Raw genomic sequence first — 115,343 nt, forward strand, 5'->3', positions numbered from 1 at the left:
AGCGATGTGTTTGTCACACGAAACATTATTCGCCATGTACCAAAAAGTTTCGCTTTCTCAGTTTTCCGAGTGTGTCGAAACGGCCTTCTGCCTTTCTTGAGGCTGATATCAGAAAGCTGGACAACAAGCTCGCCAAAATAGGTTTTGTTGGGGTCAGTGCCTACACGGACATCCCTTAACCTCACCATTTCCGGGTTGTAGCTGCCCGACAATAACTTAAGAAGCTGCAGGTCTTCATTTCTAAGCGTTAGCTTGCAGCCAACTAGCGACTTAAGCCGAAATCCTTGTGAAAATGTAGCTTCTTCAGAAAGGGCAGTGTCGAACAGCTGCGTCGCATCGAATTGATCGTCGGAGACCTCAGTCTCAACACCGATTCGAGCGTTGGCGAGGCCATTCGAATCAAGCCAATTGATTAGTTCCTCCACGCTTGAGTTCTCCGACAGCCCATCAGGTAAGGCCGGTGTTTGAGCCAACGCACCGATCTGCAGTGCGGTGAGCACCGACATGGCCAAGGTCAAAATCGGAAATCGCAACATAAAAAATGAGTTCAGGGGGCAGCAAGCTCTTCCAGATCCCATCCTGCTCGTTTTGCTCCCGCTGTATAGGCAGATTCAAGAAAATCAAGCACGGTTGCCTGCGGGTCCGAGGCGCTTCGAACGTCGTCGTACATCAGCAAAGCGAGGTGGGCACCGTTCGCTTCGGCCCATTTTGCGGCCTCAGGTGTTAGAGGCTCATCGGCGAGGCCGGCGGGTTCGGGGGCGACATAGGCATAAAACGCCGGGGCGGGAACGCGGTCATCGCCGAACCAGAAACCGAAGCTGATAACCTCGTGCGAATAGGCCTCGCTTTCGACGCGGTTTGCCCCTTCGCGGACGGGAACACGCTTTCCGGAAAACCGTGTCAGGGCAAGATCGAAGCTGTGCCAGAAAAGATGCACCGGTGTCGATTTTCCGACAAAGCGGCCGCGAAACTCCTCGAGCACATCATCAACCGCGACCAGCGTCTGATGAAACCGGCTGACGTATTCCTTGTCGTAGGCGGCGTTCTCGGTGTCTTCGGGGAAAGGCGTGGTTGACGGCGCCTCGTAGGGGACCGCTTTGATCTTCGGCTCGATGCCGAGCTTTGCGAGATTCGCAAAAACACTGCTGTAGAAATCGGCGACCGAAAGCCCGTCATAGAGAGCAAAATCCTCGCGGCCTCCGCGGCTGGTTGTGATGGCCAATCGGTGATCGATAAGATCGAACTCGATCTCAAAGCTGCCGCCTGAATAGGGAATTCGCCGCGTCGTCAATCCGCGTGACGAGACATAAAGCGGCACGTGCCACCAATGGTTGAGCCGCGGGTGCATTGCCAGCCGGATCTTGCCGACGATCTGACAATAAAGATGAAGTGTGTTCTTGGTCGGCCGCCAGGCCTCGAGCGGTATCTCCGGAAAAAAGTTCACGTTTTTGCCCTCGCTTAATCTGTGGTTTTTATAACGAAATTATACACAGGGTTCTAATGCTCGGCCCCGGAAGACTAAGCATCGGGTTCGATCTTTTCGACGCGGCGTTCGTGGCGGCCGCCTTCAAAATCGGCAGCGAACCATGCCTTGACGATGGCCGTTGCCTCGTCCTCTGAAACGAAACGAGCGGGCAGAGCAAGCACGTTCGCGTTGTTATGCTCGCGGGCGAGCCGGGCGATATCCGGCGACCAGGCGACGGCGGCGCGGACGCCTTTCACCTTATTCGCAGAGATCGCCATTCCGGTGCCGGAGCCACAGAATAGCAGGCCTTGTTCGGCCTCGCCGCTCGAGACGCGTTCAGCGACCCGGCGGGCAAAGTCAGGATAATCGACCGATTCGGCCGAGGTTGTGCCGAGGTCGTCATACTCGATCCCAAGCTCATCGAGCGTCCGTTTCATCTTCTCTTTTTCCTCAAACCCGGCGTGGTCGGCCCCGATGGCTATTCGCTTTGTCATTGTCCTAGCGTTATATCACCAATCGAACGGCGGTTGCAATCGAGGCCCGCTGGCGGAAATTGGTTGTTAGCGGCGGTGCAATCGCCTATAATCCAGACAAACCGACGGCGGTCACCGAAAGGATGCGAAAGCGTTTTCTCACCATCTTTATTACACTCGCTGCTGCGGCGGCCGGGTTGCCTGCGCTTGCTTATGGGCAGGACCTTTTGCCGGCACTTGTGCGGCGGGTCAAGCCCTCGGCGGTTGCGATCGAGACCTTTGACCAACGCGGGCAGATCGTCTCCCGCGGGAGCGGCTTCTTCGTTGCTGCGGACCGCGTTGTCACCAACCGGCACGTCATCGAGCGGTCAACGCGGGCGGAGATACAGACGGTTGACGGCCGCAAGTTTCGGGTCCGCGGCGTGCTTGCGGTCGATGGCGAAGGCGATCTTGCGATGCTGCAGGTAGAGATACCGGCGGGAGTTGCGGTGCCGCTGCCGGTGACGCGGTTTGTGCCGCAAGAGGGCGAATCGATCGTCGTTGTCGGCAATCCATTTGGGCTTGAGGGCTCGGTCTCAAACGGCATCGTCTCCGCGGTGCGTGAGATCGCCGGCTATGGCCGCATCATCCAGATAACGGCGCCGATCAGCCCGGGTTCGAGCGGTTCGCCGGTCGTGAATATGTATGGGCAGGTGGTCGGGGTCGCGACTTTGCAGGCCGCCGAGGGCCAGAGCCTAAACTTCGCGGTGCCGTCGGAGCGAATTCTCCAGATGCGGATTTCCGAGGCGCGCAGCTTTGCCAACCTGACCGCCGAGACCGAGCGGAACAAGCGTGCGTCGGCCGAACGCTTTTATTCGCAGGGGGTTGTGCAGCTCTCGCGGGATGAATATGCGCGTGCGTTGCCGTTCTTTGTTAATGCGGCCGAGGCCGATCCGAGCTATGCCGAGGCGTGGTATCAGGCCGGCTATTGCTATGGCGTGCTTGGGCGGCACGACGAAGCGCTTCGTGCCTCGCGGCAGGCGGCGAAGCTCCGGCCGGATTGGGCTCCGGCCCATGTAAACATTGGGGTTTCGAGCTATGCGGTCGGGCAATTTAAGGAAGCCGCCGAGGCTTACAGGACGGCGATCCGGCTTAACGACACAAGCCCCGATACGCAGTTCGCCCTGGGCTTAAGCCTTGGGCGGCTTGATCAGCCAGAAGAGGAAATGCTTGCCTATCGCCGGACGCTGCAGCTAAAGCCGGACCACGTTGGGGCGATCGAGAAGCTCGGCGAGTCCTATCTAAAGACAAAGCGTTGGGCGGATGCGGCGGCGATGTTTGAGCAGCTAAAGTCGTACAAGCCCGAGGCCAAGACCTTCAACTCGCTCGGCGAGGCGCTCTATGAACTCGAGAAGCTCGACGACAGCCTGATGGCCTTTAACAGCGCCGTTGGCTACGACCCCGATTTTGACAAGGCCCGCTTCAATCTCGGCCGCACCTATGTCAAAATGGGCGACCGCGGCATGGCCATGGTCCAATACGAAATACTCAAAAATGCCCGCTCCGACTGGGCCGATCGGCTGTACATTCTCATCAATCCGTAAACCGGAGTTGCGAAAGTTGCGAAGTTGCGAAGTTGCGGAGTTGCAGAGTTTTTCGGAGTTGGGGTCATCGGACGGCGGGTGAGAAGCGAACTCACGGTCATCTACGAACTCTGAGACAGCCTCGCACACGGGCTGCGGCTAGCCAGAAATAGGGGAAAATTCCGGTTTGTTGGGGATGGTCGGGGTGTTGTTGGGCGAGGTCGGGGTGTGGTCGCTGGTGCTCGGGGCGTGATCGGGTTATGGCAGCTTGCGGTGGCCGATGGCGGTTGTTTGCGGGGCGGTTGGCAGGCTCGCGAGACCTGGATGGCGCCGCCAAACCAGCTATCCGGCGATCGCGATGGCCCAAACGGTGACCAAGCCTGCTGACGAGCACATCAAACGAGCATTTCAACGAGCCAGACGACGAGCCACTTACCAAACAGCCTACGAGCAGCGACGAGCCAACAATCAACTTGAAACAGTGTGCCGCTCTTGACACGCCATTCGTTTCATATCATACTACGACCGTATGATATCCACAACGAAAAAGCATATCCGTCGAAACTGGCAGATCTTTCCAAACGACGACCGGCTCGGCCGCTGGTGCAAGCTTTACGCGACGCTCAACCGCGACGGCGATATCATGATCAGCCGGTTCACACACGAAGCCCTCGGCTCGCCGGAGTGCGTATTGCTCTTGTTTGATAGCGATGAGCGCGTCATCGGGCTCAAGCCCGCCCGCGAGACACAAAAGGACGCGTTCCCCGTCCGCCCACGCGGCAGCTACGGCGGCCGCCGCATCCGTGCCTATCGGTTCTGTCAGCGGCACGCAATAAAGATCGACGGCACCGTCCGCTTCCCGCGCCTCGAGATAGACGCCGAAGGCATCCTCATCCTCGACACCAAAGACATCGAATACTTCAAGATCCGCCGCCGCCCTAAACCACGTCCGTCGCGTAGCGACCCGGTGAATAGAGCCGTGGGTTAACCTAGAAGAAGGTTCACCCGTCGCATAGCGACGATGTGAATATAGCCGTGGGTGATAACCCACGGAGGGATGTAGACAACCCACCACGGGTTCGTGATAGACGTCGTTCACGCCGCGTAGCCGGCGGTTGAATGCTCTTAATCCAAAAGGTAACGTTCGTCGTATTTGATGCCGTGTTTTTCCAGCAGCGAACGATACTCTGACTCGAATGTGCGTTTTGCGTGGCGTTCGCGCTGCCGTTTAATGTAATCGACCACGGCCGGAACGGCGGAATACGAAACGGAAAACACGCCGTATCCATCTTGCCAGCCGAAATTTTCCATTCCCGGGAACTCCCGACGGATGCCGTATGACGAATCGCCCTTGATCGCCTTGGCGACTTGGCTCGGCGCCATCGTCGTCGGGCAGCCCGTAAGCGCGTGCACGTGATCATCAGTACCGCCAATTTGGATCGGAGCTATACCGTGACGCTTCGCAACGCCGCCGATATATGCCCATATCCGCTCTTCGATCTCTGGGCGAATGATCGGCTCCCGATTCTTTGTGCTAAATACGAAATGCAAATATATCTGCGAATATGTGTTTGCCATTTTTTGGGGGTGTGTTGATCCGTCGCTGACGCGACGCGCGTTGTTTGCGACCTTACCGTGGGTTATCACCCACGGCTACTTTCAAGCCATCGCTCCGCGATGAAGCAGATAAAGACTACACACCGCCTCCGTCTGAACAAAATCGGAACAATTAAAATTATTGCCCAAGAGGTCCCGTCGCAGAGCGACAATGTGAATGTAGCCGTGTGTGAAACCCATGGTGTTCCGCCGTCGCAGAGCGACGATGTGAATGTCGCGGTGGGTGACAACCCACGGAGACGGTGACAACCCACGGACACGGAAAAATAACGCCACCGTCGCGTCAGCGACGTTTCGACATTCGGCGGGTTGCGATTAGCATTTCGATATGTACAGCCGAGACAAGCGATCGCCGGTGCCGAAGAGCGAGGCGACCTCGCGGGTGATGAGTGCCAACCGCGGTCGCGACACGGGCCCGGAGCTTCTTCTCCGCCGGGCGCTTTGGGCCGCCGGCCATCGCGGGTATCGGCTCCATTACAAAAAGGCACCCGGCCGCCCGGATATCTCCTACGTCAGCCGAAAGATCGCCATCTTCGTCCACGGCTGTCGCGTGTCAGTAGCCCGCACGTAAGTAAGGGCACACCTCGGCGATATTCGATTTTGGACTATTGAATTTCAATCGATATGGTTTCACTCGATGATACCTATCAAATTTGAAAAGATTGTTCGCTCGGCGACCTTCCAAGAACTCTGGGCCTCACGCGAGCCGGATTTCAAAGCTCTCAACGAAATCCGCACGCTGAAACGCCACGGAATTTCGGCGACGCATGAGCGGGGCGACGACGATACGTTTCGCGTGATTGCCCAGGTGACCGAGGTAAACGAAATAAATTATCTGGTGTTAAAAAGAGGCTTTGTAAAGGTAGTCGAAAAGCCCGCGAAGAAGCCGTTCAGCGATGCTGTAAAGACCATTTTGAAGCGGCCGCGAAACGGCCCCGGCGGCGGCATTCCGCTGACACTCGGCGAAGTCGCCATGCTCTTCCTCGACGGCTACGCCGGTGACCATCCGAATCTTCTTAGCGTCTACTCAAAAGGCTATGGCGAGGGGCCGTGCTGGCACGGACTCACACCCGACGACGTCCTCGAAGACGCAAACACCGCCTTCGTCTGGACAAAATGGGAACCGATTGAACTCTGGAACGACTCCGACTAAATGACTTCAAGTCCAATGTCCACTAAGAAGTTGAACGTTCCATCGTAGAAATGATGCGGACGCGTTGTGTCGCTATCATCCCCAAATGGGACGAAAATAACCATCCCTTGCCGAGCTCGCGTAAGTAAGACCCTATAGGTGTTTCTTAGATATAGTTGTTCGATTTCGGAGTTCACATTCTTCCAGGTGCTTCCTGAGAAATTCTGCGGTGTCCATGTCGCGTCATCGAAGTGCAAATCGCCATCCCAGCAAACTCCTATCCAATCTAATTCTAAACCCTGGATGTCAAACTCGGTCGCCACGTCTTCGAGAAAGTAAGATGATCTAGTGTCTTCCTTGCCCTTTAGGAACCAGTCAGATGCTTTTATCTTATTCTTAACGAAAATTCCGTGAGCCTTCAGACGTCCACCTCCGGACGAGGCAACGAGACCAATTCGGTCAGTTCCGCGAGCCACTTTACGAAGCCATTCTCTAGCCTTATCAATCTCTCGGGTTAGAGCAATCGGATATCCTGTCTTCTTCAATTGGCTATAAAGATTGCGAGCGGCATTGAAGTTCGCGTCAAGAACAGCTTCGACGAAATCTGAGACCTTATCCGATCTGAAGGACCGAATTGGCATTTTCAAATGTAACGACTCCCGAACATGACCATTCAGCCTAAGCCATTCCTTGAGCTCTGTGTCGCTAAGATATACGTTACTTTCTTCGATTGCTGATGAATAGAATAGCTTCCACTTGGGAAAATGCTCCCTGACTGCCCGAAACCACTCTTCTATACCCGCTTCACCATCGTGGATCTCTTGTCCACCGCCTACAAGACAAACGATCGTGCTAAAGCCCTCATGCCGGTCCATTTCACCTATCAAGAATTGCGGTTCGGACTTATCAAACCCGGACTCGATAGTCGGCCCAAGGTAAGACCGTAGCTTCTCACGTGTCCATGCACGCTGCGATTCATCAAAAATCACTACACGTTCTGCAGGAGATGTGTCGCCGCCCATCTGAGCTGACCGAAACTCATGAATTGCCTGAACGATTGTTGACGCCCAAGCGTGAGTTTGACCAAGCGTTAGCGGCTCAACTTCCCCTCCAGGATTTGTCGGATCATTTGCAGCCTCAATTTCTATTCGATTTCTCGTCCAACGATCTCGACTCAAGGCTTCGCGGAGAACCTGAACCAGCGGTCCATTTCCCGACATGTATGTAGCGTGCCTTTGTCCCGTTTCCATATTGCGAATTGCAATATTCAACCCGGCAAGTGTTTTACCAGCCCCTGGTACGCCTGTTACAAAACATATTGACTTGTGGCCGCTAACGTATGCCTCATCAATAATTTCTTGAATGCAATCGGATGTTGTAGCGAGATTCGCAACATCATCTGAATCCGTACGTGCAATTTCCTCAACCTGATGACCAGCGTAAAGAGCCTTGGCTGCCTCAACTATCGTGGGCGTTGGCATGTATCGTGCACGCGACCAGGCTTCAGAATCCACCGGCTCGCCCCGCTCAGCGTCTAAGCAAAAACCGAGGACACTGTCTAGATTTGTTGAATTTGCATACACGACATCGTATGTGAGGTCGAGATGTTTCTTTAGAACTGATTCGCGATGAGGTGCGTTGGTTACCACGAGTATCGGAATTAAAGCTACGTGATGACTCCCCTCGTGGAAATTTTTAAGGTCAAGAGCGTAGTCGGTGACCTGGTCGATGGCAGATCGATCATAAGCTTCATAACCAACCTTAAACTCGATGACAAAAACGAGGTCATCAAAAATTAGAATCGCGTCGACACGCTTCCCCATTCGGGGAATAGAGAATTCGAAGAATAAATGCCCTTTCGTAAAGCCTGCGAGTTTTGATTTCAATATAGCAATCTGGGCCGTCCATGATGCCTTAAGCTCTGGTGTCAGAGTTTGGAAACCATGTTCTCCTGTCAGCAATCCAAAGATGCGCATTGCATCGTCATCGAGGAACTCGGCCACTGAGTTTGAATAGTAGAATCGTGCCACAGATTAGATTTCTCTCTTGTTGTCCTCGAACTCACAAAGCTTCGCTACAGACATGGAAAATGTGTCTGCGAAAACTCCGATGTTGGCTAGGGAGATGTTGCGTTCGCCGCGTTCGATCATGCCGATGTAGGTGCGGTGGAAGCCGGTTAGTTCGGCAAGTTGTTCTTGGGTTAGGGCGCGGGCGGTGCGGAGAGAGCGGATGCGGTCGCCGAACTGTTTGAGCAGCTTTTTGTTGATGGGGTGCGGCATTATCGGGAGGCGGACGCGGGCGTCTGCGTTCCGTCAAAGGCTATACGCATTGTATGCGGCGATCAACAGACAATTAGTAGCATTTATGAATGGTGAATTGTGAATGGTGAATGGTGAATGGTGGATTCCAGATTCCAGATTCCGGATTCCGGATTCCGAATTCCGCGTTGGGAGATACGCCCTTGCTTACGCGCGGGCTTCTGCATTCGGACTACTGGCTTCTGGATTCTGGATTCTGACTTCTGGCTTCTGAATTCTGACTTCTGGGCGCAAAAAAGAGGCAAGCTGTGGGGGCTTGCCTCTGGGATGATCGGGTTAGGATCTAGTAACGATCTAACGTTTAATGGTTTCCCTTAGTATTCAAAGTTAATTAACGAATAGCCGTTGAGCTCGGTCCGGTCGAGGTGATCATGAACTGGCTTCCGGCTTCGAGCCGAAGGTTGTCACGTCCCTGGATAAGAACCGTACCGGCACCGGCACCTGCACCGACTCCGGCGCCGATCGCGGCACCGCTGCCGCCATCAACGATGGCTCCGATAAGAGCACCGAGGACAGCCCCGATACCTGCACGAGTTGCCGTACGCGGGCGTCTGCGTTCCGTCAAAGGCTATACGCATTGTATGCGGCGATCAACAGACAATTAGTAGCATCTGGAGAAGAAGTCAGAAGTCAGAAGTCAGTAGTCAGAAGGTCGGATTCCGGATTCATCGTTCATCATTCGGCCACGCCCTTGCTGACGCGCGGGCTTCTGCATTGGCGCGGGCTTCTGCATTGGCGCGGGCTTCTGAATTCTGGCTTCTGAATTCTGGCTTCTGACTACTGACTACTGGCTTCTGGCTTCTGAATTCTGACTTCTATTAATGAGGCTGGCGGTGAAGCCGGCGCCGAAGCCGTTGTCTATGTTGACGACGGTGACGTTCGAGGAGCAGGAATTGAGCATACCGAGCAGGGCGGTGACGCCGCCGAACGAGGCTCCGTAGCCGATGGAGGTCGGGACGGCGATGACCGGGACGCTGACCAGCCCGCCGACGACCGACGGCAGAGCGCCTTCCATTCCGGCACAGACGATGACGACGCGCGAGGCCTGGAGCCGTTCGCGTTCGGCGAGTATGCGGTGAACGCCGGCGACTCCGGCGTCCCATATGCGCTGGACGCGGTTGCCCATTGTCTCGGCTGTCAGCGCGGCCTCTTCGGCGACAGGGATGTCGCTGGTGCCGGCGGTGCAGACGGTGATCTCGCCGGTGCCGAGGTCGGTGCGGTCGCGGAAGACGCGGATGAGCCGAGCCTCTTCGTGCCACTCGGCCTCGGTGTGGATGTTGCGGATGAGCCCGAAGACCTCGGGCGTCGTGCGGGTGATGAGGACGTTCGGCGAGCGAGCGACGATCCGCTCAAAGATGCCGGCGATCTGCTCCGGCCGCTTGCCGAGCCCGAAGATCACCTCCGGAAAGCCCTGCCGCGCCGCCCGGCCATGATCAACGCGGGCATAGCCGATGTCTTCAAACGACAGATGCTTGATGCGTTCGGCGGCGGCTGCTTCGTGGAGACTGCCATCGCGGACCGACGCTAAAATTTTTAGAATCTCTGTTTTATCCATTAGCGAATTATTAGATTAGCAAATCGGCCGCAAACTTGGTTAAGATGCGGGGTATAGAATTATGGAATTGACCGTCGGGATAACCGGTGCCTCGGGCACGATCTATGCACACAAGACGCTGCAGCTCTTGGCGGCGAGCGGCGCCGTGGAGCAGATAAACCTCATAATGTCCGGGACGGCGGCAACGGTCGCCCAGGTCGAGATGGGTGTAAATCTCAAGGATCCGACCGTGCCGAAGATAAACGAATGGCTCGGCCTTGAGCCGGAGTCGCGGCTGATACGCTTTTGGCGGCTCGATAATCTGGCGGCAAAGCCGTCGTCGGGTTCGCACAAGCAGGCGGGGATGATCATCGTTCCGTGCTCAATGGGAACCATCGGCGCCATCGCGAGCGGGGCGGGTGCGAACCTCATCCATCGCGCGGCGGACGTCTGCCTGAAAGAGGGCCGCAAGCTCGTCATCGTCCCGCGGGAAACGCCTTTCAACGCCATCCATCTCGAGAATATGCTGCGGCTCTCGCACGCCGGTGCCCGCATCCTTCCCGCAAGTCCGGGCTTCTATCACCGTCCGAGTTCGATAGACGAACTCGTCGAACATCTCTGCTTCCGGATACTCGATCAATTCGACATCCCGCATTCGAAGCGGTCGGTGTGGACGGGAGAGGAAGTGGAGAGTTAATGGTGAATGGTGAATGGTGAATGTGGGAACTCTCCTTTTAATTAATAATTAGAAATTAGTAATTAGTAATTGAGAACGACGGGGATTGTGAATTGTAAATCGGTCGTTTGTTAATTGGAAAAGATGATGAAAGCTGTAGCGATATTTTGGGTGATGGTGTTTGCCGTGGCGGCAGCGGGGCAGGAGCGGTTCGTGCGGCCGGTCGATGAGGCCTCGCAGGATGCGTCGTTTCTAGCGTTTCGCACCAAGCTGATCGCGGCGGCCGAGCGGAAAGATCTGAAGTACGTAATGGGCGTGATGGACCCGAAGATCCAGCTCAGCTTTGGCGGGCATGAGGGGCTGAAGGGCTTTCGCGAGCTCTATACTAAGGAAGCCGACTTCTGGAAGGTATTTCTGCCGGTGATCAAGAACGGCGGAAAGTGGCTCCGCGAGCGGGGCTCGCCGAAGATCTTTTCCGCGCCGTACTCCTTCAGCGCTTTCCCGGATGACCTCGACGGCTTTGAGCACAACGTCATCTTTGGCAATAACGTCAACATGCGCGAATCTCCGGCCATGACCGGCCGCGTTATCGAGCGGCTTTCTTACAACATCGTCCGGATAACGGGCTCCGAACCGGCGGATACGGATAAGATGGCGGAGTGGTTTCGCGTTGAGACTCTCGGCGGGAAAAAGGGCTGGGTGAAGAGCGACTTTGTCCGCAGCCCGCTCGACTTTCGGGCCGGGTTTGAAAAGAAACGCGGCGTGTGGAAAATGATCTACTTCATCTCGGGGGATTGATGTCGGATACGGTCGAGCGGTTCTCGAACCGCGTTGCAAATTACGTAAAGTACCGGCCCGGTTATCCGGCAGAGATGATGGACTTTTTCCGCGAGGAGTTGGGGCTTGCGGAAGGCAGCGTGGTCGCGGATGTCGGCTCGGGCACGGGGCTTTCGGCTCGGCCTTTTCTCGAAGCGGGCTGTACGGTTTACGGCATTGAGCCAAATGCGGCGATGCGAGCGGCGGCTGAGGAATTCTTGGCGGAGTTCCCCGGGTTCAAGAGCACCGACGGCACCTCGGCGGCGACGACGCTAGGCGATGCCTCGTGCGACCTTGTCATCGCGGCGCAGGCGTTTCATTGGTTCGAGCCCGAAGCGACGCGGGCGGAGTTTCGGCGGATATTGAAACCCGGCGGATATGTCGCGTTGATCTGGAACGAGCGGCAGCTTGATACGACCGAGTTTTTGCGGGAGTACGAAAAACTGCTGCTGAAATGCGGCCGCGACTACGCCGAGGTGCGGCACGAGCAGATCAATGAAGAGGTGCTCGGCGGCTTTTTCCGGGCGGAATTTGGACGGGCGACGTTTGCCAACCGGCAGGTTTTCGACCTAGCCGGGCTACGCGGCCGGCTGCTTTCGTCTTCATACATGCCGGACGAGACCGACCCGGCATTTCCGCTGCTCGAAAAAGAGCTCGAATCGCTGTTTGCCAAACACAACGAAAGCGGTAGAATAACAGTTTTCTACGACACGAATGTCTTTTACTCAAGGCTTTAATATATGAGTTCACAACCCGAAAAATCTCCCGAAACCAGGACCATCAGCGTTGCTCACTCGCCCGATTCGGACGATGCATTTATGTTCTACGGCCTGGCGACCAACAAGCTTGAGACCGAAGGGCTCAAGTTTGAGCATGTCCTTAAGGACATCCAGACGCTTAACGAGGACGCGAAGGTCGGCGTTTATGACGTAACGGCCATCTCGTTCCACGCCTACGCTTACGTTTCGGACAAGTACGCATTGCTGCCGCACGGTGCCAGCATCGGCGATAAATACGGCCCGATAGTAGTGGCAAAAGAGCCCCGCGACCCTTCGGAGATCGGTAAAATGAAGATCGCCGTTCCGGGCGAACTTACGAGTGCCTATCTCGCATTGCGGCTCTATAACCGCGATTTTGAGCACATAGTCGTGCCGTTTGACAAGATCATCGAGGCGGTCCAGCGGGGCGATGCCGACGCCGGTTTGCTGATTCACGAAGGCCAGCTTTTCTATAAGCAGATGGGGCTCGACAAGGTGCTCGACCTCGGTGAATGGTGGTACGAACGCACTGGCCTGCCGCTGCCGATGGGAGGCAACGCGATCCGCCGCGACCTCGGGCCGGACCTTATGCGCCGCGTCTCGAAGCACCTCCACCGCAGCATTCTTTACTCGATGGAGAACCGCGAAGACGCACTCGCCTATGCAATGCAGTTTGCCCGCGATATGTCGCCCGAACTTGCCGACCGCTTTGTCGCGATGTGGGTCAATGACCTGACGCTTGACTACGGCGAACGGGGCAGGGAAGGCGTCCGCCGCCTGCTCACCGAAGGCGTAGAAGCAGGCATAATCCCGCACAACGTCGATATCGAATTCGTTGATTAATATGTAAGAACCGCCTGCGTAAGCGGGCGGTCAGTTCGCTCGCTTGTAAATTGCCACTAGCTTTAGATAGTGGACGGGCATTGGACATCACACTGGCTTTAGCCGAACCCGATCAACAAGCCGCATTCATTAGTTGCTTTAGCCCCATATCGGGCTAAAGCCCGGAGTGTTTTTATTGCCCAATTCCACTAGCTAAAGCTAGTGGCAATTGAAAGATCTTGTGGCATTTGGGGCTTGGGTTTTGCATACTTGAATCTGAGCTTTCCCATTACACGTAAAAAGCTTCTAGTTCACTTTTATTTTTTGTGCCTACCGGTTTGTTTGGAGAGATTTTATGAGATCTAAGGGTTTTCGGACGCTTTTGTCGTTTGTTTTTTCGTTTGCATTGATCGTTCCGGCCGCCACGGTCGGGCAGGTCTTAACCTTTGACCAACGAGCGGAGGAGATGAAGCTGGCGGCCGATCTTAAAGAACGAACAAGCCGTTCGACCGAAGGGTTGGTCGAGGAACGCCTTGCGGATGGCAGCGTCAAGGTCCACCTTCGCGGGCGGTTTCAACATGTCGCGTTGGCAAATCTCGGGCGGGACGGCCGCCCGACGGCGAGCTGCGTCTCAAGCCTCAAGGAAGCAAATGCTTTCCTCGGTCGCGACCTTGAGACCGGCAACCTTATACCGAACAGCCCGCGGAGCTTTGACCCCTTTGCCATCGATTCCGCCGACTACGGGATGTCGGACGAGGAAATGCTCTTTTACCGCGAAATGATTGCCCGCTACATTGAAGCGGCGGAGTTAAGCCCTTTGGCGGCAAATATCTCGATAGTTAACGGCGACGGCCCGAACGAGGGCTTTAACGACCCGACACCGGTTGCGGCCGAAGGCGGAAATACCGGAGCAACACGCGGCCAGCAGCGGCTAAATGTTTTCGGTGCAGCGGCGGCGATCTGGGGAGCGTTTCTTGACTCGACCGTCCCGATCGAGGTCAGTGCGCGATTCGATCCGCAAACTTGTACCTTGACCTCAGCCGTTCTCGGATCGGCGTCGACGACGACGGTGCATCGTGAGCACGCGAATGCCGGATTCTCCGGAACCTGGCATCATCAGGCCCTCGCAAATAAGCAGGCCGGTGTTGACCTCTCGCCAAACCCCGACCTCGCTGCCACTTTCAATAGCAACCTCGACGGCCGGCCCGACTGCCTTCAGGGCACTCGATTTTATCTCGGCCTTGATAATTCCCAGCCCCCGGGAACGCTGAATCTGCTCATCGTCGTCCTGCACGAGATCGGCCACGGACTCGGATTTGCGGATTTCGTCAACGGCACGACCGGAGCGTGGTTCAACGGTTTTCCTGATGTCTATGCCCGTTTCCTTTTCGACCGTTCTACTTCGGTGCTCTGGCGCGATATGACCGACGGCCAGCGTGCCATTTCAGCGATCAATAACAACAACGTGCTCTGGGATGGCGAGAGCTTGCGGCTTGCATCCGCGGGGCTTTCGCAGGGCCGCGACGCCGCGACCGGCAGGGTCGAGGTCTATACGCCCGCTCCTTACGACGGCGGCTCGTCCGTCGCCCACTGGAACACGCGAGTTACGCCGAACGTTCTCATGGAGCCTTTCATCACGTCGGGCGTTCCGCTAACGCTTGACCTGACGCGGCAGCAGATGCGCGACATCGGTTGGTATCGCGACTCAGATGGTAACGGGACGCCGGACACGATCACGGGCGTGACGCCGAGCGGTGGATTCCTGCTGATCGGCTCACAGGCCAACATCAATTGGAACAACAACGGCGGGTTCAACCAGAATGTCGCGATCGAGCTTTCGCTCAACGGCGGTGCGACCTATACGCAGACGCTCGCGGCAAACGTCGCGAATACTGGAAGCTTTTCATTCGCCGTTCCGAACACTCCGACACAGCAGGGAAGGATTCGCATTCGCGAGGTGAACTATGCCTCGCCAGCGGGAGTTTCCGAGCTGGATTTTACCATCACGAACACGTTGCCCGTCCTCGATGTGCCGTTCGATCTGGATGGAGACGGGAAGACCGACATCTCCGTTTTCCGGCCGAACCCGGGGCAGTGGTGGTATTTGAGGTCGAGCGACGGCGGTAATCGGGCGTTCGCATTCGGTTCACCAACGGACACCATCGTGCCGGGTGATTACACGGGGGACGGAAAGGCCGATATTGCCTTCTGGCGGCCGACGACCGGCGAGTGGTTCATCCTTCGATCCGAAGACTCGACGTTCTTCGCGTTCCCGTTCGGTACGACGGGCGATGTGCCTTCGCCGGCGGATTTTGACGGCGACGGCAAACAGGACACCGCCGTTTTCCGTCCTTCGACCTCGACCTGGTTCGTGCAGCGGTCTAGCGATGGGCAAACGGGGATCACAGTTTTCGGCATCCCGGGCGATAAACCGATGCCGGCGGATTATGACGGCGACGGGAAAGCCGATGTCGCGATCTTCCGTCCGACCGGCGGTTCCGGCGGTGGTGAGTGGTGGTATCTGCGTAGCTCGGATGGAGCTAATCGGGCGTTCGCTTTTGGCACCTCGACCGATCTTGCAGTCCCGGGAGACTACACCGGCGACGGCAAGGCGGACCTCGCGTACTTCAGGCCATCGACCGGCGAGTGGTTCATCCTCAGATCAGAGGACTCGAGCTTCTTCGCATTCCCGTGGGGAGCCGCAGGCGACCAACCGGCTCCGGGTGACTACGACGGCGACGGCAAGATCGACGCAGCGGTCTTTCGGCCGTCGAACTCGAACTGGTTCGCACTGCGTTCGACCGCCGGCCCGCTGATTCTGCAATTTGGAATCACTGGTGATAGGCCTGTGCCGAATGCGTTTGTGAGATAGAAGCTAGTAGCAAGAAGTCAGAAGCCGGAGGTGCGGGTTTGTCCGTGCCTCCGGTTATTTTTTTGGTGAACGTTGACAGCAACAGGGCGGGAGCACAGAAGTCACAGACGTAAGACACAGAATGAGCACGGGCGGAAACCCGACCGGCGCGCGAAGGGAGAAAGGAGAAAGTGAAGCTTCGGTTTCTCTTTTTCCGCTTTCGTGGTTGATCTGATGGTTGCCCGATCGGTCAGGAATTGATTTACCACGGAAAAAGAAAGGAAGAAAATGGGCCCCGGGTTCATCCTTCGTCCTTCGTGCTCTAACGGACACCCTCCCTACCGGTCGGGTTTCTGCCTGTGGGATCCGCATTTGATGAAGCGCCCTTGCTTACGCGCGCGCTACTGACACGGGCGTTGCGTAGTTAGATTGGGGTGGCGAGGGCTTGGATCTTTTGGATGAGTTCCCATTCGCTGTAGGGTTTGACAAGGTAGTCGGAGACGCCTTGTTCCTCGGCCTTGGCTCGGTGCTTTTCGCCGGCACGCGAGGTTATTACGATGACGGGGATCTCGCGCAGCCGCTCATCGGCCTTGAGAGCGGCGACCAGGTCATAGCCGCCCATCCGCGGCATCTCGATATCGCTAAGAATTATTGACGGAAGGTCTTCGGCCTCGCGGAGCGTCTCGAGCGCGTCGATGCCGTCTTTGGCGGTCAGAGCCAGCCAGCCGGCGTTTTTGACGACCTTTGAGGTGAGCAGGCGGACACTCGGGCTGTCGTCAACGATCAGAACGGCGAGCTGCTTCTCGACCGGCGGCGGTTCGGCGATGGGTTCGTTGCCGGCCGGGCGGTCGCGGAGAAGATGATCGAGGTCGAGGATGGTGATCGCGTCGCCGCTTGCGAGGGTCGAGACGCCGAGCACGCCGGGCATCTGGTCAAGCGGGCGGCCGAGCGGTTTGACGACAAGCTCCTCGGTGCGGACGACGGAATCGACAGCGACGGCAAAGAACTCGTCGCCGCATTCAATGAGAAGAGCGTTCGCCGACTTTGCGAGAGCTTCGCGGCTTGGCAAGCCGGTAAGATGAGCGAGCGAATAGGGCCTGAAGCGTTCGCCGGCGTGGTCGATGTAGCCTTCGCCCTCGGCCGTATAGCCTGAGTCCTTGCCGATCTCGACAATGTGGCGAATGGCGTTGAGCGGTACTGCGAAAACATCCTGGCCTGAGGTGACGATGAGCGCCTCGGTGACCGCCAGCGGAAGCAGCATCCGGATTGTGAAAACAGTTCCGGCGTGCGGCGTCGAGCGCATCGAGATGGTGCCTTTTTTCGATTCGACGCTTTCCTTTACGATGCTCATCCCGACGCCACGGCCGGCATTGAGGTTGAGCTTTTGCGAGGTTGTGAGGCCCGGGCGGAAGATCAGCATCTGCGCTTCTTCGTCGGACATCCGTTCGGCCTGTTCGCGTGAGATCAGCCCATCGATGACGGCCTTTTCTTTGAGTGAACCGGTCGAAATGCCGCCGCCGTCGTCGGCTACGGTGAGCACAACATGGGTCTCGTCAAGCGAGAGCTTTACCGTGATGCGGCCCGCCTCGGGCTTGCCGAGCAGGCGGCGAAGTTCGGGAAACTCGATGCCGTGGACGACCGCGTTTTTGAGCAAATGGAGCATCGGCTCTATGAGCGAATCAAGGATCTTGGTGTCGATCTCAAGATGCGGATTTTCGAGAGTGATCTCGGCCCGCTTGCCTTCTTCGTCGCAGGTAACGCGAACCGCGCGTTCGAGCCGCGTACGGAGTGCGCCGAATTCGACGAGGCGAATTCGCATCACGCGTTCCTGAACGCTATCAATAAGCCGACGCTGCGATTCGAAGAGAACGTCAAGGTCGCCCTTTAATTGTTCGAGCGCAGTGTTGATCGAAAATGTGTCGTTCGAAGTTTCGCCAAGCTCGCGGATGGCCTGGTGAAACTCGGTGTAGCGGTCGTATTCAAGTTCATCAAAGTCGCCGTGCACCGACCGTGCGTGGATCGCGGAGCGATCGGCCGAAACTCTCGAAGTAAGGCCATTGCCGAGCATTGAGGCCTCGAAATCGACTTCAAGCTTTCCGTTCATCGCCTGCAGCCGGCGGGTCGCATTTTGCAGGTCATCGATCTGGCGGTCGAGTTCCGATAGACGCTGTTCGACGGCGGAGCGATTGATGACCATGTCGCGGACAATGCCGACGAGTTCGTCGAGCTTGTCGAGCGAGACGCGGACGATCGAGCGATTGCGATTCGGCACTTCGGCCTCGGGCTGAGCGGCATAGACGGGAACGGGCTGCGAGAGCTTGTGTGCCGGTAGCTCGGCGGGCTGTCGGAGTTCGGGAACAATAGCTGGCGCGACGACTTCAAGAACGTCGGGTTCGTTGTTCTCGATCGCGGCCATCATCGCGTCGAAATCTGCGGATAGCTTGAGCGAAAGTGCGGCGGTCTCTTCGCGGCGTTCGCCGGAGATCAGTGCCTGGAGACAGGTGTTCGATTCGATAAGAAGCGGGATCAAGCCCGAACGCGGCTTTCCGCCCGATTCGGCAAGCTTATCGAGCAGGTCTTCGATGCGATGGGCGAACTCACTTAGCGGCTTGAGCCCGACGATGCCGGCCGAGCCCTTAAAGGTATGGGCATTGCGGCGGATCTCCCAAAGTGCGTCCTTGTTGTCGGGATTCGTCTGGAGCTCGTCGAGGCTGGCGGAAATATTGCCGAGCAGGTCGGCGGCTTCCTCAGCAAAAACCTCGAGCAGTTCTGCGTCGATCTCAAACTGTGAAAAGTCGCTTTCGGCCGGTGCGGCTTGGGCAGCAGGTGCGGGCATCACCGGGACCGTCGGCGGTTGATAAGAGGGAAGCGGTGGTGCCTCAACGGGAGCGTTTGGGCTAAAGGTCGTATCGACCAGAAAATCAAAATCGGGCTCGGGTCCATCGACCGCGAGGCGAATTCCCGCAAATGCGAGTTCGACATCGGCGACCGCATCGAGCGTTCCGCGGATCGCACTCTGGACATCGCGGCCCTCCCTTGCGGCGCTATGGAGCATGGACAAATTACCGCTCACCTTTGCGCAGGCATCGGCAACCTCGCTTCGGCCGAGCGGCTCCGAGCGATGGCGAAGTTCGTTGATCCGGCGGGCGGGCACATCGAGGCTCGAGAGATTTTGCGGAGCCTGGGCAAAGAGAAGTATGCCGCCGCGGATGCCGTGGAGAATGATCTCGGCCTCTTCAAGAAAAGTTTGTAGTTCGCGGTCGTTCATCTTCAGTTCACAAAGCGATTATCCTGCGGAGTTTGCGGCGCCTCGCGGCGAAGCTCAGGGACGGGAAGCTTGAATGGCGAAACGGCGAGTTGGACATCCGAGACCGAACGGGCAAGGTGGCCGAGGTGCTCGGAAAACTGGGCCGAGCTCATCCGGACAAGGTCGGCGACGTCGCAGATCTCTTTTACAGAGGCGGCCGCGGCTTCGGCGTTCGAGGATTGCCCGCGGGTCGAATTGAGCAGATCGGTGAGAAGAGATGTGAGTTCCTGCGTGCTCTTTTCTATCTCAAAAAGTGAGCGGGCCGAGCGTTCGGCCGAAACCGATCCGAGCGAGACCTGCCGGACGGTCTCTTCCATCGAGGTGACAAGTTCTTTCGTTTCGAGATTTATCGCCTGTGTCATCGAGGCGATCTGCTGGGTCATCCGTGTCGAGCGGTCGGCAAGACGTTCGATCTCTTCGGCGACGGTCGAAATGCTGCCGCCTCCGGAGTTTTGCATTCCGTTTTGCAACGAGGCATTGAGAGCGAGGACGCTGGTGCGGTCGCTGAGGTCATCGATCTGCGAGACGATCTGGCCGATCTCCTGCGAGCGTTCGCCGAGCCGTTTGACCCGTTTGGCGGTTTCCTGGACCTGTTTGCGGATGGCTTCGGTCGCCGAGATATTGTTGGCTGCGGAGGCGGCTCCGGAGCGGGAATTGCCGAAGACCGTATTGGCGATACCGGCCGAACGTTCGGCTGCCTCGGCGATGCGACGCATTTCGGCGGCGAGCGAATCGAGAGCGGTGCGGGTCCGAGCGGATTGCGATGCTTGGGCGTTGCTGCCGCGGGCGACCTGCTCGGCGGCCTCGGTGATCGAGCCCGAAACGGATGCAGCGGCATCGGAAGCCTTGCGGAGCCGGCCGACGGTCGCGGAAAGATTTCCGGTCAAGAGGTTGAAAGCGGCGGTCACTTCTTCCATCGCTTCCACGCGGCTTTCCGAACGGAGCGAAAGGTCGCCGGAAGCGACGCCTGAAAGGTCGGCCGAAAGGCGAAGGAGCGAACGTTCGAGTTGGGCAAACGCTTCGTCGCTCTGATCATTAGCGGAAAACCGGGTGGCTAGCAAGGCGATGGCATTGCCCAGGCGGTCTTCAGGGCCGGCGGGCGAAAAGCCGCTCAAGCGGCCATCACGGGAAAGGGTTTCGAGAGCTTTTGCGTTCTGAGAAAGATAATTGCGGATCGAGTGGAGTGAGGACTTAAGCTCATCGTCGGCTTCGAATCCTGTCGGGCGGCCTTCAGCTATGTCGGAAGCGGCGGCGGCGGCCGAGGCGAAGCGGCGGGCGTTCTCGCGATCCTGCATCATCAGCATGACGATCGCGGCTATGGCGATCGCCGAGCCGAGAATGAGCCACATTAGCACGACCGGGCCATCGGCGACGACACCGGCCTTGGCGAGAATAAGCAGGACGATACCGAGCAGCAAAAGGCCGCCGCCGATAAAGGCGAGCGACCTGACGATCAGTTTTCCGAATGAAGAATTCATTGGATCAAGGCGTTTTCTTGCGGCAGCTCGAGCATATCGGCCGGCGAGTGCGTTTCCTCAAAGCTTGCGGTCGGGAGGCTTTCGCGGTGCTGGCCGTTGTACTCGGCAGGTTCCATTGCTGCTTCGCCAGTTTCGACCGGGGCAGAAGGTGGCAGTGCGGGCATGGGTAGAGGAGCGGCCGTCTCGATCGGACGCGGCTTCGAACGGAGTACAGCAGTTCGGCTTTCGCGGATGTTTGAATCGAGCGAATCGAGCTCGCCGACCAGCCCTGCGAGCTCGAAGTGCATTGCCGTAAGCCGCTTGAGCAGATCGCTGCGTTCGGCCGAACGCTCAGCAACGAGCGAGCCGATCATCTCAGGCAGCTTTGATGTGACGGAAAGAAGCGGTACGATCGAGGCAGCGACCTCAGAGAATTCGCGGGCCTCTTCACCGAGCGTTGCGGCACCGGTCTCGATCCGCTGGAGAAGCGAATCGCTCTCTGTAATGCGTTCAGAATGGACGCGAAGCGAATTGCCGCTTTCGATCGAGAAGCGCCCGATCTTTTCGGCCATTTCGATCAGTTCATCGGCGACGGCCTGGCCATTGGTTCGGCTTCCGCCGACGCTAGCATTTAGTGCTATCAGCTTGAGCTTGCGGGCAAATTCGTCGCTTTGGCGGGCGAGGTTTTGGATCGAGAGCGAGTTCTCGCGGAGCTCGCGGATGGTTCGGTGCAATTCGCCGACGTGGAGGCTAAGGCCATCGACACCGGCCTTTAAGCCATTGGTTGAATTGCGCCCAAGTTCGAGTACCTTCGGATCACAGGACATTGCCCGAAGCATCGCGAGTGAATCGTCGAGTTCGGGCCGCGGGGCGAGCGGAGACCGAAGGCGGGCGATGCTTTCATCAAGCACGCCCTTGCCGGTTGCGGATTTTCCGCGGGCGGTTGCTGTTCTTTCGGCAAGCTGAGAAGCGAGGTGCTCGGATGCAGCGATGGCACCGGCGAGATCGCGGCGGCTTTCTTCGAGCTGAGTGCGAAGGGCGTTGACCGGGCGGGCCAGCTCGCTAAGCGGGCCTGCGGCTACAATTTCCTGGACAGGCGAACCGCTGTTCGCTGGAGCAAGGTCTTTCGATAGGCGTTCAATGGCCGCTCGCAATTGCTCGAGTTCGCCGCCGGCATCGACCGAGCCTGTTACTTTCGCGATCAGTTTCTGTGCCGAAGCGGTCACGCGGTCGGAATATTCAAAGGGTTCGAGAGCGGCGTTCGTATTGCCGCTCGCAACGTCCTCCATCAGCTTCAGAAGATTGCGAAGCTGACGGCCGTTCCGCCTTATGCTTTCCAATATCTCATCGGTCTCGGCGGCACCGGTCGCGCCGGGAATGTCTGCGTTCGGGTTGCGCTCGAGGCTTTTTGCGGCAAGAAGGGTCTTTTCGATCGGCTGCACGGCGTCATCGGCGAGCCATCTTCCGTAAGCCGCAGTTATTGCGGCCGCGACGATGATCGTGCCGATGAAGGGGATCTCAAATGAAGAGAAGATATACGTCGCGGCGGCGAGGCCGACCAATCCGACCACGGCATTAAGTGTCGCGAGCACACACACCGCGAGCCAGATGCGGTTGCGGAGCTTTGAGGCCACTGAATCTGTTGGCGGGCGGTTCATCGTTTCAAGTGAGAGAAGTAGAACGCGGATCCGATATCGCACGGATCGCGGTTGGGCTTAGAAGGGAAACCGGATGAGGCAGAGCGCCGTGTTGCGTGCCTTCGACCAAGGGAGCACCGCCGGCAGGCTTAAACGACGAAGGTTCGGATGAAAAGACCTCTCCGACCGCATCGACCGGAAAGGCGATATTTGTTTCATCGCCGATCACAGCAAGCCGAAGCATTTTTGCCTTCGTGTCCGCGGCGGGCCGCGATTCGCTCAAGAGCGAACGGAGATCGACGACAAGAGCTATCTCCCCGGTGAACGAAGCAACGCCGAGCACATTCGCCGGCGACTTTGGCAGGCGGGCGAGATCGAGCGGATGCGAGACCTCGACCACGGCATCTGCCGGCAAGCAATACTTGCCGCCGCCGATGGTGAAGGAAAGAAATCTGGAGTGCGAATTGGCCGCGGGCTCGGTCAGGTCAACTGCTTGATGTGAGGTCGCCTCGGGCCGTTCGGGGGAAGTTGAAACGGTTTCGAGGTTCATTGTGCATACTCTTCCATTTCAGGTGCCGCAGCACCGTCGGTAAGATAGCCTTCGACCACCTTCATAAGTGTTTCGGGGCCGAACGGTTTGGTTATGTAGCCCGAAGAGCCGGCCATTCGGCCGCGGACCTTGTCAAAGAATCCGTCTTTGCCGGAGATCATTACTACCGGGACATCCTTCGTTTCGGGAGCACTCTTGATGGCCTTGCAGACCTGGTAGCCGTCCATTCGCGGCATGGTGATGTCGAGAAGTATGAGATGCGGTTCAAGGGCCTTGAGCATTTCGAGGGCCTCGACGCCGTCGGATGCACAGAAGACCTCGTGGCCGCTCTTTTCGAGCTTGCCGCTGATCAGCTTGCGGATGGTCGGGCTGTCGTCAACGACGAGGATCGTCTTGCCGCTGACCTGTTTGCCGTCAGCTCCCTGCTTCTGCTTGATCTCTTCGATGCGGATGTGAAGAGCATTAACGTAGCTGGAGAGGACGACGTTGTCCGGGTTCGCCTGTGCGGCCTCGACAAGGTAGAAATAGCCCTTATCGTACTCGCGGAGGTTGATGTAGCCGATGCCGAGGTTCGTAAGTTCGACCTCGGTCAGCGGACGCTGGCTGCGCTCACCTTCGAGTGCATTCAGCGACTGGCGGATCACCCATTGCTCGGCACTCTGGTTAGCAAGCAGCATCTCGATATCCGAGAGCGAAAGGACGGCGAAGCAGTTGCCGCAAACGACGGAGAAGATGTCGTTCTCAGTCGTGCAGAACGGGCACGGCCGGTTAGTCTCGGCGTGATGGTGGCCATTTGAGACGGGGGCTTCCGCGACCGGCTCGCTTCGGTAGTCCGCCGGTGAACTCTCGGGCCGCGGGATCTCATCGCCGAAGCTCGGAGCCTCGGATGCGAAGGGATCGGCCGCCGTCGAGAACATTGTCGACGAACCAAAGTCCGGCGTCGGTTCGGGCTGTTCATCTACAAAAGGCTCAGCCTGCGGTTCGCCGACCGGGACGAGAACTTCGTCCGTTGCAGGTTCCGGGGCGATAAAGCCGCGGGCCGCGTCAAAGACCTCATTCGGCATCGCCGCTATGGTCGAGAAAGGATCGAAGGACGACTGCGGCTCGATGCGGGTCGCGAAGGGGTTGTATTCTTCGGCCTGTGGTTCGAAGACGTGTTCCTCGGCCGGTGGTGCGATCGGGGCATCATAACGGACCTCGTCGATCGATTCGTCATCGCTGGTATCGACGAACGAAAGCTCGGGGGCGACCGGAGGCTGTTCGATATATTCCTCGACGGGTTGCGGTTCGAACGAGGCCTCTGGCTGCTCGATCACGTCTTCAAACGGAGCTGAAGCAACAACGTCTTCGATCGCCTTTTGATAAGGCAGTTCATGGTCTTCGGGCTGTTCGATCGGAGCGAACGACTCGGCGGGTTCTTCGAGGTAAGCCTGCGGCTCGGGTGATTCTTCGACCGGAGCATATGACTCGGCTGGCTCGTCGAAATTCGCCTGCGGCTCGGGTGTTTCTTCGACCGGAGCATATGACTCGGCTGGCTCGTCGAAATTCGCTTGCGGCTCGGGTGTTTCTTCGACCGGCTCTGAATATTCAACTGCCGGTTCTTCGGTTACGCTTTCGGCGACCTCAACGGTTTCTTCGCGGGCCTCGAAGGCTTCTTCGACACCGGCGGGCATTTCAAGTTCTTCGGTCGGGCTCTTATCTTCGACGACCGGCGTTTCGAGCAAACCGCTTTGTAGCGAGACGGACATTTCCGGCACTACTTCGTGTTCGGCTTCAGCTACAGGAGCTTCTTCAACCGGAGCTTCGGTCACGGCCGGTTCTTCGACCGGGACGCTGGGAAGAAACGAGCGGAGCGATGCAAGACCAGTGCTGGCGGCTACGTTATCGGGGTTGATCTCAAGTATGCGTTGGAACGCCGCGATCTTTTCTTCAAAGCCCGCCGCGAAATGCGAACGGAGCATCCAGGCATCTTCCGAATCCGGCATTTCTTCGAGGACTGCGTCGAGAAGTTCATTGGCATCGGCGACGCGGCCGGCGACTGCAGCGGCCTTCGCTTCCTCAAGATAACCGGAGGTCATCGATTTCCGCACATCGGCAAAGGCGGCACGTGCCTCGACGTTTTCGGGATCGATGGCGATGGCCTTTTCGAGGTAAAGCAACTTGCCTTCGTTCGAATCGGCAAGGCCGGCAAGGCCGAGCCACGCCGTCGCACAGTTTTGGTCGTGCTCAAGAGCCTTTGAGAACATGTCCGAGGCTTGGTCGTTCATACCCTGTTCGACCGCCTCTTGTCCTCGCTGAAGAAATGTCTTCGCGAGCAAGGCGTTAGTCGCCGAGCGCCATTCTATCGCACGCTGGTTGGCCGGATTTATCTCAAGCACGTGGTTGAGAAAGCCAAGGAGTTCCTCCGGATATTCGCTTATCGAAGCGAGCCAGAGCCAGGCATTCTCAGAGCCGGGATTGAGTTCGACCGAGCGGAGAAGAGCGACTCGGGCCTCGTTGCGGTGGCCGGCCTGTGCGTTCCGAATGCCTTGCCGTAGGTAGTCTTCGGCCTCGGAAAACAGGTCGCCCGGCGAGCTAACGAAAGGTGTTTGTTCGGTCAGAGTGTTGGGTGCGACTGCGGATTCTTGTTCTAAGATCATAAGCCTCTTGTGCCAAATTTTTATGCAGAAGTTTGAGCGGTGCGGTCTTGGGAGGCCGGGTACCGGAGATGGTAAACCCACTGGCGAAGGAGATTCAAAAGCAATTACAGTGCCAGCCTGCAAGCGGGGCGTCTCGGTTTTGATTCGGGCCGATGCGAGCCTAGAATGTAGTCATTAAAGGGCTTTGCGAAGATTGCGGGGAGTTGCGGGAACGCCTCGCAGGCCGCCAAAGTGACAAATTCTGTCAATGGCCGGATGACATAAACCGGCAAAGCACCTCTAGCGAAGTTAATGGAACGACCCGAGCAAACTATGGAAAGCACACCCGATATTGTCGTTATCGGCGGCGGGCCGGCGGGCCTCTCGGCCGCGGCTTGGTGCTCGGACCTCGGCCTTTCGGCGGTTTTGATCGAGGGAAGCGAGCAGCCCGGCGGACAGCTTCATTCGATCAACAACCCCATCGCGAATTACGCGGGCCTCGCGGCGGCGAACGGACGCGAGTTCGCCGCGAAGCTTCTGGAGTGGGAAAAGCAATTCGCATTCCGCCGGGAATTCGGAACGCGTGTCGAATCGGTTTCCGCGGATCCTCTGGTCCTACGGACCGCGGGAGGAGAGGAGTTTCGCCCTCGGGCGGTGATACTCGCCACAGGGCTTAGCCGGCGGCGGCTCGGGCTTGCGGGTGAGGACGAATTTGTCGGCAAGGGCGTTTTGCGGTCAGGTGCGGGGCAGCGGGAAGAGGCACCGGGGAAGCATGTTGTCATCGTCGGCGGCGGCGATGCTGCGATCGAAAATGCGGTCTTGCTAAGCGAGTTTGCCGAGCGGGTGACGGTCGTCCATCGGAGCCGTGAGTTTCGGGCGAGGGCGGAGTTTCTTGAGAGTGCAAGATCGGCGAAGAACGTCGAATTGATCACGGAAACCTATGTTACGAAGATCCTCGGCGAAGAGAGGTTTGAGGGAATTGAGGTTTCCGGCCCGGAAGGCCCGGATTTGATCATGGCAGATCTTCTGCTGATCCGTATCGGATTCAAGCCCAACTCTGAGCTACTACGAGGCCTGGTGGAGCTTGACGTTTCGGGCTATGTTCAGGTCGATGTGACGTGCTTGACCTCTGAGCCGATGATCTATGCCTGCGGCGACGTGGCTAATCCAGTTTCCCCAACAATTTCGACCGCAACCGGCATGGGGGCGACCGCAGCCAAGGCCATCGCGGCACGACTCTCATAATAATGAAAAGTCCGAAAATTTGAATAAAACCTGAATTTCTGATTAAATCAGTCAAGTTCGCTATCGACCACACGTACAAGCCAGTATCGGCCCGATGATGCTAACTCCCTGCGAACAGGGAGTTTAGTTGGGTTTTGAGCCAAAATGGTGCTGACCTCCGACTGGAAGCCGCGTTGGCACGGTTCGTGCGTCGATTGAGGTCGTCGAATTGCCTTCCAATCGGAAAACAATAACTCCCGACTTGTTCCGAAGATTGGACAGTCCTTTACAAATTCTTTACTAGGAGGAACCATGAAACTAAGTAATATGGGATTTCGGGCGTTTCGCTTGGTTCTCTCGCTCGGGCTATTTATGGCCTTTGCGGGAGCAGCGTTCGCCCAGACCGGTACAAGTACTGTATCGGGGACCGTAGTGGATCAGACAGGCGCTGTCGTTCCAGGTGCTACGGTTACAATTTCGAACCCGGCGACCGGACTTACCCGGTCAGCTGTTTCGGCGTCGAACGGACGGTTTACTTTTCCGGGACTTGCTCCGGCTACTTATCGCATCGAGATAGAGGCGAGTGGCTTCAAGAAGCTTGTCAAGTCTGATATTCAGGCGACCGTTGACTCGTCGAGCGACTATAGCCTCGCTCTCGAACCGGGCGATGTGTCGGTCGTAGTTGACGTCACTGCAAACTCGATCGAGGCAGTGATAAACACTCAGGATGCAACGATCGGAAACAATTTTGTCTCCGAGCAGATCACGGAACTTCCGACCGACCTGCGTCGGGTGAACAACCTGCTGGCTCTCCAGCCGGGTGTTACCCGCGACGGTTATGTTGCCGGCGGACGCAGTGACCAGGCGAACATCACGCTTGACGGCGTTGACATCAACGACCAGCAGACCGGTGGACGTGCCGGCGGCGGTGACACCGATCAGGGTTCTGCACTTCGTGCAACGACTGAATCGGTCGAAGAGTTCCGCATCACAACCGTTGGTGCGAATGCCAATCAGGGCCGATCGTCCGGTGCTCAGGTTTCGCTCGTAACAAAGAGTGGAACGAACGAATTCCGCGGTTCGGCATTTTGGTTCAATCGCCCGACGTTCGGTTCGGCAAACGACTTTTTTAACAATCTTGCCGGCGTTGAGCGTCCGAGCCTCGCACGTGATGTTTACGGCGGCTCGATAGGTGGACCGATCAAGAAAGATCGTTTGTTCTTCTTTTATTCCTACGAGGGCCAGTACCAGAAGCAGGAGGCTCCGGTCAACCGTGTTGTGCCGCTCGCACACCTCGGAAGCGGCGAGCTTCGCTTCAACGGAACGGGCCCGAGCTGTAATGCAGGCGGACAGTGCGTCCTTCAGCTTGCAGAACTGAACGCGATCTACAATCAGGTCGGCATCAACCCGATCGCGGTCAATGTTCTCGGCTCGGCGGCGTCGCGCTACGCATCAAACAACACCATCATCGGGGATGGGATCAACACCGGTGGATTTCTTTTCAATGCGCCGACCACGGTGAAAGAGAACACACACATCGCTCGTTTTGACTGGAACCCGACCGATTCACAGCAGATTTTCTTCCGCGGTAATTATCAGTGGGACAACACGGCTGGGGTTTCGGCGTTTCCTGACACTGCAGCGACCTCGCTTTGGAGTCACCCGACAGGCTTCGTCATCGGCCACAATTGGACGATCAGCCCATCGATGGTCAACAACTTCCGCTATGGCTTCACCCGGCAGGCATTCAGCACGCAGGGCGACTCATCCGACAACAATATCAGTTTCCGGTTCGTTTTCGCTCCGGTGCTGTATGCTCGGACGCTCACCCGGATCACGCCGGTGAACAATATTACGGACGACTTTACGTGGATCAAGAACAACCACACGGTCCAATTTGGTGGAAACATCCGCTTTATCCGCAACATTCGTTCGACCTTCGCGTCGGCTTATGACGCCGCGGTCACAAACCCGTCGTTCTACGCTTCATCGGGTGCGGTAGTGAATCAGCAGATCACAAACGCTGGCTACACGATCGCAGGCGGAAGTGTAGCATCGGTGCAGGCGGCAGCAACGGCCCTGATCGGCCGTTACTCGCAGTACAGCGGCAACTTTACGTTCGATCTTGATGGGAATCCGCTTCCGTCAGGTACGCCCTCGAATCGTAAGTTTGCAACTGAGGAATACGACGCCTATATTCAGGACGTCTGGAAGGTCAATCGCGGCCTTACTCTTACGATGGGCCTTCGTTATGCCCTTAGCCGTCCGGTTTATGAAAAGAACGGCTTCCAGGTCGTTCCGGCGACACCGCTCGGCGACATCCTTGAGCGCCGCGCGCGGTTTGCTGCTTCAGGTGTAGCAAATAACGAACTCGTTAATTTTGTTCTCGGTGGCCCCGCGAATAATGGTCCGGGCTTCTACAGCATGGACTGGAACAACTGGCAGCCGCGTATCGCCGCGGCATGGTCGCCGAACTTTGAGAACAAGTTCCTGAGAGCGATCTTTGGTAAAGAAAACGATTCCGTTATCCGTGGCGGCTTCGGTATCTCGAATGACTACTTCGGTGGGCAGTTGGCGGTAAGCTTTGACGGACTTTCAACGATCGGCTTCACTTCCAACACGACCATCGCGGCAAATACGTACAATGTTACGACAAATCCGGCTCCACTCTTCACCGGATTTGGACAAGACATTCGTGCTCTTCCGGGCATTCCGCCCCCGCTGCAGCGGTTCGATACGCCGGCCGATGAGGCACAGCGTATCGAAACCTCTCTCGATTCTACGATCGTTTCGCCGCAGCATTATTCGTGGAATGTTTCATGGGGACGTCAGCTTCCCAAGGGACTTTACTTTGAGGCGTCGTATATCGGCCGTTCGGCACGCAATCTGTTCGGAACGCGTGACGTTATGGCTCTCAACAATCTTGTTGATCCGGTATCCGGAATGGATTGGTACACTGCTGCAGGAATGCTGCATGACCTCCGTGCCGCAAATACGCCGATCCTGAACGTCCAGGCAATTCCGTACTTCGAGAACCTGTTCGATGCGGTCGGGCTCTTCGGGGCACCCGGAACGACCTCGACACAGGGTGTCTACAACCTGATCGACCGGAACGGCTTCGACATTCTCGACTGGACCTTCGTTCAGCTCCTGATCGACGATCTGGGTAGGAATGGGCAGACGAATCTCTTCTTCCATCCACAGTACGCTGCATTTTCGGCCTATGGGACCTTCGCGAAGTCGAACTACCATGGTGCGACGTTCTCGCTCCGGCAGCGGCTTGGGCAGACGTTGAGCTATGACATCAACTACACCTGGTCGAAGTCGATGGACGACGTTTCAGGCCTTCAGACCGACGGTTCGTACGGCGGACAGTTCCTTCTGAACCCGCTTCGTCCGGAAGACAACTACTCGCTTTCGGACTTCGACTCGCAGCATGTCGTCAATGCCAACTTCCTCTTCGATATTCCGATCGGACGCGGAAAAATGTTCTTCGGCGACATGAATTCGGTAGTTGACGCTATTGTCGGTGGTTGGTCGCTACGCGGTATTTACCGGTGGAACACCGGTCAGCCGCTATCGACGCCGTTCGACCAGGCCCAGTGGGCGACCAACTGGAACGTTCAATCGAACGGAACCAGGATCGCTCCTTTCGAGATCGGCGTAGTTCGCAACACGCAGAATTACTTTGCCAATCCTCAGCAGGCTTTCAACTCTATCCGCAACGCTCGACCGGGCGAAACGGGTGAGCGGAATACCCTGCGGCTTCCGGGATATCAGACACTCGATATGGGTCTCCAGAAGAGCATAACGATGCCATGGAACGAGAAGCACAAATTCCAGTTCCGCTGGGAGGTCTTCAACGTAACGAATGTTCAGTACTTTGCGGTAACGAACGTCACACGTTCGAGCTACGGCCTTCCGCAGGATCCTGAACTCGGTGACGCTCCTGGTGACTTTGGCCGAATCTTCGGCGGTACTCAAGGTAACCCGCGTCGAATGCAGTTCGGATTCCGTTATCAGTTCTAGGCGTTTGGGCTCTTTTGGGTCCGAGCGATCAAAGGCCGGGAAGCTTGCTTCCCGGCCTTTCTCTATTTCGTCCCGTTTTGTTCGATATATTTTATAAGACGCTGGCGATCAGGGTGATCCTTGACCTTCTCAAGAAATGCTCGATATTCGTCGGCCGCTCTTGGCTTTAGTCCGGCGGCATCATAAAGAGCGGCGAGCCGAAGATGGATGTTTGCCTTCGCTACGGGTGCCAATTCAATCGCTTTATTGAGAAAACTGACCGCGAGTGAACCGCGTTTGGTTTGGAGATAAGTTTCCCCGAGGTAATGATTCGCATCTGCCGAGTTTGGGTCAGCGGCAACCGCACGCTTTAGAAGCTCTTCTGCCTTTGCGAAATCCTTTTGGCCGAGAGCCATCGAGCCATAATTCGTCAGAGCCTTTTCATAGCCGGGCTTCAGGGCGATCGCCCGCTCAAATGCAGCGGTAGCGTCCTCGTATTTCTTCTGTGTCATCAGAACCGTTCCAAGCATCATGAACGCCTCGTGGTCCTTGTCATCTGCTTTTGTGATCTCCCCGAAGAGCTTAGCGGCCTCGTCAAGTTCGTTCTTTTTTATTTGTGAAAGGGCGTCGGAGAAAAACTTGTCATTGGCCGGGCTGCGTGTGTAACCATCACGAACCGATACGACGCCCGCCGGCTCATTGGCCGGGGCGCCATAAAGCGAACGCCAGTCGATGGTCACGTCCTGGCGAACCCGGTTACTAATACCTGACGAGATGACGGACCGCCCGGCTTCGCGACCGTCAACCTCAAAAACGAGGGTTTGACCGTTCCTCGGTGCCTGGAGAAAGTAGAAATAGTCGTTGCGGGTCTGGCGTTTATCGAGTTGAGCTCCGCCGCTGAAAAGATAGACCCAAACGGTCGGCTTCCTTTGGTCTCTCGGAAGGTTCGAGATCGTGACCTGGCCGTAAATAACCGGCTGCCCGATCGGGATAGGAAGTCCGGTGGCCTCGCTTACATCATCGACCTGTGCGGACGCGAAAACCGTGAACAAAAGAACGCACAGGGCGGAAACAAATAACTTTGAGATCATAAAGGTAGACTCCTATTCTCGGAAGGTCTAAAAGGGGATAGACGGGATTCTTGAACAGAATCCGCAATTAGTCAAGCAATGGCGGGCTGTCAGCGGGCGGCGAAGGAATCGTTGCCGGTGATGTCGAGGAGGTGGCGGGTGTCGTTGATGGCGAGGACGCGGATGTTACGCCGCGGGCGGATCTCGAAGCGGTTGATGCCGCAATTTGAGGTGACGATCCAGGGTGTTCGCTGCGTCCGGCGGTTGATCGCACCCATCAGGTGGAGCGTCATGAAACAGATCGCACCCGTGTGGGAAAAGATAGCGACCCGCTCGCCTTCGTGCTGGCGAACTATATCCCAGAGCTTTTTCTTTGTACGGTCGAGGAGCTGCGAATAGCTCTCGCCTTTAGTGATAACGTGATGCACTTCGCGGTTGACGAGCGCATAATAATCCCGCGGGTGATGTTCGCGGGACTCATCAAATGTCAGCCCTTCGAGGACCCCGACGTGCCGCTCGCGAAATGCTTCGGTCGGCCGTACTTCAAGATCGGTGATGCGTGCCAGTTCCGATGCCGTCTCGACCGCACGGTGAAGATCGCTCGAATAGATCGCCGAGACGCCTTCATCAGCCAAATGCCGGGCGGTCGCCTCGGCCTGCCGCCTTCCAAGATCGGAAAGCGGAGTCGGGCCGTGTCCGCCGAAACGCCCTTCGGCATTTCCGGCAGATTGCCCATGTCTTATCAGGTATAGCCTTGTGGTTGCCACTTTGCTCTATCCAGTTGCTTCGGCCTTCAATTTTTCCGTTTGATAGTGAGTTCTGAGAGCCTCGACAAATTCGTCGATCTGCCCTTCCATCACAAGGTCGAGTTGGTAAACGGTCAGCCCGATGCGATGATCCGAAACGCGATTCTCTTTGAAATTGTACGTTCGGATCTTCTCCGAGCGGTCGCCGCTCCCGACCATCGATTTGCGTTCGGCGGAGAGCAGGGCCTGCTGCTTTTGCTCCTCCATCTCCTGAAGCCGTGCCCGCAGGACGCGCATCGCCTTTTCGCGGTTCTTTATCTGCGATTTTTCGTCCTGCATCGAAACGACGAGGCCGGTCGGCAAGTGCGTAAGCCGGACGGCGGAATAGGTCGTATTCACCGATTGCCCGCCCGGGCCCGAGGAACAGAACGTATCGACCCGAAGGTCGTTCGGGTTCACCTGAATATCAACTTCCTCGGCCTCGGGGAGAACGGCGACCGTCACGGCCGAGGTGTGGATGCGTCCTTGGGTCTCGGTCTGCGGGACGCGCTGGACGCGGTGGACGCCGGATTCGTATTTGAGCTTTGAATAAACGTTGTCGCCCTCGATCATCGCGATGGCTTCTTTTATGCCGCCGACTCCGGTATCGGCCGTTTCCATTATCTCCATCCGCCAGCCCTGCCGCTCGGCGTAGCGGGCATACATCCGGAGCATTTCCGCGGCAAAGAGCGTCGCTTCGTCGCCGCCGGTCCCGGCACGGATCTCAAGAATTACGTTCTTTTCGTCGTTCGGATCTTTCGGGAGAAGGAGAAACTTCAATTCTTCTTCGGCGGGCGGGAGTTTTTCTTCGATCTCGGCGATCTCAAGCTCGGCCATTGCCCGCATCTCTTCGTCATCGGCGGTCTCGGCAAGCTCTTTGGCCCCGGCGAGGCCTTCGCTCAGCTTCTTTACCTCGCGGTATTTCTCTACGATCTCGCCGAGCATGCGGTGCTGTTTCATCAGCTTCGCATACTGCTGCATATCCGACATGAACTCGGGCGACGAGATCTGTTCGGTCAGCTCTTCGTAGTTCTTTTCGATCTGTACAAGCTTTTCAAGCATAAGATTTCTGCCACAGAGATCACAGAGTTCGCAGAGAAGACTGAATGCACTGGTTATCTACTCGGTGGCCTCAATGGCTAATTTCAAGTAGCGGGTTCGAGCTTCAGCGATTCGTTGAGCGCAGTAATTGCGACCTCGAGCTGTTCATCGTCTGGTTCCTGCGTTGTGATGTTCTGCAGCCAAATACCCGGCAGCGTCATGAACTTAAAGATAGGGCCCGATTCTTTTTTCGCCGCATAGCGGATCACCTCATATGAAAGCCCGGCGACGAGCGGCATCAGAGCGATCCTAACCACGAGATTAAGCCACGTCTGTTCAAAGGCGATCACCGAGAAAAGCACGATCGAAACTAGCATCACGACCATTAGGAACGACGTTCCGCAGCGAGGATGCTGACGGCGCTGCTCGGCCGCATTCGCTGGCGTAAGGTCGAGCCCTTTCTCCCAGGCATAGACCGTCTTGTGCTCGGCTCCGTGGTACTCGAAGACGCGGCGGATGTCACGCATGTAAGACATCGACCAGATCATCGCAACAAAAAAGACCATGCGGACGATACCGTCAACTAGGTTGAAGGCGATCCAGGAGTGCGGCTTCGTTTCCCAGATGTAGGCGTAAATATTTGTCCACCAACCCGCATCGGGCGGTATGACCGGTGCCTCGGCCCAGCCGAAGGCGATGAACGCGACGTTCGTAAGCAGAAGCGGTGCGACGACGAAAAGAAGGATGTTGAAGCCAAGGGCGAAGATCAGCGAGCCGATCGTGCTCGCCGAGCTTCCTCCGCTTTCTTTCGCTTGCTTTTTCGGCATTGTGACCTTGGCACCGGACTTCGTAAAGTTCTCGTCGGCCGTTCCTTCGGCCAATGCGGCTTCGAGTTCGAACGCCTTTTCTTTCGTCAGTTCTTCCTGCGCCCGCTGGTCATCTTCAAAGACCTTTGCCGAGAAGTTCAACGCCTTGATGCCGAGAGCCATCGTCTGGATAAGCGTCGCCCCGCCGCGGAGCACGGGAATGTTGAGCCACCTATATTTGTCGCTCCACTTTGGCAGACTCTCGGCGGTCGTGATTATGGTGCCGTCCTGCTTGCGGCAGGCGATCGCATAGGCCGAGGGCGTACGCATCATCACGCCTTCCATAACGGCCTGGCCGCCGACGATCAGGTCTCGCTCCACCGCAAAAACGGTATGGATGAAGCGGGTGAGTCTGCGAGCGAACGCTTTCTTGCTTGTCATACTGCTCTCCTCCGGACGTTGCTCCGGGCCGCAAACGAAAACGACGCCCGGTTCTTTTAAGCCTGCTTTTTGTGCGGGTTGCCACACGGAAAGCGTTCGGCGCGAACGGGCGTCGGTCAATGTTGTTCTAGTAAAGGTGTTTTCTCGGGTTCTCCAGAGCTTTACCTTCGCCTTTTAGCTCGCGGCCTGTGCCCCGCGGGCATAACGCTTGTTAAAGCGGTCAACGCGCCCGGCCGTATCTACAAGCTTCTGCTTGCCGGTAAAGAACGGGTGGCACTCCGAGCAAATTTCTATGTGGAGTTCCTCGCCCATTGTGGACCGCGTTTTGAACGAATGCCCACAGGCACACGCGACCGTGATCTCGTCGTATTTCGGATGTATTTCAGGTTTCATTACGGTTTCCTGCCTATTAGTAAAGACAAACATAAAGGATACCTGCGAATGACCTGATTTGTCAAAGAAAACCGGGCAGCGGGCGAAGAGCGGAATACGGGCGGGCAAAACCAAAAGAAAATTTGTGGAAATATTGAATCCGACGGCGATGCCGCCTCGAAGACGTTGGGGAACAATCTAAACCAATCTTTCAAGGAGGATCGATAATGAAGAGAACATTTCTTGCATTTTTTACACTTCTGTTTGCCATCTCGGCTGTGAGCGCACAGAAATCCGAAGAGGGTTTCGACCCGAACTCGACAACGAAAAACGAAGCCGTCGGTAATTTTGACGGACAAATCAATTTTCCGGCTGGGAATACCAGGGTCCGACTGAGCAACGATTTTGTACTCGCGGCCCAGTCGCTGAACATTGACGTAATGTCGTCGACGCGGATCAGGATACGCCGCGGCGTTGCAACGTTCCCGATCACCGGAGCGACGCTTGATTCCGAGACGCTTCGCGGCGAAATTCTTCACTCAAGCGGCTTGATCTTCGAAAGAGGGACGGCCGCAGTTAAGATAGAACGGTTTGCGATCGACACCACTGGTGCTCAACCGCTCTTGACCGGACTGGCATCGGCCAACGGTTCTGTTGTCGGTCGGATTCCGCTTTTTAATCTGGACCTGAGCAATGCTCAAATCTCGGTGAACGGCCCGTTCGTCTCGATCGCCGGTGTCGGTGTGACGCTTCGCTCGGAGGCGGCCGCAGCTCTTAATGCGGTATTTGAGACGGATGCATTTGTCGAAGGTTTCAATATCGGCAATGCGAACGTCGTCGGGTTCACATTCGATTTCTAATTTCGCACCGAAGATTTTGTGCAAGGCCTGGATGAAAGTCCGGGCCTTTTCTATTGCGTGCGGGTGGGGATTCAGCTATCATCCGCTTCAGGCCGGGCACCGAGCTGGCCGATACATCAAATGAAAACTTCACATCTTTTCGCCGTTCTGGCGATGCTTCTTGGGATCTCCGCTGTTGTAAATGCACAGGGCGCCCTGCCCGCAGGTTGGAAGGTCTTTACCGTTCTTGACGGCAAGGTCTCACTTGCGATGCCGGCCGAGCCCGAAATGGATACGTCCGAGGGCTATCCGATCTTTACTGCCGCTTCGACCGAAGGTGTTGTCGTCTTCACCAGACAGTCGGACGTAGCGATCAGCGAGAAGGACGCCGAGGCAGACCTGCTGATCTTCTTCCGCGGATTTCGCGACGGGATCGTCGAAGAGCTGAAAGTCGACACATCCGGCCTCTTAGACCCGACGAAGCTCAAAATGGGTCAAGAGAAGAAAATGACCTACGCCGGCTTGCCCGGTTATGACCAGTCGTTCACCGCGGGCGACGTGCGTGGCCGGTTTTGGATCGCGAACCGCGGCCGTGAGGTCTATGCAATTTTTTGCATCACGCTACCGGGTGCCGAGCGGCCGATCGACGAGATCGTTCTTCCGTCATTCAGGCTGAATTGACCGCGTCACGAGCCGAACGCGGAAAAAAGGGCGGCCCCGGAAAAGGGCAGCCCTTTTTCCCCAACGCTAGTTTGGTAGATCGGTCTGCGGGATGACGACCGCGATGTTTCCTTCGGAAACGTTAGTACCGCCGTTCGTGTTGATCGCCCCGGGTTCGCGAAACTCGCCCAAGAACGATGCTGATACATTTTCATTGAAAACGTTGTAGATCGATCCGCTGCTGATCGCGAAGGCGTAACCGTAACGCGTCACGTGGTTATTATAGATGTTGTCGCCTCGTGGCCCTTCTTCTCCGGCGTTTGGTGCGGGATTGTAGCAAATGCCAAGCAGGTTACTGCTGGCGGTTGCTCCGCCTACAATAACATTCTCAAAGATGCGGTTGCCCGTAGCGTTGCCGCCGCGGACAAAGATGCCGAGGTTGACCGACGAGATGTTGTTGCGAGAAACAAACACGCCGCGACTCTGCAATATCACGATGCCGATCTCGCTCGGACCGTTGTTTGGTGCGAGGCCGCGGCCCGAGATCTGAAGTCTGTGAACATTGACGTTCGAGGAATCTGCCACGGTCACGTTCATATTGAAACCTCCGACAATGCCGTTCTTAACTTCGACCCCGCTTGCTCCGAGGATCCTTATCCCGGTCCCCGTACCGGGACTTCCAGTGGTTACGGCGTAGCCTCTCAGGTCTAGGGTCACATCTGAAGAGCGGATCGTTATCGCATCGCCTGAACCTACTCGGAGGTCGTTGCGAAGAACGTATCTGCCGGGGCGATCGATATTTATCGCTCGGTTTCGGCCTTGCAAGCCCACCTCGAGCTCGCCAGATACTTTTTCCTGAGCAACGGCTGTCGAGAAAGAACCGTGAAGGAAGAGTACTGCAAACAAAGAACAAACCAACATTCTTGTCATTCTCATTGAAAATCTCCTTTTTTTTTTCGTCTATCGAAATTGGCGAGAGACAAAGAACCCGATCTGCATCATTAAGGCAAAGCTCCGCCCTACGTACCGGCGGTCATCCCAGGACGTTAGGTGCGATCTGATTCGGTTTTGCTTCTCGATCGAGTGATGCTGGCGTGTGACCGATTTTATTCCCTATCGGGATATTTATTGTGAGAATTAATCTAAAGTTAACGAAGCAAGTCGTTGCTCGGTTATCCCATATCGGTCCATTAGCTCGGCGGCGGCATAAGCCATTTCGGGTACACGTCCGCGTTCTTTTACGGCGACGAGCATATTGTTCTTCGGCGTGTGTTCGGTGGCGACGAACTCGAAAAGCTTTGTCGCATAGCCGCGGCTTTCAAGCAGCATCGAGCGGAGGCCGTCGGTCAGGGTTTCGGCCGTTCGCTCGAGAAGGACCGGATGCTTCAATATCTCGGCAAGTTCATCAGGCGGACGGAGCTGCTTCCGCACCTGTTGGTGACAACAAGGGGCAGCGACGATAATACTCGCCTCGGCCTCAACGCCCTGGGCAAGAGCATCGTCGGTCGCCGTATCGCAGGCGTGAAGTGCGATGACGATGTCCGGCCGGCCGATCTCGGCCCCGGCAATGTCGCCGATGCGGAACGCGAGCCCCTCAAAATCGCATGCTTTCGCGACTCCATCGCAGGTTTCCATCAGGTCAGCCCGGCGGTCGATGCCTGTTATCGATGCCGCGATGCCGCGGTTGTTGACCAGATGGTCGTAGAGTGCAAAGGTCAGGTAACCCTTGCCGCAGCCCATATCGACCGCCGATATCTCGCTTTTTCCTTTTAGGCCCGAGCGCTCGATCAGGCCGTCAACCACCTCAACGAACTTATTGATCTGCTTCCACTTATCGCGTTGGTCGGAGCGGATCTTTCCGTCTTCAGTCGAGATGCCGAGCGCTCGGAGGTACTCAGAGCCGGGGTCGACAAGGTGGTCCTTCTCGCGGTCGTGACGCTTTTGAGGAAGCGTTCGAAAGGTCGGCTTGCCTTTGTTGAGCCGGGCGTTTCGCTTGCCGATATCAAGCTGAAGGTCACTTTCAGTCGTAAAGAGGTGTGAATTTCGAAATCCCGAGCCGAGATACTTAACGAGCCGTTCGCGAGCCTCAGCGAGGTCGTAGTTCTTTACGACGTCGCGCATATCGTAGCGATACTGAAAAAGCATCCGCTCGCCCTTACGGGTCGTTATCCGGCGGAGAAATATCTTTTGCAGATGTTCGTCCGTGCCCTTATAATTCCCAAGTGTAAGCTTGACGAAGGTGCCTGCCTCGAGTGCTTCGGCAAAGGCTTCGGTAAATTCTGTTATCCTTTCGTTCACGATGGTTGAACAAATAAGTATAAATGAACGAGGCAAATTACAATATCAGCGGTGAGGACCTTGTCCGCGACCTTCTCTTGGTTCTTCGCGAGACCTTTGAAGGCTCGCCCGGCAGCGAGGGAAGCATTTACCTCGACCGCGGCGTTGGTGTGCTGACGACGCTTGGATCGGTCAACGCCGAACAAGCTTCGCAGACCTTCGAGAGCACGACCATCGCGGCCCACACCGAGCACCTGAAATTCTACGTCGATCGATTGATCGAGTTCATCGAGGGGCGGACGGCACCGGTCAATTGGGAAGACAGTTGGCTTATCGAGACGGTAAATGAAGATGAGTGGACGGCGCTTCGCTCTAGCGTTGAGAGGTCGTATCGATCGGCGGTGGAAAGACTTGCGGCGGTCGAAGAATGGAAGCCGGACCGGATCGGCGAGGCGATCGCGATCATCGCACATTCGGCATACCACTTTGGGGCGATCCGGCAGATGGCGAAACGCGTCTGACCGGCGGAAATATATTTATGGCAACGATCTTTCATCTGGCATTTCCGGTCGATGATTTAGCGGCCGCACGCGAATTTTACGGCGGCGTTCTTGGCTGCCCCGAGGGCAGGAGTTCGGAGACGTGGATCGATTTCGACCTCTACGGGCATCAGATCGTTACGCATCTTTCGCCCGCGGGCGGCGGAGTTGCGGTGCGTAATGAGGTAGATGCTGATCACGTTCCGGTGCCGCACTTTGGGATAGTTTTGCCGATGGCAGAATGGCGCGAGCTTGCCGAGCGTCTGCGGTCGAAAGGCGTCGAATTCGTCATCGAACCGAAGATCAGGTTCGAAGGCGAGGTTGGCGAGCAGGCGACGATGTTCTTTATGGACCCGAGCGGCAACGCGCTTGAGTTCAAAGGGTTCAACGACCTCTCGCAGGTCTTCGCGAAATAGTCGCGGCGGCTGTTATAGTAGTCTTTTCGGTGTTCGGATGCTCCGATAGGCGGTATGATGCTCCACACAAAGACCCTTCCGGCCGGATGGCTTGGCTTTGACCTGAATGTCCTTCGGCGGCTCAAATTTAGCTCGCTGGCAATGCCTTTCGCGGCCGATCCGTTGCTTGGCACTTATATGAAACGCCACGGCGTTCGCGTGCTTTCAAATGATGTGCTTCGCTCGGCCTGGACTCGCTCGGTCGCTGCGATTCAAAACAACAACGAACGGCTTTCCGACGAAGATCTGAACACGGTTCTCGAAGACATATATATCCCCGGTCATCGGCTTCGCAACCCGGCACTCCGCACCTGGTTTAGCGAGACGGATTCGTGGTGGTTCGACAATGCCCGGAGAAATATCGACCGGCTCGAATCGCCCTTCTCCTTCGCAATTGCCGCGAGCCTCGTTATGTCGGTCGGCGACTACGCCCGCTCGTTTAATGACGATAACGGCGATCTGCGGCAACCGCTCTCGAACGCATTCCGCCGTTTCTGGAATACGCTTCCGGCGCCCGTCAATAACGGCCAGACGAACACATGCCAAAATCAGCGGGTAAAGGAATTCATCGCCGAGAGCCGCACCGACCTACTCTTTCTTCGGCTCCCGCCGGCACGCTCTGCTTCGCGGACCGGTTATCCGGAGGATCTGATATGGAAGGAAGAATGGCTTCGCGAGGGCAGTGATTTCTGGCCGGAGCTCGACGCGATGCGGGCCGGAACGCTCGGAATGCCGGTCGAGACAAAGTCGCAATACCTTCAGCTCGTTGCCGATCTTCTTGGTACCGCGAGCCACAATCGCAAGCTGGCGGTTGCCCATGTCGAATCCGGCTTTGTCACCGCCCAGGACCTGGTCGATACGATCAACCCGATCCGCAAGGTCGAAGCCGTTTACACCAAAGACTTTTCCGAACTCACCGGCACAAAAGCAGTCATCATCACGGCTTGACGGGTTCGGCGGAACCGGTAAGCATTTCGATCTCGGGGCCGCCGGCGTTTGGCCGCGTCCGCAGAAACCAGACGATCCCCGCCGAGCCGGCAAGCAAGCCGGAGATGACCGTCAGAGTTTGCGGCGAGATGGCATAGACGGCGAGGCTCGCGAGATAGGTCGTCAGCCCGTACATCGTCAGCTCGGCACCGCGGTCGAGAGTCGAGATGCGGCCGCGAATGTAGTCCGGCAGGCTTCGCTGGAACATCGTCTCCTGCACCGCATATTCCACGCCAATTATCGCCCGCGAAATAAAGGTGAAAAAGAGCAGCAGCCAGAATGCGGGCATCAATCCGCCGATGGCGAAGAGCACGCCGTGGATGATCAGCGCCCAGCCGATGAACTGCCGGTTCGTGCCCTTGCGGTCAAAATAAACACTTGCCCGGCGGGCTAGCATCATCCCGAGAAAGAGCCCGAGCCCGGCTGCCGTCCAGAGAAGGCCGACGGCCATATCCGGATTCCACGCGTCCTTTTCGGCAAAGTAAACGCCGCCCATCCGCTCAAAGACGATGTTGATAGCACCGCCGCCGGTGGCCCAGATGACGTTGAGCAAGAGTATCGTCAACGCGAAATGATTCTTGACCGTATAGACGAGCCCCTCGCGGATCTCGCCGATGAAGGTCGTCTCGGGCCGCGTTTCCGCGGTCGCGGCTTCGCGGACGGCTTCTTCCGGGATCAGCCAGACCGTGTATGCCGAGAGGAGAAACGAGATGGCGTTGATGATGAACGATATCTCGTAGCCGAAGACAGCCGCCGCCCAGCCGCCGAGTGCCGAGCCGACCGCCATCAGCAGAAAGCGAGTCGAGAACATCAAAGCCATGCCCGCGAGCAGGCCGTCCTTGCCGGTCAGGTTCGGCGTTGCGGCATTCTTGGCTCCGTCAAAGAAACTGCTGAACGCAGATAACAGAGCAGTCGCGATATACGCGATCCAGAGATCATCGCGGCTTACGATAAAGAGCGGAAGCAAAGCGACCCCGGCACGGGCGAGGTCGGTCCAGAGCATTATCTGCCGCCGCGAGAAGCGATCAGCAAGGCCGCCGGCGATCGGGGCGAGGAGCGCCATCGGCACAAGCCGACAGACGAAGATGATCCCGGCCGCCATCGGCGAAGCATCAGACATCACACGGACAAGCCCGAGCACCGCGATAAAATTGAACCAACTGCCGAGTTCCGAGACGAACTGCCCGGCCAGCAGATGGCGAAAATCACGTTTGCCGCGGATGAGTTGTCCGTTAGTGAGCGGCTGCATAAAACGCTATATTGGAGCAACGGGGTCTAAATTTCCAATGCCTCTAATATAGACGCGAAACTGCAGCGTTTAAGGAATCAGTGAAGGGGTGAAAATGTTCGGCGAAGGCGGGTCGGCTAGGTGATCTTCTGATCGGTGCGGACGATCTTTCCGCGGAGCCACTCGCCGAAGAAGTCGAGCGTTGTGACAAGAATCAAGATGAAAAGGAGAACGGTCGCGAAGCGGTCCCATTGCCCGAATTCCTGATAGCTGTGAAGAAGGAGCCCGATGCCGCCGGCACCGACATAGCCGATGATCGCCGCCGAGCGGATGTTGTATTCAAGCATCCAGAGGGCATGGCTCATAACGAGCGGCTTGAGCTGCGGGAGCATGCCGTATTGAAACGCCTGGACGGGATTTGCACCGAGCATCTTGAGCCCGTTGGTGACGGAAGATTCGACCGATTCGAAGGCGTCGCTAAAGAACTTGCCGAGATAGCCGATGCTGTAGAAGGTCAAGCCGATAACGCCCGCGAGCGGGTTCGGCCCAACGACTGCGACGGCAACAAGTGCCCAGATGAGCGACGGCAGCGTGCGGATAACATTGAGCACCATCCGGGTGCCGATATTGAGCCACTTTGGGGCGACGGTCTGCGAACCCGCGGCGGCGAGCGGCAAGGCGACGAGGACCGCGATCACCGTCGCCATAACGGCGATCTGAATGGTCTCGCCGAGGGCGGAAAGGACCTGCGGCGTTACGGAGAGATCGGGCGGAAAGAACTGCGAGGCAAAGCGGCGAAGGTTCTCGATATAGCCGAGATCGCGGCCCGAACCGCGAAGGGCCGGAAGCGAGATCACGACGGCCACGGCAAAGAGCAGCAGCGTCGCTCGGAAGGCCGTAAAGCGTTCACGCCACGAGAGTTTTGGAGGCACGGCGGTCATGCTGCGGTATCCGCGACCCTCCTTAATTCCCATCCGTCGGGAAACTCACGGCCGAGCCGAAGCTCGAGGTCGGCATAGCGGCCGACGAACTCCGTGTCGTGCAAAATGCAGATGGCGGAGCGGCCGGCGGTCTTGCATTCGCGGCGGAGCATTGCCATCACGCGTTCGGAGAGTGCAAGGTCGAGGTTCGAGGTCGGTTCATCGGCAAAGATCACATCCGGCTCCTGAAAAAGAACGCGAGCGATCGCCGTCCGTTGCTGCTCGCCGCCGGAGATGTTGCGGACGGGCTTGTGGCAAAGATGGGCGATCTCAAGCTCTTCGAGTTTCTGAAAAGCCGCCAGCTTTTCCTCTGCCGGAAAGCCGAAAAGAGTCCGCCACCAAGGGAACTGCCCGAGCTTTCCGCAAAGCACATTGGTCAAAACGCTCAGCTCTTTCGTCAGCCGAAGGTCCTGAAAAACGATGCCCGCGGAACTAACGGCGGCGGGCCGCTCAATGCTTCCGGCGGTCGGTTCAAGCATTCCGGCGAGGGCCGAAACTAGGCTCGATTTACCAACGCCCGAAGGCCCGGTGACGGCAAGGAGTTCGCCCGGAGCGAGTTTCCAGGACATCTCGGAGAAAAGCCTTCGGCCGTCGCGGTCAAGGGTTAACCCCTTGACTCGGACGGCCGTATGGCTAGTGTTCGACGCGGTTTCCGACATTTATTTCGGAAGCGTGGCAAGAGCTTCGCGGAGCGGCTTGAGGTGGCCTTCCTGCTCGGCCTCGACCAGCTTTGACGTGAAAAGCTTGTCGCGAAGCTCGGTGTTTGTACCTTCGTTCATCGCGAGCAATGCGGCCTTGAGCTTATCGCGTTCCGGGCCGGTCAGGTTCTTGCGGATTGCGATGATGTGCGTCGGCACGTCGCCCTGCTCGGCCACTTTTTTGAGCTTCGCACGCTGCTCTTCGGTGAGGTGTTTGTTCTCATCGAGGACGTAGTAACTGACTGCCGCGGCCTCGGCCTGGCCATTCAGGACACGTTCGACCGCCGAGACGTAGCCGGTTCCGAAAAAGACATTACCCGTACCGAAGAACTCTTCCGGGTCGGCCTTCTCGGAGATGAGCCCTTTCTGGCGGAGATCCCAAAGCGGCATCACATAGCCCGAAGTGCTCGTCCGGCTGGCGAAGGCGATCGGCTTGCCTTTCAGGTCGGCAACACTCGCGTACGGTTTTTCTTTTAGCGAAAGCCAGTAGCTTTTGTAGGTCGTCTTGCCGTTGATCTCGCCGACGAGTAGAAGCTCGGCGTCCTTGGCGTTGATCAGGTCGGTGCCGCTCAGGTAGCCGAGGTCGATGGTGCCGTTCGAGAAGCCCTCGTTAATCACGGCGGCCGAGAGCGGGATGATGACCTCGACCGGCCGGCCGAGTTTTTCCGAGAGGAACTTCGCCGCCGCATCGCGTTCGGCGATCATTTGGTCCGGGTTCTTGTCCGGCTTGAGCGCGACGACGAGCTTCTGACCGGTTGCCGCATTGCTGTTTGCCGTGTTCGAGGGCGACTGTGTCGAGCCGCCGCATCCGATCGAGGCCGCGGCAATTGCGGCCGCCGCGAAAAATAGCAGGATCTTTGTAAACATAATATTTTTCAAATCTAGCATTTTAGGAAAGCCGATTTCCATCGAGTGGATCCTGTTTGCCCGTTAGAACGTGACGTTAATGCCGGCCTGCACGAGCCGCGGCATCGACGGGAGAATGCCGCGTGTGCGGTCAACGATGAGCGTTTTGTCGCCGAGGTTTTTCGCCGTTACGAAGAACGTCGTTTTCCATCGCTCGACCTTGTAGTTGGCGGTAGCGTTCCAATAGGTTTGCGAACCAATCGGGCCGATCTGGCCGTTGGCCGTCGGTGCGAAAGCATTAAGGTCATCGCCGAACTGGCGGCTGACGTAAACGTTCTCGATGAATGCATGAAAACCTTTGGCGTGCGAATAGCCGAGGCTGGTTGTTGCCGTTGTTTCCGGTGTGTAGGGAAGCCGGTTGCCGGTGATCGAACACCGCGTCAGGCTGATTCGTTGCGATGCCGGGCAGAACGAATTCAGGATGCCGGAGTTGGTTATCGAGCTAAGCCGCGTGCCGCGAAACTCTGAGACCGGCAGCCAAGTAAGCGCCGTTCGAATAAATATGTTATGACGCGAAGCGAAGAATGCGTCGGTATCGAGCCTACCGCTGAACTCCATGCCCTGCTGGAGCGTCTCGCCGCCGTTGGTCAGTGCAGCGCCGATGCCGCCCGCAATGCTCGCCGGAACGATCTGATTCTGGTAATCGAGGCGGAAGAAAGTGCCCTCAAGCCGAAGCCCGCGGATCGGATTGGTGCGAATTCCGGCCTCGTAGTTCCAACTCCGCTCGGGGTCGAGCTCAACAACGCCGCCCGAGTTCGAGATGATGTCCTCGGCCCGAGGCGGCGAGAATCCGCGATGAACGCCGGCAAAGATGGTCGTCCGCGGGAGGCCCGAATAGGCGAAGCCGATACCGGGAATGATCTCTTCGACCGTCGTCCGGCCTTCGGAGATCGGGTTCGTCAGCAGGTTCCGCCGCTCGATCTCGATCCGCTCGAAGCGAACGCCAGGCGTCACTGAAAACTTGCCGAAGACGAAACGGTTCTGAACAAAAGCGGACGAGGCAAAGTTGCGGCGGATGTTGATCTCCGAGGGAACGCCCGCACGGTTATTCGGTGTGTCGCCATTGAGCTGGCGGCGGTTCTGCTCTTCCCAGTGGAGCCGGCCGCCGATCTGAAGCTCACCGCGGAAGCCCTTCCCGGAGCTGTATTGATAGGTCAGCTGCGGGGCGACGCCGTAAGTATCGAATTTGCGAAGCCGGCCCTCGTTGCCGCAGGTCGTGTTCAGGTCGGCCATCGAAAGGCAGTCGGGGTCGACGTTTAGCCGATTCGGCCGCTGGCCGGAGTTCGAGGATTGCCGCCACCAGTGACGGCGGAAAACATTGTAATAGGCGTTCGTCGTAAGCGTTACAGCCGCTGAAAGCACGGCCGAGTGTGAAAGCGAAGTTCCAAAGCGGTCGCCGTAGAAAAAGTCGTTGCGGAAGGGGTTCTGCCGCGGGTTGGCGGCATATTCTGCCTCGGTCAGGCCCGAATAGGTGACGTTCGAATCTTCGCCGTAGTGACTGAATTTGAACGTCAGCGCATTGCGGTCGTTGATCGTCTGGACGATCTTGACGGAGGTGTCATCGAGGCGGGAATTGATATTCTCGCGTGCCCCGTCGCCCTGCCTTCGGGCGTAATTGGCGAAAATGCCGGTGCTCTTGATCGTCCCGCTGCCGAAGACGCTCCCATTGAAATAATTGCGGTTGCCGCCCAATAATTTAAGGCCGAAGCTCGGCTTTTCGGTCGGGTTCGGCGTGATGTAGTTGATCACACCGGCGATGGTCTGCGGGCCGTAAACGATCTGGCTTGAACCTTTGAGTACCTCGACCTCGGCGTAACGTTCGATCGGCGGATGGTAATAAGAAGAGCTGTCGCCATATGGTGCGTAGGCGAGCGGCAGCCCGTCCTCAAGCAAGAGCACCTTGGTCGAGCGGGTCGGATTGGTTCCGCGGATGCCGATGTTTGGTCGCAGGCCAAAGCCCTCTTCATCGCGGACGTGGACGCCGGCGATCTTACGCAAAGCCTCTGAAAAATCAAAAACGCGAGCGGACTCGAGCGTTCGGCGGTCGAGCCGTTCCACCGCGCCCGGGACTTCATCGAGGCTCGCGGCCGTTCCAGCGAGATACGTTGACGAGACCATCACCTCGGCCGCGACCGGCTGAGGATAGAGCACTATCTCGATCCCGGACTCGGCCGGAAGTTCGATTCGCCGCTCGGTCCGGGCAAAGCCTTCGGCAGAAACCACGATGACCGCCTGGCCGCGAATACCGGTGAAAGAAAAGCGGCCATCGGTGCCCGTGACCGCGTTTACCCGAGTGCTTCCTGCAGAGTTGGTTGCCGAGACAAGGGCTCCGGCGATCGGCGAGCCGTTCGCGTCAGCAACGCGCATCGAATCGGCATTTGCCGTTGACTGCCCGAAAGCAGCTGCTGCAAGCGAGACGACGATGAGTGTGACAGTGAGCAAACGGGCCGTGAGACTCCTGAGCTTGGAGTCGGGACTAGGATAAAGATCGTTTGATATCGTATTCATGTAAATATCTATTGAAAATGAGTTTCAATTGCAAGAAGGATATTTTATGGCTCGGCCGGTGTCAAATCGCGAGAGGAAATTATGCCGCCAGCTATCCGAATGAACCCAAAACAAAAGAAAAAAGCCAGGCAATTACCCGGCTTTAAATTATGAGATTTCAGTAAGTTATAAAGAGTTTAGTGTCCCGTGAAGTGCGGCGGCCGCTTTTCGAAAAACGCGGTGACCCCTTCGCGGAAGTCGGCGGACTGGCCCGATTCGAGCTGGCATTCCGCTTCGAGCGAGAGTTGTTGGAAGAGGCTGTTTGAGAAAGTCGCGTTCATCATCCGTTTGATGCGTCCGAGAGAACCGGTCGGGCCGGCGGCGAGCTTTGCCCCGAATTCCTGGGTCTGCTGGACGAGTTCGGCGGCCGGGACGAGCCGATTGACCATGCCGAGCTGGGCTGCCCGTTCGGCTGAGAGAGAATCGCCGGTCATGAAAAGCTCGGTCGCGATCTTTTCGCCAACTGCCCGCGGGAGAAAGAACGTACCGCCGCAATCCGGCGAAAGCCCGATGCGGACAAATGCCTGGCGAAAGGCGGCGTCATCAGCGGCAAAGACGATATCGCAGGCAAGTGCGAGATTGACTCCCGCTCCGGCGCAAACTCCATTGACTGCGGCAACGAATGGCACGGGTGTATTGCGGATCAGCTTGATCAGCTCATGCAGTGTCTTCAGCGGGGCATCGAGAAATGCTTCAATGCGGCCCTCGGCCTGCCCGACCTGCTGCATCTCGCGGAGGTCGCCGCCGGCACAGAACGAGCGGCCCTCGCCGGTCAAAACGATGCACCGCGCGCCCTCGTTGGACGCCTGGATTATCGCGGCCTGAAGATCGCGTCCGAGTCCCGAAGAAAGAGCGTTAAGTGCATCGGGACGGTTCAATTTGATGGTGGCAACGTGGCCGTTCAATTCGTAGATAACGTTTTCAAAGCTCATAAGGATCGGGTATCACCTCTTCTGGGTTAGATTGGATCAAGCTTCAGGCAAAGCGTGCCCGCGAGCGGCTAGCCTCGTGGCACTCGCGGCAGAGAACTGTCCGGCCAACCTTCGGCTGAAACGGCACCCGGTCGTGCTTGCCGCAGTTGTCGCAGACTATTTCATACCGCTTTGGAGCGTCCTCGCTGGCGGCGGCCTTTTTTGACCGGCAGCGTGCGCATCGCTGAGGCGACATCAAATTCCGCTGGTAAAAGATCTCCTGTTCCTTTTCGGTGAAAAGAAAGGTCTCTTTACATTGGACGCAAATCGTTTCAACATCCGGCATAAAAGTCACTGCTCCGGGAAAATCTCTCTGGGATTGAGGAATACTATCACACATCGATTCGCGGCGTTAATCAATTAGGCCGGGAAAGTGTTGCGACGTGCTCGCGGACGGTCGGCCCGAGCGTTTCAAGGTTGTAGCCGCCCTCAAGGCAGGAGACGAGGCGGCCGCCGCAGGCCTCATCTGCCCACTCCATCATCGTCCGCGTCATCGCCGAAAAATCCGGATCCTCAAGCTGAAGCTGGCCGAGCGGGTCGGTGCGATGCCCGTCAAAACCGGCGGAGAGAAAGATCAGATCGGGCTTCATCTTTGAAGCGATCTCGCCGATCGCCGCGTCAAAGCCGGACCTCTGGTCCATGGCCTTTGTGAATGCCTTGACCGGAACGTTTAAGGTGGAGCCGAGGCCCTTGCCGTGGCCGGTTTCGCCGCGGGCACCGGTTCCGGGATACCACGGATATTGATGCATCGAGAAAAAGAAGACGGTCGGGTCGGTATAGAAGATGCCCTGAGTTCCATTGCCGTGGTGCACGTCCCAATCGACGATAGCAACACGGTCGATCTCCTTATAGCGATTTTGCGCATAGCGGGCGGCGACGGCGACGTTGTTGAAGATGCAAAAGCCCATCGCATGCTCGGCGGTCGCATGGTGGCCGGGCGGGCGAACAGCGACAAATGCATTCCGAGCCTCGCCCTGCATTACAGCATCGACCGCGGCGATGGCTCCGCCCGTTGCAAAGAGCGAGGCGTCAAAGGATTGCATCGAGATGGTCGTATCGGCATCGAGCCGTTCGAGCCCATTTGCGAACGCTCCCTCGACCCGCTTGAAATGCTCTTTCGAGTGAGCCGCCTGGATCAAGCCCTGCGACGCCTTTTCGGGCGTGATCTCCTTGAGGGAATTCCAAAGATTCTCGCTTGCCTGCAAAGCATCGACGACGACGCGGTAGCGCTCCGGCATTTCCGGATGGCCGGGGCCGGTGTCGTGCTTTTCATAAATGGGGTGATGAACGATCGCCGTTGTCATAGGGATACTTTACCGTAGTGGGGAAGAGAAGGGGAGAAGGGGAGAGCGGGTGAAAAGGTGAAAACGTGCAAAGGTGAAAAAGTGGAAGTACAAGAATGGGAGTATAGGAGAGAAGGAGAAAAGGAGAAAAGGAGAAAAGGAGAAAAGGAGAAGGGCGGACGCGGGGAAGAGGAGACGCGGGGACACGGAGATGTCGTGACGATGCCCGATTCGCGCATTGCGTTCGGTCATTTAAACTTTTTCACCTTTTCACTCTTTCACTTTTTCACCTTCACACTCGCTAGATGAAAGCTGTTTCGTGGAGCAGTTCGCCGCGGGCGAAGCGAGCGAGCGAGAGCATCGAGACATCGAGGAAGCTCGCCTTGCCATCCAGGATTATCTCGGCAAGGGCACGGCCGGTCGCGGGCGAATGCATGACGCCGTGGCCCGAAAAGCCATTGGCGAAATAGAGCCCATCGACCTCGCAGCCGCCGAGGATGGCGTGGTGGTCGGGCGTATTCTCGTAGAGCCCGACGCGGCACTTTTCGCGGACGACCTCGGTCTCATAGAGCCACGGAGCCCGGTGGCGGGCACGCTCGCGGATCTTTTCGACGAACGCATCGTCGAGTTCGCGGCTGAAGGAAGGCTGCTCGTTTGGGTCGGGATAGGCGAACATCAGTTCGTGTTCGGAGTTCTTTGCAGGCCGGAAGTGAAATCCCGTGCCGAGGTCGATCACCATCGGAAGCCCGGGCGGAAGCGGCTCGGCCGATCGTGCCCAGACGATCTGCCGGCGGAGCGGTTCCACCGGGAGCGAGATGCCGGCGGTGGCGGCAAGTTCGGCGGCCCAGGCACCTGTACAAACAACGACGCGGCCGCAATCGATCCGTCCCGCTTCGGTTTCGACCCCCGTGACGCGGCCGTTATTGGTGAGAATGTTTAGAACACGCGCGCCTGTTTCGAGCCTTGCACAGAGGGCGAGGGCACGCTCGGTAAAGCCGCGCATGACGGCGGGCGGGTCGATGAAGCCATCCTGCCGGCCAAAGCTCCCGCCGAGAATGTCGGAGCAGTTCATTCCCGGGATCATCTCGCGGATCGCTTCCGGCCCGACGGTCTCAACGCCCTTAACACCGAGCCGACGCTGAAGCTCGACGTTTCGCTTGAGATAATCGAAATGCTTGGGCTCGGTGGCAAAAAAGAGATAGCCGCGGGGCTCATAGCCGCAGTCGTGGTCCCAATTCTCGAAAAAATCGATTGAGTAAACGGACATTCGGATGTTGATCTCCGTCTCAAACTGCGCCCGAACGCCGCCCGTCGCCGCACCGGTGGAACCGCGGCCCTGATCCGCCTCGCGTTCGAGGATCAGCACATCCTTCGCCCCGCGTTCGGCAAGGTGATATGCCACACTCACCCCAACAACGCCGCCGCCGATTATGATCGTTTCCGCCGATGATGAATTGATTGCTTGTCTATTCATTTGGCCTATTAGGTCTAAGCAAATTCTGTAGTCAACGCATCCGTCCCTTTGATATAATTACAGCTCGAGGCGGGCTCTCCGTCTTTTATTTCATCTCGCTCAAATCAAATCTACCACTCCGAGTTAAAAAAAATGAACCAGTCACTTTACGAGTTCTCGCAGTCTGTTATTGAGCAGCTAGGCCATTATGTTTACGTTCTTCGCGATCCCTTCCAGGACAACAAGGTATTCTATATTGGGAAAGGAACTGGCAACCGCGTCTTCTCGCATGTGACAGATTCGCTCAAAACCGCAGCGGTTTCAGATAAGTTGGACCGGATTCGGGCGATACACGAAAAGGGAGAAGAGGTGCTGCTGCAGATAATTCGCCATGGATTGACTGAGAAAGAAGCGTTCGAGGTCGAGGCGGCTCTGATAGATTTTGAAGAGATCGGTAGCCTATCCAATTTGGTAAAGGGGCATCATTCGGATGAACGTGGCGTGATGCACGTCCGCGATATAAAGGCTCGCTACGCGTCTGAACCCGCCGAGATCACGGTACCATCGATTCTGATCATCTTGAATCGGGCATATCGGCCCGGAATGCAGGAAGAAGCTTTATATGAGTTTACCCGCGGCCGCTGGAAATTAGGATCGAGGCGTGAAAAAGCGAAATATGCGTTCGCAGTGTATCGTGGTTTGATCAGACAGGTGTACCGGATTGTTAAATGGTACCCGGTTCAGGGACCGTTGTCTGAGGTCAGGCTCGCGTGGATGGAAGAGAATAACATCACGTTTCACGGAAAAGATCGCCAGCGTTGGGAGTTCGAAGGTACTGTTGCCGGAGAATTGCAGGATTTGATCGGAAAGTCCGTTGCACACTACCAGAAAAAGGGCCAGCAAACGCCATTTCAGTATCTCAATTGCTAACGTTTTGAAGGTGGTCATTCGGTCATATGTGCCTACGTTTTTTTGATAGACTGATAGGATGAATTTCTGCGATCTTTATTCGCTCTCGCTACATCGGCTTATTGCGGAAAAGCTCCGGGATGATCCAGATACAGTGATCGGAATTGCTCGTGGGAATCTCCGACGATGGCTTTCAAGTGAGGCGTTTTCTGAGGGGGCAGGAAGACGGGCCCTTCTTGAATGGGTAGAAATCCTCGACACTCGCACGTACGACGAGATCATAGCGATTCTTACCGAGGAAACTGACGAAGGACAGAGATTGCGGTCGTCAACTCCGTTCCCAGGAATACTTACAAAACAGGAGCGAGATGTTATTTGGAAAAAGTGTGCTGAGATCGTACCTGTTTAGGTCTCGCAGAGAATTGTAGGTCAAAGAGAAGCGATAATTTCCAATGCGTTTCTCTTTGCACCTAGTAAACGCTTTAAATCGACAGTAAATGCACTACCACCTAATTGGAATTTGCGGGACGGCGATGGCTTCGCTGGCGGGGATGCTGCAGGCGGGCGGGCATCGGGTTACGGGTTCGGACCAGAATGTTTACCCGCCGATGTCAACACAGCTTGAGGCCCTCGGCATCGAGATATTGAACGGATACCGGGCGGAGAATGCTGATATCGGTGCGGACTGCGTCGTGGTCGGCAATGCTATATCGCGGGGCAATCCGGAGCTTGAAGAGGTGCTCAACCGCAAGCTCGTCTATCGCTCGCAGGCGGAGATCGTCAAGGAGCTTTTCATCCGCGGGCGGCGTTCGCTGGTGGTCGCCGGGACGCACGGCAAGACGACCACGACGAGCATCGCGACCTGGGTCGCAGAGGTCGGCGGGCTCGACCCGAGCTTTCTGGTCGGCGGCGTGGTGCAAAATTTCGGTGCGAGCTTTCGCGTCACGGACAGCGATTTTTTCGTCATCGAGGGCGATGAATACGACACGGCATACTTCGACAAGAAACCGAAGTTCATGCATTACCTGCCCGAGATCGCCATCGTCAACAATATCGAATTTGACCACGCCGATATCTACCGCGACCTGCAGGAGATCAAGTTTCAATTCTCGCGGCTGATGAACCTTGTGCCCGGAAATGGCAGGCTGATCTGCGGCATCGATTCGCCCGTCGTAAGGGAAGTTCTCGATGAGATGCACGGGCGGCTCTTTACGCAGATAGAGACCTTTGGGCTTTCGGACGATGCGAAATGGCAAGCACGTTATATCGACTTTGCGGGTGATGTGACGCGTTTCACCGTATTCAAAGAGGGCCACAGTTGGGGCGAATTTGAGACGCATCTGATCGGCGAGTTCAACGTGCGGAACTGCCTCGCGGTGATCATTGCCGCCGATGCCTGGGGTATTTCAAAAGAGAAAATTCAGGAGGCTCTCGACACATTCAAGTCCGTCAAACGCCGAATGGAGGTCCGCGGAACGGTCGCGGGAGTTACGGTCATCGACGACTTTGCCCATCACCCGACGGCGGTCGAAGAAACGCTCAAGGCACTGCGGATGAAATACGACGGCCGACGGCTGATCGCCGTATTCGAGCCGCGTTCGTGGTCGTCGCGGCTGGCGGTTTTTCAGGAGCCTTATACGAAGGCGTTCTCGTACGCCGATCACATTATCATCGCCAGTGTTTACAACACCTCAAAGGCGAGTGAGCTCGGCAAGGTGCTCGATGTCGATGAACTCGTCAAGGACATCGAACTTCAGGGCAAGTCCGCGTTCGCATTCCCGGACGCCGATGCGATCGTCGAACATCTGACGCCCGAAATGAAGTCCGGCGACGTCATCGCCGTAATGTCCAACGGCGGCTTCGGCGGAATCCATGAAAAGCTACTAGGGATACTGCAACGCCGTCAGTAACCCTTGACCCAAAGCGGTGTGCCGTCTTCCCATTTGTTGTGGGTTAGTCGGATTCGTTTACCATCGCTTAGTCGTAAGGCAACGATCTCGCCGTAGAGCTGCGGATGAAATCCTGTGCTCTGCACGAGCGGCTCTTCGTCGGCAATGCCGAAATCCTCCGTCGTGTATATCACCCAATTCCCATCCGGCGAGAAATGAGCGTGTGCATTTTGGCCTTTAGATGTCGTTAGCTTCCGCGGCGGCGTCCAGTTTCCATCCGGTTGGAGCTCGATCAGGAAAATGTCCATCGCCTTTCGAGATGCGTAAGGAGCCCCCTCGCGGTCTGATGAAAACGCGATCTTCGTGCCGTCGGCCGAAATCGTCGGGAAGTTGTCCTTGTGAGCATCGTTCGTCAGATTGCGAACCTGCCCATTCTCAGAAAGATATATGTCGAAATGGCCACTCCGGGAACTGCGGAAAACGGTCTTCTTACCATCGGTCGTGAAGTCGCCAAAGCCATCATTCATTCCGGATGAGACCGGCCTTTCGAGCTGCCTCGATTCAAGGTTGTAGCTCCAGATCGAGCCTTTATCCGGTTCGGAGCCAAAAAAGAGCCCGGTCGTGAAGGTCAAGCTTCGGCCATCAGCCATCATTCGGGTGTCCAGCACGCTGGCAAATGCCGGATGTGTCCAATAATCGACGCCGAAATCGAAAAGCTTTTCGAGCCGATCCTCGCGGTAGTTATAAGCAAAAAACTCAGCGCCGGTATTCATGAAGAACGGCGTAAAGATGGCGATGTAAAGTGCCGCCGCCGCTCCAAGGCCCGTTGCCAGGGCTGATAGCCTGCTCAACCGGCTGCGAGGATCGCCTGCAGAGTTCCGGGTTCGTCCCTGCCTAAAAAAGAAAAGAGCGAGTAGCAGAAGCAGCAAACCGAGCACACCCATTACGGACGCGACCTTCACGATCGACCCGGGCGAATTGACGGCAACGAGGAAGAACGCCCCGACGACCGAAAAGAGAATCGCGAGAACGCCGATGACGTAAACAATGTACTTCCAAAAGGCGACGGATCTTCGATCCCAAAACATGAACACCACCCCGGCGAGGGCAAGGACTGCCATAAAAACCGGAAATGCGGCCAGAGCGAATAGCCAATAAGTGAACGGCATGCCGTCCACCGAATTTGCCGAAAAGTACAGCACCGGTTTCGCCGGGTCGGGCGAGGCGACGAACGCTCGCCGAACGCCGTAAAGTCCGACCGGAAGTCCTTCAATGTTGGTTTGAAGCGGCGAGTTCTTTAGAAGCACATCGCCGCGGATGCCGCCTTTGTTATTGCCTCGCTCCGGTATCGGCCCGCCGTAGAAGGCGATGAGGCCGTTCGGATGCGTTTCGGGACCGATGAGGTGAATCTCGCGTCGAATCCAGTCATCGATCCGTCCGGTCGCTGGGTCGAGTTGCTTCGGGCCGATCTCCATCGTCCCATCTACCGCTTCGGTCCAACTAAAGAAAAGTATGTTGCCGTTAGGGAGCAATTGCGGAGACGCGGCGTTCACGCCTTCCGGCGAAATGGGTTCTTGCCCCCGTCCATCAGCGGCCATCTTGAATATTCGCTCGTGGCCCGTCCTGTTACTGTAAAAGTAGATGGTTTGTCCGTCGGGCGTCCACTCTGGGCTGCCGTCCCATCCGACCGAATCGGTCAGCCGCTTTAGGTCGCCGCCAGAGCTGTTCATCAGCCAGATGTCGCCCGTTCGCCGGCGTGCAAAGGGAAACTGAGAATGCTCTTTTATCGGATGGCCGCGGTCGCTTGAAAAGGCAATAAAGGAACCATCGGGCGAGAACGCAGGCCTGAAGTCGCCGCCAGGATGGTCCGTCAGGTTGCGGGCCGCTGCAAGCGATATCTCGCCGGCCGGGTTGAATGGTGCGAGGAATATCTCGGCGTCGCCAAGATGTGTAGAGACGAAGGCGATCCATTTGCCGTCCGGCGAAACGACCGCCTGATCTTGCATCGAATCAGTTCTGAGGAGTTGCCGCTCAGGCGAACTCCCATCGGCAGGCTTGATGAAAAGATTCGGTTTTCCTGTCCGCTCCGATGTGAAAATGATCCAGCGTCCGTCCGGGGTGATCGAAGGGCCATAGTCAAGCCCGGCATCGTCCGTAAACGCGGCGATCGTTTGCCCGCCATCGCGGGAGACATAAATATCGGTGCTGTTGAACCGGTAGGCGTTGTAGAAGATCCGATCGGGAGCTTGTGCGTTGAAAGCCGACACACAAAGTATGACGATCACAATGAAACCGAAAGCATTACGCATAGTCTGATCTCCAATTTGGATTTACTGAGAAAAATACACTTCACCTCGGCCGAAAAATTCCGGAGGTGTGCGGATCGGGTTCGATCAAACTGCGGGTTCGTGGACGTGAACTGACAGCATGATACACGAGATGTCCGATCGAGCAAACTGAAGTGAATCGGCCGAAAAAGAAAATCCTTGCGGAAATACTCTAAAACCGATATTCTTCATCTGTTTTTGCTCTCGTTTTGTGTCTTGGCAGATACGTCCGTCCGGTCAGTTTAGAAGCGACGCTTTTCGGTTCGGTTTTGAGAGTTTGGTAATTGCAAATTTGAAGCTTCTGAAACTTTCGGCACGGGTGCGTCGCTGCCTTGAGTCGGCCGCCGAATATCGGCCAGCTCGCCTTGCCCGGCTTTTCTGCTTCTCGGATACTTTTCTAGGAAAATGGGTACAAAACTTTACGTCGGAAACCTTTCTTTTAACATTACGAGCGACGATCTTCAGGATCATTTTGCGGCTGCCGGTGAGGTAGCATCTGCGAACGTCATAACCGACCGCGACACAGGCCGCTCGCGTGGATTTGGCTTTGTCGAAATGGCGACGGAGGACGGGGCGACGAACGCGATCGCTCAATTCAACGGCACTGATTATGACGGCCGCAACCTGGTCGTCAGCGAGGCACGCCCGCGTGAAGATCACGGCGGTGGTGGTGGCAGAAATCGCGGCGGCCGTGGGAATTTTGGCGGCGGCGGTTATTGATCGGCCGAACGCTTGAATTAACGAAGAAAGAGACGCAAGGTGAGCGCAGATGCTCGCCCAGCGTCTCTTTTCGCTTTCCGGAAGGCCTTAATAGATGACGCGGCCGTTAAAGTTTACGAGCATCATCACAAGTTCATCGATCAAAGCGACCCGCGTCCGCGTTTCGGGAATGCCGTTGACGAGTGCCGAGAAGATCACCTCTTCGCCGGCGGCGGTCGTTAGATATCCCGAGAGTGCCGAGACCTGATTGATGGTGCCGGTCTTTCCGCGGACGTTGCCCTCGCCACGTGTTCCCTTAAAGCGGTTGCGGAGCGTGCCATCGACACCGCCGATGGTCAGGCTGTCTCGCCAGGCCTGGGCGAACCGGCTCCGCTTGCCCATGTAATCGTAAATAGCGATGACCGCATCCGGCGAGACTATATTGTGGCGCGAGAGCCCGCTTCCGTCGTATTGGACAAAGCTGTCCTCCGCCGCACCGGCCTGCTTCATAAAGTCGCGGACGACCATTATCCCGAGCTCGCTGCTTGTACGGTTCTGGTTGCCGTTCGGCTGCGGCATCTTTCGGCCGACCTCTTCACCGAGCGTCCAGAGCAAAGTTTCGGTGTACATATTCTGGCTCGGTTTCATCGTCATGGCCGCGATCACAGAAAGCGGTGGCGACTCGACCTTTGCAAGCTCGAACGTAATATCGGTCGGCATCCGAGCCTTGTCGTTCATCGCATACGTGCGGCCGGTCACCTCGACGCCTTTCTCCAACAGTCTCTGCTTGAGCAATGAGACGAACATCTCCGCCGGACGCGAGACGGCGACGTTACCGGAATATCCCGCATTTCCAACGGGCAGTTCGCCGCTGATCTCGATGATGTTCTGGTCGAGCTTTTTGTGGATGCGAAGCGTCCGCGGCGACCCCGCCGGTGCCGTAATGCAGGTATTGACGACCCGCACGATCATATTGACCGGCGTCAATTGTGCGCTGCATGAGTAACCGACCGGGCCGGGTTTTACGCTCAACGCGACCGCATTGTCATTGACCGGCAGGGCCGAGACCTCGGCACCGTAATAGAACTGGAGGTCGTCCCATTCCCATCCGGTCGGGAGCGGGCTTCCGCTAAAGTATGTCTCGTCGCCGATGATGTCGCCTTCGATCTTCTTTACGCCGGCGGCGATGATCGCATCGGCGACGCGGTCAATCCCCTTGAAGTAGTCGCCGTTGTTTGATGTGTAAGAAAGCGACACGTCACCGCGGCCGAATACCCGGAGCGGCCCTGCAATGGTGCCATCCCGGACGGCTTCGCGTGAATAAATGGAGGTGACGAAGCGGAAATCCGGCGTCAGCTTTTCGAGGGCTGTCGCGACCGTGAAATTCTTCATGTTCGAGGCCGGCATAAAGTACTTCTCCGAATTGTGCTCAAAGATCACCCGTCCATCTTTTGCCGAAACGGCCTTGAATCCGATCTGCCCGCGACGATATTCCGGCCGCGAAAGCACGGTTTGGATCGAGCTTTCAAGGTCCGCAAGTTCGGCCGACCTTGTCGGAGCCGACGAGACGGTCTTGGTGACCGGGGTTTGCCCGACGCCCGTCGAGATCGCCAGAAAAAGAACTGCCGGGAAAAGGATATTTCGGAATCTTCGCGGTTTCATCATCTCGGTCTATATTAACCCACACAGATTTAGCGAACCAATTCAGCACTCTTTCTGCCGCAAAAAAGGATTGAGCATTTGCAGATCAAGTGCTATTGTCTTGGGAGTTAACGACGATTGCCCATTTAGTGTTCACGCCGGCATCTTGCGGGCATGATAACTCGTTTAACCATGCTGAACCCCCGAGCTTTGAAGATCCTTGTACTTATTGCGTTTGCCGCAATCGCTGTCGCTTTTTTTTCGGGCCGATCCGAGGTCTCGAAGGCAACAGAGCGTTTCGCGAAGGGGCCGCTTGACGCTCCTACGGGTGTCCGGGCAACGGTCAACCTTTACGCGACAAAGATCGGCATTTATTGGGACACCGTCCGCGGAGCCACGCTTTATCGGATCTATCGCAATACGGTTGACGATTCGAATACGGCGACCGATGTCGGTACCGCGGCGGGAAACTACTTCTTTGACCTGACCGCGGTCGCCGGGCAGGCCTATTTTTATTGGGTCCGTGCCGAGAATTCGGTTACTTCTAGTTCATTTAGCGAAGCGGCGTCGGGCCGCCGGGCGAATGGGAACGTTTTTCCCGGCCCGTTTCCACCGCTTGATCCGCCGCCGGCTCCTTCAGGAAACTCGGTGACCGCTGCAAAGGCGTCTCTCGGAAAAGCATTGTTTTGGGATGAGCAACTCTCCTCGACCAATACTGTCGCTTGCGGCACTTGTCACCGCCCGGAAGCCGGCGGCCGCGACACGCGAACGATCTTCGGCGACGACGCTTCTCGAAATCCCGGTGCAGACGGAACACCGAACACTTTCGATGACGTTTTTGGTTCGCCGGGAGTTCCCAAGAACAACGCCGACGGGACATATTTCGATTCGCCGCTCTTCGCCTTTCGCACGCAGGTTACCAAGCGGAGAGCCCCAAGCTATCTCAACGCCGGTTACACTCCGAACGGCCTGTTTTGGGACGGGCGGGCAACGGGTGAGTTTCGCGACCCGCTGACAAATGAGGTCCTGATCGCCGCGGGTGCCAGCCTTGAGAGCCAGGTGCTTGGCCCGCCGGTCTCAGATATTGAGATGGCCCACGGCGGAAGGGACTGGACTCAAGGTGCGACCAGAATTGCTGCCGTCCGGCCGCTGATGCTTGCCGAGGATGTTCCGGCTTCGCTCCGAAACTGGATCGGGGATCGAAGCTATCCCGAGCTTTTTGAAGAGGCTTTTGGAACACCCGAAGTTACCCCGGCCAGGATCGCAATGGCTATTGCCAGCCATGAGCGGCAGCTTTTTTCTGATCAAACGCCTCTTGACAGATGGGGCGCGAGCATCGAGCAACTGACGCCGCAAGAGATGAACGGGCTTTCGCTTTTCGTTAATAAACGCTGTATCGATTGCCACACGGGATCGCTTCTTGCCGATAATGAGTTTCACAACATCGGCGTCCGGCCCCAGCAAGAGGATCGCGGTAGAGGTGCGATAACCAATAACCCTGTTGACGATGGAGCGTTCAAGACGCCGACGCTGCGAAACGTTGAGCTTCGCGGGCCTTACATGCGCAACGGGCAGTTCCAAACACTTGAGGAGGTCGTCGAATTTTACAACCGCGGCGGCGACCACGATGCTCCCAATATCGACCGGCAGTTGATCAGAAACCTGCAAATGACCAGCCAGGAAAAGGCGAACCTGTTGGCCTTTATGAAGCGGCCGATGACCGACATCCGTGTGCGTGATGAGCTGCCGCCATTTGACCGACCAAAGCTCTATACGGAGTCGAACCGGGTGCCGACGGTCGTTGGTGAGGGCCGGCAAGGGCTTGGCGGAAAGGTCCCAAGGGCCATCGCCGTTGAGCCGCCATTCCTCGGTAACGGCAGTTTTACCGTGGCGATCGAGGACGGAAACCCGGGAGCTCAGGCGAGACTCGTTCTTGATGATCGCGACCCGGGAATAGCTTTGAGTATGCCGGTTTCGGGTTCGCTCGGCAGCGAGATCACGACGCTGAACGCCAACGGCCGAGGCTCGATCAGTTTTCCCATCCCGAACGACCAATCGCTCGTGAACCGCGTTTTCTACGGCCGATGGTATGTGACCGACCTGAATGCGCAGCACGGATTTTCGGTCTCGCGACGGATCACATTTCGCATTTTCAGCGATCAGCCGCTCAGGCGGGCCGCGGCGTTCGTAGACATGGACGGCGACCGGCGGACAGATATCTCGATCTATCGGCGGTCGGCCGTGCAATGGTGGTACTTGCGAAGTTCGGACGACCAGAACCGTGCAATCGAGTTCGGCTCCGAAAATGTGAAACTCGTCCCGGGCGATTTCACCGGCGACGGGAAAACGGACCTGGCGACGTGGGATGCGAGTGCAGGCGTTTGGAGCGTGCTAAGGAGCGACGATCTGACATACTACGCATTCGGATGGGGCCAAGCGGGCGATGTTCCGGCCGTAGGTGACTTTGACGGGGACGGGATACATGACCACGGGATCTTTCGGCCGGCCAACGCCACCTGGTATAACCTCAGATCTTCCGGAGGAGCGATCTTCAAACAGTTCGGGACCGCCGGTGATGTTCCGCAGATCGGCGATTACGACGGCGACGGCATTGACGACCTTGCGGTTTTCCGGCCGAGCGGTGCGAACGGAGCCGAGTGGTGGATAGATGGCAGTTCGGCCGGGGTTTTTGCAACACCATTCGGGCTAGCGACCGATAAGCCGACAGCCGCGGACTTTACCGGCGACGGGAAAACGGACGCAGCTTTCTACCGGCCGGAAACAGGTCTTTGGTATGTTCTCCGCAGTGAAGATCTGAGCTTCTACGCTGCTCCTTGGGGAGCGGAGGGCGACATTCCCGTTCCCGGAGATTACGACGGCGACGGGAAGGCGGATGTTGCGGTCTTTCGTCCCTCGACGGGTATCTGGTATATCAACCGAACGCAGGCAGGCATCGGTATCTTCACTTTCGGCGTTGGTGGTGACGAACCCGTGCCGGCGTACCGGATACCGTAAAGCAAGAACGGTTGCCATTGTTTTGACTTGAGTCGAAACCTTAGGGAACCGATTTCATTGAGCCTTGGCCCTTACGGTGATATAGTTTTACTTGGAATTCCTTGCATTCCTTAAGTTCATTTCGGCACGCCTCGGCCTCGCCGTATCTTTGTAATATTGGGGACCCGTTCTTAATGAATCGATTAAAGCTTCTCGCGGTTTTTGCGTTCGCCATCCTTGCTGTTTTCTTTTTTGCATTGCGGAGCTCGATCTCGCCCGTTTCGGGGCAGGGAGTTACGGGCTCGCTGCAGCCGCCGACGGGCGTTTTGGCCTCGGACGGCGATTACACGACCAAGGTTGGCATCAATTGGGACACGATGCGCGGGGCGACGCTCTATCGCATTTACCGCAACACGCCTGACAACCCGGGCTCGGCGACAGAGGTCGGCACGTCGGCTTCGAATCTTTTCTTTGACCCGACGGCGGTGGCGGGGCAGCAATATTTCTACTGGGTTCGTGCAGAGAACGGCGGAACGGTCAGCAACCTCAGTGCCTCCGATCAAGGAACGCGAGCGACGGCCCCGAACGCCCCGAGTATTTTTTACAGCCCGCTCGAACCGCCGCCAGTTCCGGCCGGCAACCCGATCACCGCCACGAAGGCATCGCTCGGGAAAACGCTTTTTTGGGATGAGCAGATGTCCTCGACCAAAACGGTCTCGTGCGGTACTTGTCATAGGCCGGCGACCGGCGGCTCAGACCCGCGAACTGTTTTTGGAAGCAACGCAGCACGCAATCCCGGCCCGAATGGCGTTCCGGACGTTCCCGGAGCCCCGCTTGCGACGCTTGACGACATTTTCGGCTCGCCGGGCGTTCCGAAAAACAACCTCGATGGCACTTACGTTGAAGCTCCGTTCTTTGGCTTTCGCCTTCAGGTGACGGGACGCAAATCGCCCTCATATCTGAACGCGGGCTATGCCAACGGCGGGCTTTTCTGGGACGGCCGGGCGAACGATGAGTTCCGCGATCCGCTGACGAATCAGGTCATTCTTGCCGAGGGAGGAGCACTTGAAAGCCAGGTGATCGGGCCGCCGCTTTCGGATGTTGAAATGGCACATGGCGGCCGCAATTGGGTGCAGGTGGCAGATCGCATCGCGAATTCAAGGCCGCTCGCACTTGCCTCAAATCTGCCGCCATCGCTCACGAACTGGATAGACGGACGGACATATCCGGAGCTTTTTGAAGAGGCTTTCGGCACGCCGGAAGTAACGCCGGCACGGATCGCACTTGCGATCGCGACGCATGAACGGCAGCTTTTCTCCGACCGAACACCGTTCGATAAATGGGCAACGGGTGGCGGCGGACTAACAATGGGCGAGGAAGCAGGTGCCCAGCTTTTTGCCGGGACGACCTGCATGCAATGCCATGATGGCCCGCTCTTCGCCGACCATCTGTTTCACAATATCGGCGTTCGCCCGCCTGCCGAGGATCGCGGACGCGGGCTTGTTACTAACAACGTCGATAACGACGGGCAGTTCAAAACGCCGAATCTGCGGAACGTTGAGCTTCACGCTCCGTTCATGCACAACGGGAAGTTCGCCACGCTCGAGGACGTGGTGGCGTTTTACAACCGCGGCGGCGATTTTGATGCACCGAACATTGACCGCGGCGTCATCCGGCCGATGGGCCTGACAATGCAGGAGAGAGCTCAGTTGGTTGCTTTTATGAAGCGGCCGATGACCGACCCTCGCGTTCGCGATGAACTCCCGCCCTTTGATCGGCCGCAGCTCTATACCGAGTCGAGCCGCGTCCCGCAGGTCTCCGGAACGGGCCGGCCGGGCGGCGGGGCCCTTGTCCCGCGTGCGATCGCCATCGAACCGCCATTGGTCGGAAACGATAGCTTTACGGTTGCTGTTGAGGACGGTGCGGCGGGTGCGAATGCGGTTGTCGTTATCGACGCAGCCGACCCGGGAGTCGGCGCCTCGATCCCGGCCGCGGGTTCATTTGCACGCTCGACCGTAACGCTTTCCGGAACCGGCCGCGGGTCGGTCAGCCTTGCGATCCCGAACAATGCGTCCCTCATCGGCCAGACATTCTACGGCCGCTGGTACGTTCCGGATGCCGGTGCGACGAATGGTTTCTCGGTATCCAGGCTCTTTACTTTCACGGTCTTTGGCGAGGCGGCAACGCCGGCCGCTGCGACGTTCGTAGATTTTGACGGCGACCGGAAGACGGACATCTCGATCTATCGGACGGCTCTCGGGCAGTGGTGGTATCTGCGCAGCTCGGACAGCCAGAACCGGGCGTTTCAGTTCGGCGACCCGACGGACAAGATCGTCCCGGCGGACTACACCGGCGACGGCAAGACGGACGTAGCGGTCTATCGGCCCTCGGCGGGTTCGTGGTTCGTTCTCCGCAGCGACGACTTCAGCTTCTATTCCTTCCCGTTCGGAGCGGCGACGGATATTCCGGTCGCGGGCGATTTTGACGGCGACGGCAAGGCCGACCCGACCGTTTTCCGGGCGGATAGTGCGACGTGGTTCATCCTGAAATCAACCGGCGGAACGGACATCCGGTCATTTGGCGTTAGCGGCGATATTCCGCAGATCGGCGATTACGACGGCGACGGCAAGGCCGACCTTGCGGTCTTCCGTCCGAGCGGTGCGACCGGTGCCGAATGGTGGATCAGCCGCTCGACGGCGGGTGTGATCGCGGCTCAGTTCGGGCTCGCGACCGACAAGCCGGTTGCGGCCGATTTTACCGGAGACGGCAAGACGGATATCGCATTCTGGCGGCCGGATACGGGCTTCTGGTATGTGCTGAGGAGCGAGGATTCGAGCTTCTTTGCCGCTCCGTTCGGCGCGACGGGCGACATCCCGGCACCGGGCGATTATGACGGCGACGGCAAGACCGATTTCGCGGTCTTCCGGCCCTCGGTCGGCACCTGGTACGTTAACCGAAGCACCGGCGGAGTCGGCATCATCGGCTTCGGCATCGACGGCGATTATCCGGTCCCGGCGGCATGGGTTCCTTAGGCAGTTGTCAGTTGTCAGCGGTCAGTGGTCAGTGATCAGTGATCAGTGGTCGGTGGTCGGTAGCCGTACAGGCGGAAACCCGACCTGTAGGAAGGGTGTCATGAAGAAAGAAGAAAGGTTAAAGGCGAAAGAAGAGTTTCACTTTCCTGTTTTTCTTTATCAGTGGTTGAAAACTTTTCTTTTCCGGGTCCGAGAAATGAAGTTGTCTGGCTCTCTCGAAGCGATTCATTCTTCGGCCCATTTCGGGATGGGAAATGTTTCTGCTGCGTCTGACAAATGTAGCGATTCGAAAATGCCGTCGCCATTCTGATCGGAGAAAACGAAAACCGCCAGACCGCCCCGCTGACCATTTCTCGTATCGGCTGCAACCACTTTATAGCAAAAGGCCTTCTCATTGCGGTCGAAAGCAATTATCTCCCGCACGCTCCATTCGCGGCCCATCACATAGCCCGCGCAGGCCGCTTTTTCCGCCGGATCCACATCCTCGTCACAAATGGTCGAGAATCGCACAGGTGCCGTAGGGGTAAATTTCGAAGAGTAAAACCGCGGATCTGACTCAAGCGGCTCTCGGTACTGCGTGACGCGAAACTGCCGCCGGTCGAGCTGGATCCAACCGCTTTTCTTTACCAGTACCGTTGGGGTTTCCGGTATATCGGCCGTCCGTTCTTCGACAACCGGAATTGGAGCTGGCGCCTCGATTTCCGGGGCAACAGTGGAGCCCGTTTCATGGGCGGTCGAGCAGCCCGCTATAACCAACAGACCAAGAACCAAGAACAATTGCTTTCCCCGTCTTTCCATATTGTCTATCCCAAATCGGAAGCTCGATCAAATCTGAATGTACCGTTTGAACATCTGAGGGTCGCGGCACTTGCCGTTAGCGGATCGACCGAGGTGAAGCGGCCGTGGGTCGCGTTATAATACCTCGCCTGGGTGAAGTCGAGGCCGGTTTCGGCGTCTTTCTCGTAGCCCGTGAGCCCTTCCGCGTCTCGCTCTGGCCCGCATAGCCAAGCCCCGCCGCACGCTTCGGCGTCACGCTCTCCTCGCCAAAGGCCGTGTAGTCCCACCGGCTCGGTACCCGCCCGTCCTCGTCCGTAACCACCCGCGGGCTCCCAATATGACCGGCTGTCAAAGAACCAACCCACTATGATGTTCCAAAGGGAGAAAGAAGGTATATCTAGATGCTTCGATAAATCTCAAAAGATATTGGTTCAGGCGATTTCAGGATCGCCACTTTCAGCATGTCAACGTACATTCTTAGAACAAGAAAAGCGTCCGTTTCAACTATCAAACTCCTGTCATCGCTGGAGAATTCAAACCCTGAGAATTCGTAGTTCCCGATCTGCTGCGGATCCTCGACAAATAGTTCTCGAACATCGAATACTTTGAGATTGAACTCGAAAGTGGGTGCCTTCAGCTTTTTCAGAAGACCACTCTTCAGGACTGTTTGCTGGTCGAAGAGAGTCTTCTTGAACGGCACAGAAACAACACGAGCGTTCTCATCATAAACGAGATCGTCTAACGAGAACTCACAGTCGTGTACGAAGCTATCTACAAAAGCGAGCCCCTCAATGCTATCTGCCTCGTAAAATTCATTCATCTCAGCCATACGAAAATTCCAATATCCTTAAAATCCACTATTAATGTAAGCCCAAAAGATCAGGGTCAGACTTCCGATATTGCGATTCTCGAATTATTGATCTGAAACCAACGGAGTTGGGCGTGCAAGAATGCATTTCTCGTCAGCCCCAGCGGACTTAAGACGATTCGATCCTGAAAAAGCCTGAAGCCGGATGAATATTCGTTTGAGTCGAGTACTCCGCCGCAAGTTGCCCGAGGGCATTATAGACCGCCCGGCCGCGAAATGCGTCACCAAATTGGGGTAGTCCGGAAGATACGGTGGGCGGAAGTAAAACCGGGCTGGTCTCTCTGTGCGGCTTCGGACTTTGCTTTCTGTGGTCCTGGTTCTGGTCTTCCAAAGACCACAGAAGACAAAGACGAGATCCACAGAAGACACAGAAAAAAGCCTCAGAAGCCACAGACGAGTTTCCGGTGTTCTTCGTTTTCTATTTCCTCGTTCTTGATCGGCGAAGCATATGCCACCGTCTTCGACGGTTCGGGCTTTGATCGGACCGTGTCCCACATCTCGCGATGTGGGCTACATCAATCCCGTCGTCTTCGACGACTTTCGGAATTCGGTCTGCTGATAAGCATTGGATGAATCGCCCTTACTGACGTGCGGGGTTTTGCATCCGGAGACAAAAAAAGAGGCTGCCCTTTTCAGACAGCCTCGATCTTTCACGCTAATGCGTGTTTATTCGCTTCCGACGAAGTTGAGATTCGCTACGTCGGTCGTGATCGGCACCTGTTGCGGAGCGGGGAAGGTGTAACGCTTCGCCGTAGCTCCGATGGTGTAGGTCTGTCCGGGAACTACGTTATAGATGGTGTAGTTTCCGAAGCTTGTGGTCAGCACCGAGCGGCTTGCACCTTGTCCATCGGTGATCGTAATGCGTGCCAGCGGAATGCCGTAGCCGTTCGAGTCTGTGACACGCCCTGAGACAGCGACGTTTGCAACGACCGAACTTCCCGGAGCTTCGACCGGGACCGTCATCGGTTCGCCGGTCTTAAAGAAGCCGATGGTGGCGTTCTTCGTCGTCGGGGCACTGGTCGAAGTAAAGCGGAAGTTATACATCGTACCCCAGCGGATGGCGTTCGCGTTCGGGTTCTGTGCGAGTGTTTCCGTCGCCCAACTGACCGCATCGGCGTTTTGATTAACTGCCCACGCTGCCGAGCTAAAGCCGGCATTTCCGACCGTACCGTCACCGGTCCAGCCCGGATGCTGCGGTGGCGAGTGGAAGCCGACGTTCGTCACCGAAACTCCCTGTCCGGTCGGCACGCTGAACGCACCGATCGCCCGGTCGAGGTTATGGTTAAAGATCGCGTACTCATACTGCCAAGTGCCTTGGGCGATCTGTGTCACCTTGTAGGCAACATAGAACGCTCCGTCGGTGCCGCCCGCAACTCTATATTCGGTAACGGTCGCACCGGGCCATGCATGAACGGCCGGCTTCTGGCGGACCGTATTTTCGGCCGGCGAGAATGAGAACGAACCCGCCGTTCCGCCAACTGTGTAGCGACGATACGACATATTGTTGTACATGTTGCACTGCGTCGGATTCGATAGGCACCACTGATATTCGTGCGGCGTCACGTACTGCGCCTCCGCATAGTAGCGGGCTCCCTGATTGATGTCCGTACGGAGATCGTCGATTTTGGTCAGGATGCGGTGATCCGGTCCAAGGTGCGAGTGTCCGGAGTGGCTGTTCGGCGGTGTGGCCGAGTCGCCACGCGGATAAAAGCCGGTGAACGGGTTTACCCACGCACGCGAACCAAGGCTCGGACCGGCATTGAGGCTCGCCGAGTATGGATCCGAACATCCGGAGCCAAGGCGGCTGCCGCCGACGCCGTTGCAGCCATAGCCGCAGAGATTCTGCGTCAGAGCGGTAAAGGCGTGCTTCATGCTTGACTGGCCGATCTGCTCAAAGGTCACTTCGCCATTCGTACCGCCGCTCATGCGATACATATTCTGCGGAATGACCGGGTGATTGTTGCTCGGCAATGCGAACCAATCAAGGTCCACCGTTCCCGCGTTGCATGAGTTCGTTCCGACGGCAAGTCCGACGAATCCATTACTCGCGCTTCCAAACTGTGCCAGGCCATAAACATCACCGACGATCACGTCCGGGCCGGGTACCGTTCCGGCGTTGTCTTCCATGCCGTATCCAGCCGGAAGCTTGCCGCTCTCGACACCGCCGTTAACGATGCGGGCGGTCTCGATGGTACGCATCTTGGTCGAAATGTTGATCGAGCCGACGCTCTTTCCGGCGGCCTCGGGGCGCTCGAGTTCGGCAGCAAGATCGTCGGAGACCAGAACGCGGCCAGCCTTGATGGTGATCGTACGCGTTTCGGGATCGAAAGCGAATTCCGGCCCATCGACATTAAAGAAGTGGAAGCCGGTCTTCGAATCTCGCAGGATCAGCTCATATTGGCCGCCGGCGGGGAGGCTCTCGATGGCAAGGCGTTCGTACGATTCCTGCAGCTTTGTCGGAAGGTCAGCTTTCTGCTGCGGGTGGATCGGAAGCATACTCGGGATAGTTCCACGGATCTCGTTGTTGAAAACGAGCATCGCAAAGAACGCATCCTTTTCGGCCTCAAAGGCAAGGCTCTCTGTACGCGAGGAGCCCTCGGCCCCGGAAAGCAGCCCGAGGTCAACGTCAAGAGCGACGCTGCCGTTGGCTACGATCATCTTTTCAAGCAATCCGGATTCTGAGTCCGAACCGGCGACTGTGCTATTTTCGGAGAACCCGAAAATCGCAGCGAATACGGCGCAAATGCCGAGGACCGTAAAGATGGTACGGAACCGGCTGCCCAGCAACTTTTTCTTCATCAAACTTCTCCTAACGTTTCTACCTTTGGATTAACAAAGCCCTAACCTGTAAGCGGATGAGGCGCTAAAATTGAGTGAAATTGGCTTTAAAAGTTATATCACATCGACCGCCGGGTCAATAAACGAATTTGAATGATTCTAAGTCTTTTGTCGCAGGGTCGTTGCGATGCGATAAAAGCAATCTGCCGCTGTTTTGATCTTATTTCACCGGCCGTCAAAAAGTTTCTGCCCGCCGGCCCGCGGCTAAATAAATCGCCATCCAATGTGATTTAATCAAGCTAGGGCAAAGAAGGCGGTAAATCTCCCTGCATATAAAACGCTGATGGCCCGGTCCGTTCCACTAATGAAACCCGGTTGCGAAGGAAAACAAGACACGCCGAAAAAGCGCGCCAAGCTGCCCGTTATCGCCTCGGCGAGCGAGGGCAAACCGGACATGCGTAAGTCGACCATGGGCCGCTGGCGTGCGGGGGCGTTGATCGCTCTGCACCTCCTTATGGCGGCCCACATCGCGCAGTGGCTTTACACAGGCAGCACGGTCTCGCCGATCGAGCCTTCGGAGACGATGTGGACGCTCCAGCAGGGAGCGGTAAATGCCGGTGCGATCTTTTTTGCACTCGCGATCCTCTCGACGCTGATACTTGGGCGGTTCGTTTGCGGCTGGGCTTGCCACGTTGTCGCTTTGCAGGATCTTTGTGCGTGGATGCTGAAAAAGATCGGGCTTACACCGCGGCCCTTCCGCTCGCGGCTGCTGATCTTCATCCCGCTCATTGCCGCACTTTATATGTTCGTTTGGCCGACGGTGCTGAGGGCTATAACGAAGCCGGAGAACGAGCCGATCATTCCAGCTTTTAGCAATCACCTGATCACGACCGAATTCTGGGCGACCTTTCCGCCGATCGAGGTGGCGATACCATTTCTTTTCATCGTCGGTTTCATCACCGTTTACTTTCTCGGTTCGAAGGGCTTCTGCACCTATGGCTGTCCGTACGGCGGATTCTTTGCGGTCGCCGATAAGTTTGCACCGGGCCGCATTCGCGTGACCGATGCCTGCAACGAGTGCGGGCACTGCACGGCGACGTGTACCTCTAACGTGATCGTCCACGCGGAGGTGAAGAAGTACGGAATGGTGGTCGATCCGGGCTGCATGAAATGCATGGATTGCGTCAGCGTTTGCCCGAACGACGCTCTGTATTTTGGCTTCGGCAAGCCCTCGGTCGCTGTCAATACGGAGCCCTCGGCAAAGTATTCGCTGACCTGGCCCGAGGAGATATTCGCGGCGGCGGCGTTCGTGGCGGCGTACTTCGCCGTCTGGAACGTCTATCAACTCGTGCCGATGCTGATGGCGATCGGCATCGCGATCATCACGGCCTTTCTTGCAGTAAAGACATTGCATTTGTTCCGACGTGAGAGCCTTGTTTTCTATCGCTGGAGCCTTCGATCAAAGGGAAGCCTGACCCTCGCCGGCTATGCTTTTCTAGCCTTCGCGGCGGGCTGGATCGGGCTCAATGCCCACAGCGGCTGGGTGCGCTATCACGAATCAGCGGGGACGCGTGCTTTTGAGAACATCCGGGTGCCGGACGAACTTGCACTCCTGCAATCGAACCCGCAGCCGTGGCTTTCACTTGCCGATCAGGGCAACATCGCCGTGGGCCGGCGGCATCTTCAGCGGGCGGCCGAGATCGGCCTCTTCACGAACACCGATGCGATGCCGAAGCTCGCTTGGATGGAATATCTCGCGGGAAATAAGGACAAGGCTCTCGAGCTACTTTCGGTCGCGGCCGATCGGCAGAGCGGACAGCAGCGGGCACTTAGCCTCTACTACCGCGGGGCGATCCTGAATCGCTCGGGTAGGTTCGAAGAAGGGCTTCGGGGCCACGAAGCGGCACTCGCCGAACGGCCGGATCTTTCGATCGCCCTCGAGGACAAGGGCGAATCGCTCTGGATGCTCGGGCGTCGCGAGGAAGCGGTCGCAGCCTGGCAGGAAGCGGTCCGGCAGCGGCCGAATTTACCGATCGCGAGCAATTTTATTGCAGGGGCGGCCGCGGCAAGCGGCAACGCTCAACTCGCGAGCGAACTTTCACAGATGGCCGACCGGGCCACGCCGCGTGATCCGCTTTTTCAATTCATGCTCGGCCAGCGGTTGCAGAATGTAGGTATGGCGGAGCTCGCAGAACGACGCTTCGAGGCCGCATTTGCCGCCGACCCGACCCTTCGCGGCCGCCGCAGTTTTCCCGCGGCCCAGCCAAAATAAAAAGGCCGGCGGGAATTCCCATCCGGCCCAGCGCATCAATTTCCGAAGATCTATTTACATTTTGAATAACCACAGTCGCGGCAGAAGTCGCAGCCCGAGGCATGTTCGAGCTGGCCGCGGCACTCGGGGCATTCGCCGATGAGCGTCGCCATCTCGCTGTAGATCTCCTCGGCGTCGGTTGCGACGTGCATGCCTTCCGTTCCCGGCACTGCCGCTGCCACGCCCGCCCGCTGCTTCTGCAATTGGCGTTCGGAGGCGGGAAGATTTTTCAGCCGCCGGTCGGTCAGCATGAGGCACTCGGCCACTGCCTGTTCGGGCGAGGTCAGCAGCCGTTCGTTGAACCAAACGGCGTTCGTGCCTGTTACCTTGTTGAGGCTTCGGGCAACCTCGCGGACCTCAAAACCGCCGCGGAGCATCTTTGAGGCAAGCAGGCCGACGCCTTCGCTGACCGGGCCGGTCGCGAAGACCTCAAGCACCTTCTCGCCGTCGTGGTTTACCGTTACGTAAAGGTTCTGATTGTCGAATGGAATTCGCCAGGTCGAGCCCTGAAGCTCACGCGGACGCTCAACACGGGCAGAGGCCGAAAGGTCCAACCGAACGGAAGTCTCCGTGTCGCCGCGTCCCTCATTCTCCGCGTCCGAGGATCTCTCCTCTGCCTTCATCGCATTCAGAACCTGGCCTTCGCGGCTGCCGTCGCGGTAGTAGCTGACGGCCTTGCAGCCGAGCTTCCGGGCGAGGTGATAGAGTGCGTCCACCGATTCGAGCGTGTCGTCGCGGGCACCGTTGCAGGTTTTTGAGATCGAGTTATCGGTGTGCTTCTGTGCCGCGGCGAGAACGCGAACGTGCTCGTCCGAACGGATTCCCATCGCCGAAATGAAACGCGGTGGGAGCTCGGATTCGTGTGCAACGACGTGCTCGGCCGCCTGTTTTATCGATTCCTCATCAGTCTGATCGACCTCAACGCCGAGAGCCCTTGCGGCCTCGGTGTGAACATAGGTTCGCGTGCCGAGCGTATCTTGTCGGACGTATGCCCACGAGAAATTCGGCTCGATTCCCGACGAGGTTTCCGCGACAAGCGAAATGGTTCCGGTCGGTGCGATTGTCGTAACCTCATAATTTCGCGGCGTCAGCGGCACATCTTTCGCGATGCCGATCTCGTCGTAAAGAAACTTTGCGTAGGCGTCCTTGTTTGCCTCCAGCTCAGGAAAAACGCCCTTTTCGGCACCGATCGCGAGCGACGCGTTCCACGCCTCTTTCCGAACGAAGCCCATTATGCGTTCCATCAGCTCGAGCGAATGTTCGCTGCCGTACGTGATGCCGAGCTTGAGGCAGAGATCGGCAAAGCCCATGATGCCGAGCCCGACCGGCCGCGTCCGTTTGACGACGTCCTCGATGGCCGGAAGCGGGAAGTAGCCCGCGTCGATTACGTTATCGAGAAATCGCGTCGAGAGCCGCGTTACCTGCCCGAGCCTATCCCATTCGACCGAGGTTTCGACGTCGTCGGCCCCGTTCTCTTCATCGTAGAACTTCGCAACATCGATCGAGCCGAGGTTGCAGGAGTTATTGAAATGGAGCATCTGCTCGCCGCAGGGGTTGCATGCGAGGATCGGCCCCATCGACGCCATCATATGGTTATGGCGGTTGACCTCGTCGATGAAGATGATGCCCGGTTCGGCATATTTATGTGCCGAGGCGATGATGCGGTTCCAGATATCCGGTGCATAGACCATTCCGGGCATCGGCGGTTCCTCGATGGTGCAGCCTTCGAGGTCGGCGGCTTCGAAGGCGGCCTTATCGGCAAAGGTGACGGTCGAGCCATCCGGCCGGCGGTAAACTTTGTAGTCCTCGCCCGTCAGCGGGTCAAAGACCGATTGCTGCCAAGGCTCGCCGTTGAACTCGGTTTGGAACCATACCTTGCTGTCGACGGCGTCCATGAAAAGGTCGGTGACCGTCACCGAAATATTGAAATTTGTCAGGCTCGTCTGGTCGTTTTTGGCGTGGATGAAGCGAAGAACGTCCGGATGAGTGACCGCCAGAATGCCCATATTGGCACCGCGGCGGACACCGCCTTGCTTTACGACCTCGGTCGTCTGGTTGACGATGTTCATGAACGAGACCGGGCCGCTTGCGACGCCGCGGGTCGAATTGACCATCGAACCCGCCGGCCGCAGGAATTCATAGGTCATTCCGGTTCCGCCGCCGGTCTGGTGGATAACGGCGACGTTCTGGGCGTGTTCCATGATGCCCTCGATCGAATCCGGCACATTGAGCACAAAGCAAGCAGCGAGTTGGCCCTTCGGCTTGCCGGCATTGACGAGGCACGGCGTGTTTGGAATGAACTCGCGGCGGAGCATCACGGCGGACATATCGCGATAGAACATCGACTGTGCCGTCGGGTCTTTTTCGGCACGGGAGACGTGGCCGACGACACGGCGGACGATGTCCGCCCAGGTCTCGAGGGCCTCGCCGTGCTCGTCCTTAATGGCGTATCGCTTGGCGACGACCTTCTGGGCGTTGAGTCCAAGCGGGCGTGCTTCGATGCCCGGTGCCGCTCCCGTTGCTCCGTTTCCGCTGGAGACAATGCTCCTCGTGCCGGTCTCAATGGCTGTGCTCATTCTCCGTTTCTCCTGTTAGATGTAACCTAGATTTTAAGGCTTTTGGGCCGGAGTTTCTAACCGAAAGCTAGCGATGCCGAAAATTTGCTTGAAAGGCTTTCGTGCCGGCCGGGCAACTTGCCGTAAAGGGGAACTCGTCCCGAGTGTTTCAAATCCTAACCCCGAAATATGGTAATGTCAAGAACTTTTTCATACTACATATTGTGGTAAGTGCAATAAAAGCAACACCTGCGGCCGTAAGTTGAAGTAAAGGCTTAAGTTCCGCCTTTGCCGGAAAATTTCACCGAATTGCGGCCGGTTTGACTTTGGCAAACGCGATTTCCGACACTCTAAACAATGGACAAACTGATTCATGCAACAGCGGCCGATGGGACCGTCCGCGTAATCTCGGCAGTAACAACGGGCATCGTTGCGGAAGCCGTCCGGCGGCACGGAACCTCGCCGACCGTCTCCGCCGCCTTGGGGCGAATGCTCACGGGGACGCTCCTGCTGGGTTCGACAATAAAGGAATTTGACCGGCTGACGGTGAAGATAGATTGCCGCGGCGAGGTCGGCGGCATTACCGCCGAGGCGACGAAGATCGGGACCGTCCGCGGTTTTGTAAAAAACCCGATCGCCGAGCCGCCGCCGAAGCCCAACGGCAAATTTGACGTAAGCGGGATCGTCGGCGAAGGGAATTTCGTGGTTATCCGCGAGGCCGGTTTTGAGATCGGCTTTCGGCCTGAGCCATATGTCGGCTCGGTGCCGATCGTCTCGGGCGAGATCGCCGAGGACTTCGCCTATTATCTCGCCAAGTCCGAGCAGATTCCGTCGGCCGTGCTACTTGGCGTTTTGCTTCAGAACACGGAACCCTTTGTTGCGGCCTCGGGCGGAGTGCTTATCCAGATGATGCCCGGAGCGAATGACCACATCGTGACCATGATCGAGGACACAGTAGGCCGAGCACCGCATGTGACCGAGCTTGTCAAAGAAGGTGCAGGCCCTGAAGACCTTGCCCGTATCGCTTTAGGCGTGATCGATTTTGAAGTGCTGGAAGAAAGGCCGGTGAGCTTTGCGTGTACCTGCTCGCTTGAAAAAGCATCGGCAATGATCGCCGCGCTAGGCGAGGCCGAGGTGAGGACGATGATCGCAGAAGAAACCGGCGCCGTAATGAACTGCGGCTTTTGTAACGAAACGTATAACCTCACCGACGCTGATCTCGCGAAGCTACTTTCAGGAAATAGTTGATCCTAAGGAACGCGAACGGGTTGGATCCACGCGAACCTTCCGTTCGATTCGTAGATCTTTGCGCGAACGTAGCCCTCGTCGCCCTTGAATTTATAGACGGCGGGATTTTCGATTGATTCCGCGATCACGCGGCCGCCCTTGCCGATGAATTCAACCCGATAGCGGCTGGCTCTCGCGGGCTTGATCTTTATAGAGATGCCGGTTTGGTCAATGGCGACGTCCTCGAGTTCGACGCCGGTCGAGCCGTAAAAATCGCCACGGTCGAGTGCCGCGAGGATGGCCGCGGGTGTGAGCTCCGCCGCACGGACATATACCCACGCCTGTCCCGGCAAAGCAGCAGTGCGGTCGCCAGGCCGGGTAAATGTATGAGAGTCGTCATCGGCGATGCCGTAGATCATCATCCCGCCGGTAAGGAGTTCATCCCAGATGGCTTCGACCGAGGGCGAGCCGCCGCCGCCGAGATTATTGACGAGCGGATGGCCGTTATAGACCTCCATCAGGTTGATATTCTTCAGCTGACGAATATCGGCTGCCGTAAGTGCCCAGCCGAAATTCGGGTGATTTAGCTGCGGAATACCGCCCTTCGCCCGGACGTCGTCGATGTTCTTCTGCAGCGTCGCGACCGCACCGGAGAGCCGGTTCGGCATCACGACCTCGCGAAGCCCGAGCCCATTGATGTGGTATGGCTTTCCGCCAAAGCTGTCCGTTACTTCCTGGCCGGAGATGATAAGAAAAGCGTCCCGCTTGCCAAAAAGGGCATTGAGCGGAGCGACCTCGGTTATGTACTCATGGTCGGTGATCACCACGAACTGGTAGCCGTTGCGCCGGTACCATTTGACGACCTCGTCCGCCGGACTGTCCCCATCACTATTGGTCGTATGGGTGTGAGTATTGCCCTTGTACCAGTTCAGCCGCTTGCCCGCCGGCTGTGCCTCCGCCTGCCCGGCCAGAACCGCCACCAACGTCATCAACGCGAGAATTCTTTTCATTGCACCTATATTAGACGCGATCCGCGTCGGGTCAAGGACAAAAGCGGGCTGTGTTAATCTAATGATCGAAATTGCCTGAGCTTCGTATAACAGAGATATTTCTTTCGGTGCAGGGCGAGTCGTCGCATGCGGGGCGGCCGTGCGCTTTTGTGCGGCTGACGGGCTGCCCGATGCGGTGCGTTTGGTGCGATAGCGAATATACGTTCACCGGGGGCGAGCGGATGCGCTTTGAGCAGATCTTCGAGCAGCTCGGGGAATTCGGTTGTCCGCTGGTCGAGGTGACGGGCGGCGAACCGCTTGCGCAGAAGAATGTATTTCCGTTCATCGAGAGGCTTTGCGACGGCGGCTACGAAGTGCTGATCGAGACGGGCGGATATGTTTCAACCGAGAAGGTCGATCCGAGGGCAAAGATCATTCTGGACGTGAAATGTCCCGCCTCCGGCGAGGCCGAGCGGAACCACTGGCCGAACCTTGAAAGGCTTCGCCCGGACCGCGACGAGGTCAAGTTCGTCATTGCCGACCTCGCCGATTGTGATTTTGCGAAGGGCATCATCGCCGAGTATCATCTCGAAAAACGAGCGAAGGAGATTCTTATCTCGCCGGTCTTCGGCGTCGAAAATCTGGCGGATATCGCCGAAGCGGTCGCGGCGAGCGGCCTCCGGGTTCGGCTCAACCTTCAGCTTCACAAATACATCTGGGGGCCAGACGTTCACGGAGTTTAGACCTCGTGGACCGTAAATCGTGAGTCGTAAATTCAACATGAATCCGAGACGTGACCAATGCCGGCGATCTCTTGTTTTTTCAATTTCCAATGATCCAATTTTCAATTGACAATTTTTCGGAGAAACGTTGGTTGGTAATCATATGAAGAAGATAATTTTGGTTGCAGTGGTGGTTGCTTTCGTTGCGGTTTCGGCGATGGCCCAAGCGAGGCCGCAGCCGGCGGGAAGCCCCGCGGTGCCTTCGCTTGATGAGCGGATCAAGACTGAGATCGGCGACTTTAAGGGCAAGGTCTGGATCTATGCCAAAAACCTCGATACGGGCAAGGAATACGGCATGCGGGCCGATGAACAGGTGCGGACGGCGAGCACCATCAAGCTGCCGATCATGACAGAAGTCTTTAGGCAGGTAGCCGAGGGCAAGATCGCGTGGACCGATCCGATCGAGATAACAAAAGCGGTGAAGGTCGGCGGTTCGGGCATTCTTTTTGAGTTTACAGACGGAACGAAGATAGACGTAAAGACGGCGATGACGCTGATGATCGTCCAATCAGACAACACGGCGACGAACGTCATTCTGGACAAGGTTTCGAGCAATTCGGTCAACGACTTTATGGCAAAGCTCGGGCTGAACGACACGCTCTCGCTTCGCAAGATCGGCGGCGGAGGTGACGCAAAGGCCTGGGACGAGCCGGTCAACAAGCTCTTCGGCATCGGGCGTTCATCGCCGCGGGATATGGTCAGGCTGCTCGAGATGCTGGAGAAAGGCGAGGTCGTCTCGAAGGAAGCATCGGCCGAGATGATCGCGATATTAAGACGGCAGCAGTACAAGGACGGTATCGGCCGCAACGCACTCGACACGGTGCCGGTCGCGTCGAAGTCCGGCTCGCTCGACCGCCTGCGATCGGACGTCGGCATAGTTTACACACGCCGCGGCCGCATCGCGATGGCGATCACGGTCGATGACATGCCGGTCGTGCAATACATAATGGATGACATGGGCAATGAGCTGATCTGGAGATTATCGCAGATATTGCAAGAGGGATTGGCGAGGTAATTTTGAAATCGCTTCGCAAGTATAGTTGGAGAATGCAAATGCGCGAACGTGATATCGATAAAGTGATCTCACTTGTTAAGGAACGCTTTTCAAATGTCCGAGTTGATCAGTTACAGGTAACCAGTCCGAACGATGATGATGGAATTTGGTACTTTTGGATTCCGGGCGCCGAGCGTGACGAGTTTCACGTTGAGAACAGTTTCGGCATGTGTCCTTTCTATTGCGAGACATATAGATCGAATGAACGATTTACAACAGAAAGCATCACAGCGACCGTTGATTTGATCTGCAGTCATTTATCGACAGCATCAAACGAAAACGTGCCTTTGGCTATTTGTCTTGTATCCGGCGGACTAGATAGCTGTGTTACCGCTGCCATCGCAAGGAATGAGAACTCCTATATAGCGATGCTTCATATCTCTTATGGACAGCGAACAGAAGAACGCGAACGCTTGGCATTTAACCGGATCGCCGGATTCTATAACGCCTATCGTATTCTTGACGTATCGATCGAATACCTCGCAAAGATCGGCGGTTCATCGCTGACGGATTCCAACATTGCCGTGACCGACGCCGATCTTGACTCGAAGGAAATACCCACGAGCTATGTGCCGTTTCGGAATGCGAATATGCTGGCGATAGCGACGAGCTGGGCTGAGGTTCTGGGGGCGACGAGTATTTACATCGGTGCGGTCGCTGAGGACTCGAGCGGTTATCCGGATTGCCGGCCCGAGTTTTACGAGGCGTTTCAGCAAACGATCAACACGGGAACTAAGCCCGACACCCGCGTCGAAATTCGAACGCCGATAATTCATCTCTCAAAAGCCGAGATCGTAGAAAAGGGAATCGAGCTCGGAGCTCCGCTTCATCTCACATGGTCTTGCTATCGCAACGAAACGCTCGCCTGCGGTAAGTGCGATTCATGTGCTCTGCGGCTCCGGGGATTTGAACGAGCCGGTGTGAAGGATCCTATCGCTTATCAAGCATCATGATACTTGTCTTTAGATTTTCTTCGATCCGCTTGCGGTTTAGCGAACTGGCCGCCCGCTTACCCAGGCGGTTCTGACTGCTTGTTGAGGGCTTCGCTTTTACGCTTCTCGAGTTCTTCTATCTTCAATTTCAGTTCGTTGATCTCCACATCGATCTTTTCGATATCCGTCTCGCCTGCGCTTAGGCGATGAAAGACAGGCGTTATGACCGTTACGGCGGCGATCAGTATCGATAGAACGCCGATCGTTCGGAAAACGAGATCGCTCTCGCCTTCCGGTTCGAACCACATCAGATAGAGAATGATCGCCGCGTGCAGGAGGTCGCAGGCTGCGGCGAATGGATAGCTCCAGGCGAATCGCCGGTCGAGACGTGCGAGGCGGAGCAGCGAGAGGTGCGAGGCGACGATGGCACCGATCACAAGCGTCATGGTCGTTTTGATATAGGTCTCGTTGTCATCGAGCACGTTCCAGATAATGAGGAAAAGGGCGAGGGCGGAGACGACCGAGAGAACGATGCCGGCAAGCGGAAGCTTGCGGCCGCGGCCCGCCTCGTAACATGCACCGCAGGCGAGCCCAAGGATGCTCGTCGCGGTTACGGTCAGCGTGGTCATCAGCACGCGGAGCTCAAACTCGCCGAAGCTCCCGGCAATGACGACGACGATACCGAGAACGGCACTTAATGCGACAGATGCGATCAGCGTGTTCAAGAATATTTTGCGGGTATTCATCACGATCCTCCAGCGGAAATCTACTCTTTTCGCGATAGAATGCAAGTCCCGCGGGGCTGCCCCGTTCAGTTAGGCAAGAGCGCGAGAGCGGTCGGGAAGGCTTAAAGACAATTGAGACAATTAAGGAGGATGTGATGAAAGCGGTTCAAACGGGTGTATTCGGGATCTTGGTGATAGCGGTAAGTATTTTTGCGGCGGCGGCACAGTCCGCGTTGATCACGGGAAATAGTGCGGGAGCGGTCAAGATCGGGATGACGGTCGCCGAGGTACGCAAGGCGGTTGCTCCGATGAAGCTTGAGCGGTCAAGCGACGGCGAGGGCATTGCCCTGATCGCCGTAAAACGTGGCGACGAGATCGTGATGACACTCTTCGCCGGTGAAGAAGACCGCGATGCGAAGATCACTGAGACGGCAAAGGTCGAGTACATAATGGTCTGGGACAAGAACTATCGGACGGCCGCGGGGGTTCACCCGGAAATGCGGATCGCCGATGCTGAAAAGATCTACGGCAAGGTTAAACAGATCATCAGAAGCGAGATCGAGTCCCGCGAGTATGTGACCTTCACAAACCACCCTGCAGGGATCGAGATGCGAATTCTCGGCAAGGACGATATGGCCGGCGTTTATGCCCAAGGGACTTGGAGAACCGACAAGTATTCGGCAGATGCGTATATCTTCACGATCGACATTGATGGTTCCGAAGTGGCTCAAACGGGCAAGCCAACGCCGGAGTTCGCGAGCGCCTACACCGAGCTGACCGCGGGCTGCACGAGCGTAGGCGGCGAGGAAGGCGGCCATGTTTCAACGATGTGCAAAGGTCCCGGCGGATTTCAGGTTCATTACTTCGATGCCGCGACGATCTATCAGCTCAACGTTGCGGATGCGACGCGCGAATGGGAAGAGCCGGTCGTGAGCTTCGGGCTCGATAAGCTCAAGGCGGTCGGCCGGGTCGAATGGAGATTGGCCGATGGTGTTCCTTTTGCGGTTGCCGTCAAGGACCCGAGCAACGGGCGGATCATCGTCCGTGGGCTCAAGGGCTTCGAGCGGATCAAGTTCGAATCAAGCGGCAAAAATGCTGTGACGGATGCTCAAAGCGGAGCGGACAACGAATACCGCGATGCCATACTTCCAGTCAAGCGGATCGACCTCGAAGGAGCGATGATGGCGGCCGTTGTGTCCGGCACGCTCGAATCCTTTGACGACCGCAAGCGGTATTCGTTCGTCGGTGCGGCTGGTGACAGGGTTACGGTAAAGATAGAAACGAGTGAATGGAGCGGCGAGGAAGGCCCGATCATGGTCGGCACCGTTCGCCGGCCCGATGGCTCGACCGACGGTGCACCGGGCGGAATGGTCTTCGATGAGGTCCTTGCTGAGGGCGGAGAATACGAGGTTATCGTCAGCCAGAATGCGGCGAAGTCGCGAGCAGAGAATATTCAATTCAAAGTTACGGTTTCAAAAGCGAAGAGCGGCAGTTAAGCAACCGAAAGGCGGTCGCGGGTGACGGCGGTGGGGTCGAGGTCTCCGATGGCTCCGAACGCGATGTGTTCGGAGCGGAAAAACTCCTCTGCTAGTTCCGCGACCGCTTCCTCGGTGACCGCCTCTACTTTTGCGAGAGTTTCCTCGACCGCGATCTGGTGTCCGTGGAGCAGCTCCATGCTGGCGAGCGTTCCGGCCCGGCCGGCTGAGTCCTCAAGCCCGAGCAGGATCGACGCACGCGTTTGATCTTTCATCAACTGGATCTCATCGGCCCTGACGCCGTTGCGGACGATCGAGCGCATCTCATCAAGCACGATATCGACGACCTCGTCCACCTGTTCCGGCGAGGTCGCGGCCGAAACCATAAACATCCCGCAGTCGCTAAAAAGCAGTGCCGATGCACCAACACTATAGGCGAGCCCGCGTTCTTCGCGGACCTTTTGCCAGAGCCGGCTCGATGTTCCGCCGCCGATGGCATTGGCGAGAAGCTCAGCAGCATACCTTCGTTCGTCGCGGGCACCGATAAATGGCGTTGCCATTATGAGGTGGGCCTGCTCGAGCTCCGGTTTGTATTCGATGACGAGCGGGGCAGCGACGGCCGGGGCAGCCATCAGCGTGAACTGCGGAGTAATGCCGTTCGGCGTGCGAAACTCGAGCCTTTCGGCGAGTTCAGCGACCGCGTCGTGTTCGATGTTGCCGGCCGCGGCAATAACAAGATTTTGCGGAGCGAATGCGGCCGCGTGGTAGTTTAGCGTGACCTCTCGCCCAAAGCTCCTGACGGTCTCGGGAGTGCCGGCAATGGAGAGCCCGAGCTGATGGCCGGGAAAGAATTCGCGATGGAAAATATCGCCGAGATATTCCTCGGGCGAGTCGTCGATCATCTTCATTTCCTCGATGATGACGCGCTGCTCGCTCTCAAGGTCGGCCTCTTCAAAGCGTGGATCGGTCAGCATTTCGGCGATAAGGCCGAAGGCGGCCGGAAGCTGTTCGTCGATGACCTTTATCGCGAACCCGGTCTCTTCGTGGGTCGTGAAGGCGTCAAGATTGCCGCCAAGCCGGTCTTGCTCGCGGGCGATCTCTATCGCCGAACGCCGAGAGGTTCCTTTAAAGACGGCGTGTTCGATGAAGTGCGAAATGCCGTTCAGGTTGGTCGGTTCGTTTCGCGAGCCGACGCGGAAAAAGAAACCGAGCGTTGCCGAACGCACACCCGCCATCCGATCCGTCAGAACAGTGAGCCCGTTGGCTAGCCGCGTTTCCCTGATTTGTTCCTTCATTAGCGCCAAAACCTAAAGATTAGCATTTCGGCAATGGAAAAACGACTACCGATTCAGCGTATCGGGTCGCGGAGGACGGCATCGGCGGCTTCGCGGGCGGTTCGGGCAGCGTCGGGATTGGCCTCGCGGAGTTCGGCGATCTGCATCAGGGCCTCGCCGGTGCGGGAAAGCAGGCGGAAAAGATCGCCTTCCTCGGCCTTTGTGCGGGCGACGAGTTCGTCCCAGGCCCGGCCGCGTGCCCAGAATTCAGCTGCTGCGGCCGCCGAATAATTGATGTCCTCGGTCGGCTCGATGCCGTATTCCCATTCGACGTTCCCGACGCGGTGCAGCACATCGAAAAAGGCATTTGCGGCGTCGAGAAGCTCGGTCGTCGGGTTCAGGTCGCCAAAGCTGCGGTCGGCGTCAGCGGCGATCGAAGCGACAAGTCCGGCACAAGCAGCCGGCGAGGTGCCATCGAAAACGCCGTCACGTATCGCCTCGCCGATCAGCAGCGGCCGGTCGATGCGAAGGTCGGCAAGCCAACGGCCGTCGTCCGTGACGCGTTCTTTCGAAAAGTCGATGAAATCGAAGCGGTCGAGCACATGGGCTCGATTTTCAAAGGGCGACCAGATGCGGCCGACGAGCCGCTCGATGTCTTTTCGGTTCTCTTCGAACTCCGCAGCTTCCTTGACCGAAAGCCAAAGGAACTCGGCCGTCGCTTCGTTTTTCGTAAAATCCTCGAGGCTCTTGGTGATGATCTCCGCGGAGTCGAGATTTCCGCGAGCGATGGACGGCTTTGGCTCTTCGAGCGGCGGATTCTTGCCCTCGAGCGTTTCAAGGAACGCTCTTTCGACGGCGTTCTCATTCAATCGGTAGATATTCTCAAAGACGCGGTTGATCCGTGCGAGCGAGAACGTCCGGCCTGAGCCGTCGTCCCGCATCGCTGAAACAAAATCGCCGAATGCGCTCGTGACAATAAAGTAACGCTTGCCCGAACGGCCCTGCGTCACGATGCGGCCGGGCAAAACGCTTTGCCGCAGCCATTCCATCCGAAGTTCCGCACGGGTTTCGGGAAGCCGATGCTGCAGCCGTTCCCGCGTGCTGACCAGCCGTTCAAAACCGCGGACGTCGTTAAAGTTTAAGCCAAGTTTCGCTGCCTTTTCTGTCAGCACTTCCTCGATCTCATCGTTCTTTTGCCGGAGCCGTTCGATGCGGTGGCCGGTCTTTTGGAACGCGAAACTCTTTTGGGCGATGTCGCGGATCGGCCCGAAGCCGCTGAAGGCGTCGAGCAGATTCAGCAGCGTCGTATAGGTCGCCTTGAATTTGCTCTCGAGCGCGTCGGGAGGCGACTTCAAGAGCTCGGCGATCTTTCGCGGGTTTTGGAATTGTCCCGGGGCGAGGACGACGAAGCCGACGTTGTCCTTTCCGCGTCTGCCTGCACGGCCGGTCATCTGCTGAAGTTCGTTTGCCGAGAACGGCCGCCAACCGTCATTTCCGCGGGTGTCGGCATTGCTGACGACGACCGTGCGGGCCGGAAAATCGACGCCGGCGGCGACGGTCGATGTCGCAAAGATCGCGTTGAGCAATCCGCCGGACATCATCTTTTCGACCAGAAGCTTCCATGCTGGGATATGCCCTGCGTGGTGCGAGGCGACGCCTTGTTGAACGAGGATCTTTGCGTGTTTGTGCTTGAGGACCTCCGGGTGCATCTCGGCAAAGGCCTCGAACAGGGCTTTCCGCTTCTCGTATTTTTCTGGGTCAGATCGCTGCGAGCGATCGGCGGCGACCTCCGAAGCGGATTCGTCGCATTTGCGGCGCGTCGGCAAAAAGACGATCGCGGGCAGCAGGTCGTATCCGCGGAGTGCGGAGATCAGCTTGTTGGGAAGGATATCAGCGGGCCGACCGTTCATTTTTGGGATTATCGCATAGTTGGCTCGCGTTTCAGCACCGCGGCCCGCGTTTGGAGCGACGGGCCTGCGGTTCGTATAGTTTAAGTAATGAAGAAATGGACGGTCCGCCTTGGTGGTGTTTTTCTCTTAGCATTGTTCGTTTTGATCGGGACGGCCTTTTGGAGCGATTCCGATGTAGCGGTGCTGACCGATCGTGTTTCGGTTCCGGGGCTTGAGACCGTTCGGGCTGGATGGCCCGGAACGCCAGTCGATCAACGCGGGCGGTTCATGAACGACGAGTTCGTCTTTCTGCCAAAGACGCGTGAGCTTCTGAAATGGCAATTGAGCTCGAACGAGTTTGAGGCCGAGCGCGAACGCGACACATTTCGCCCGGAGGTCCGCGATCCTTCGGCGTTTTTGGCTGGAGAAGAGGATGGCATTATTTGGCTCGGGCACGCTTCGTTCTACATTCGGCTTGAGGGCCGCGGTATCTTGGTCGATCCGATCTTCGGCTCGCCGCCGCTGGTCGAACGATGGGTCGATGTGCCATCGCCGCTCGAAAAGATCAGGCGGGTCGACTACGTACTTCTCTCGCACGACCATCGCGACCACACCGATGAAACGACGCTTCGGGCCATCGCTGAGAAGTTTCCGGAGGCGACGTTCATCGCCGGAATGGGCAGCGAGGAGATGCTTCGCGGGTGGATAAAGCCGACGAATAAGATCGCGGTCGCGGGCTGGTTCCAGCGGTTTGAGATCGGCGACGAGGCGGTCGAGGTTTATTTCGTGCCGGTGCGGCATTGGTCGCGCCGCGGGCTTTTTGATACCAACCGGCGGCTTTGGGGTGGCTACGTCGTCAAGAGCCGTTCGGCCTCGATCTATCACGGCGGCGATAGCGGCTACGGCCGGCACTATCGCGAAACGGGCGAGATCTTTCCCGGGATCGACTATTTTCTGATGCCGATCGGAGCCTACGAACCGCGATGGTTCATGGAGGCGAACCACACGAACCCAGCCGACGCGGTCAAGGCATTTGGCGATATCGGGGCAAAGTGGCTGGTGCCGATGCATTACGGCACCTTTGACCTCTCGGACGAATCGGCGGGGATGCCGCTTCGTCAATTGACCGCCGAAGCGGAAAAAGCGAGAATCACCGACAAGCTGAAGGTACTTGCAATTAACGAGTATATCGAGATCACAAAGCCGGAAACCGGTGAGGAGAACAAATAAAAATGGGCATTGATCGTCGTGAGTTTTTGGGAACCGCTATAACTGCCGGATTTGGAGCGGCAATTGCCGCGGGCGGCGCTCCGAGCGTATTTGCCGCTCGGCAAGGCTTTCGTCTGGAGGAGGCGACCGTTACGGGAATACAGGAAGCGATGCGTTCCGGGGAATTGACCTCGCGGCAGCTTGTGCAGGCGTATCTTCGCCGCGTTGCGACCGTTGATAAGCAGGTCAACTCGATGATCGAGCTTAACCCTGACGCTCTGCAGATCGCCGATCAAATGGACCGCGAGCGAAAAAGCGGCAAGGTCCGCGGGCCGCTCCACGGCGTACCGGTCGTGCTCAAGGACAACATCGACACTGCCGACAAGATGAAAACGACCGCCGGCAGTCTAGCGCTTCTCAATGCACCGACGCCGAAGAAAGATGCCTTCATTGCCGCGAGGCTACGCGAGGCCGGTGCGGTCATTCTTGGTAAAACGAACCTGAGCGAATGGGCCAATTTCCGCGATAACGACTCGATCAGCGGCTGGAGCGGCCGCGGCGGGCAGACGCGCAATCCCTACATTCTCGACCGCAATCCGTGCGGATCGTCGTCGGGTTCAGGGGCTGCCATTTCCGCGAATCTGGCGGCCATCGCTATCGGTACCGAGACGGATGGCTCGATCGTCTGCCCGGCGTCTATCTGCGGCATTGTCGGGCTTAAACCGACCATCGGACTTGTCTCAAGAAGCGGCATCATCCCGATCGCTCATTCGCAGGATACGGCCGGGCCGATGACCCGCAGCGTGGCCGATGCGGCGGCAGTGCTGACGGCGATCTGCGGTTTTGACGACGCGGATGAAGCAATGGCGGGCCGCGAGGAAATAGAGCCGATCGATTACACGAAGTTCCTCGATGCCGGTGCGCTAAAAGGCGCGCGGATCGGCGTTACCCGAAACTACTTCGGCCGGCGAAAGGACGTTGACGATATGCTCAATGCGTCGATCGACGTGATGAAAAAAGCCGGTGCCGTGATGGTGGATGTGACCTTCGATTCGCTTGGCAAGTTTGGAGCGGCGGAGTTCGAGGTTTTGCTTTATGAATTCAAGGCCGACCTTGAAAAATATCTTACCGAGCGAGGTGGCGATCACAAGACGCTCAAAGATCTGATGCAGTTCAATAAGGACAACGAGAAGCGCGAGATGCCTTATTTTGGCCAGAGCATCTTTGAATCCGCCGCGGCGAAGGGCCCGCTAAGCGACGAGGCATATATCGAAGCATTGGAAACGGCCAAACGTCTGACGCAGGCTGAGGGCATCGATCTTGTGATGGATCGCGATAAGCTCGACGCGATCATCGGCCCTTCGAACGCGCCGACGTGGATGATAGACACGGTAAATGGCGACTGCGGTTCGGGGTATATTTCGAGTTCGTCGCTGGCGGCGGTTGCGGGATATCCGAACATCACGGTTCCGGCAGCCTTTTCGAAGGAACTGCCGCTCGGGATCTCGTTTTTCGGGAAGGCGTTCACCGAGGCGAAGCTTATCGGCATCGCCTATGCTTTCGAACAGGCGTCAAAGGCCCGAAGGCAGCCGAAGCTTATGCCGACGTTCGCTTAAGACGTGCTGATCATTTGAGGGTTTTCGCGGCGATCGACCGAAGGCCTTCGAGCACCATGTCGTCCTCAAAGGCATCTACTGACGGAAGGTCCGCGGCAAGGACGCGGCTAAATCCGCCTGTGGCAACGACCTTTGGCCGATGGTCCGGATCTTCCGCCATCATCGCATTCGATACGCGAGCGATGAGCCCCTCGGCAAGAGCGACCGTGCCGTTATAAACACCTGAAAGAATAGCGTCGTAGGTAGTTTGGCCGATCAAGGTTTCGGGCCGGGCGATCGTCACTTTTGGCAGCAACGAGGTCTTTGAATGCAGGCCGTCGGCCATGATCCCGAGCCCCGGAGCGATGATGCCGCCAATGAACTCGAGCTTCGAATTCACAGCATCGACCACAGTCGCCGTGCCGAAGCTGCAGATGATGACGGGCGCATTGTATTTCTCGACCGCGGCGAATGCGGAAACCAAGCGGTCTGCGCCGACGTGCGAAGGCGGCGAGTATTTAATGACAAAGCCGAAGTCGGTCTTTTCATCGACAAAGACGGGAGTTACTTTGAAAAGCTCGCGGGTCGCCCGGGTCAGCGTCGCGTTTACCTCCGGGACGACGGACGCGGCGATGACGTGGTCCACTCGGACGAACTTTTGAGCTACAAAACGCAGGCGATCAAAGAAAAGCTCTTCGGGTTCATAGTCGCGCCAGGTGGCGACCGAAAAGCGGTCGAGGGTATTGCCCGGTTCGTAAATGCCGAACTTAATAGCTGAATTGCCGATATCGATTGCCAGAAGCATATGCGAAAAAAACGGAAAGCAGGAGTAGATCCCGATCTCCGTTTGGCGAAAGTAAAGTTGAAATTAGATCATCCCTGAAGCGGAAGGCCGTCGTAAACAAGCTGCCAGCCATTGACCCTGCTCGTCCTGAGGCTCTTTGAGAACCAGTGCAACGCGGCCTTTGGGTCGTCATAGATCTGGACGGCCGGCAAAGCCTCACGCGGATCGACGCGGCAGATCGCGGCTCCGACGGGAGCGCTCTTGATGCACAAAAGAGCGATCATATTCTCTTTCTGCATCACAGCCGTGCGAAGCGTCACATCGTCATTGACGAGCTCAAACTCATCGAACGCCTCAAGTGCTTCTTCAAACTCTTCGTCGAACTCTTCGTCAAACTCGAACTCGGGCTTTGCTTCAAACTCGTTACTCATAAGACCAAGCTACAACGTTACACCGTGCGGATGGAAAGTTCAAAGAGACGCCGGATCGGCACGAAGCTGCTCGACGTCGCCGGCCTGAATAATGACGATCTCGCCATCGTCCTTTCTTAGGCGCAAGGCGCCGCTCGGCTCGAGCCCGTCGGTCGTTCCGATCAGCGTTTGGTCGAAGGCTCGGACCGTGACCCGTTTTCCGGCGAAGTAGGTCGAACGATCTCGCCAGTCGCTGAGAATGGCCGCTGGGCCGCCGGCAGCCGTTAGCTTTTCATAAAGCCGCGAGATACTACCGGTCAGGATCGCCGTCAATTGCTCGGGCGTCGGGACTCGTTCCGGATCCTTGAGAACATCCTCGATCGATGTCGCCCGGTCGGCGAGATCGGGCGGAAAGTTTGAGCTGCGAATGTTTATCCCGATGCCGAGAACAACCGCGAGCCCTGCGTCCGTCATCGTCGTCTCGGCGAGGATGCCGGAGATCTTCTTTTCATCGATCAACACATCGTTGACCCATTTGATATCGGGCGAGAGGCCGAGTTCCGTAAGTGTTTCGTGAACGGCGACGCCCGCCATCAAGGTAATAAGCGGAAGCGATTCGGGCGGCAATGCGGGGCGAAGGATGATCGAAAAGGCAACCCCGGCGTCGCGTTCGGAGACCCACGTTCTGCCATGGCGGCCTCGGCCGGCGGTCTGCTGACGGGCGATGACGCAGGTGCCTTCATCCGCACCGCCGCGAGCCATTTCGAGGGCCTCGGTGTTGGTGGAATCGATGGAGTCGAATAAAAGGAGAGTAATGTTCATCAGACGATATAAGACCAGCGTTCGATATCTACGTTCCACTTTCCGAGCTCTTTCCGCATCAGAACATATCGACCATCTATTCCCATCCGAGTAACAAAAAACAATGCTTTCGATCCGTCTTCACTGTAGCCGATCTTCGACAAAAAGAATGGCAAAGTGGAATTTGGGAACGCGTCAGACACTGCCTTTTCACGCCGAAAGCCGGGTTCTAAGTCGTCGGTTAATGCTTTGAGTTGGTCCGAAGAGACGAGCTGATATCGAAAAGAGAGTTTGAAATCATTTGAGAGTTCGCTAGAACTCGACGCGGTTTCTGCTAAGGCTCGGATCAGCGAGTGATCTAGTTCTCCTGGATGAAATCGCTTCGGCACCTTTTCGATAAAGGCCTCCCCGGCATCGTCGGAGATTGTATTGCTACATATCAACAATACTGGGCTGAATTCGTTAAATTTTACCGACTGCTCCAAATATGCCGAATAGACTTCATAATCGTCCGGGATTGGGGCTTCAGAATGATCGACCGGATCTGAACAGCTTGAAAGAACAAAAGTAACCAGTAAGAGAAGCGCTACGATACCGGACTTTCTCATATCAAATGGGCCTCCAGAGCGAATCGATATAGAAATCCTCGTCATTCAAAAACTCAGCCTCGATCGCAAAGCCGCTTTCCGATGAGAACTCTTCGAGCATCGCGTGCGTGTATTTTTGCGAGATCTCCATAAAGATCGGCTCCCATTGTTCGAAGTCGAATGACCGGCCAAGAGCCTCGATGTGGACGGTCTGCTTTTCGCGGCTGATCAGGAACGAGCGGGCGGCGCATTCGACCGGGCGGTATTGGGCGTAATGCGAGAACTTCGCGGGGTCAAAATCACCGCCGAGCTCGCGATTGATGCGCGTCAATAGATTCAGGTTGAAAGCGGCCGTCACGCCCTGTGGGTCGTCGTAGGCAGCGACGATCACCCGCGGGTCTTTCTGCATATCAAAGCCGATGAAGAGCCGGTCGTTCGGGTTCATTACGCCGCGAAGACTGCGGAAAAAATTAACGGCTTTTTCGCGTAGGAAATTGCCGATGTTTGAGCCGAGGAACATCAGCACTTTTCGGCGTCCGTTACCGTTCTTTAGTGAATCGAGGACCTGGAAATAATCGCCGGTGTGCGGGCGGATCTCGAGGCTCGGGAATTTTTCGTGGAAGCGGGCCTCAAGCACCGCATTGGCCTCCTGCGAGATGTCGATCGGGCTATAGGTGAAGTCGAGGCCCTTCGCGAGAAAGTGCTCGATAAGCACCGCCGTTTTTGCACCGTCGCCGGCACCGAGCTCGATCAGGTCGATACCTTCAGCACCATCGGAAAATGCTTTGAGGATGTCATCGCTTTGGTCCTCGAAGATCTTGAGCTCGGCCCGAGTCGGGTAATACTCGGGGAGCTTCATAATCTCCATGAAAAGCCGCGAACCTTCGTCGTCGTAAAAGTAGCGCGACGAAAGCCGCTTCGGCGTTGCCGAAAGCCCGGCAAGCACGTCCTCGGCAAACTGCGAAAGCTCCGGTGTCGGTGATGGCTGCATACAAATTGATAATCCGTAGCGGTTGTGAAACTAGCGAGCAAGCCGGATTCCCGTGAACTGCCAGCGCAGATGCGGGTGGAAAAAGTTTCGGTAACTCGGCCGGCTGTGGCCTTCGGGCGTGGCTACAGAAGCACCGCGAAGGACCATCTGGTTGATCATGAATTTGCCGTTGTATTCGCCGACCGCTCCGCCCGGTTTTCTGAATCCGGGATAAGGCAAGTAAGCCGAATTGGTCCATTCCCAGCGTTTGCCCCAATCGAAATTGGCATTCGCGGCCTCCCATTCAAACTCGGTCGGGAGCCGCATTCCTTTCCACTCGGCAAACGCCGCCGCTTCATAAAATGAGACGTGGCAAAGCGGCGCCTCGGGCGGCAGTTTTCTGAGCCCGCCCAAGGTGAAGTAATGCCATTCGCCGTCGATGTTATTCCAATAGAGTGGGGCGTTGACCTGCTCGCGGTTCACCCAATCCAAGCCCTCGGCGTGCCAGAGTTCGTGCCGCCGGTATCCGCCGTCATTGATGAATTCGAGAAATTCGGCGTTCGTGACCAGCCGATCCGCGATCGAGAAATCGCGAAGAAGCACTTCGTGGCGGGCGAGTTCGTTGTCAAAGCAAAAGCCGTCGCCGTCGTAGCCGATCTCGAAGATGCCCCCTTTGATATCCACGAACTGGCCGCCCGCTAACGCAGGCGGTTCTGACAGTTCCTCGGTTGCGTAGCCTTCACGGTACGCGGGGAAGAGCGGGTTGACGCTGAACGTGTACTTCAGATCGGTCAGGAAAAGCTCCTGATGCTGTTGCTCGTGGTTGCAGCCGAGCACGACGAGCTCGCGAAGCTCGTCACTGTCATTTGCCGCAAGGAGTTCGAGCATTTTTTCGTCGACATACTTCCGGAACTCAAATACCCTTTTCACCGTCGGACGCGAGAGGTCGCCGCGGTTGTCGCGGGCGGTGCGTTCGCCGATGGTGTTGTAGTAGCTGTTGAAGAGAAAGCCGAAATCGGGGTCAAAGACCTCGTAACCCGACGCGAACTTTTTGAGGATCATCTCCTCAAAGAACCAGGTCGTGTGTGCGATGTTCCACTTTGGCGGCGAGACATCGACGGTCGGCTGCGGAATGTAGTCCTCGATCTCGAGCGGCGAGCAAAGCTCTTCGGTATGAGCACGGACGGACTTGTAAAGCTCGGGCAGGGCGTCAGCCTTCGCTGCGGGTTTCGGGACGGGACGCATTCCATTATTAAAACAAATGCGCCAGCGTATTCAAAGAATTAGTTTCTATCGGCAGCCCGGATCTTGAGCAATGCTTCGCGGGCCGTTTCAGCGAGATAAGGGTCGGCGGCGGCAATGCTGCGCTCGAGGGCAGGGATCGCTTCGGGGCGGCCGAAAGCGCCGAGGGCGAATGCGGCCTCGCGGCGGGTATCATTGGCCTCACGCGTATCGGAAAGAACTTTAACGAGCAGATCGACCGTTGGGCCGCTTTCGGAATTTATGCGGTTTGCCTTGAGTGCAAGCGGGTCGCCGGTTTCCTTGAATCTCTCAGGGAGAAAACTCTGCGGGGTGGTCACTCGCGTGCCGCCGGTGCGGATAAGTTCGGCGACCTGCCCGAGCGAACGCGCGGCCGCTCGGCGGAGCATTTCGTCGTCTTCTTTTGGCCGATTTTTGAGGATGGCTGAGAGCGGGCCGATCGCTTCGATGTCGCCGACCATCCCAAGTGCGATGGCGGCGGCCGTTCGGACTTCGCGGTCTCTGTCTCGTCGGAGCACTCCTGCAAGCCGCGGCGTAGCTGACCAATGTCCGACGGTTCCGAGTGCAAAGGCAGCCTCTTTTCTTACAAATGGCGAGCGGTCACCGAGCAACGGAAGGAGCACGTCAGCCGCTTCGCTCACCGGCAAAAATACGACCGACGAGGCAGCGGTTGCCCGGACGATGTCGTCGGGGTCTTTCAATGCGGGAACGGCAAGTGCCGAGGCCGCCGGGTCGCGGCGGTTCCTTATCTCAAACAGCGCGTTGCGTTTCTGTTCGGAAGTGCCGGTGGCTAGCGTCTGCCGAATGCGGTCGGGTTCAAATGGAGTCGAAAGCCCTTGCGAAAGAGCTGTAGAAGTTACGGAAGAAAGAATAGCGGTCAAAACCAAAAGCCGGCCGCAAAGAGCCGCACGGAGCCAATATTGTTCAATAACGCTCCGGGAAATGCTCATACCGCACGGCGGACGCCCTGCTGACGCACCCATTCGACGACCTGCCGTGCCCGCTTGTTCTCGTATGAATCGGACAAAGCGAAAATGACGTCCTCAAATGAATTGTTATCGCGGAGCGAACGCAAAGATCGGCCTGATGCAGGTTGGTAGATCGGCTGGGGTGAACGGGTGTGTTTTGAGACAACTTTGTCTTCGCTTTGCTTGACCATCTTTTTTTCCTCCGAGAGGGCAGACGGTCGAGCCTGAAGACGGCAATGTCAGGTGGTGACCGGCTGCGCTTTGTTGGATATCATCATTAAACGCTTAGTCGAAAACCGCATTTGAACGGTGCAAATAGAATAACATGACAAGTATTTTCGCGGCAACCGGAATTTGAGGCTTCCCAATTGCGGTTCGAGCCGGTTAAAAGTGGATAGCATTAGTGTTTTCCGTTAAACTGATTGTTTACCATTTCGATAAGCTCTCGCGGCGTTGTGCGTCTTCGAGGCAAGGATCGTGGCCATATGGACGAAAAGTATTTTCCGAAAAAGATCGAGGCAAAGTGGCAGGCTCATTGGGCTGAGAACAAGTCGTTTCAGGTGCAGGTCGATGACGATCTGCCCAAGTTTTACCAGCTCGAAATGCTTCCGTATCCATCCGGAAACCTTCATATGGGGCACGTTCGGAATTATTCCGTTGGCGATGCCGTCGCCTGGTACAAGCGGCTGAAAGGCTTTAATGTCTTGCACCCGATCGGCTGGGATTCTTTCGGACAGCCGGCCGAGGATGCCGCGGTTAAGCGAAAAGTGAACCCGCGCGACTGGACCGAAGAGAATATCAAGGCGATGCGCGGTCAGCTTCAACGCCTGGGCCTGAGCTACGATTGGTCCCGAGAGATCGCCGCCCATCGGCCCGAATATTACAAGTTTGACCAGTGGTTCTTCCTCAAAATGTATGACAAGGGCCTGGCGTATAAGAAGCTGACGCAGGTCAATTGGTGCGAGACTGATCAGGCCACGCTTTCCAACGAACAGGCTAGCGGCGGGCTCTGCTGGCGGTGCGGAAATCCGGTAACGAAACGCGATCTTGAGCAATGGTTCTTCAAGACGACGGCCTATGCCGATGAACTGCTTGACGGGCTCGAGAGCATCGGCGGCGGATGGCCGGCGAATGTGCTCAAGCGTCAGCGGGACTGGATCGGGCGATCTGAAGGCGCATACATCGATTTTGCGGTGCGTGTGCCCGGAAAGACGGGAAGCCTTAAGCCGGAGGACCGCCGGACGATCAAGGTCTTTACGACGCGGATCGACACGATCTACGGAGCTACGGCGATCGTGCTCGCTCCGGAACATCCGATCGTTCAGGAATTTGCGGGCGAGTTTTCGGCTGAGGTCCACGCAAAGATCGCCGAGATCCTCGCCGAAAAGGCAAAGCCGGCCGATCATGAGGCCGAGGTCGAAAAGGACGGGATCGAGATCGGCTTGAACGCCGTTAATCCTTTCAACAGTGAGCTGGTGCCGATATGGGTCGGAAATTACGTGATGATGGAATACGGCACCGGTGCCGTTATGAGCGTTCCGGCCCACGACGAACGTGATTTCGAGTTCGCAACGAAATTCGGCCTGCCGATCCGCCAGGTGATCTCAGAACCGCACATGGCCCATGAGCATCACACGATGCACGCGCTTGCTCTTGAGCAGCCTTTCACCTCTTCCGGAGTGCTTGTCCATTCGGACTATTGGAACGGCAAAGCGAGCGAGGCCGCGATCGAGGAAATGACGCATCACGCCCAGCTTCACGGCTTTGGCGAGCCCGCGACGACCTACAAGCTGCGCGATTGGGGCATTTCGCGTCAGCGTTTCTGGGGCTCGCCGATCCCGATCGTATATTGCGATGCATGCGGAACGGTGCCGGTGCATTTTGATGATCTGCCGGTCGAGCTTCCCGAGAATGCTCCGATCACCGGAACGGGCGAGTCACCGCTTTCGAAAGTGACGGAGTTCGTCGAAACTGCCTGCCCGAAGTGCGAAGGGCCCGCCCGGCGGGAAACGGATACGATGGATACGTTCGTCGATTCCTCTTGGTATTACTTCCGCTACACGGATCCGGAAAACGAGGTGCTTCCTTTCTCGCCGGACATTGCCGGCTACTGGACTCCGGTCGATCAATACATAGGCGGGGACGACCATGCGGTGATGCACCTGATCTACACGCGTTTTTGGACAAAGGTGATGCGAGACATCGACCTTTTGTCGCTCGACGAACCGGTAACACGTCTGCTGACGCAAGGGATGGTCGTTGGTGAGACGTTCTTTGACGACGAGACCGGGAAGCGGATCTATTTTCCGCCCGATCAAGTGGAAGTCGAACGAGACGCGAAGGGGAAGATCGTTAGTGCATACAAGCGGAGCGCGGACACTCCTGTCCGCATGAGCGTCGCTTCGACGCGAAAGGGCGCGGATGACGCTGAGGCTACGGACGGAAGCGGCAGTCTCGCCGGAGGAACCGGCGATGCGGACAAGAGTGTCCGCACTCCTCTCAAGTTCGCGATCGAGCGGATGTCGAAGTCGAAGGGCAATGGCGTTGATCCCGATGAGATGGTCGAGATCTATGGGGCCGATGCGGCGCGACTTTTTGTGCTCTTTGCCGCTCCGGTCGAGAACGAACTTGTTTGGAACGAGGCAGGTATCGAGGGAGCCGTCAGGTTTCTGCAGCGTATCTGGCGGTTTGTCTATAAATGGAAAGACTCGTTCGGCAACGGTGCTCCTGCGGCCGAACAGGGCGAAGCTGCACGCAAACTAAGGCGAAAGACGCACCAAACCATTCGGCGGATCGACCTGAGCCTCGACACGTTGCAGTTCAACACGCCGGTCGCGGCGCTGATGGAGCTCTGTAATGCGCTTTACGAATCAGGCATTGAACCCGAAACTGCAACGGCCGATGAAATATCCGCCGTGCAAGAGGGGGTGACGAGCCTCGTTCTGATGTTGACGCCGTTCGCACCGCACGCGGCTGAAGAGCTTTATGCGGTTCTGATCGGGAACGACAAAGGATTGCTGGCAAATGGGGCGAGGTTTCCCGAGTTTAGCGAGGAAATGGCCGCAGATGACAAGATCGAGGTTGTCATACAGGTGAACGGAAAGCTTCGTTCAAAGATCACGGCAAGTCCGGGGCAGGGAATCGAGGAACTGGAAACGGCGGCACTGGCGGATGCGAAAGCTCAGGAATTCATTGCCGGGAAAGAGGTCGTAAAGGTAGTTGTTGTGCCCGATAAGCTTGTTAATATCGTGGTCAAGGGATAATAGGCGGGAGAGGCGAGCGTCTTGACGAAACTCAGCAGGACGTGACCCTTTTCCTTGCTTGTATCCGTTAAACAAATTAGAATCAAGACGTTTGCACCCGAAGGCTCTTCACCGAGCGAGGATCAAGTAACGTGTCGTCCGCAGGAATGTAGTATCGAAACTGCCGGCGGCCACCCGTAATGAAAGAGTGCCAACTCTGTAAAAATTGCTACGGCGACGACGTCGCGACATGCCCGAAAGATGGTATGCCGACGATGCATACCATTCAGGGCGAACCGGTCCTCGAGGGTAAGTATCATCTCGAATCGCGTCTTGGGCAGGGCGGAATGGGCGTCGTTTACAAAGCGCGCCATGCTTACCTGAAGACTCAGCTTGCGATCAAGATCATCCTTCCCGACCTCGTTGGCAACGACCCGCAGCTCGTCACCCGTTTTAGACAAGAAGCTCTCGCGGCAGCGGCCATCCGTCACCAGAATGTTGTTGCGGTTACGGACTATGGCGTAATTGGCGGTTCGATCCCGTTTCTTGTGATGGAATATGTGGAGGGCGAGGCTCTCCATGATCTATTGACCAGAGAAAAGGTATTGTCGCCCGAGCGGGCACTCGAGATAATGTCCGCCATTTGTGCGGGCGTCGGTGCAGCTCACCACCAGGGAATCGTTCACCGCGACCTCAAGCCGCTCAATATCATGATCTGCAGCGACAAGCCGAATCTTTCGGACGCTGTTAAGATCCTCGACTTCGGTTTGGCAAAGATCAAATCGGGCGAGCTGCTCGGTTCCTTCATTCAAGCACAAACCACAGGCCTGATGGGCTCACCATACTACATGGCTCCGGAGCAATGGGCCGACGACGAGCCGGACTCGCGGTCGGACATTTATAGCCTCGGGGTGATGCTATTTCAGATGCTGGCAGGTGATGTGCCGTTCAAGGGCTCATCGATCCCGGCGATAATGAAGAAGCACATCAGCGACGCCGCACCGACCTTTGCATCGGTCGGGGTTACGGTCTCTCCGGAGGTCGAACGCGTTGTGCTGCACACGCTTGCAAAGGACAAAGACAAGCGAACCGCCTCGGTCGAACAGATGATCGCGGAACTGCGCGAGGCTGTTTATCCGGCCGGAATAGGGATACATACAACAGGCTCCGCTTTTCCGGTCTCATCGATAAACGTTCGGACCGTTCCGCCGCAGTCGAGGGTTTGGGTAGATAATCGCCCGGTCGGTGAATCTCGCGAGGATGGCTGGATCACTCTCAACGGAGTTCAAGCCGGCAGCCACCGCGTCAAGGTCAGCAAGGACGGTTTTGAGGACTGGGTCGGCGACGTGCTGGTTGACGGGACGCCGAAGCAGATCACCGCAGAGCTTTGTCCCGGGACTGGGCCGAACATGCCGGCCCCGACGGTCGCCTACAGCGGAGTCGGCCAAGACACCCCGCAAAGAATGGCTTCGACGCAGATCTCGCGGACGGACATGGCGAAGACATCCGTCCAGGCTTGGGACACCGGGTCGCAGAATGTTCAGGTTGATTCTGGCAAGCAAAAGCGGGGCATTTTTTCGCCGTGGGTTCTGGGTGCGGCCGGCCTTGTGCTTATGATAGCCCTCGGCGGTGCCGGCCTTGGCGGTGCATATATGATGGGGCTTTTCTCATCCAAACCTGCCGACCCGGGAAATGGAGCGAATGGAACGAACCAAACGACGCCAACGCCAACCGTTTCACCAACGGGGCCGCCGGTCATTCGGACCGAGATGGTTGAGATACCCGCGGGGACGTTCAAGATGGGACGCAGCGATGGCCGCGAGAACGAAAGGCCCGAACACGATCAGCAGGTCGCCAAATTCTTCATGGATAAGACCGAGGTGACGAACGCGGAATATTTACTCTTTGTCGAAGAAACAAAACGCCAAGAGATTCCCGGACACTGGGTAAATGGGCGACCGCTTGCCGGACAGGAAAAACTGCCGGTACGACTGGTCTCATACGACGATGCAATCGCTTTCGCCGAATGGAGATCGAAACGAGATGGTACTAAATACCGACTGCCGACCGAGATCGAATGGGAATATGCCGCGAGAAACGGAGCGGCGAATGATCTTTACCCGTGGGGTGATAAATTCCAATCGAGATGTGCCGTTATCGATCAGCCAAGCAACGACCCCAAGGCTGTCGGAACCGCTTCTTGCCCTAACGAATGGGGTGTAATGGACCTGATCGGCAACGTCTTTGAATGGACCTCCTCGGAAGTTTCGGTTTATCCGGGCAGTACGCTTGCGGTAGCTCCGGTGGATGAACCGCACTACATGATCCGCGGCGGCGGAGCGTTTTATAAATCAACCGGAGCTGACCGTATCACTTCCACTTTCAGGCAGGAGGTCGCCAAATCCACTAAGAGCCCCGGGCTCGGCTTCCGCCTCGTCCGCGAGTGAAAGGCTACGTGCTGTTTAGATCAGCACCTTATCGGCAACAAAGCTTCCAGATCCTCCCAATAATCTGATGTGCGACCTAGTCCCTGCACCATGCGCCGAAACCTGAACTTCGTGTAAAATCCGATTAGCCGTTCGAACTAGCTCTTGTGTACATCTGCCGCTAATGACTATCACGCTTTCGGAAGAAATTGGAGGACAACGAGGCCCCGAAAGGTCCTTCACGAAGGATGTCGTGCTCGCCGGCCGCGATGCAGATGAGTGCGATATCGCCTTTGACGCAAAGCGGTTTCCGATGGTTTCTCGAAAACACGGCGCTTTTCACTGGATGAACGGCGCGTGGTACATCGAGGACCTAGGGTCGAGTTACGGGATCTTCCTGAACGGCGAACGCATTTCATATCCTCGCGAGCTTGCCCCCGGAAGTGTAGTTCAGTTCGGCACTAACGGACCGAAGATACGTGTCGTCTCTTTCAAAGAAGCACGAACGGCCGAGCCGAAACCTGTTCTCGCTCCTCCGCCACCAGAGCCCGCACCGGGGATACCGCCGCCGCCGCCGGCGTGGGATTCTGCACCGAAGGTCCAGGTGCCGGTTCCACCTGCGGTCGCCCAGCCGACCTCGCAAGCGGGCCTTGCGCTTGAGTTTGTTTCCGATAGGTCGCGTGAGCCTTTTCAGATCAGGTCCGCGTCCGTTTGGGTCGGCCGCGATCCCGGTTGCGATATCATCTTCGACGCGTCGTCAGCGACCGTTTCACGGCGGCATGCGGAGATCCGCTTAGAGAATGGGCAACTACTGCTTGCGGATAACAACAGCTTCAACGGCACTCTGGTCAACGGCCAGCGCATAAGTGCGATTCGGCCGTTGGCGTCGGGCGATGAGATCCAGTTCGGGAGCGGCGGGCCGATCCTTCGCTTGCAAGGCGGGAAAAGTGTTGCACCGCCGAAGCCACCGTCGTCGCCGCAGTTTCGGGCCGATGACGCAGGCCAACGGACGATGGTGCTAAAACTCGACCCCACGGGCGGGTTGAAAGGAGCTGATCCGGCAGCGGCACAATTGATTTCTTCAAAAACGATCCCGGAGGGCGGGTCGATAACGGTCGGTCGGGCCGAGGGCTGCGAGGTGCGGCTCGATGGGCTGCAGATCTCGAATCGCCACGCGCGATTCAGCCGAAGCGGGCAGGGTATTTTGGTCGAGGACCTCGGTTCGACAAACGGCACTTTCATCAACGGCAATCGGGTGACGAAACAGCCGGTCGGGGTCGGCGATTTTGTTCAGATAGGCTCCTTCTCGCTTCGCGTTGATGCGGCCGGGACGCTCGGCGTTTTTGATGCCCGGACAAAGACCCGGATCGACGTCGTCGCCGTTTCGCACGACATCAAGGGCAGGTTCGGCGGCACAAAGGCACGGCTTCTCGATGGCATCTCGCTTTCGATCCAGCCGAACGAATTCGTCGGCTTGCTCGGGCCTTCGGGTGCGGGAAAGAGCACCTTGATGGAGGCGATGTGCGGCGTTCGCCCGGCGACGGAAGGCAGCGTTCTATTCAACAACCTCGACCTTCGCCGTCACTTCCATTCGCTCAAGCAATCGATCGGCTACGTGCCGCAGGACGACATAATTCATCGCGAGATCACGGTTTACCGGACGCTCTTCTACATCGCAAAATTGAGGCTTTCAAAGGACGCTTCTGCCGCCGAAATAAAAAAGACGATCGACGAAGTGCTCGACGTGACCGGGCTGACGGACCGACGGGACCTGCCGGTGAACAAGCTTTCGGGAGGGCAGCGAAAGCGGGTCTCGATCGCCGTCGAACTGCTGACCCGGCCCTCGGCGATCTTTCTAGACGAGCCGACCTCGGGGCTTGATCCGGCGACAGAATTTCGCATAATGCAGCTTTTCCGGCAGATCGCCGAATCGGGCCGGACGGTCGTTATGACGACGCATGCGATGGAGAACGTCGCGATGTTCGACAAGATCGCAGTGCTGATGCTCGGGAAGCTCGTTTATTTTGGCCCGCCGGCCGATGCGCTCAAGCACTTTGGAGCTGCGACCTTCCGTGAGCTGTATGACAAGCTCGAAGAGCCGGTCGAACGTGAGGCGGCCGATCGGTCCTCGGCGGACCGCTCGGCGATCGCGGGCGGAGTCGCGGAAACCTGGCGTCGGAAATTTGCCGAGACGCCGATCCATCGCGAATTCATCGAGGAACCGCTGAAACAAATTGGGGCGGTCGAATCCTCGCGGCCGGGAAAGGGCCCGAGGCTCGGCATTCTTGGCTCCATTCGCCAATTCCTGACGCTCTCGCGGCGATACATTGAGGTGCTTGCCAAGGATAAGCTCAACCTCGCGGTCATCTTTCTTCAGGCCCCGATCATCGCCTTGATGACGTTTCTCGTCTTGGGCTCGGAGCAGCCGCGTGACTTTGTGTACTTCATCCTGGCGATCGTCTCGATCTGGTTCGGGACGGCGGTCGCCGCCCGCGAGATCATTCGCGAACGCCCGGTCTATCGCCGCGAGCGGATGTTCAATCTCGGAATTCTCCCGTATTTGGCATCAAAACTCTTTGTGCTTGGTTTGATCGTCTCGGTTCAGTGCGTCCTGCTTTTCGGGCCGCTGAAATTCTTTGACCTCGTCGGGCTGATGCCGATGCCCGGCGAGTTGTTTGGTATTCCGCAGCTCTGGGCGACGATACTGACAGGCTTGATCGGCGTTGCTCTCGGGCTTTTCATCTCGACCGTCGTCCGGACAGGCGAGATGGCGACGAGCCTTGTGCCGCTGATACTAGTTCCGCAGATACTCTTTTCGGGAATAGTCGGCGTTCCCACGGGCATAAGTAAAGTAGTGGGCCTGACGATGCCGTCGTCATGGTCGTTCGATACCATCAAGCGATTTTCGACGCTCGATACGCTTGAGGAAGAAGGTGCCGACCCTCGCGGGCCGACGAAGGGCCAAGGGCTTTATAAGTTCATTGAAACCGAGAACGATAAGCTGATCGAAAAAGCTGAAAGGGACATCGAGAATTACAAGCGGCTCGGGCCCGACGGAGTTGCTCCCGGCGATCCGGATCCGCTCGGCGAGAGGCTGAAGGTGCCGGAGATAAAGAGGGTGCCGTCCGACCTGAGTGGTTACGTTACATTCCTTCATCCCTGGATGAGCGATGTTTTGAACCAATTGGTTCTGATGTTAATGTTTTGGATATTGGTATTTTCATCGCTGATCGCACTTAGATTAAAGGATTCGAAATGATAAAAAGAGAAATTTTGAAGGGGTTCGCATTTTTTACGCTCGCTGTTCTTGCGGCGGGATCGCTCGCTGCCTGCGGCACATCGGGCTCAGCGGACACGGCCGCAAACGGCGATAATAAACCGAACATGACCTGGCCGGACGGTGCAAAATCGGAATACCCGATGCTTGCCTCGTCGCTGGCAAAGGCTCCGATGGAGGCCGATGGCGGCTCCAGTTTCACCGTTGAAGACCGCAAGGGCAAGGTTCTCCTGCTTAACCTTTGGGCCATCTGGTGCGTTCCGTGCAAAGTGGAGATGCCGGAGTTGGTCAAACTTCAGGACCAGTATCGTGATCAGGGCCTTCAGGTGATCGGCCTAAACGTCGGTAACGACGATATGCAGCCCGAGGACTTTGGCAGGATGAAGGAGTTTGCCGGAACGATGAGCCTCAATTACGAACTGGTGCGGATAAGCAATGAGACGACCGACGAATATGCTCGGGTAGCGAAGTTTGCGGGTGTTCCGCTTAGCGTGGTGGTTGACCGCGAGGGAAGGATGCGGGGCGTCTTTAAGGGAGCGAGCCCGACCGAGATCAAAAAAATGAAGGAGACGGTGGCGACTCTCGTCAGCGAGTAGCGTCTTTTTGCTTGGCCGTTATCTTCGGCTCGACGAGAAGTGTTTTGAAGCTCGCTAGCCGGACGAGGCCGGGGGCTGCACCTTTCGGTTTATTGACGAATTTCTTTTGCGTGTAGTGAACGGCCGCCTTCGGGTGGCCTTTTGCTTGGCTGTAGAACGCGGCGAGCTCTGCCGCTTCGACCAGCGTCCGCTGCGGGATCTCGTTCTTGCCCGCCGCCCGGATCACCACATGCGAACCCGGATAATCGGCGGCGTGGAGCCAGGTATCAAGCGAGCGGGCGATGCGGAATGTAAGATGGTCGTTATCCTTTGATCGTTTACCGACGAGTATCTCAAAGCCATCGGATGACACGAACTCACGGGCGTATGTGCGGGCGTCTTCAGCCTTGATTTGCTTCTTCGAGCCCTTTTGAGGGCGAGCCTTGTTCGGCGTCTTTCCTCGTAAAAATTCTTCGTCGCGATTCTCGATGGCCGCTTCGATCTCCGCAAGCTCCGCCCGGAGCGACTCGAGTTCAGCCTCGGTTGCGTTGAGCCGCTTCTCTATTTCGCCGCGGGCGTTCCTCGCTTTTGTGTATCGTTTGAAGTATTTCTCGGCCGTCTCGGCAGGCGTTTTCAGGTCGAAATGCGGGATCTCGATCGTTGGAGCGGTCTCATCGAAATAGTCTGTGACGGCGAAGCCGCTCTCTAGCCTTGCGGCGGTCGCAGAATTTGCGAGCAGAAGATCGCCATATTTCTTCCACGTCTCGGCGTCGCCGTGTTGGTCGAGGTCGGCGCGGAGATTCTTTACCAGCTTCGTCCGGCGGCCGATCTCATTCTTTACACGGCGAAGGGTTGTCTCTGCCAGCGTTCGAAACCTTTCTTCCGCTTCGAGCTCGGTATAGTGAAGATCAAGCCATTTTGAGACCGAGCCGTCGATCATGGAAATTTCGCCATCCGATGCGGCCGCGGCCGAGATGCGTTCCGGCGGGCTATAGGCCTCGCCCGGCCTTCTTCCTTCGGTCCTGTCCTCGCGTAGCGACATTGTGATCGTGTCCGTATCGTCGAGAAGAAAGATGTTTGCTGAGCGGCCCGTGAGCTGAAAGATCAGTGACCATTGTTTCGCGTCGGCAATGTCATCGCTTTGCTCGAGGTCGAACCGAACTATCCTTTCTCCGGCGAGCTGCTCGATCCGAATGATCTTTGGATTTGAGAGATGCTTGCGAAGATACTGTGCAAAGGAACCGGTAGCCGCAGCGGAACGCTCAAGCTCTCGACGCTGCCGCTCGATCAGATAAAGTCGCGGCCGGGTCGATCCGCCATCCGCAAAGAGAAACAGGCCATCGGCCCGACCAAGCTCGAATGCGAGCGCATGGTCGCCGAGCTGAAAAACACGGCGAAGTCTTGAGCCGAGTGCGGCTGCCTTCAGCTCGTCGCAAACGGCAGAGATGTAGCGGAGATCCACTGTGGAAGTTTAGAACGGCAGGACCGAAGACCAAAGCCGTTAGGTCTGCTTTACAAGGAGTGTTCCCGAGATGATGTCGTGGACGGCCCGCTTTTCTTCATCGAAAATGATCGTCACAAAACCGAGCCCGAAAAGTGCGAGCGAGAGCACATAGACGGCCGAGTGAACGGCGGCCTGATGAGCGTTCGGGTAAGCGTTCTGCTCGGCGTCGATAAGCTCGAGCGAGAACATCCACATCCCGAGGGTCTTGCCGCGGAAGGCAAGCGATGCGGTCAAATAGAGGAAAAGGAACGCAGCGAGCACGGCCGCAAAGCCGATGCCGAGCGAGAGCGTATAGGCTGCGTTCTGTCCGAATATCAGCGGCGAAAGGATCACGAGCGTTCCAAAACCGCTCGCGAGCACGTCGAAAAGTCCGGCGGCAAACCGCATCCCAAATGGCGGAATATCGTCGAAGATCTCCGGCTCCTCATTGGTCTCGAAGGCCCTGCTCATCTCCAGCTCGTCCGGCGATAGTTCGGCTGACGATTCAGGGATGAAGGTAGTGTGTGCAGCAGCGGCAGCAACGGCGAGTGCCGGAGCGGCCGGAAGTGATTCAAAGCTCGACGAAAGCTCGGCCGGCTGCGGGATCGGCGGAAGCTTGTTCGTGTCGTACTTCTTTTTCTCGATCCGCAGCGACGAAACGAGTCGCGGCTTTGCAGGTGCGGCGGCCGGAACAGATGCCGGCTCGGCTTCGCGTTTGGCCGGGGTTGCAGTTGCCTTTCCCGGCACGAGATCGAACGGATACGTTTTTTGCACCGGTGGCGGAGCCGGAAACGGTCGAGCCGCGATCGGCTTTCGGGCAACGGCGGCCGCCCCGGCCGCACCGGGCATGTATGTTTGCCGCGAGGTCTCGATACGCTGAAGAGCTTTCGCAAGCATCGGGTTGGCCGGTGAAGCGGCATGAGCGGTCTCGACTGCCGGTCTCTGCTCAAGCGTCGCCGGCGGCGGAAGCTTTGCAAGCTGAACCTCAGCCGGACGCTCGGCTTCGGACGTATCAACGCCATTACGCTTGCGTACGGCATTCTGCACCTGAAGCCGCCACTCGGGCAGGCTCGCAGCCTTTGGCTGAAACTCCACAAGCGTTTTGCTGGTCGGTCGCGGTGCAAGGAAATTGGTTTTGGATCTCGCCGGGGCTGGAGCTTGAGCGGGAGACGTTTCTATCGGTTGTTTGGTCGCCGGGGCGTTTCCATTGTCGCTAATGCTCGCCGGAGAGTCCGTTGTTTTTTTCTCGAGCGGGCCCGAGCCACGGCCGATCTTCGGGGCGAGTTCCTCGCGGACTGAGTCGTTGACCATCGCTCCGCAGGTAAAGCAAATGGAGAGTGTCGGTGCAAGTTCACGTCGGCAAACGGGGCACTTCATAAGGCGACCTAATGTGTTTCGGCTAGAAAGTTGCGCGGAACCGCAAAAAAATTAAGTGGATGTTATCAGATAACACTTTAAGTCGTCAATACTAAACTGCTCAAATAACACGACTTTTCGGGTTTTCCACAGTTTACGGTGGAAAACCCTCGACTATTGCGCCCGTAACACGAATTTAACGAGTTCAAAGCGTTTGCCGACCGGCAAAACCGTCCTCGATCTCATGCCACCATTCGATCTCGTCGGGTTCACCAAGCTGCCAGCAGAGAAGCACGATCCGCCCTTCGCGAACGGACGGAAAATCGATCAGTCCGCGGGAGTAATCCTTGACCTGTACACCTACTTCTGTGATCTCTGTCGTTAGTTTGCCGATCTCGTAGAGCGATTTGACGTAGTTCGAGCCGCCGACCATTCCGCCGCCGCTCTCCGAGGCAGCCGCGGCCGCCCTCGCAAGTTCCTTGTACTGATCAAGGCCGCTGTGAAGCTCGCGGATCATCTGAAGCTTCATCCTGATCCGCGGCAGCATTTCATTGGCCTCGTCAATGGTGAAAAGCCTCATCGCTCGTCATTGATCCGGACGAATTCCGGAACCTCGTAACGGATATCGGGTGCGGTGCTTTCGTCGAGTTCGCTCCCCGAACTCGTTCGCGAACGACCATGCGGACGCGAAACGTGTGCCGGAGCCTCGACCGGGCCGCGATAGCTGACGTCGAAATCTTCGGCCGAGGAGCCATCCTTGCGGATCAGGTCAGCGATCTCGCCGAGATCAATAAAGAAATCCGCGACGTCGATCAGCCTTGGGGCCGTATTCGAGCGGAACCCCGCGACCTCGACACGGCAGCCTTTATAGGCGACCGCATTGACTGCATAAACGAAGTCCTCATCACCCGAGACGAGCACGGCGGTATCGTACCTTCCGGCAAGGCTCAGCATATCAACGGCGATCTCGACATCGAGATTCGCCTTGCGGGTGCCGTCGTAAAAGGTCTTTAGCTCCTTTTGGATAACGCGAAAGCCGTTTCGTCGCATCCAGAGCAGAAAGCCTTGCTGGCGTTCGGCCCCGGCGTCAACTCCGGTATAAAAGAACGCGCGAAGAAGCCGTCCATCGCCGAGCAGGACCCGTAAAAGCTTGTTGTAATCAATATCTATCGTGTGAAACCGCGCCGCGTGAAAAAGATTGTTGCCGTCAATAAAAACGGCTACTCTTCCGCGATGGCCAAATTTCCACGAGGAGTTTCCTGGCGTATCAAACTGCATGTTAGCCTCCCCCGGGCTGATCAAATTAGGCGGGTTCCAGAGGGGAAAGCGAGGTGATCAAGAAGCTAACGAATTGATATAAACAACTGCTCAAATACAGGTTTCTTAAAGATGTTTAACGGTAAAGCGAGGCAAATAGGCCTCAAATCAAGCAATAAACACTAATCTGATCTTCTGGATCAACTCTTTCTTTCTGCGAACCGACCTTTCAACAGTTTGCTACTCTAAGGGTGCTTCGTCAAGCAAACGCGGTTCCAAACATGCTAAAATACTGCTCGGTCAGTCACTTCCAATGCAAGATCCTGGTCAAACTGGAGACATTTTCACCACGCCATCCGGCTTTTCGCCGGACGAAATGCTCGTTTGCGAGAAATGCGGTAAACGGAATCCTCCGACGCGGCAAAGTTGTTTATATTGCGCTTCGGTACTTGGACATCCTGCCGCCGCAGAAGGGCTGGCAAGACTTGACCTGACACCGCCGGAGCCACATGAGAATGGGATCAGCGTTATTCTGATGCCGGGAGAAACGGGCGATATTAGCTCGGCGGCAGCGGTCTTGGGCCGTGACGCGGACGAACTGAAACGTGTCGCCGAGTGCGGCATCCCGATGCCGATCGCAAGGCTACGGACGGAGGAACTTGCCGCGGCTGTGGCGGTACATCTTGCTAGGTTCGGTTTTCGGTCTAAGTTGGTGGCGGACGACGAACTGGCTTTGCGGACGCCTCCGCAGCGCATTCGGGCACTGGAGTTTTTAGACGAGGGGCTGCGACTTTACGATTTCAACACAACCTCTACTCACGAGGCAGGCCTTGAAGACATCCGCCTCGTCGTCACCGGCCGGCACGATATTTCGATGGCGACGACCAGCGAAGTGCAAAAACGCCGCAAGAACGCGAGCGAAAAGCCCGAAGAACTCAAAGAACAGCGGCACGAAAAAATGATAGATATTTACGTGAGCGGCAATGATCGCGGCTTTCGTATCCGGACGAGCGGTTTTGATTTCTCATGTCTGGGCGAAGCTAAGGCGATGCTCGCGAGCGAGAATATTGATCTGCTTGCCGAACGGCTGGCATCGCTACGGACAGGCATTATTTTCGACAAGCAATACAACCATCTGCGGCATCTGCTCGACGCCGTTTGGGAGCCCGAGTTTCGCAGAGAAGCGCAGGGGCTTGTTCGGAGCGGGCTTGGCCGGCTGAGCCGACAGGCAACGGACGTAATAGACAATTTGAACCAGTTCACAAAATACTCCCGAATGCGGAACCATTTGCTATGAAAAAGTATCGTCCGGAGCCCGAAAGGGAACGAAGGCCGGCCCGCCCGGACAACGAAGGTCCGATCGTTTACGGTGTGTTGCCGGTGATGGAACTTCTTCGCTCCGGAAAGCGGCAGGTCGTCTCGATCAAAATTACCGAGGGCGGGCGGGAATCGCGGCTTGCCGAGCTTGCCGGGCTAGCACGAGAACGGCGTATCCCGATCGAGAACGTTCCTCGGCGAGCGATGGACTCGATAGTTCCGAAGGGAGCGAACCACCAGGGCGTGGTCGCATTCGTCGAGGAGGTTCGTTATTTTTCGCTTGACGATGTGCTTGAAGCGGCTGCGAAGCCGGAATTGCTGGTCCTGCTTGACGGGGTCGAGGACCCGCGGAATCTCGGTGCGGTCATCAGAACCGCCGAATGTGCGGGAGCGGACGGCGTCGTGATTCCCGAGCGGCGGGCGGCGGGAATGACGGATACGGTGGCGAAAGCAGCGGCCGGTGCGACCGAATTTATGAAACTCGCGAAGGTCGGTAACCTCAATCGGGCGATCGAGGAACTCAAGGAGCGAGAGATCTGGGTGGTCGGCACTTCGGGCGATGCGGAGAAGGATTACACCGAATGGGACTGGACGCAGCCGACGGCGCTCGTGCTCGGAGCGGAGGGCAGCGGGCTGCACCGGCTGGTCGCGGAGAACTGCGACCTTTTGGTCAAGATACCAATGTATGGAAAGATAGAGAGTTTGAACGTTTCGGTCGCGGCTGGCGTAGTACTTTTCGAGGCCCGCCGCCAACGCGAACTGGCCCGGTAACTGTAGTTTGGCAACTGAAAACCGACGACTGACCACTGTAATATGTTTTGTCCTAAATGCGGAACCAAGAACCCGGAAGACGGCAAGTTTTGCCGGAGCTGCGGCGTTGATATCGGCGTTGTTTCGAAAGCACTTACACGAAAATCGAAATCCGACGATCTGGGTCTCGGGATGGATCTTGATTCCTCAATGGACCTTTTCTCGGGCGAACCTGAGGACGAACGTAGGCGAAGCGACCCGGCCGAGGTCTATGGAGATGCGATAAAGGCTGTTATCAGCGGCATCGGGTTTCTGGTCGTCGCGATCGTGCTTCAAACGACTGGTGTCGCCGGCGGCAGGACATGGTGGTGGGCAATGCTCTTTCCGGCGTTCACATTTTTGGGCAAGGGAATTTCCGACCTGCTCAAATCACGGAAGATGGAGCAGTTAAGGGCTCTGAGGCCCGGCGTAGAGGAGCAGACAAGAAATCTCTCCGCGACGACAAATGCAGAATTGCCGGCCGCTTCGACCGAGTTCGTCTCGCCCGAATCGCGTTACCGAACAGGCGAGTTGATGCCTCCGAGCGTTGTCGAGGGAACGACGCGGCATCTTGAGGTCAACAAAGAAGGCGAAACGATGACGCTGCCGAAACGCGATTAAGCGCTCTCGTCTTCTCCGTCATCATCATCCGCGTAGAACGGCCCGTCGCATTTCTCGCAATGCGGCACGACCTGTTGGACCGTGTCGCTTGCATCGCGTGCCATTTCACCGCATTTGGGGCAGATCGCGTTCCGATGCCAGCATTTAAGGTCGTATGCGGTGGTTCCTTCGCGTTCCGATATTTGCGTGACGGTCGTGTCCTTTTTACAGATGCCGCAAACAACGGCGCTTCCGATCTCTAAATTTGCCATGTTCTCCTCCGGGTAGAGACTGATACTACTATTGGTTGATCAAAGCTCTGGCGTTTCCGATATTTCCCGCCGAATCAAAAACGCGAAGAACGACCGACGAAACGCCTGAGGTCGGCACGGCCGATTCTACGGTAAATCGCTCTTCCGGCCCATCGGTCAGGCCATCGTCTGCAGCGATCGGCATCCACGGCCCGCCATTGACGCTAACCTCGGCCTTTCTGAGATAGCCGCCCGCATCCCGCGCACTGAAAACGACACGAGCACGGCCGTTCGCAACGGTCGGCTGGCCAACAACGGTCACCGAGGGCTGTGTGTTGTCGACATCGAAGGGTTCGCTGGTCCTTTCGCCCGAAAGAACTCGGGCCGGTGCATTCTGAACCGAATCTTTCGCGACCACCTTTATGATGTATCGCCCGTCGGCGAGGCTTGTTCCGTCAATTGTGATGAATGTTTCAGGGATGCCCGAACGAATCCTGACGAAATCGCGGTCGCGCACTTCCTTGATATGAACGTCATAGAGCAGCGAATCTCCGTTCCGGTCCTCGGCGGTCCATTGGAATGCGGCAGCTCCTCTCTGATAAACACGCCGTGGTGCAGGGGGCTGATTTGGGATACCAAAGATCGCCGGGTCCATCCCTGAGGTTTCGATGTTCGGGTCGATCTGGATCGGCGGGTTCGGGGCGAGCCCGACGTTTGCCGGAAGCCCGGTCAGCGATGTGATTTCGGGTGCGATGTTCGCGGGAACGAATGCCAGCGTCACCTCGCGGAGTGCGGCGGGCGTTCCGCCCGAACGCAGAGTTGCACGCCATTGAACAAAACGTGCGGCCGGGCTGGTTATTCTTCCCGCCATTGTTTCCCCTCGAACGGGTTCCCATGTGCTCCAGGTTTCGCCCGCCTCTTCGGTATTTCCGCTGCGGGTTTCAATGGTCACGTTTCCTTCCGCTCGCCACCAGATGCGACCCCAATCAGCGGACGAGCGAGCGTCGAGCACCGGCGATTCATAGCGCCCTTCAGCGACCGTCTCCGGCCCAAGTCGATACACAACGCCCTGATTGCTGCCCCCGGCGATGACTGCGTTTCCTGCCTGAAGGAGTGTACTTACTTGCCCCGCACCGGTCTGGACGACGAGCTGTTCTTCTGCGGAATCTGAGATCGAATAGATGCGGCCTTTGTCCGAAGTGCCGAGATGCACTCCTCCACCGCCCGGCAGCGGTAAAAGCGAAAATCCGACGACCGTGCCTGAGGACCAAATGACCTCATTCGCACCCGAAGCGGCGATCTTGTAAACCGCCGATTTTGCCGCCGAGAGGTCGTAGCGACTTTTCTCAGGCGTTGGCGGAGTGACCGTCGCGGTCTTCTCGATGGTCACCGTTCTTGAGACCGGCGTCGGCGATGCCTCGGGCGTTGCGGTCGAGATCGATTCGTTGATGGCAAGCGCATAAATTGAGCCATCACGCCCGACAGCGACCGAGTGGACCTCCCGCAGCGGCGAATCAAGCAATGCAAACGCCCGGCCGCTTGTGTCGATTCGAAGAACGAGGCCGTTCGAATCGGTTCCGGCGATCAGGCTGCCTTGGGCATCGGCTGCGAGCGAGATGATGTGCAGCTCGCTTGAATCGTAAAACAGCGAAGCGGCCGCAGCGGCTCCTGCCGAGCGGACCCGAAAGACCTTTCCGTTCTCGCCGGTCGCAACGGCAAGGCTTCCGTCGCTCATGACCGCCAGCGACCAGATGTACTTCTCGTTCGGCTCAAAAAAGACCTCGGCATTTCCGGCGGATGTGATCCGGTAAACTTTGCCGTCCGGCGAAGTTGCGGCAAAGACCTCACCGCTGCGTCCGACCGCGATTGCCGAAACATTCTGTTCGCCCAGATCGGCAAAGAGCGAACCCGCACCCGCGGGCGTCACACGAAAGATGCGGCCCTCGCCGCCGGTTCCGACGTAAATATTTCCCGCGGCATCGGCGGCAGTGGACCAGATGTATGGCTGGCCGGTGTTGTACGCTTCGGTGAGTCGAGGAGCGAGAGTTAACGACCCGTTCGCTCCGACAGAAACTCCGTTCGGTTCGCCGCGGAGCACATCGGCACGCGAGTTAACAGTCCAGAGCGTCGGGACGTTTGCCGACAGCGAAATAGCGAAAAGAAAATTTGCAGCGAGAGCGAGGCAAAGGCTTTTTATCATCTGGGTGTTCTAAAAAAAAAGAGGCGAAAATTCGAATTGCTCCAAGTATATGCAAATCGGGGAGATAAGTCACAGCAATTCTTGGTTTCCGGTCAGACGGTCTCCGTTGTTTTGGGCGGCGTTTCCTTTGCGGCGAGTTTTTCCAGCAGCTTTACGGCCTCTTCGCCTTCCATGAACATCAGAGCGTCGCGGAGTTCGTTCGCGTCGCCGGTGATCAGTCTGGCACTTCGCTCGCGGGTCAAATATGCCCAGAACCAGCCCATCAGGACGAACAGGCGGTTGCGGAAACCGATCAGGAAGACCACGTGGAGAAAGAGCCACATCAGCCAGGCGATGAAGCCGCGGAACTTCATCCCGAACGCTTGGGCGATAGCACGGCTACGGCCGATAGTGGCCATCGAGCCTTTATCGAGATAAACGAAGTTCTTCCTCGGCTTTCCCTTTATCTCACCGAGGATGTTCTTTGCTGTCAGCCGCCCCATCTGCATCGCCGCGGGGCTTACGCCCGGAACGAGTTCGCCGTTCTCCTGCAGCAGATGAACCATATCGCCGATGACGAAAATGTTCCGGTGGCCGGGGATCGAGAGATCGGGCTCGACCTTAACGCGGCCGGCACGGTCGGTTTCGACGCCGAGCCTTGCCCCGAGAGGCGAGGCCGCAACGCCCGTCGCCCAGACGACGACGTCGCACTCGAACCAGTAATCGCCGACCTTGAGCTTGCCGGGTTCTATCTCGTTGACGAAACTGTTTAGTCGCACCTCGACACCGAGTTCCTCAAGCTGCTGTTTTGCACTCTCCGAAAGGTCGCTCGCAAACGTGCCAAGCACGCGTTCCGAGCCTTCAAAAAGCACGACGCGGGCCGTGGTGGTGTCGATCGCTTTGAAGTCCTTGTTTAGCGCCTGGCGGGCGATGCCGGCGATCGCACCAGCAAGCTCAACACCGGTCGGCCCGGCACCGACAATTGCAAATGTAAGCGGGTCCTGAATTCCGGAAAGGGCCGCCTTGCGTTCGGCCAGCTCAAAGGCCAGCAGTACACGCCGGCGTATCTCGACCGCGTCCTCAAGCGTCTTGAGGCCCGGAGCCCAGGTCTCCCATTCATCGCGGCCGAAGTAGGCGTGGCGAGCACCGGCCGCAACGATGAGATAGTCGAACGGAACTTCGGTTCCGTCATCGAGCCTGACGGCTTTATTCTCTTTATCGAAATCAACAGCTTCGCCGAGGATCACTTCGATGTTCTTTGCGTGGTGGAGTATCCGCCGGATCGGCGAGGCGATCTCGCCGGGCGAGAGCACGGCCGTCGCCACCTGATAAAGCAGCGGCTGAAAAACGTGGTGATTCTTGCGGTCGATGAGGGTGACATCAACCGGTTTATTCGCCAAAGCTTTCGCCGCCCAAAGCCCGCCAAACCCGCCGCCGATGATTACAATTTTGGGAAGATGTTCCACCGTCCTAATCAGCATATCTCATTGTCCAAATTAATACGCGAAGATTCAGACGAAAAAAACATGGAGATTCGGTCATAAATACGATATCATGAAAATTCGGGAGTTAGTCCTGAGTTTTCACGTAATGAAAAGAAAAGCCTTTGAAAAGAAGATTCACGAAGCGTTTCAAGTAACTCCGGCTGTGGCGATCCTTGGCCCAAGACAGTGCGGAAAGACCACGTTGGCCGGCATCTTCGGCGACCACACAGGACAAGAAGTTAACCGATTCGACCTAGAGGATCCTGTTGATCTTGCCCGTTTGGAGAACCCGCTCCTGACGCTCGAGAAGTTGAGTGGCTTGATCGTTATTGACGAGATACAACGGATACCGGATTTTTTTCCTGTTCTCAGGGTTCTTATCGACCGAAAACTACCTCAAAAATATCTGATACTTGGAAGTGCTTCGGGTGAACTCGTTCGCCAATCGTCCGAATCGCTGGCCGGCCGATTGAGCTACATAGAACTCACGCCTTTCGATCTTTCGGAGGTTGGGGTTGAGAATTCGGAAAAGCACCTTATTCGCGGCGGGTTTCCGCTTTCGTATCTGGCCGAGAATGACAAGCTTAGTTACAGGTGGCGAGAGAGCTATATCCGAACATTTCTCGAGCGTGATATTCCCGCACTCGGAATTCGGGTTTCTGCATTGCAGCTTCGGCGATTTTGGATGATGCTGGCACATTTTCATGGCCAGATCGTGAATTTTTCGGATCTTGGCCGGTCGCTAGACATCAACGACACAACGGCGAGAAGCTATTTAGACATTCTTACCGGTACTCTAATGATCCGCGAGCTTTCACCATGGTTTGAGAACATCGGGAAACGTCAGGTGAAACGCCCAAAGATCTATTTCCGCGATAGCGGTATTTTTCATTCACTGCTAGGTATTCAAACGATCGAAGAACTGGAAAGCAACCCGAAACTTGGCGCTTCTTGGGAAGGGTACGCTCTTGAAGAGACGATCCGTAGCCTCGACGCTCGTCCCGAAGAGTGCTTTTTCTGGGGCATCCACGCGCAGGCGGAATTGGATCTTTTGGTGATGAAGGACGGGAAGAAGCTTGGATTCGAGTTCAAGTACAGCGACGCTCCGACCCTCTCGCCATCAATGAAAAAGAGCATCGAGATGTTGTCTCTTGATAGTTTGACCGTTGTCTATCCGGGCGATCGGAAATACGAACTGGCCGAAAACATTCGTGTTACGCCGCTTGCGGATTTAGCTTGATAGCTAATAGCTAAAGGGACAAGATAGTTGGTAAAGCCCCGAATGCCGCTCAGTGCCCGCCGAACCTGCCACCTACGATTGTTAATTTTCGCCTGTTAGCCAAAGACAAACTTTGATGCGAATTCGAATCAGACACTTATTTGCTTGCCAATCTCAAACGATTCCACTGATTAGAATCGTTCCATCTTTCTTGATCTGCACCCATGAGGCATCAAATCCACAAACGTCTCCTCTTAACGAAGAAATATGTTCAATGTCATATGACCAGACTTCACCGTTCCGGTCTCGCTTGATAGATGATGGAAATCCGATCAGTTGTATCACCTCAACTTTGGTCTTTGCATCACAGCCAAATCTGGATTGCTCAAATGGTATCGGAGATAGCACCATTCCAAAGATGTCTTGAAATTTTCCGCTTGAATAATCAATATAAATCGAAAACTCCTCATTTTCATCCGTTGCCAGAGTGACCTGCTTCCAACGACCTGCTCGACGCTCTTTAATCAATTGGAGTTTTGTCCCGATTTCTAAATGGCCTTTGAAGATGCAAGACCTTTTGCTAGGAGCGATATCGTCGGCAGTGATCTGAGCCTTACAATTTGAGGCGTATATCGGCAATACAATTCGTGAAAAATAATAGCGAGAGTTGGTTGAAGTGTGGCCGAAGGATAACGAAGAGACAGAGAGAACAACCATTATCGAGAAGAGTAAATTCAAATTCGGCATATCAAACTCCTACAAACCGAGCATACAAAATCCTCGCAACGGAAATATCGTCCGTCCCTTTTATGATCGCACGGCCGTCGCGGAAGATGGTCATCTCCTTGTCTTCTATATTCAGTCGAAGCAGGTATTCGTTCTGCTTTACTTCGCCGAGGGCCGCAAGCCGCTGGGCGAGAGTGGGAAGATCGAGTTCGGTTGGCCGCGGCGGGGCGATCTGGACGGCGTCGCGACCGCAGAGGACGGCGGCAAACTCTTGGGCTTCGGCGTCGA

General features: G+C 56.9%; 94 protein-coding genes (2 of these 94 only partly in view). 37 read left to right on the forward strand and 57 right to left on the reverse strand.

Annotated elements, in window-relative coordinates:
• The 3 genes from IPM21_08745 to rpiB form a co-directional block, all read right to left on the reverse strand.
• Window positions 1-518, reverse strand: partial view of a hypothetical protein gene (locus IPM21_08745; GenBank protein ID MBK9163986.1) — the 5' portion only. It extends 187 nt beyond the left edge of the window; 518 of the gene's 705 nt are visible here — the first part of the coding sequence; it begins with the start codon at window positions 516-518; its stop codon lies beyond the left edge, outside the window.
• A 29-nt stretch (window positions 519-547) separates the two neighbouring features.
• Window positions 548-1,444, reverse strand: a complete 897-nt coding sequence (locus tag IPM21_08750) for a hypothetical protein (GenBank protein ID MBK9163987.1) — start codon at window positions 1,442-1,444, stop codon at window positions 548-550.
• A gap of 74 nt (window positions 1,445-1,518) precedes the next feature.
• A complete protein-coding gene (gene rpiB, locus IPM21_08755) occupies window positions 1,519-1,959 on the reverse strand; it encodes a ribose 5-phosphate isomerase B (GenBank protein ID MBK9163988.1) in 441 nt (146 codons plus the stop codon).
• 122 nt (window positions 1,960-2,081) lie between these two features.
• On the opposite strand from rpiB, the gene IPM21_08760 reads away from it, so the two are divergent.
• Window positions 2,082-3,521 carry a trypsin-like peptidase domain-containing protein gene (locus IPM21_08760; GenBank protein ID MBK9163989.1) on the forward strand — a complete coding sequence of 480 codons (1,440 nt, stop codon included), beginning with the start codon at window positions 2,082-2,084 and terminating at the stop codon, window positions 3,519-3,521.
• Window positions 3,522-4,029: 508 nt separating this feature from the next.
• Window positions 4,030-4,488: a hypothetical protein gene (locus IPM21_08765; protein MBK9163990.1), complete on the forward strand. Its 459-nt coding sequence runs from the start codon at window positions 4,030-4,032 to the stop codon at window positions 4,486-4,488.
• Window positions 4,489-4,625: 137 nt separating this feature from the next.
• Here IPM21_08765 and tnpA read toward each other — a convergent pair whose 3' ends face one another.
• On the reverse strand, window positions 4,626-5,078 hold the full coding sequence (gene tnpA, locus IPM21_08770) for an IS200/IS605 family transposase (protein ID MBK9163991.1): 453 nt from the start codon (window positions 5,076-5,078) through the stop codon (window positions 4,626-4,628).
• Between the two features lie 367 nt (window positions 5,079-5,445).
• On the opposite strand from tnpA, the gene IPM21_08775 reads away from it, so the two are divergent.
• Both IPM21_08775 and IPM21_08780 read left to right on the forward strand, forming a co-directional pair.
• A complete protein-coding gene (locus IPM21_08775) occupies window positions 5,446-5,688 on the forward strand; it encodes a hypothetical protein (GenBank protein MBK9163992.1) in 243 nt (80 codons plus the stop codon).
• Between the two features lie 66 nt (window positions 5,689-5,754).
• Window positions 5,755-6,270 (forward strand): hypothetical protein, encoded by a 516-nt coding sequence (locus IPM21_08780; protein ID MBK9163993.1) that lies wholly within the window; start codon window positions 5,755-5,757, stop codon window positions 6,268-6,270.
• Here the strand turns inward: IPM21_08780 and IPM21_08785 are convergent.
• The 4 genes from IPM21_08785 to larB form a co-directional block, all read right to left on the reverse strand.
• On the reverse strand, window positions 6,267-8,279 hold the full coding sequence (locus IPM21_08785) for a DUF2075 domain-containing protein (GenBank protein MBK9163994.1): 2,013 nt from the start codon (window positions 8,277-8,279) through the stop codon (window positions 6,267-6,269). The genes IPM21_08780 and IPM21_08785 overlap by 4 nt on opposite strands.
• Before the next feature lie 3 nt (window positions 8,280-8,282).
• Window positions 8,283-8,516 carry a helix-turn-helix transcriptional regulator gene (locus IPM21_08790; GenBank protein MBK9163995.1) on the reverse strand — a complete coding sequence of 78 codons (234 nt, stop codon included), beginning with the start codon at window positions 8,514-8,516 and terminating at the stop codon, window positions 8,283-8,285.
• A gap of 382 nt (window positions 8,517-8,898) precedes the next feature.
• Window positions 8,899-9,132: a hypothetical protein gene (locus IPM21_08795; protein ID MBK9163996.1), complete on the reverse strand. Its 234-nt coding sequence runs from the start codon at window positions 9,130-9,132 to the stop codon at window positions 8,899-8,901.
• 219 nt (window positions 9,133-9,351) lie between these two features.
• The gene (gene larB, locus IPM21_08800; GenBank protein MBK9163997.1) at window positions 9,352-10,122 is read right to left on the reverse strand and encodes a nickel pincer cofactor biosynthesis protein LarB; all 771 of its coding nucleotides are present in this window, start codon (window positions 10,120-10,122) and stop codon (window positions 9,352-9,354) included.
• Window positions 10,123-10,183: 61 nt separating this feature from the next.
• Between larB and IPM21_08805 the strand changes: the two genes are divergently transcribed.
• From IPM21_08805 to IPM21_08825, 5 genes are all read left to right on the forward strand, one after another.
• Window positions 10,184-10,798, forward strand: coding sequence for a UbiX family flavin prenyltransferase (locus IPM21_08805; protein ID MBK9163998.1), 615 nt, complete (start codon window positions 10,184-10,186; stop codon window positions 10,796-10,798).
• Window positions 10,799-10,921: 123 nt separating this feature from the next.
• Complete coding sequence (locus IPM21_08810) at window positions 10,922-11,575, forward strand: SH3 domain-containing protein (protein MBK9163999.1); 654 nt, start codon at window positions 10,922-10,924, stop codon at window positions 11,573-11,575.
• Complete coding sequence (locus tag IPM21_08815; protein ID MBK9164000.1) at window positions 11,575-12,330, forward strand: class I SAM-dependent methyltransferase; 756 nt, start codon at window positions 11,575-11,577, stop codon at window positions 12,328-12,330. Before IPM21_08810 ends, IPM21_08815 begins: the two co-directional genes overlap by 1 nt.
• A 3-nt stretch (window positions 12,331-12,333) precedes the next feature.
• The gene (locus IPM21_08820; protein ID MBK9164001.1) at window positions 12,334-13,194 is read left to right on the forward strand and encodes an ABC transporter substrate-binding protein; all 861 of its coding nucleotides are present in this window, start codon (window positions 12,334-12,336) and stop codon (window positions 13,192-13,194) included.
• Window positions 13,195-13,528: 334 nt separating this feature from the next.
• Entirely contained in the window at window positions 13,529-16,045 is a 2,517-nt protein-coding gene (locus IPM21_08825) for a VCBS repeat-containing protein (GenBank protein MBK9164002.1), read from the forward strand.
• A gap of 403 nt (window positions 16,046-16,448) precedes the next feature.
• Here the strand turns inward: IPM21_08825 and IPM21_08830 are convergent, their stop codons facing one another.
• From IPM21_08830 to IPM21_08850, 5 genes are read right to left on the reverse strand one after another with little or no spacing between them, the layout of a single operon-like run.
• Window positions 16,449-19,292, reverse strand: coding sequence for a response regulator (locus IPM21_08830; GenBank protein ID MBK9164003.1), 2,844 nt, complete (start codon window positions 19,290-19,292; stop codon window positions 16,449-16,451).
• A 2-nt stretch (window positions 19,293-19,294) separates the two neighbouring features.
• Complete coding sequence (locus IPM21_08835) at window positions 19,295-20,809, reverse strand: methyl-accepting chemotaxis protein (protein MBK9164004.1); 1,515 nt, start codon at window positions 20,807-20,809, stop codon at window positions 19,295-19,297.
• On the reverse strand, window positions 20,806-22,446 hold the full coding sequence (locus IPM21_08840; protein MBK9164005.1) for a hypothetical protein: 1,641 nt from the start codon (window positions 22,444-22,446) through the stop codon (window positions 20,806-20,808). The genes IPM21_08835 and IPM21_08840 overlap by 4 nt, the downstream gene beginning before the upstream one ends.
• Window positions 22,447-22,450: 4 nt before the next feature.
• Entirely contained in the window at window positions 22,451-22,975 is a 525-nt protein-coding gene (locus IPM21_08845) for a chemotaxis protein CheW (GenBank protein MBK9164006.1), read from the reverse strand.
• Entirely contained in the window at window positions 22,972-23,652 is a 681-nt protein-coding gene (locus IPM21_08850; protein MBK9164007.1) for a response regulator, read from the reverse strand. Before IPM21_08850 ends, IPM21_08845 begins: the two co-directional genes overlap by 4 nt.
• A gap of 2,274 nt (window positions 23,653-25,926) precedes the next feature.
• On the opposite strand from IPM21_08850, the gene IPM21_08855 reads away from it, so the two are divergent.
• Window positions 25,927-26,838: an FAD-dependent oxidoreductase gene (locus IPM21_08855; protein ID MBK9164008.1), complete on the forward strand. Its 912-nt coding sequence runs from the start codon at window positions 25,927-25,929 to the stop codon at window positions 26,836-26,838.
• Between the two features lie 291 nt (window positions 26,839-27,129).
• Window positions 27,130-30,846 (forward strand): TonB-dependent receptor, encoded by a 3,717-nt coding sequence (locus IPM21_08860; protein ID MBK9164009.1) that lies wholly within the window; start codon window positions 27,130-27,132, stop codon window positions 30,844-30,846.
• A 62-nt stretch (window positions 30,847-30,908) separates the two neighbouring features.
• Here the strand turns inward: IPM21_08860 and IPM21_08865 are convergent, their stop codons facing one another.
• From IPM21_08865 to rpmE, 5 genes are all read right to left on the reverse strand, one after another.
• The gene (locus IPM21_08865; protein MBK9164010.1) at window positions 30,909-31,916 is read right to left on the reverse strand and encodes a tetratricopeptide repeat protein; all 1,008 of its coding nucleotides are present in this window, start codon (window positions 31,914-31,916) and stop codon (window positions 30,909-30,911) included.
• A gap of 89 nt (window positions 31,917-32,005) precedes the next feature.
• Window positions 32,006-32,662: a histidine phosphatase family protein gene (locus IPM21_08870; GenBank protein ID MBK9164011.1), complete on the reverse strand. Its 657-nt coding sequence runs from the start codon at window positions 32,660-32,662 to the stop codon at window positions 32,006-32,008.
• Window positions 32,663-32,668: 6 nt separating this feature from the next.
• Window positions 32,669-33,742, reverse strand: coding sequence for a peptide chain release factor 1 (gene prfA / locus IPM21_08875; protein ID MBK9164012.1), 1,074 nt, complete (start codon window positions 33,740-33,742; stop codon window positions 32,669-32,671).
• 83 nt (window positions 33,743-33,825) lie between these two features.
• On the reverse strand, window positions 33,826-34,968 hold the full coding sequence (locus IPM21_08880; GenBank protein ID MBK9164013.1) for a DUF1385 domain-containing protein: 1,143 nt from the start codon (window positions 34,966-34,968) through the stop codon (window positions 33,826-33,828).
• Window positions 34,969-35,142: 174 nt separating this feature from the next.
• Window positions 35,143-35,361 (reverse strand): 50S ribosomal protein L31, encoded by a 219-nt coding sequence (gene rpmE, locus IPM21_08885; GenBank protein ID MBK9164014.1) that lies wholly within the window; start codon window positions 35,359-35,361, stop codon window positions 35,143-35,145.
• Between the two features lie 206 nt (window positions 35,362-35,567).
• Here rpmE and IPM21_08890 point away from each other — a divergent pair, with 206 nt between their 5' ends.
• Together IPM21_08890 and IPM21_08895 are read left to right on the forward strand one after the other, a co-directional pair.
• Window positions 35,568-36,200, forward strand: coding sequence for a hypothetical protein (locus tag IPM21_08890; GenBank protein ID MBK9164015.1), 633 nt, complete (start codon window positions 35,568-35,570; stop codon window positions 36,198-36,200).
• A gap of 120 nt (window positions 36,201-36,320) precedes the next feature.
• The gene (locus IPM21_08895; GenBank protein ID MBK9164016.1) at window positions 36,321-36,860 is read left to right on the forward strand and encodes a hypothetical protein; all 540 of its coding nucleotides are present in this window, start codon (window positions 36,321-36,323) and stop codon (window positions 36,858-36,860) included.
• Between the two features lie 66 nt (window positions 36,861-36,926).
• Here the strand turns inward: IPM21_08895 and IPM21_08900 are convergent, their stop codons facing one another.
• Together IPM21_08900 and IPM21_08905 are read right to left on the reverse strand one after the other, a co-directional pair.
• Entirely contained in the window at window positions 36,927-37,769 is an 843-nt protein-coding gene (locus tag IPM21_08900; GenBank protein MBK9164017.1) for a hypothetical protein, read from the reverse strand.
• A gap of 207 nt (window positions 37,770-37,976) precedes the next feature.
• Window positions 37,977-39,137: an SAM-dependent methyltransferase gene (locus IPM21_08905; GenBank protein MBK9164018.1), complete on the reverse strand. Its 1,161-nt coding sequence runs from the start codon at window positions 39,135-39,137 to the stop codon at window positions 37,977-37,979.
• A 23-nt stretch (window positions 39,138-39,160) separates the two neighbouring features.
• Between IPM21_08905 and IPM21_08910 the strand changes: the two genes are divergently transcribed.
• Genes IPM21_08910 through IPM21_08920 form a run of 3 tightly spaced genes read left to right on the forward strand, consistent with a single transcriptional unit; the run spans window position 39,161 to window position 41,058 of the window.
• Entirely contained in the window at window positions 39,161-39,637 is a 477-nt protein-coding gene (locus tag IPM21_08910) for a hypothetical protein (GenBank protein ID MBK9164019.1), read from the forward strand.
• Window positions 39,638-39,654: 17 nt separating this feature from the next.
• Complete coding sequence (locus tag IPM21_08915; protein ID MBK9164020.1) at window positions 39,655-40,071, forward strand: VOC family protein; 417 nt, start codon at window positions 39,655-39,657, stop codon at window positions 40,069-40,071.
• A 54-nt stretch (window positions 40,072-40,125) separates the two neighbouring features.
• Complete coding sequence (locus IPM21_08920) at window positions 40,126-41,058, forward strand: hypothetical protein (protein ID MBK9164021.1); 933 nt, start codon at window positions 40,126-40,128, stop codon at window positions 41,056-41,058.
• Here the strand turns inward: IPM21_08920 and IPM21_08925 are convergent.
• The 9 genes from IPM21_08925 to IPM21_08965 form a co-directional block, all read right to left on the reverse strand.
• Entirely contained in the window at window positions 41,048-42,346 is a 1,299-nt protein-coding gene (locus IPM21_08925; protein MBK9164022.1) for an MFS transporter, read from the reverse strand. The genes IPM21_08920 and IPM21_08925 overlap by 11 nt on opposite strands.
• Window positions 42,347-42,462: 116 nt before the next feature.
• Complete coding sequence (gene phnE, locus IPM21_08930) at window positions 42,463-43,299, reverse strand: phosphonate ABC transporter, permease protein PhnE (GenBank protein ID MBK9164023.1); 837 nt, start codon at window positions 43,297-43,299, stop codon at window positions 42,463-42,465.
• On the reverse strand, window positions 43,263-43,964 hold the full coding sequence (locus IPM21_08935; GenBank protein MBK9164024.1) for an ATP-binding cassette domain-containing protein: 702 nt from the start codon (window positions 43,962-43,964) through the stop codon (window positions 43,263-43,265). The genes phnE and IPM21_08935 overlap by 37 nt, the downstream gene beginning before the upstream one ends.
• Window positions 43,965-44,870, reverse strand: a complete 906-nt coding sequence (locus IPM21_08940) for a phosphate/phosphite/phosphonate ABC transporter substrate-binding protein (GenBank protein MBK9164025.1) — start codon at window positions 44,868-44,870, stop codon at window positions 43,965-43,967.
• A gap of 63 nt (window positions 44,871-44,933) precedes the next feature.
• On the reverse strand, window positions 44,934-47,417 hold the full coding sequence (locus IPM21_08945; protein ID MBK9164026.1) for a TonB-dependent receptor plug domain-containing protein: 2,484 nt from the start codon (window positions 47,415-47,417) through the stop codon (window positions 44,934-44,936).
• A gap of 176 nt (window positions 47,418-47,593) precedes the next feature.
• Window positions 47,594-48,388: an enoyl-CoA hydratase/isomerase family protein gene (locus tag IPM21_08950; protein MBK9164027.1), complete on the reverse strand. Its 795-nt coding sequence runs from the start codon at window positions 48,386-48,388 to the stop codon at window positions 47,594-47,596.
• Window positions 48,389-48,431: 43 nt separating this feature from the next.
• Window positions 48,432-48,713: a zinc-ribbon domain containing protein gene (locus IPM21_08955; protein MBK9164028.1), complete on the reverse strand. Its 282-nt coding sequence runs from the start codon at window positions 48,711-48,713 to the stop codon at window positions 48,432-48,434.
• A gap of 70 nt (window positions 48,714-48,783) precedes the next feature.
• Complete coding sequence (locus IPM21_08960) at window positions 48,784-49,731, reverse strand: histone deacetylase (GenBank protein ID MBK9164029.1); 948 nt, start codon at window positions 49,729-49,731, stop codon at window positions 48,784-48,786.
• Between the two features lie 280 nt (window positions 49,732-50,011).
• Entirely contained in the window at window positions 50,012-51,184 is a 1,173-nt protein-coding gene (locus IPM21_08965; GenBank protein ID MBK9164030.1) for an FAD-binding oxidoreductase, read from the reverse strand.
• A gap of 132 nt (window positions 51,185-51,316) precedes the next feature.
• Between IPM21_08965 and IPM21_08970 the strand changes: the two genes are divergently transcribed.
• Together IPM21_08970 and mpl are read left to right on the forward strand one after the other, a co-directional pair.
• Window positions 51,317-52,093: a hypothetical protein gene (locus tag IPM21_08970; GenBank protein MBK9164031.1), complete on the forward strand. Its 777-nt coding sequence runs from the start codon at window positions 51,317-51,319 to the stop codon at window positions 52,091-52,093.
• 476 nt (window positions 52,094-52,569) lie between these two features.
• Window positions 52,570-53,982 carry a UDP-N-acetylmuramate:L-alanyl-gamma-D-glutamyl-meso-diaminopimelate ligase gene (mpl, locus tag IPM21_08975; GenBank protein MBK9164032.1) on the forward strand — a complete coding sequence of 471 codons (1,413 nt, stop codon included), beginning with the start codon at window positions 52,570-52,572 and terminating at the stop codon, window positions 53,980-53,982.
• On the opposite strand, the gene IPM21_08980 is transcribed toward mpl, so the two are convergent.
• The gene (locus IPM21_08980; protein MBK9164033.1) at window positions 53,976-56,270 is read right to left on the reverse strand and encodes a PD40 domain-containing protein; all 2,295 of its coding nucleotides are present in this window, start codon (window positions 56,268-56,270) and stop codon (window positions 53,976-53,978) included. The two genes, mpl and IPM21_08980, sit on opposite strands and share 7 nt — an antisense overlap.
• Window positions 56,271-56,693: 423 nt before the next feature.
• On the opposite strand from IPM21_08980, the gene IPM21_08985 reads away from it, so the two are divergent.
• Complete coding sequence (locus tag IPM21_08985; protein MBK9164034.1) at window positions 56,694-57,008, forward strand: RNA-binding protein; 315 nt, start codon at window positions 56,694-56,696, stop codon at window positions 57,006-57,008.
• Between the two features lie 87 nt (window positions 57,009-57,095).
• Here IPM21_08985 and dacB read toward each other — a convergent pair whose 3' ends face one another.
• Window positions 57,096-58,649, reverse strand: a complete 1,554-nt coding sequence (gene dacB / locus IPM21_08990; GenBank protein MBK9164035.1) for a D-alanyl-D-alanine carboxypeptidase/D-alanyl-D-alanine-endopeptidase — start codon at window positions 58,647-58,649, stop codon at window positions 57,096-57,098.
• 171 nt (window positions 58,650-58,820) lie between these two features.
• On the opposite strand from dacB, the gene IPM21_08995 reads away from it, so the two are divergent.
• Together IPM21_08995 and IPM21_09000 are read left to right on the forward strand one after the other, a co-directional pair.
• Complete coding sequence (locus IPM21_08995) at window positions 58,821-61,643, forward strand: hypothetical protein (protein MBK9164036.1); 2,823 nt, start codon at window positions 58,821-58,823, stop codon at window positions 61,641-61,643.
• 173 nt (window positions 61,644-61,816) lie between these two features.
• Window positions 61,817-64,654 (forward strand): hypothetical protein, encoded by a 2,838-nt coding sequence (locus IPM21_09000; protein MBK9164037.1) that lies wholly within the window; start codon window positions 61,817-61,819, stop codon window positions 64,652-64,654.
• 225 nt (window positions 64,655-64,879) lie between these two features.
• Here the strand turns inward: IPM21_09000 and IPM21_09005 are convergent, their stop codons facing one another.
• From IPM21_09005 to IPM21_09020, 4 genes are all read right to left on the reverse strand, one after another.
• Window positions 64,880-65,452: a hypothetical protein gene (locus IPM21_09005; protein ID MBK9164038.1), complete on the reverse strand. Its 573-nt coding sequence runs from the start codon at window positions 65,450-65,452 to the stop codon at window positions 64,880-64,882.
• Between the two features lie 5 nt (window positions 65,453-65,457).
• The gene (locus IPM21_09010; protein MBK9164039.1) at window positions 65,458-65,796 is read right to left on the reverse strand and encodes a hypothetical protein; all 339 of its coding nucleotides are present in this window, start codon (window positions 65,794-65,796) and stop codon (window positions 65,458-65,460) included.
• Window positions 65,797-65,828: 32 nt separating this feature from the next.
• The gene (locus IPM21_09015; protein MBK9164040.1) at window positions 65,829-66,260 is read right to left on the reverse strand and encodes a hypothetical protein; all 432 of its coding nucleotides are present in this window, start codon (window positions 66,258-66,260) and stop codon (window positions 65,829-65,831) included.
• 705 nt (window positions 66,261-66,965) lie between these two features.
• Window positions 66,966-69,098, reverse strand: a complete 2,133-nt coding sequence (locus IPM21_09020) for a carboxypeptidase regulatory-like domain-containing protein (GenBank protein ID MBK9164041.1) — start codon at window positions 69,096-69,098, stop codon at window positions 66,966-66,968.
• Window positions 69,099-69,441: 343 nt separating this feature from the next.
• Here IPM21_09020 and IPM21_09025 point away from each other — a divergent pair, with 343 nt between their 5' ends.
• Window positions 69,442-71,349, forward strand: a complete 1,908-nt coding sequence (locus tag IPM21_09025) for a 4Fe-4S binding protein (GenBank protein MBK9164042.1) — start codon at window positions 69,442-69,444, stop codon at window positions 71,347-71,349.
• 50 nt (window positions 71,350-71,399) lie between these two features.
• On the opposite strand, the gene IPM21_09030 is transcribed toward IPM21_09025, so the two are convergent.
• Window positions 71,400-73,964, reverse strand: a complete 2,565-nt coding sequence (locus IPM21_09030) for an adenosylcobalamin-dependent ribonucleoside-diphosphate reductase (GenBank protein MBK9164043.1) — start codon at window positions 73,962-73,964, stop codon at window positions 71,400-71,402.
• Window positions 73,965-74,300: 336 nt separating this feature from the next.
• On the opposite strand from IPM21_09030, the gene hslO reads away from it, so the two are divergent.
• Window positions 74,301-75,191 (forward strand): Hsp33 family molecular chaperone HslO, encoded by an 891-nt coding sequence (hslO, locus tag IPM21_09035; protein ID MBK9164044.1) that lies wholly within the window; start codon window positions 74,301-74,303, stop codon window positions 75,189-75,191.
• Between the two features lie 2 nt (window positions 75,192-75,193).
• Here hslO and IPM21_09040 read toward each other — a convergent pair whose 3' ends face one another.
• Entirely contained in the window at window positions 75,194-76,180 is a 987-nt protein-coding gene (locus tag IPM21_09040; GenBank protein ID MBK9164045.1) for a PHP domain-containing protein, read from the reverse strand.
• A gap of 71 nt (window positions 76,181-76,251) precedes the next feature.
• Here IPM21_09040 and IPM21_09045 point away from each other — a divergent pair, with 71 nt between their 5' ends.
• From IPM21_09045 to queC, 3 genes are all read left to right on the forward strand, one after another.
• Window positions 76,252-76,902 (forward strand): radical SAM protein, encoded by a 651-nt coding sequence (locus IPM21_09045; GenBank protein ID MBK9164046.1) that lies wholly within the window; start codon window positions 76,252-76,254, stop codon window positions 76,900-76,902.
• Between the two features lie 142 nt (window positions 76,903-77,044).
• Complete coding sequence (locus IPM21_09050) at window positions 77,045-77,956, forward strand: serine hydrolase (protein MBK9164047.1); 912 nt, start codon at window positions 77,045-77,047, stop codon at window positions 77,954-77,956.
• A gap of 206 nt (window positions 77,957-78,162) precedes the next feature.
• Window positions 78,163-78,948 carry a 7-cyano-7-deazaguanine synthase QueC gene (gene queC / locus IPM21_09055; GenBank protein ID MBK9164048.1) on the forward strand — a complete coding sequence of 262 codons (786 nt, stop codon included), beginning with the start codon at window positions 78,163-78,165 and terminating at the stop codon, window positions 78,946-78,948.
• Between the two features lie 56 nt (window positions 78,949-79,004).
• Here queC and IPM21_09060 read toward each other — a convergent pair whose 3' ends face one another.
• The gene (locus IPM21_09060) at window positions 79,005-79,673 is read right to left on the reverse strand and encodes a hypothetical protein (protein ID MBK9164049.1); all 669 of its coding nucleotides are present in this window, start codon (window positions 79,671-79,673) and stop codon (window positions 79,005-79,007) included.
• Between the two features lie 134 nt (window positions 79,674-79,807).
• Here IPM21_09060 and IPM21_09065 point away from each other — a divergent pair, with 134 nt between their 5' ends.
• Window positions 79,808-81,148: a hypothetical protein gene (locus IPM21_09065; protein MBK9164050.1), complete on the forward strand. Its 1,341-nt coding sequence runs from the start codon at window positions 79,808-79,810 to the stop codon at window positions 81,146-81,148.
• Here the strand turns inward: IPM21_09065 and IPM21_09070 are convergent.
• Together IPM21_09070 and IPM21_09075 are read right to left on the reverse strand one after the other, a co-directional pair.
• Window positions 81,145-82,422 carry an insulinase family protein gene (locus IPM21_09070; GenBank protein MBK9164051.1) on the reverse strand — a complete coding sequence of 426 codons (1,278 nt, stop codon included), beginning with the start codon at window positions 82,420-82,422 and terminating at the stop codon, window positions 81,145-81,147. The genes IPM21_09065 and IPM21_09070 overlap by 4 nt on opposite strands.
• A gap of 53 nt (window positions 82,423-82,475) precedes the next feature.
• Complete coding sequence (locus IPM21_09075) at window positions 82,476-84,311, reverse strand: hypothetical protein (GenBank protein MBK9164052.1); 1,836 nt, start codon at window positions 84,309-84,311, stop codon at window positions 82,476-82,478.
• Between the two features lie 87 nt (window positions 84,312-84,398).
• On the opposite strand from IPM21_09075, the gene IPM21_09080 reads away from it, so the two are divergent.
• On the forward strand, window positions 84,399-85,520 hold the full coding sequence (locus tag IPM21_09080) for an MBL fold metallo-hydrolase (GenBank protein ID MBK9164053.1): 1,122 nt from the start codon (window positions 84,399-84,401) through the stop codon (window positions 85,518-85,520).
• Between the two features lie 2 nt (window positions 85,521-85,522).
• The gene (locus IPM21_09085; GenBank protein ID MBK9164054.1) at window positions 85,523-87,115 is read left to right on the forward strand and encodes an amidase; all 1,593 of its coding nucleotides are present in this window, start codon (window positions 85,523-85,525) and stop codon (window positions 87,113-87,115) included.
• A 10-nt stretch (window positions 87,116-87,125) separates the two neighbouring features.
• Here the strand turns inward: IPM21_09085 and IPM21_09090 are convergent, their stop codons facing one another.
• The 8 genes from IPM21_09090 to IPM21_09125 form a co-directional block, all read right to left on the reverse strand.
• The gene (locus IPM21_09090) at window positions 87,126-87,899 is read right to left on the reverse strand and encodes a type III pantothenate kinase (GenBank protein ID MBK9164055.1); all 774 of its coding nucleotides are present in this window, start codon (window positions 87,897-87,899) and stop codon (window positions 87,126-87,128) included.
• A 68-nt stretch (window positions 87,900-87,967) separates the two neighbouring features.
• Window positions 87,968-88,309 carry a hypothetical protein gene (locus IPM21_09095; GenBank protein ID MBK9164056.1) on the reverse strand — a complete coding sequence of 114 codons (342 nt, stop codon included), beginning with the start codon at window positions 88,307-88,309 and terminating at the stop codon, window positions 87,968-87,970.
• A gap of 39 nt (window positions 88,310-88,348) precedes the next feature.
• Window positions 88,349-89,110 (reverse strand): biotin--[acetyl-CoA-carboxylase] ligase, encoded by a 762-nt coding sequence (locus IPM21_09100; GenBank protein MBK9164057.1) that lies wholly within the window; start codon window positions 89,108-89,110, stop codon window positions 88,349-88,351.
• Window positions 89,110-89,697 carry a hypothetical protein gene (locus tag IPM21_09105; GenBank protein MBK9164058.1) on the reverse strand — a complete coding sequence of 196 codons (588 nt, stop codon included), beginning with the start codon at window positions 89,695-89,697 and terminating at the stop codon, window positions 89,110-89,112. The genes IPM21_09100 and IPM21_09105 overlap by 1 nt, the downstream gene beginning before the upstream one ends.
• Window position 89,698: 1 nt before the next feature.
• The gene (egtD, locus tag IPM21_09110; protein ID MBK9164059.1) at window positions 89,699-90,667 is read right to left on the reverse strand and encodes an L-histidine N(alpha)-methyltransferase; all 969 of its coding nucleotides are present in this window, start codon (window positions 90,665-90,667) and stop codon (window positions 89,699-89,701) included.
• 30 nt (window positions 90,668-90,697) lie between these two features.
• Window positions 90,698-91,891 (reverse strand): ergothioneine biosynthesis protein EgtB, encoded by a 1,194-nt coding sequence (locus IPM21_09115; GenBank protein ID MBK9164060.1) that lies wholly within the window; start codon window positions 91,889-91,891, stop codon window positions 90,698-90,700.
• A 38-nt stretch (window positions 91,892-91,929) separates the two neighbouring features.
• Window positions 91,930-92,856: a HEAT repeat domain-containing protein gene (locus IPM21_09120; GenBank protein MBK9164061.1), complete on the reverse strand. Its 927-nt coding sequence runs from the start codon at window positions 92,854-92,856 to the stop codon at window positions 91,930-91,932.
• On the reverse strand, window positions 92,853-93,065 hold the full coding sequence (locus IPM21_09125; protein ID MBK9164062.1) for a hypothetical protein: 213 nt from the start codon (window positions 93,063-93,065) through the stop codon (window positions 92,853-92,855). The genes IPM21_09120 and IPM21_09125 overlap by 4 nt, the downstream gene beginning before the upstream one ends.
• 294 nt (window positions 93,066-93,359) lie before the next feature.
• On the opposite strand from IPM21_09125, the gene IPM21_09130 reads away from it, so the two are divergent.
• From IPM21_09130 to IPM21_09145, 4 genes are all read left to right on the forward strand, one after another.
• Window positions 93,360-96,137, forward strand: coding sequence for a leucine--tRNA ligase (locus IPM21_09130; GenBank protein MBK9164063.1), 2,778 nt, complete (start codon window positions 93,360-93,362; stop codon window positions 96,135-96,137).
• Between the two features lie 179 nt (window positions 96,138-96,316).
• Window positions 96,317-98,563: an SUMF1/EgtB/PvdO family nonheme iron enzyme gene (locus IPM21_09135; protein ID MBK9164064.1), complete on the forward strand. Its 2,247-nt coding sequence runs from the start codon at window positions 96,317-96,319 to the stop codon at window positions 98,561-98,563.
• Window positions 98,564-98,726: 163 nt separating this feature from the next.
• Window positions 98,727-101,801 carry an FHA domain-containing protein gene (locus IPM21_09140; protein ID MBK9164065.1) on the forward strand — a complete coding sequence of 1,025 codons (3,075 nt, stop codon included), beginning with the start codon at window positions 98,727-98,729 and terminating at the stop codon, window positions 101,799-101,801.
• Complete coding sequence (locus tag IPM21_09145; protein MBK9164066.1) at window positions 101,798-102,415, forward strand: TlpA family protein disulfide reductase; 618 nt, start codon at window positions 101,798-101,800, stop codon at window positions 102,413-102,415. The genes IPM21_09140 and IPM21_09145 overlap by 4 nt, the downstream gene beginning before the upstream one ends.
• Here IPM21_09145 and IPM21_09150 read toward each other — a convergent pair.
• The 4 genes from IPM21_09150 to IPM21_09165 form a co-directional block, all read right to left on the reverse strand.
• Window positions 102,405-103,856, reverse strand: a complete 1,452-nt coding sequence (locus tag IPM21_09150; protein ID MBK9164067.1) for an NFACT family protein — start codon at window positions 103,854-103,856, stop codon at window positions 102,405-102,407. The two genes, IPM21_09145 and IPM21_09150, sit on opposite strands and share 11 nt — an antisense overlap.
• Before the next feature lie 39 nt (window positions 103,857-103,895).
• On the reverse strand, window positions 103,896-105,188 hold the full coding sequence (locus IPM21_09155; GenBank protein MBK9164068.1) for an RDD family protein: 1,293 nt from the start codon (window positions 105,186-105,188) through the stop codon (window positions 103,896-103,898).
• A gap of 250 nt (window positions 105,189-105,438) precedes the next feature.
• On the reverse strand, window positions 105,439-105,813 hold the full coding sequence (locus IPM21_09160) for a DUF2203 domain-containing protein (GenBank protein ID MBK9164069.1): 375 nt from the start codon (window positions 105,811-105,813) through the stop codon (window positions 105,439-105,441).
• On the reverse strand, window positions 105,810-106,511 hold the full coding sequence (locus tag IPM21_09165; protein ID MBK9164070.1) for an NYN domain-containing protein: 702 nt from the start codon (window positions 106,509-106,511) through the stop codon (window positions 105,810-105,812). The genes IPM21_09160 and IPM21_09165 overlap by 4 nt, the downstream gene beginning before the upstream one ends.
• A 514-nt stretch (window positions 106,512-107,025) precedes the next feature.
• On the opposite strand from IPM21_09165, the gene IPM21_09170 reads away from it, so the two are divergent.
• The 3 genes from IPM21_09170 to IPM21_09180 are packed head-to-tail and all read left to right on the forward strand — an operon-like array spanning window position 107,026 to window position 109,217.
• Window positions 107,026-107,787, forward strand: coding sequence for a hypothetical protein (locus tag IPM21_09170; GenBank protein ID MBK9164071.1), 762 nt, complete (start codon window positions 107,026-107,028; stop codon window positions 107,785-107,787).
• The gene (gene rlmB, locus IPM21_09175; protein ID MBK9164072.1) at window positions 107,784-108,578 is read left to right on the forward strand and encodes a 23S rRNA (guanosine(2251)-2'-O)-methyltransferase RlmB; all 795 of its coding nucleotides are present in this window, start codon (window positions 107,784-107,786) and stop codon (window positions 108,576-108,578) included. Before IPM21_09170 ends, rlmB begins: the two co-directional genes overlap by 4 nt.
• Before the next feature lie 42 nt (window positions 108,579-108,620).
• The gene (locus tag IPM21_09180; GenBank protein MBK9164073.1) at window positions 108,621-109,217 is read left to right on the forward strand and encodes a zinc ribbon domain-containing protein; all 597 of its coding nucleotides are present in this window, start codon (window positions 108,621-108,623) and stop codon (window positions 109,215-109,217) included.
• Here IPM21_09180 and IPM21_09185 read toward each other — a convergent pair.
• From IPM21_09185 to IPM21_09195, 3 genes are all read right to left on the reverse strand, one after another.
• Window positions 109,214-109,468 (reverse strand): hypothetical protein, encoded by a 255-nt coding sequence (locus IPM21_09185; GenBank protein MBK9164074.1) that lies wholly within the window; start codon window positions 109,466-109,468, stop codon window positions 109,214-109,216. The two genes, IPM21_09180 and IPM21_09185, sit on opposite strands and share 4 nt — an antisense overlap.
• A gap of 28 nt (window positions 109,469-109,496) precedes the next feature.
• Window positions 109,497-111,647, reverse strand: a complete 2,151-nt coding sequence (locus IPM21_09190; protein MBK9164075.1) for a hypothetical protein — start codon at window positions 111,645-111,647, stop codon at window positions 109,497-109,499.
• Between the two features lie 92 nt (window positions 111,648-111,739).
• Window positions 111,740-113,107, reverse strand: a complete 1,368-nt coding sequence (locus tag IPM21_09195) for an NAD(P)/FAD-dependent oxidoreductase (protein MBK9164076.1) — start codon at window positions 113,105-113,107, stop codon at window positions 111,740-111,742.
• A 109-nt stretch (window positions 113,108-113,216) separates the two neighbouring features.
• Here IPM21_09195 and IPM21_09200 point away from each other — a divergent pair, with 109 nt between their 5' ends.
• Window positions 113,217-114,350: an ATP-binding protein gene (locus IPM21_09200; protein ID MBK9164077.1), complete on the forward strand. Its 1,134-nt coding sequence runs from the start codon at window positions 113,217-113,219 to the stop codon at window positions 114,348-114,350.
• Between the two features lie 153 nt (window positions 114,351-114,503).
• Here IPM21_09200 and IPM21_09205 read toward each other — a convergent pair whose 3' ends face one another.
• Entirely contained in the window at window positions 114,504-115,076 is a 573-nt protein-coding gene (locus IPM21_09205; protein MBK9164078.1) for a hypothetical protein, read from the reverse strand.
• 1 nt (window position 115,077) lies between these two features.
• A protein-coding gene (locus IPM21_09210) for a ThiF family adenylyltransferase (protein ID MBK9164079.1) crosses the window boundary here: on the reverse strand, window positions 115,078-115,343 show its end. 754 nt of this gene lie beyond the right edge of the window; only the last 266 of its 1,020 coding nucleotides appear in the window; the start codon falls outside the window, past its right edge; the stop codon is at window positions 115,078-115,080.

It is taken from the genome of Acidobacteriota bacterium, from assembly GCA_016716435.1.
GTDB lineage: Bacteria > Acidobacteriota > Blastocatellia > Pyrinomonadales > Pyrinomonadaceae > OLB17.

Coding starts and splice junctions, on each gene's coding strand:
- rpiB (MBK9163988.1), bottom strand. CDS start 1,959: ATGACAAAGCGAATAGCCATCGGGGCCGACCACGCCGGGTTTGAGGAA.
- IPM21_08760 (MBK9163989.1), top strand. CDS start 2,082: ATGCGAAAGCGTTTTCTCACCATCTTTATTACACTCGCTGCTGCGGCG.
- IPM21_08765 (MBK9163990.1), top strand. CDS start 4,030: ATGATATCCACAACGAAAAAGCATATCCGTCGAAACTGGCAGATCTTT.
- tnpA (MBK9163991.1), bottom strand. CDS start 5,078: ATGGCAAACACATATTCGCAGATATATTTGCATTTCGTATTTAGCACA.
- IPM21_08775 (MBK9163992.1), top strand. CDS start 5,446: ATGTACAGCCGAGACAAGCGATCGCCGGTGCCGAAGAGCGAGGCGACC.
- IPM21_08780 (MBK9163993.1), top strand. CDS start 5,755: ATGATACCTATCAAATTTGAAAAGATTGTTCGCTCGGCGACCTTCCAA.
- larB (MBK9163997.1), bottom strand. CDS start 10,122: ATGGATAAAACAGAGATTCTAAAAATTTTAGCGTCGGTCCGCGATGGC.
- IPM21_08805 (MBK9163998.1), top strand. CDS start 10,184: ATGGAATTGACCGTCGGGATAACCGGTGCCTCGGGCACGATCTATGCA.
- IPM21_08810 (MBK9163999.1), top strand. CDS start 10,922: ATGATGAAAGCTGTAGCGATATTTTGGGTGATGGTGTTTGCCGTGGCG.
- IPM21_08815 (MBK9164000.1), top strand. CDS start 11,575: ATGTCGGATACGGTCGAGCGGTTCTCGAACCGCGTTGCAAATTACGTA.
- IPM21_08820 (MBK9164001.1), top strand. CDS start 12,334: ATGAGTTCACAACCCGAAAAATCTCCCGAAACCAGGACCATCAGCGTT.
- IPM21_08825 (MBK9164002.1), top strand. CDS start 13,529: ATGAGATCTAAGGGTTTTCGGACGCTTTTGTCGTTTGTTTTTTCGTTT.
- IPM21_08830 (MBK9164003.1), bottom strand. CDS start 19,292: ATGAACGACCGCGAACTACAAACTTTTCTTGAAGAGGCCGAGATCATT.
- IPM21_08835 (MBK9164004.1), bottom strand. CDS start 20,809: ATGAATTCTTCATTCGGAAAACTGATCGTCAGGTCGCTCGCCTTTATC.
- IPM21_08840 (MBK9164005.1), bottom strand. CDS start 22,446: ATGAACCGCCCGCCAACAGATTCAGTGGCCTCAAAGCTCCGCAACCGC.
- IPM21_08845 (MBK9164006.1), bottom strand. CDS start 22,975: ATGAACCTCGAAACCGTTTCAACTTCCCCCGAACGGCCCGAGGCGACC.
- IPM21_08850 (MBK9164007.1), bottom strand. CDS start 23,652: ATGCTGCTTGCTAACCAGAGTGCCGAGCAATGGGTGATCCGCCAGTCG.
- IPM21_08855 (MBK9164008.1), top strand. CDS start 25,927: ATGGAAAGCACACCCGATATTGTCGTTATCGGCGGCGGGCCGGCGGGC.
- IPM21_08860 (MBK9164009.1), top strand. CDS start 27,130: ATGAAACTAAGTAATATGGGATTTCGGGCGTTTCGCTTGGTTCTCTCG.
- IPM21_08865 (MBK9164010.1), bottom strand. CDS start 31,916: ATGATCTCAAAGTTATTTGTTTCCGCCCTGTGCGTTCTTTTGTTCACG.
- prfA (MBK9164012.1), bottom strand. CDS start 33,742: ATGCTTGAAAAGCTTGTACAGATCGAAAAGAACTACGAAGAGCTGACC.
- IPM21_08880 (MBK9164013.1), bottom strand. CDS start 34,968: ATGACAAGCAAGAAAGCGTTCGCTCGCAGACTCACCCGCTTCATCCAT.
- rpmE (MBK9164014.1), bottom strand. CDS start 35,361: ATGAAACCTGAAATACATCCGAAATACGACGAGATCACGGTCGCGTGT.
- IPM21_08890 (MBK9164015.1), top strand. CDS start 35,568: ATGAAGAGAACATTTCTTGCATTTTTTACACTTCTGTTTGCCATCTCG.
- IPM21_08895 (MBK9164016.1), top strand. CDS start 36,321: ATGAAAACTTCACATCTTTTCGCCGTTCTGGCGATGCTTCTTGGGATC.
- IPM21_08900 (MBK9164017.1), bottom strand. CDS start 37,769: ATGACAAGAATGTTGGTTTGTTCTTTGTTTGCAGTACTCTTCCTTCAC.
- IPM21_08910 (MBK9164019.1), top strand. CDS start 39,161: ATGAACGAGGCAAATTACAATATCAGCGGTGAGGACCTTGTCCGCGAC.
- IPM21_08915 (MBK9164020.1), top strand. CDS start 39,655: ATGGCAACGATCTTTCATCTGGCATTTCCGGTCGATGATTTAGCGGCC.
- IPM21_08920 (MBK9164021.1), top strand. CDS start 40,126: ATGATGCTCCACACAAAGACCCTTCCGGCCGGATGGCTTGGCTTTGAC.
- IPM21_08925 (MBK9164022.1), bottom strand. CDS start 42,346: ATGCAGCCGCTCACTAACGGACAACTCATCCGCGGCAAACGTGATTTT.
- phnE (MBK9164023.1), bottom strand. CDS start 43,299: ATGGGAATTAAGGAGGGTCGCGGATACCGCAGCATGACCGCCGTGCCT.
- IPM21_08935 (MBK9164024.1), bottom strand. CDS start 43,964: ATGTCGGAAACCGCGTCGAACACTAGCCATACGGCCGTCCGAGTCAAG.
- IPM21_08940 (MBK9164025.1), bottom strand. CDS start 44,870: ATGTTTACAAAGATCCTGCTATTTTTCGCGGCGGCCGCAATTGCCGCG.
- IPM21_08945 (MBK9164026.1), bottom strand. CDS start 47,417: ATGAATACGATATCAAACGATCTTTATCCTAGTCCCGACTCCAAGCTC.
- IPM21_08950 (MBK9164027.1), bottom strand. CDS start 48,388: ATGAGCTTTGAAAACGTTATCTACGAATTGAACGGCCACGTTGCCACC.
- IPM21_08955 (MBK9164028.1), bottom strand. CDS start 48,713: ATGCCGGATGTTGAAACGATTTGCGTCCAATGTAAAGAGACCTTTCTT.
- IPM21_08960 (MBK9164029.1), bottom strand. CDS start 49,731: ATGACAACGGCGATCGTTCATCACCCCATTTATGAAAAGCACGACACC.
- IPM21_08965 (MBK9164030.1), bottom strand. CDS start 51,184: ATGAATAGACAAGCAATCAATTCATCATCGGCGGAAACGATCATAATC.
- IPM21_08970 (MBK9164031.1), top strand. CDS start 51,317: ATGAACCAGTCACTTTACGAGTTCTCGCAGTCTGTTATTGAGCAGCTA.
- mpl (MBK9164032.1), top strand. CDS start 52,570: ATGCACTACCACCTAATTGGAATTTGCGGGACGGCGATGGCTTCGCTG.
- IPM21_08980 (MBK9164033.1), bottom strand. CDS start 56,270: ATGCGTAATGCTTTCGGTTTCATTGTGATCGTCATACTTTGTGTGTCG.
- IPM21_08985 (MBK9164034.1), top strand. CDS start 56,694: ATGGGTACAAAACTTTACGTCGGAAACCTTTCTTTTAACATTACGAGC.
- dacB (MBK9164035.1), bottom strand. CDS start 58,649: ATGAAACCGCGAAGATTCCGAAATATCCTTTTCCCGGCAGTTCTTTTT.
- IPM21_08995 (MBK9164036.1), top strand. CDS start 58,821: ATGCTGAACCCCCGAGCTTTGAAGATCCTTGTACTTATTGCGTTTGCC.
- IPM21_09000 (MBK9164037.1), top strand. CDS start 61,817: ATGAATCGATTAAAGCTTCTCGCGGTTTTTGCGTTCGCCATCCTTGCT.
- IPM21_09005 (MBK9164038.1), bottom strand. CDS start 65,452: ATGGAAAGACGGGGAAAGCAATTGTTCTTGGTTCTTGGTCTGTTGGTT.
- IPM21_09015 (MBK9164040.1), bottom strand. CDS start 66,260: ATGGCTGAGATGAATGAATTTTACGAGGCAGATAGCATTGAGGGGCTC.
- IPM21_09020 (MBK9164041.1), bottom strand. CDS start 69,098: ATGAAGAAAAAGTTGCTGGGCAGCCGGTTCCGTACCATCTTTACGGTC.
- IPM21_09025 (MBK9164042.1), top strand. CDS start 69,442: ATGAAACCCGGTTGCGAAGGAAAACAAGACACGCCGAAAAAGCGCGCC.
- IPM21_09030 (MBK9164043.1), bottom strand. CDS start 73,964: ATGAGCACAGCCATTGAGACCGGCACGAGGAGCATTGTCTCCAGCGGA.
- hslO (MBK9164044.1), top strand. CDS start 74,301: ATGGACAAACTGATTCATGCAACAGCGGCCGATGGGACCGTCCGCGTA.
- IPM21_09040 (MBK9164045.1), bottom strand. CDS start 76,180: ATGAAAAGAATTCTCGCGTTGATGACGTTGGTGGCGGTTCTGGCCGGG.
- IPM21_09050 (MBK9164047.1), top strand. CDS start 77,045: ATGAAGAAGATAATTTTGGTTGCAGTGGTGGTTGCTTTCGTTGCGGTT.
- queC (MBK9164048.1), top strand. CDS start 78,163: ATGTGTCCTTTCTATTGCGAGACATATAGATCGAATGAACGATTTACA.
- IPM21_09060 (MBK9164049.1), bottom strand. CDS start 79,673: ATGAATACCCGCAAAATATTCTTGAACACGCTGATCGCATCTGTCGCA.
- IPM21_09065 (MBK9164050.1), top strand. CDS start 79,808: ATGAAAGCGGTTCAAACGGGTGTATTCGGGATCTTGGTGATAGCGGTA.
- IPM21_09070 (MBK9164051.1), bottom strand. CDS start 82,422: ATGAAGGAACAAATCAGGGAAACGCGGCTAGCCAACGGGCTCACTGTT.
- IPM21_09075 (MBK9164052.1), bottom strand. CDS start 84,311: ATGAACGGTCGGCCCGCTGATATCCTTCCCAACAAGCTGATCTCCGCA.
- IPM21_09080 (MBK9164053.1), top strand. CDS start 84,399: ATGAAGAAATGGACGGTCCGCCTTGGTGGTGTTTTTCTCTTAGCATTG.
- IPM21_09085 (MBK9164054.1), top strand. CDS start 85,523: ATGGGCATTGATCGTCGTGAGTTTTTGGGAACCGCTATAACTGCCGGA.
- IPM21_09090 (MBK9164055.1), bottom strand. CDS start 87,899: ATGCTTCTGGCAATCGATATCGGCAATTCAGCTATTAAGTTCGGCATT.
- IPM21_09095 (MBK9164056.1), bottom strand. CDS start 88,309: ATGAGTAACGAGTTTGAAGCAAAGCCCGAGTTCGAGTTTGACGAAGAG.
- IPM21_09100 (MBK9164057.1), bottom strand. CDS start 89,110: ATGAACATTACTCTCCTTTTATTCGACTCCATCGATTCCACCAACACC.
- IPM21_09105 (MBK9164058.1), bottom strand. CDS start 89,697: ATGAGAAAGTCCGGTATCGTAGCGCTTCTCTTACTGGTTACTTTTGTT.
- egtD (MBK9164059.1), bottom strand. CDS start 90,667: ATGCAGCCATCACCGACACCGGAGCTTTCGCAGTTTGCCGAGGACGTG.
- IPM21_09115 (MBK9164060.1), bottom strand. CDS start 91,891: ATGCGTCCCGTCCCGAAACCCGCAGCGAAGGCTGACGCCCTGCCCGAG.
- IPM21_09120 (MBK9164061.1), bottom strand. CDS start 92,856: ATGAGCATTTCCCGGAGCGTTATTGAACAATATTGGCTCCGTGCGGCT.
- IPM21_09125 (MBK9164062.1), bottom strand. CDS start 93,065: ATGGTCAAGCAAAGCGAAGACAAAGTTGTCTCAAAACACACCCGTTCA.
- IPM21_09130 (MBK9164063.1), top strand. CDS start 93,360: ATGGACGAAAAGTATTTTCCGAAAAAGATCGAGGCAAAGTGGCAGGCT.
- IPM21_09135 (MBK9164064.1), top strand. CDS start 96,317: ATGAAAGAGTGCCAACTCTGTAAAAATTGCTACGGCGACGACGTCGCG.
- IPM21_09140 (MBK9164065.1), top strand. CDS start 98,727: ATGACTATCACGCTTTCGGAAGAAATTGGAGGACAACGAGGCCCCGAA.
- IPM21_09145 (MBK9164066.1), top strand. CDS start 101,798: ATGATAAAAAGAGAAATTTTGAAGGGGTTCGCATTTTTTACGCTCGCT.
- IPM21_09155 (MBK9164068.1), bottom strand. CDS start 105,188: ATGGTCAACGACTCAGTCCGCGAGGAACTCGCCCCGAAGATCGGCCGT.
- IPM21_09160 (MBK9164069.1), bottom strand. CDS start 105,813: ATGAGGCTTTTCACCATTGACGAGGCCAATGAAATGCTGCCGCGGATC.
- IPM21_09165 (MBK9164070.1), bottom strand. CDS start 106,511: ATGCAGTTTGATACGCCAGGAAACTCCTCGTGGAAATTTGGCCATCGC.
- IPM21_09170 (MBK9164071.1), top strand. CDS start 107,026: ATGCCGGGAGAAACGGGCGATATTAGCTCGGCGGCAGCGGTCTTGGGC.
- rlmB (MBK9164072.1), top strand. CDS start 107,784: ATGAAAAAGTATCGTCCGGAGCCCGAAAGGGAACGAAGGCCGGCCCGC.
- IPM21_09180 (MBK9164073.1), top strand. CDS start 108,621: ATGTTTTGTCCTAAATGCGGAACCAAGAACCCGGAAGACGGCAAGTTT.
- IPM21_09185 (MBK9164074.1), bottom strand. CDS start 109,468: ATGGCAAATTTAGAGATCGGAAGCGCCGTTGTTTGCGGCATCTGTAAA.
- IPM21_09190 (MBK9164075.1), bottom strand. CDS start 111,647: ATGATAAAAAGCCTTTGCCTCGCTCTCGCTGCAAATTTTCTTTTCGCT.
- IPM21_09195 (MBK9164076.1), bottom strand. CDS start 113,107: ATGCTGATTAGGACGGTGGAACATCTTCCCAAAATTGTAATCATCGGC.
- IPM21_09200 (MBK9164077.1), top strand. CDS start 113,217: ATGAAAAGAAAAGCCTTTGAAAAGAAGATTCACGAAGCGTTTCAAGTA.
- IPM21_09205 (MBK9164078.1), bottom strand. CDS start 115,076: ATGCCGAATTTGAATTTACTCTTCTCGATAATGGTTGTTCTCTCTGTC.